A 114,089-nucleotide genomic window follows, 5' to 3' on the forward strand; every position below is an offset into this window, starting at 1 on the left:
CAGTTGGTAGAGCAAATGACTGTTAATCATTGGGTCGCAGGTTCGAGTCCTGCTCGGGGAGCCATTTAGTTTTCTTCTTACTGTCTTTTGTCACCTTTCTCGTAAACATTGTTTACGCAGTCGTTAGCCTTAACCGACCGTTTCACATCTCTGCTATTTGTTGTTCATGATAACACTCAATGCCCTATGGCATCCTGGGTGATTTTTTGTGTCTAACGGTTAGGGGCGTATAGACTGTTTCGGTTACTCATTGTTTGGGAAGGTGCCCGTGGGAAAAGCTGCTAGCCTGCATGCACTGCAGGTATTCAAGTGCCTAAGTGACGAAACGCGGTTAATGCTAGTGCTGTTGATTGCTAGAGAGCAATCTCTGTGTGTATGTGAGATGACCTATGCGCTAGAAGAGTCGCAGCCTAAAGTGTCGCGACATTTGGCCCAGTTGCGCCAGTGTGGGTTGCTTATCGATCAGCGGGAAGGGCAGTGGGTTTACTATCGTTTGTCGCCTCAGCTGCCTGGGTGGGCGCAAGAGATTATTGATGCTGGTGCCGAAGGCAGTGCAGTGCGTATTCAAGCGCTGGCTCAGCGGCTAGCGAAAATGGGTGACCGACCGGCACGGCGGGCCGCGTTATGTTAACCGTTAGCCAATAAAAAACGCCGACCTGCAGGTCGGCGTTTCTGGTAATGGTAGCTTAACGCTTAACCATCCGCTGTGAGCCCTGAAGATGAGCATAGTCGAGTAAGATTTCGGCGGCTTCTAGTACATGGGCGCGATCAGCTGGCATGTCTTCATCCTTATCATCCTCGTTGGCAGCGTCTGTTTCACTGCCTTCAGGCTGTGAGTTATCACTGCGCGCGTCCATCCACTCGTCTAGCTCTGGCAGGTTTAAGGCGCGACGACGTTGGTTTTCAAGTGAAAGCTGCTCGGCTTCTTGAGCTTCTAGCTCCCGTTGGCGCTGTTCGCGGTTCAGGCTAACGCTGGTGTGCTGTTCGCGCAGTTGGCGGGCCAAGGTGGACTGGCGCTCTAAGTAGCGGAAGTTAGGATTCTCCTTGGCACGTTCTTGGTGTTGAGAAGTTAGTGCAGCGAGTGCGTTCTCAGGGGAGCCATAGCGGCGGTATTGAACGTTCTGTACGGTATCCCAAGCGAGCGCATTATCTAGGCTGCTTTCGCCAATGCGCTCTGGGTCAATCAGGCTGGGAAAAATAATGTCGGGTTCAACGCCGCGATTTTGGGTGCTGTCACCTGAAATACGGTAGAACTTGGCGCGGGTAAGCTTGATTTGACCATGGCTAAGATCGTTCAGAGTTTGCACGGTGCCTTTGCCAAAGGTGGGGGTGCCTACCACAATGCCGCGGCCATAATCTTGAATAGCACCGGCAAAAATTTCCGATGCTGAGGCGGAAAGGCGGTTAACCAGTACGGTCAGTGGGCCATCGTAAATCGTGCCTGCTTCGGTGTCGCCATAAAGCTGGATGCGCCCTTGGGCATCACGAACCTGAACGGTTGGGCCCCGGTCGATAAACAAGCCTATCAAAGAGTTGGCTTCTTGAAGTGCGCCGCCGCCGTTGTTGCGAAGATCCAGAACGATGCCTTCAACGCCTTCTTTCTTAAGGCTTTCAATTTCTCGGGCGACGTCGCGGGTGGTGCTGCGGTACTCTTCCTCACCTGCCTGCCAAGCGTCAAAGTCGACGTAAAACGTCGGAACGTCAATCACGCCGATGCGATGAGGTTTGCCGTCTCGCTCAATGTTAATTACTTCACTATGCGCTGCTTGGTCTTCGAGGCTGACGGTATCGCGGGTAATTTCAACAATTTGTGAGCGGGTCATATCCACTGCTTGGGCGGGTACCACGTCCAGGCGTACGACGGAGCCTTTAGGGCCACGAATTAGGTCAACGACATTGTCTAGGCGCATGCCTACCACATTGACCATGTCGCCTTCTTCTTGGCCCACGGCGATGATTCGGTCAGCGGGTTCAAGCACGCCCGCACGATCGGCAGGGCCGCCGGGTACTAGGCTGGAGACTTTGACGTATTCCCCGTCGGCTTGAAGTAGTGCACCGATACCCTCGAGTGAAAGGCTCATTTGAATATCAAATGATTCGCTCTGACGAGGGGAGAGGTAGCCGGTGTGAGGGTCGATAGTGCTAGATACTGCCGCCATGATTAGCCCGAAGACGTCTTCAGACTCAGACTGGCGCAAGCGAGAGAGCTGTCCTTCGTAGCGTTGGCGCAAATTATCTTCTATCTGCTCGTCATCTTGGTCGGTTAGGGCAAGCGTTAGCGCATCGTTTTTGAGCCGTTTGCGCCATAGTTCGTCTAATTCACTTTCGCGGGTTGCCCATGGGGCTTCTTCGCGGTCGACTTCTAAGCGCTCATCGCTATCGAATTCAAATGAGAGCCCTTCATTAAGACGCTCTAACAACCACTCAAGGCGTGCTGTGTGGCGCTCGCTAAGGCGATTATAAAGTGCAAACGCATCGTCAAGATCACCATCAAAAAGCGCTTCTGCCATATCGCGCTCTAAATGACGGTAAGGCTCTATATCGCGGTGCAATAGGTAGGAGCGCTGGCCGTCCAAAATGTCTAGATAGCGTTGGAAAGCTTCCGCTGACCACTGCTCGTCGAAATTAATATCAGCATAATGCCCATAGCGAAGTGAATCCGCTATTTCCACTGCCGCTTGGCGTTGTTCGTCGGTCGGCTCAAGTTGCGCCAGCGCTGCTGGGCTGGTAATTACCAGCATCACAGCAAGGGCGACCGAGCGCGAAAACGTTGCAAACAAGCTCATCAGTCAAGCTCTCCCGGATTTGTGTACACTCATTCTTCCCTAGACCCGCAGATAGCCTATGAGTTGCGTAGGCCGAGGGAGCATTGTAGCAGGTCATTTACCCTGTGATACTCAATCATTACTGTTATGAGGATTTCTATGTCCGAAGCTTTCAACGCGGATCGTGTAACGCGACTATGTGATTTTCTGCACCAGTCGCCCACGCCTTGGCATGCGACTCGCTGCATGGCGGAGCGTTTGGAGCAGGCGGGCTTTGTGCGCCTTGAGGAAACGACTAACTGGCAGCTTAAGCCGGGTAAGCGCTATTACGTGACGCGCAATGATTCGTCAGTGATTGCATTTCAGCTGCCTGCTGAGAAATTAACCAGCCTGCGTATGCTGGGTGCGCATACGGATAGCCCGGGGCTGCGTTTAAAGCCCAACGCCACCCAGTATGCAGCGGGATGGTTGCAGTTAGGGGTGCAGGTTTATGGTGGTGTGCTGTTAGCCCCGTGGTTTGATCGTGACCTGGGGTTGGCAGGGCGTGTGCATGTACGTCATGCAGATGGCCATTTAGAAAGTGTGCTGTTAAATATAGACCGACCAATCGCCATGGTGCCTAGTTTGGCGATTCATTTAGACCGCGATGTGAATGCTGGGCGCGTTATTAACCCGCAGACGCAAATGTCGCCCGTTGTGATGCAGAGTGATAGCGCGCAGCTTAGTGACTTATTGGCTGATTGGCTGGGAGAGCAGCATGGCCTACGTGCTGTGGAAGTCGTCGACTTTGAGTTGGGGTTTTATGACGTACAACCGCCATCATTGGTAGGGCTGCGTCAGGAGTTGGTCGCCAGTGCGCGGTTAGACAACTTATTGTCATGTTTTGTAGGGCTTGAGGCGTTGCTTGAATGTGATGCTAGCCAAGGAGCTCTGTTAGTCGCCAATGATCATGAAGAGGTGGGTAGTGCCAGTGCATGTGGTGCTCAGGGGCCCTTCTTGGGTGATGTGCTGAAGCGTTTAAATGCTCAAGTGGGTGGTGCTACTGAAGAGTCGCTGATTCAGCTGATTCAGTCATCACTAATGATTTCTTGCGACAATGCCCATGCTTTACACCCCAATTTCCAGGACAAGCACGACGAGCGTCATGGTCCTGCTATTAATGGTGGTCCAGTTATCAAGGTGAATGCCAATCAGCGCTATGCAACAAACAGTGTAACGGGGGCGCTGTTTCGGGATGTATGCCGTGAGGCGGATGTTCCCGTGCAGTCGTTTGTTACCCGCTCAGATATGGGCTGTGGTAGTACTATTGGGCCGATTACCGCTACTGAAGTGGGCGTGCCTACGATTGACGTGGGGCTTCCTCAGTGGGCAATGCATTCTGTTCGTGAAACAGCCGGCACCCGAGATGTTGATTATTTGACTCGGGCGTTGACGGTGTTTTTGAACCGTTCTGAGTTGCGTTGAGTATGGTTGTTTCTCGATAACGAAAAAGGCCCGCTGACGATGTCAGCGGGCCTTTACTATTCGTGTGGTGGCTACGCCCTGATTTGAACAGGGGACCCCATCATTATGAGTGATGTGCTCTAACCAGCTGAGCTACGTAGCCATTCAACGGGGGCGAATATTACTCAGTAGCCCGCCGTTCGTCAAGCGTTTCTTTTTATTGTCAGACGGTTGCCTGTCAGACGTTAAAACGGAAATGGATTACATCGCCATCTTTAACGATGTAATCCTTGCCTTCTAGGCGCCATTTGCCAGCGTCTTTAGCCCCTTGCTCGCCATTGAGTGAGACAAAGTCTTCGTAAGCAACCACTTCGGCGCGGATAAAACCTTTTTGGAAATCGGTGTGAATCACGCCCGCAGCTTCCGGAGCGCTGGCACCTTCTTTCACTGTCCAAGCGCGCACTTCTTTAACGCCAGCGGTGAAATACGTTTGTAGGCCAAGCAGGGCATAGCCTGCGCGAATAACGCGATCAAGTCCGGGCTCTTCCATGCCCATTTCGGCTAGGAACATGCTGCGCTCTTCGTCATCTAGCTCGGCGATCTCGGCTTCTAGCTGGTTGCATACCGGCACCACTGCTGCACCTTCTTCCGCCGCAATCTCGTTAACGATGTCCAGGTAAGGATTATTCTCGAACCCATCTTCATTAACGTTGGCAATGTACATCGTGGGCTTGAGCGTTAAGAAGCCGAAGCTCTTAACTTGGCGTTTTTCGTCTTCATCAAGACCAAAACTACGCAGCGGCATACCTTCAGCGAGGTGTGGCTGGATGCGGTCAAGAATCGCTTTGGTGGCAGTGGCATCTTTGTCGCCGCCTTTCACCGAGCGGACAAGGCGCTGGCTGGCTTTTTCGACGGTATCTAGGTCGGCAAGCGCCAGCTCCAAGTTGATAGTTTCAATATCCGCACGGGGATCCACCTGATTGGCAACGTGGATCACGTTGTCGTTATCAAAGCAGCGTACGACATGGGCGATCGCTTGGGTTTCGCGAATATTGGCCAAAAACTTGTTGCCCAAGCCTTCGCCTTTGGATGCCCCGGCGACCAAGCCTGCGATATCGACAAACTCCATCGTGGTCGGCAGCACTTTTTGTGGCTTGACGATCTCCGCAAGCTTATCAAGTCGCGGGTCAGGCATTGGAACGATGCCTACGTTCGGCTCAATGGTGCAGAAAGGGAAATTTTCTGCATCAATACCAGATTTGGTCAGCGCATTAAAAAGCGTGGATTTGCCTACATTGGGTAGACCGACGATACCGCAGTTAAAGCCCATAAATTACTTCCTGGCCGCTAGGGCAGCGCAACAAGGGAAGCGCCTGCCAATATTGAAAAAAAGGCGTGCTAAAACGCCTGATTTAAGGATGCTTATAAAGTGTGCTGCTATTTTACGCTATGAAGGCGGTTCATTGCTTTAGCCCAGTCGCCTGAGAGTGCAAGTGGCAGTGTCGCTAGGCACTCATCTAATGCGCTTTCAATGGCTTCCCGTTCGGCTTTGCCGGGGCGGCCAAGGACATAATTAACGACCTGGTGTGCCTCACCAGGGTGGCCAATGCCAATTCTTGCTCGGTGGAACTGTTTCTGATTGCCTAAAGCGCTAATGATGTCTCGCAGGCCGTTATGACCGCCATGTCCACCGCCGGTCTTATAGCGTGCCTGTCCTGGCGGAAGGTCTAGCTCATCATGGGCGACTAGTAGATTGTCAGGCGTTAGTTTGAAAAACTGTGCAAGCGCCGCGACGGCAGCGCCGCTACGATTCATAAAAGTAGTGGGGTTGAGAAGGTGCAGTTCATGGTCGCCAACACGTGCTTTGGCGTACAGGCCCAAAAACTTCTTTTCCGGGCGAAGTTCTGTATGTGCACTGCGTGCAATGGCGTCTACCAGCCAAAAGCCCGCATTGTGGCGAGTTGCATCGTATTCTGCACCGGGGTTGCCCAGGCCAATAATGGCCGTTACCTGGCTCATTGTCCCACCTCATAAAAAATTTCCAGAAGAAATTTTCGACGTCATGTCAGACCGCAAAAAAAAATCAAGCGCCGAAGCGCTTGATTTTATCATCCCTGGGCCATGCAGGCATGGCCCAGGCGGCACTGAAAAGCATCAGCTGGCAGCACCGTGACTAACGTTTACTCAGCGCTGGGCTCTTCTTCGCTTTCACCTTCGCTCTCTTCGTCATCACCGCCACGTACTTTTACTTTGGTGATGCTTAGGATGGCGTTGTCGTGCTCTTCACCGTGTGACAGATCAACAGACGTGACGCCCGCAGGCAAGGTCAGGTCAGACAGGTGAAGGGTGGTGCCCAGCTCAACGTTGCTGATGTCAACTTCCAGGAAGTCCGGAAGATCTTTCGGCAAGCAGCTGATGGCGACTTCGTTGGCCAGGGTGTGCAGTTCGCCACCTTGGTCTTTAATGCCTACACACTTCTCTTCACCAACGACGTGCAGCGGCACGTTCATGGTGATTTCGTGAGTGGCATCAACACGCAAGAAGTCAGCGTGAGTTAGCAGCGGTTTGAACGGGTGACGCTGTAGGTCACGAACAACCACTTGCTCTTCAGTACCGTCGATGACCAGTTTGATCACCGAAGAGAAGAAGGACTCGTCTTCAATCGCTTTGTAGAAAGCAGTTTTTTCTACAGAGATAGACTGAGCGCCTTTTTCACCGCCATAAACAACGGCCGGTACTTGTTGGTTCGCACGACGCAGGCGGCGGCTCGCACCTTTCCCCAGGTCGTTACGAACGCTGGCTTTCAGGATAAAATCAGACATTTAATTTGCCTCTTAGTTTAAGTAAGGAAACGCCGCCGTCCGCGACCAGACGACGACGCTTCCAGGGCCCCAGTAGGGGGCTATGACGTTAGGCGATTAATGGAACATCGCGCTAACGGATTCTTCGTTGCTGACCCGGCGAATGGCTTCCGCGATGAGTCCAGCAACGCTCAGCTGGCGAATTTTTCCGCTACGACGGGCAGTGTCGGAAAGCGGAATGGTGTCGGTCACGACAACCTCGTCCAGCACCGAGTTGGTGATATTGTCGACCGCAGGGCCAGACAATATCGGGTGTGTTGCATAAGCGACAACGCGGGCTGCGCCGTGATCTTTCAGCGCTTCGCCGGCTTTACAGAGCGTGCCAGCGGTATCAATCATGTCATCGACAACCACGCAGGTGCGGCCTTCGATCTCACCGATAATGTGCATTACCTGGGCTTGATTGGCCTGGGGGCGACGTTTATCGATAATGGCAAGATCAGCGTTCAGCTGTTTGGCGATAGCACGAGCGCGAACAACGCCGCCAACATCAGGGGAAACCACAACGAGATCGTCATAGTTCTGGCGCTCGATGTCGTCCAGCAAAATGGGCGAGCCGTAAACGTTATCAACCGGTACGTCGAAGAAACCTTGAATTTGGTCAGCGTGCAGGTCCATCGTCATGACGCGATCAACACCTGCTTTTACCATCATATCAGCGACAACTTTTGCTGAGATGGGAACGCGGGCAGAGCGGACACGACGATCCTGGCGTGCATAGCCAAAATAGGGAACGACTGCCGTAATACGGGCAGCTGAGGCGCGACGCAGGGCGTCGACCATCAGGATCAGTTCCATCAGGTTATCGTTCGTGGGGGCACAGGTGGATTGCAGGATGAACACATCCTTACCACGCACGTTCTCATTGATCTCGACCGCTATTTCGCCGTCGCTAAATTGACCGACCGTAGCATTACCCATACGGCTGTCTAAGCTCTCGGCAATCTTTTGAGCGAGTTCGGGATTGGCATTCCCGGTGAAAACCATCAATTTTGACACGCGCAGCCACCTTTGCAGTGTTGGGGATCAGGGGAGAAAACGCAGATCATAATTAGGTTGGCTGGGGTACCAGGATTCGAACCTGGGAATGCCGATACCAAAAACCGGTGCCTTACCACTTGGCGATACCCCAGCAATAAACCTAATGCGATGACCGGGCGCTTTCAGCGGCCCAGAGCATCTTGTAGGGGAGAGGTGTTGAGTCCGCGCGCTACCCATGAATGCCAATGTTGCCCTGCCATATGTGCGACGGCTTGCGCGGCTTGTTGTGAATCGAAAGCCGCAAACAAACAGGCGCCGGTACCGGTCAACCGACTAGGTGCATGCTGCGTGAGCCAGTCCAATGCTTCCGCAATTGGCGGATAGCGTTTTTTGACGATAGCTTCGCAGTCGTTACGCCACTCCGGCGCTCCCCCCTGCAGTGCGCGCGCCATAGTAATGGGGAGGCTGTCGCGTGTCAATTCTGGGTCTTGGAAGATTGCTGGTGTTGAGACGCTAACGCCTGGATGGATTACCACGAACCAGGGGGTGTCTAGCATGACAGAAGTAAGTTTTTCGCCGACCCCTTCCGCCCAAGCGCTGTGACCGTGAACAAACACCGGAACATCAGCTCCCAGTGTTAGCCCCAGTTCCGCAAGCGTCGCATTGCTTAGACCTAGCTGCCATAAATGATTCAAACCGACCAGGGTGGTCGCTGCATTAGAGCTTCCTCCGCCAAGGCCGCCCCCCATCGGCAGGTGCTTTTCGATGGCAACTGAGACCCCTTGGTGGGTGCCGCTTGTCTGTTGCAATAGGTGTGCGGCCCGCACAATTAAATTGTCGTCGTGGGCAACGCCACTGAGAGCATTGGAAAGAGTAACAGCGCTGTCATTGCGCGGCGTGAAAGTAAGGTAATCGCACAAATCGATAAGCTGGAACAGCGTTTGCAACTCGTGATAGCCGTCTTGGCGACGGCCTACGATATGCAGCATACGGTTTAGCTTAGCGGGTGCAGGCAGTGTCAACGCCGGTGTTGTTGCTGGCATGTGATCTCTCTACTGGCCTAGGAGTCCTGGTTAGTGGATTGCCACTGATTGACTACTAGGGTGATACGCAGGTCGCCGTAGTTCATTACTAATCGGCGAGGTAGCCACATACCTTCTACTTGTTCCCAGTCACGGTAGTCGATTTCCCAACCATCTTGTTGTAAATGATTAGGGAAGCCGAGTTCGTCTGTCTCCAACTGGTAGCTGGCATGTGAGCCAGGCAGGCCGCGTACCCAGTCAGGCATGGCGCGAACCGGCAGTGCCCAGCCAAGTTGATCTTCCATTAATGCTTCCGGCGTTTCTGCTTCAAAGCGACCATCACTCGTCGTTAGCGAAAAGCGCCCTTCACGACCTTCTAACACACTACGTCCGCCGCCAAAGGGGCCGCTGATCAGCATGCGAAAATAGTGGGGGTGTTGATTCCAGTCTAGATTAGCGCTGGTATTCTCCTGGGGGGTGCGAAGCCCTGCTTTACCCACGAGTGTCCAGGTATCGAAGGCTTCAACGTCTGCCTGCTGGCGTTCCCATTGCCCAGCCTGACGCCCGCCATCGTCAACAGGGGCTTGTGTGGCGCAACCGGCAAGCGCTAATAGCGCAAGACCGGCCATTAACAAGCGGGTTGAGCGACTGCATATCGATGAGCGGTTCGCGGGCAGGGAATTGGTCAACATAAACTAGCTCCATGTTAATACTGCGTAAAATATCTTTTATATAAGGATGCCGTATTAGGGCGCGCTTAACGGTGTTAGTTCAGGGTAGCGCTCAAGTAAGTCATCAATTTGCGGGTGGTAGCTTGCCCGCTGAAGAATTCGTTCAATAAGTTGGCGTGCTTCTTCGCTGCGCCCTAGCATATGAAGCACTTCGGCCAAATGGGCGGCGATTTCTTGATCAGGCATCTGTGCGTAGGCACTTTCTAACCATGCCAGTGCATCGTTGGGCTTACCAAGCCGAAAATAGACCCAGCCCATACTGTCGAGTATTGCGGGGTTGCTGGGATCTTCTTCATAGGCACGCTCAATCAAGTCACGCGCTTCTTCAAGACGCCCCTGTAAATTCAGGTCAGCAAGCGTGTAGCCCAATGCGTTTAATGCATCTGCATTATCAGGTTCGGTATGCAGTATTTGGCGCAGGTCGCGTTCCATCGCTTCAATATTGCCCGTTTCCCAGGCACGCATTGCCCTTAGGTAAAGCAGGTTGGTGTCATCTGGCGTACGAGTGAGCTCTCTATCGAGCAGTGCTGTCGCATCTTCTTGCAGATTAAATTCATCTAATAGCTGTATTTCTAGCATTACCAGCTCGCCGAAGTAGGCGTCATGGCGCATTCGCTCAATACGAAGCATGGCGCGAGCATCTAGCAGGCGATCATTTTCAATCAGCATGCGCGCAGCGGCGGCTCGGGCAGGTAGAAACTCATTGCCGCCTTGTACTTGCCGATAATAAAGCAGCGCGTTATCGACTTCTTCTTGGGATTGAGCAATGGCTCCCAACAAGAAGTAGGCAATATTAGGTACGCGATCCTGGCCAATAAGAGGTTGCAGTAGTCGATACGCTGGCTCGCTATGGCCTTCTTCCAGATAGAGTTGGGCGAGAGCAATACGTAATTCTTCGTTACCACCATGTGTTTCTAGCAGTGTATTGGTTTGTGTTTCCGCAGCGGCAATGTTGTTCAGACGAATTTCAGCCTGGGCCAGCATTAATATAAAACGGACATCATCAGGCGCTAAGTTTAGCCCCTGCTGAGCGGCTCCCTGAGCCCCCCGATGATCTCCTGTCTCTAATGCCAGCCGTGCCTTAGCAAGCCACAAAGCGGCAGATTCAGGCGAAAGTTGGGTTACTTGATCCAGATGCTGTTGTGCTTGACGCGTTTGCCCCAGCGCTGACTCGATCAGTGCGGCGCCAAGCAAAACATCGCTATAAAATTCATTTTGCTGAGCGCTAGGCTGGGCAAGATAATCGCGCAGTGGCTGAATTAGCAGGTTCAGTGGTGCCTCTTCGGCCACAGCAGCTTCAGAAAAAGCGGCTATTTCACCATTGCCTCCTGCTTGGGTGATCGCTAGGCGCTGCTCTAAGCTATCCAGCCAATCTCCCCGTTGTAACGAGAGTGTTGCTAGCAGCCTGTTTGGAAGCTCTGCCTGAGGCGCTAGTTCACGCCAACGTATTGCTGAGGCTTCCATCAGCGCAACATCATTGCCAAAGCGCGCTGCAAAGGTGGCGCGCTCGGCTAACGCGGGATTGCTATAGCGTCTAGCGGCTTCCAGGTAGCCTTGGCTGGCGTAGCGATAATCGCCCCGTTGGCCAGCAAGTTCTGCAGCCAGCAGTGAGCGAAGACTTTCAGCATCCAGTCCGCGCGTAATCGGCGGTGCTGACTGCATAGGGTCGTAAGCACCATTCTGGAACCCCTTCTCTAAGGAAGAGGGGGACAGCTGGCAGCCGCTCATCAGTAGCGTTGCGGCCAAGGGCAGTAGGGGTAAACCCGGTAACGATAGGGGGTGACCCAGTAGTGTCGCGCGAAGGGGCATGCGTCTCTCGATCAGGTGGCCGAGTGCTCAGCATAGCGGCTTGGTTGCCTGCGGCAAAGTGGTGTGCGCCAGAACATGCTGTGCTGTGATAGGATATTACACCTTGAAAACGAGGTGGGGTGGCGCAATCCATGGTATCTATTCATAGTATCTGCCCACTCTTTAGACTTGCTATAGCAAGCTCCAAACATTCAGATCGATAAGTGACGTGACGACCGATCCACTAGCGAAGACGCATAACGCATGACGCTTCTTGCCCTGGGAATAAATCATCGTACTGCCAGCGTGGCCGTACGTGAGCAGGTTGCTTTTACGCCAACGCAGCTGGAAAGCGCGTTGACGGAACTGCGTAACCTGCCACAAATCAGCGAAGCGGCAGTGCTTTCGACGTGCAACCGTACCGAGCTTTATTGCGTGACGGATGCTGCCGGAGAGCATGCCGTGCTGGATTGGCTTGGGCGCTTTCATAATTTGCGCGTCGAAGATCTTTCCCGCTGCGCCTACCATTATCTTGACAACGATGCTGCGCGTCATCTGATGCGTGTTGCCGTTGGCCTAGACTCTATGGTGCTGGGCGAGCCACAAATACTCGGTCAGTTAAAGGATGCTTATCAGCAGGCCCGCAAAGCCAATGGCTTGGGTGGCGAATTGGAGCGGTTATTTCAACACACCTTCGCGGTAGCCAAACAGGTGCGCACAGAAACGGGCATTGGCAAAAATCCTGTATCGGTCGCGTATGCTGCTGTCAGTATGGTTAGCCGTATTTTTGATGATTTTAGCCGTGCCAGAGCGCTCTTGATCGGGGCGGGAGAAACTATTGAGCTGGTTGCGCGTCATCTTCATGAAGCCGGTGTGCGGCATCTAACGGTAGCTAATCGTACCCGTGAACGTGCCGAGCGAGTGTCTGCACCGCTGGGTGGTTCTGCTATTACGCTGCCAGAAATACCGGAGGCGTTAGAGCAGGCTGATATCGTCATATCTTCCACTGCTTCGCCGCTGCCTATTCTAGGGAAGGGAATGGTAGAGCGTGCGCTGAAAAAGCGCCGCCACCGCCCAGTGTTTATGGTGGATATCGCGGTACCGCGTGATATTGAGCCAGAAGTGGGTGAGCTTGCAGATGTCTTCCTTTATACCGTTGATGATTTACAAGAGGTCATCGAAGAGAATCGCCGTCACCGTCAAGTCGCCGCCGATCAGGCAGAATCACTCATCGAGCATGGGGTGGGTAGTTGGCAGCATGAGCGCCGAATCCGTAATGGCGGTGAGCTTATTCGCGACTATCGACGTCACGGTGAGGCCATTCGTGACCACTCTCGTGAGCAAGCCCTTGAACGGTTAGCAAAGGGGGAAGACCCTGCCAAGGTGATTGAACGTTTAGCTCACCAACTAGCGAATCGTTTAATGCACCAGCCTACGCTTGCCTTGCGCGACGCTGCATCCCAAGAAAATAACGAATTGCTGAATGCCGCGCCCAATATACTACTGCCTGCTAAGCCTGCCTTTGAGCAACCAGTGGCCGCGGTAAAACGCCAGAAGGATGATACACCCGCATGAAAGAGACTTTGCGCCAACGCCTAGATAGCTTTGCCGACCGCTTCGAAGAGCTGGCAATGTTGCTATCTGATCCAGAGGTGATTAATAACCAGCAGCGTTTTCGCGACTACTCCCGTGAGTACGCTGAATTAGAAGAGCTGGTCGCCGCCTGGCAGCGCTACGGAGAGGTAGAAAAAAGCATCGAAGAAGCCGTGCAATTAAGCCGCGACAGCGACCCTGAAATGCGCGAGCTGGCAGAAATGGAAATCAATGATGGGCGCGAGCAGCTTGAAGCGTTGGATATTGAGCTGAAGCGCTTGCTAGTGCCCAAAGACCCCGACGATGGCCGCGGCGTGTTCTTGGAAGTGCGTGCCGGGAGGGGGGGGGATGAAGCCGCTATATTTGCTGGTGATCTGTTTCGCATGTACTCACGTTATGCTGAAAAACGTGGCTGGCGCGTTGAAGTCGTCAGTGCAAGTCATGGTGAGCAGGGCGGTTACAAAGAAGTTATTTCTCGAGTGAAAGGCGACGGTGTATACGCGCGCTTGAAATTTGAATCTGGTGCGCACCGTGTACAGCGAGTGCCAGCGACGGAGTCGCAAGGCCGGATACATACGTCTGCCTGCACGGTGGCGGTTATGCCCGAGGTGGAGGACGTGGGCGATATCGATATTAATCCTTCGGATTTGCGCGTCGATACTTATCGTTCCAGTGGCGCGGGCGGTCAGCACGTCAACACTACCGATTCTGCTATTCGTATTACTCACCTGCCTACCGGTGTGGTAGTGGAGTGTCAGGAAGAGCGTAGTCAGCACAAAAACCGTGCAAAGGCGATGTCGTTGCTGGCAGCCAAACTCAAACGCAATGCGGTTGATTCACAGCGCCAAGAGCAAGCCGATGCCCGCCGCTCCTTGGTAGGTTCGGGGGATCGCAGTGAGCGCATTCGGACTTACAATTTTCCCCAAGGCCGGATTACCGACCACCGTATTAACCTGACGCTCTATAAGCTAACGGAAATTATTACCGGTGAGCAGCTCGATGATGTGATTGAACCGCTGATTCACGAATATCAAGCAGAGCAGCTTTCGGCCCTTCAGGACGCTTAATGAGCTTTGATGTTCCGACCTTCGATGCGCTTTTGCGACGAGCGACGACTCGGCTGCAAGCGGTGGGTTCGCTTTCTCCCAGAATTGATGCCGAGGCACTGCTAAGCCACGCAACGGGCCATGACCGTACGTGGCTGTATACCTGGGGAGACCGTGAGTGTCCTCTCTGGGAGCAGGCACGATTTGATGCGTTGGTGGCCGCGCGTGCCCAGGGAATGCCGGTTGCTTATTTGACCGGTGAGCGAGAGTTTTGGGGGCTGCGACTTGCGACATCGCCAGAAACGCTGATTCCCCGGCCTGATACAGAAACTCTGGTGGAAGCTGTTCTCATGCATGCCCAGGCGACGGCGGGAAGATTGCTGGACCTTGGTACCGGCACTGGCGCTATTGCGCTTGCTTTTGCCAGCGAAAAACCTAGCTGGCAGGTAATGGGGGCGGATATTCGTCCAGAAGCGGTGGCGCTTGCAACGCGCAACGCTCAAGCACTGAAGATCGTTAACACCCAGTTCGTGGTTAGCGATTGGTTTAGCGCCTTTGCTCAGCCTTCCCCAACGACTGTTTTCGATATCATTGTTAGTACCCCGCCCTATATCGCTGCCGATGATCCGCATTTACGCCGGGGTGATGTACGTTTTGAGCCATTATCGGCGTTGGTAGCCGATGCTGACGGCATGGCTGATTTGCTGCATTTGATTACCACCGCGCGGGGGTATCTTTCCCAAGGCGGCTGGCTTGCCCTGGAGCATGGTTATACTCAAGCGGCCAATGTGCGTACTGCGTTAGCGCGTGCTGGCTTCCAAAACGTTGAAAGTGTGCAAGACGTTGGAGGCCATGAACGGGTTACCCTGGGTCACCTTTAATAACTGCCTTGATTCATCAGTATTGGATCCTGCCATGAAACCAAAAAATAGAACGCTGGACCGGATCGATCTTAAAATTTTGCGCTGTCTGCAGGAAAATGCGCGAATTTCCTATGTCGACCTTGCCGCTGAAGTCGGCTTATCCACAACCCCTTGTTTAGAGCGTGTTAAACGCCTTGAACGCGCGGGCATTGTCCGCGGTTATAAAGCCATTCTTGATCCACAAGCGCTGAAAGCCAATCTGCTAGTGTTCGTGGAGATTAGCCTGGAAACTCAGTCGCCTACTGTGTTTGACGAGTTTCGTCGGGCGGTTGAGAAACTACCTCAAATCCAAGAGTGTCACTTGGTCTCCGGCCAGTTTGATTATATTTTGAAATGCCGAATTCCTGAGATGTCCGCTTACCGACAGCTGCTAGGCGATGTAGTACTGACGCTGCCTGGGGTAAAAGAGTCCAAAAGCTATGTGGTAATGGAAGAAGTGAAAGAGAGCTTCAACTTGCACATACCCGATTTCGAGGAATTTGAGGATAAGTAATTCCATGATGGATGATCAGGCGCTGCTGCGCTATAGCCGCCAAATTATGCTACCCGAGGTTGATATTGAGGGGCAGGAGCGGCTAAGAAATGCTCATGCTCTGATTATCGGTGCTGGTGGGCTTGGGTCTCCCGTGGCGCTTTACTTAGCGGCCGCTGGCGTGGGCAAAATCACTATTGCTGATGCCGACACGGTAGAGTTGTCAAACCTGCAGCGCCAGATCGCTCACCAGCAGGCGAGTATCGGCTCCAATAAAGCGCAGTCAGCAAAAGCGAGCATGCAGGCACTTAACCCTGATTGCCATGTTATTGCTTTGGAACAGCACGCCGATGGCGAGGCGCTTAAGGCGCTGGTAGCGTCAGCAGATGTCGTGTTGGATTGTACGGACCGTTTTTCGAGCCGTTATGCGATTAATGCTGCCGCTCAGCAGGCTGGTGTGCCACTTGTCTCAGGAGCGGCAATTCGTTTCTCTGGGCAGTTAGCCGTCTTTGATCCTCGCACCCCTGCCTGCCCCTGTTATGCGTGCCTGTATCCTCCTGGCGATAGTGAAGATGAAGCCTTGAGTTGTGCTGAAAGCGGGGTAATGGCGCCACTGGTAGGATTGATTGGCTGCTTTCAAGCGATAGAGGCTTTTAAGCTGTTGAGTGGCGCAGGAAAGCCGCATCAAGGACTTTCCACCTTTGAGGGCTTGAGCGGCCAGTGGCGTCACTTCCAAGTGCCTCGTGACCCTGCTTGCTCCGTGTGCGGTCACGCTGGTTAACCATACGGATAAAAAAACGCCCGCTGGGCAGCGGGCGTGACGTCACGGTCTTTACGTCAAAGGAAACAGCCTAATGGGCGGCAGGGGGTCCGCCCCTCAGGCTAGTTAATGTCGAATCAGATTAGTGGCGAATCAAATAATCAAACGCGCCAAGTGATGCTTTTGCGCCTTCTCCCATGGCGATAATGATTTGCTTATACGGCACTGTCGTGACGTCGCCTGCGGCAAACACACCGGGTACCGACGTCATGCCGTGAGCATCGACGATGATTTCACCACGGGGCGACATTTCAATCGGTGAGCCTTTCAGCCACTCTGTATTGGGCACTAAGCCAATTTGAACAAAGATGCCTTCCAGCGCGATGGTTTTAAGCTCATCGGTGTTGCGATCTTTGTAGGTTAAGCCGTTTACGCGACTGCCGTCGCCCGCCACTTCTGTGGTTTGAGCGTTTAAAATAACGTCCACGTTGGGCAGGCTCTTCAGCTTTTTCTGAAGCACGGCGTCTGCACGCATTTCACCCATAAACTCTACTAGGGTGACGTGGCCCACAATGCCAGCCAAATCGATGGCCGCCTCAACGCCAGAGTTGCCGCCGCCAATCACAGCCACACGTTTGCCTTTGAATAACGGGCCATCGCAGTGGGGGCAGTAGGCGACGCCTTTGTTGCGATACTGTTGCTCGCCAGGCACATTCATCTCGCGCCAGCGCGCACCGGTTGCCAGTACGATCGTTTTACTCTTCAGCTTGGCGCCAGACTCGAAGATTATTTCGTGTAAATCACCTTCGTTTTCAGCAGCTTTAAACGTCGTGGCGCGCTGAAGATTCATGACGTCAACGTCATACTCTTTAACATGCTCTTCCAGAGCGCTAACCAGTTTAGGGCCTTCGGTATGGCTGACTGAGATAAAGTTTTCAATGCCCATGGTGTCTGCCACCTGTCCACCGAAACGCTCAGCAGCAATGCCTGTGTTGATTCCTTTACGAGCAGAGTAGATCGCCGCTGACGCACCAGCAGGGCCACCACCGATCACCAGCGTATCAAAGGCGGCTTTTTCGCTAAGCAGTTTCGCTTCCCGTTCAGCAGCGCCCGTATCCACCTTGGCTAGAATCTGCTCTAGGGTCATACGTCCCTGGTCAAACGGTTTGCCGTTTAAATAGATGCTGGGAACTGACATGATTTCCCGAGCTTCGACTTCATCTTGGAACAGTGCGCCATCGATCGCCACGTGACGAACGTTCGGATTGAAAATCGCCATCAAGTTGAGCGCTTGAACCACGTCTGGGCAGTTCTGGCAGGAGAGCGAGTAATACGTCTCGAACAGCATTTCGCCGTCGAGCGATTTGATTTGATCTAGCAGTTCCTTGGACGTTTTTGGTGGGTGTCCACCCACTTGCAGCAATGCTAGCACCAACGAGGTGAACTCGTGCCCCATGGGGATCCCAGCAAACACCACACCGGTTTCTTCGCCGGGACGGTTAATGGCAAATGACGGCTTGCGATTATCTTGGCCGTCAGTTTGCAGCGTAATCTTGTCACTTAGGCTGCTGATGTCTTCGAGCAGGCCTAACAATTCACGTGACTTGGCACCGTCATCGAGGGACGCAACGATCTCGAACGGTTGAGTCACTTTTTCTAAATAAGCTTTCAACTGATTTTTTAAATTGGCGTCCAGCATGACAGTGGCTTTCTCGCAGTCAGCAGTAATGAGCTTTCAACCTAAAACGCTCGCAGCTGTCGACAGACCGCAGCATGAGAAAGAGCGATAGGGAAAACGATGGTTGCGTTAACACGGGTACTCAAAGAAAGACACCCGGGTATGCCCGGGTGTCGTGCTGCCTTAAGGGGCTACCCTGAATCGGCAGGAGTAGGCCTTTAGATTTTGCCTACGAGGTCCAGAGACGGAGCAAGTGTCTCTTCACCTTCTTTCCATTTGGCTGGGCATACTTCGTTCGGGTTCTCACGAACGTACTGGGCAGCTTTTACTTTGCGCAGTAACTCTTCAGCGTTGCGGCCGATGTTGCCAGCGTTAATTTCGACGATCTGAATTTTGCCGTCGGGATCAACAACGAAGGTGCCACGCTCTGCAAGGCCTGCTTCTTCGATCAGTACTTCGAAGTTGCGGGAAATTTGTAGGGTCGGATCAGCAATCATCGGGTACTGCAGCTTGCCGATGGTCTCAGAGCTGTCGTGCCAAGCTTTGTGAGTAAAGTGGGTGTCAGTAGACACGCTGTAGATTTCAACACCTAGCTTTTTAAATTCAGCGTAGTTGTCAGCTAGGTCGCCAAGTTCTGTCGGGCAAACAAACGTGAAATCGGCGGGATAAAAGAAGAAAATAGACCACTTACCTTTCAAGTCTGCTTCAGTAACGTCGATAAATTCACCGTTCAGGTAAGCAGTCGCTTTAAACGGTTTTACTTCAGTATTGATCAAGGACATTTAGAACGTCTCCAAAATAAGTGGATGGCAGTAGAAAAGCTTGTTGCTGATGATAACCAACTACGACTAATAGCTAAAATTGTAAAAACTCATCTAAATGATAGATATAGGCTATGAGTGCGTATTTTTGAGAGTTGGCTACTCTACAAGTGGGGTCGCGGTAAGCAGAATACAAGAATTTTTCACATGGGCTTGCGATAGACGACGCTGCACCGCAGAATTCGCTCGTCTGGCATAGTAGCCACAGCCGTTCCTGATGTTTTGGCGTAAGCTAGACGTCTGAATAATCTGGCAGTTAATGGCTTGATTTTTTGCGATATCGGTTTTTATAAGGAGTAGTGAGATGGGGAATATTCACAAACTTTCAGTGGCCGTTACGGCCCTCTCTTTTGCCGTAGCGGCTGCTAGTGCCCAAGCGAATGAAGTGCGAGTTTACAACTGGTCCGACTACATCGCCCCTGAAACGCTTGAAAAGTTTACCGAGCGCACCGGTATTGAAGTGACCTATGATGTTTATGACAGCAATGAAATCTTAGACGCTGCGCTTCTGTCAGGCCGTTCTGGCTACGATGTTGTCGTTCCTTCTACCCATTATTTTACGCGACAGTTAAAAGCAGGCGTTTATCAGCCACTGAATCATGAGTTGCTGCCCAACCTGGGCAATCTTGATGCGGAGCTAATGAGTAATCTGGAGGGCATTGATAAAGGCAGTGAGTACTCTGTGCCTTATATGTGGGGCACCAACGGGCTTGGCTACAACGTTGACCGTGTTACCGAAATCTTAGGTGACGATGCTCCCGTTGATAGCTGGGCACTGTTATTTGATCCAGAAATTACCAAACAGCTTAGTGATGCTGGCTGTGGATTAGCCATGCTGGACTCTGGCGATGAAATGCTTTCTCCTGCTATGGCGTACCTTGGCCTGAGTCCACTGAGTGAAAACATTGAAGATCTTGAAGCGGGTGGCGAGCTAATCGCTAACATCCGCGATAACATTACCTATTTCCACTCGTCTCGTTACGTTTCCGACTTAGCAAATGGCGATATTTGTGTGGCAGCAGGTTATTCCGGTGATATTTTCCAGGCGGCTGACCGTGCCGAAGAAGCCGGTCGTGATTTCACCATTGGCTACAGCATTCCTAAAGAAGGTGCTGCGCTGTGGTTTGATATGATGGCCGTTCCTGCAGATGCCCCAAATACTGAAAATGCTCACGCGTTTATTAATTTTATTTTAGAGCCGGAAATTGCGGCTGAAATTAGTGAATATGTGCGTTATGCCAACCCTAACGCAGCGGCAAATGAGTACCTGTCTGATGAGTTGCTAAATGATCCTGCCGTATATCCTGAAACGGATGTCATGCAAAACCTCTACGTTGCGGTAGAGAAGCCTCAAGATGTTCAGCGCGCGCGTACGCGTATCTGGAATCGCGTCAAATCAGGTCGTTAATTTAGTCAACGCTTAACAGCGAGCCAAGCGAATGCTGGGCTCGCTGTTACTTTTTTAACGCCCGGTTTCCGGGCCTTTTGATGGGAGTGGCGAATGGTCACTACGCCCCTGTCGAACGAGCCGTCATCCTCTTCTGCGGCAACTCCTCCCGCTGCTCAGCGTGCTCAGGGAAAAACGCCAAGGTTTGCAGAAGATATTGTGCTTGAGGTAAAGCGCTTAAGTAAGCGCTTCGACGATGCGCTTGCGGTCGATGATGTTAATTTGCAGGTAAAGCGCGGCGAAATTTTCGCCTTGCTAGGTGGGTCAGGATCAGGCAAGTCGACGTTGTTGCGCATGTTGGCAGGGTTTGAAACGCCCAGCGAAGGGCGGATTCTGCTAGGCGGTGAAGATATCACCTCTATGCCGCCGCATAAGCGTCAAATCAATATGATGTTTCAATCCTACGCGTTATTTCCCCATATGACGGTAGCGCAAAACATCGCCTTTGGGCTTAAGCAGGACAAGCTAACAAAGGCAGACGTCGATGCGCGTGTCGCACAGATGCTCAAACTAGTGCATATGGAACGTTTTGCTAAGCGTAAACCGCATCAGCTTTCCGGCGGGCAGCGTCAACGGGTCGCGCTTGCACGTTCGCTGGCCAAACGTCCCAAGCTGCTGTTGCTGGATGAGCCGATGGGGGCGCTAGATAAAAAGCTGCGGACTGAAATGCAGCTCGAGGTAGTCGAGATCATTGAGCAGGTAGGTGTTACCTGCATCATGGTCACCCACGACCAAGAAGAAGCCATGACCATGGCGGACCGTGTTGCGATTATGGCCGATGGTTGGATCGAGCAGGTGGGCTCACCGGTCGATATTTATGAAAGTCCAGCCAGCCGAATGGTGGCGGAGTTTGTCGGTACGGTGAATCTATTCGAAGGTGAAATCGTCGAAGACGCTGCGGACCATTGTCGCATTGCATCACCCGCATTATCTCGACCGATCTATATTGATCATGGCATTACCACCCAGGCGGTAGATCGCCGTGTGTGGGCTGCGCTGCGCCCTGAGAAAATCTGGTTAACCCGTGAGCAACCATCCGCAAAGTATAACTGGGAAGCGGGCAAGGTTGACGATATTGCTTACTTGGGAGGCTACTCGCTTTATTACGTGCGAACTGCCTCTGGGCAAATGATCAAAGTGAGTATGGCCAATACGGAGCGGCGTGGTGATCGCCCAACCTGGGAGGATAGTGTTTATGTCTATTGGGAAGATCACAGCGCTATCGTGCTGAACCGCTAATGTCTCAGTGGCTGACAGGAGATTGCCAATCATGATGCCATCTCGCATTGCAGGCTTCGTAAAGCGGTTGCAATTAGGTCGTCGCGCGGTTATCGCGCTTCCGCTTCTGTGGCTTACGCTGTTCTTTTTGTTACCGTTTGCGCTAGTCCTAAAGATTAGCCTTTCGGAAGCCGCGATTGCTATTCCGCCCTATGGACCGCTGGTTGAGTATGCTGACCAAACGCTCAATATCTTTTTGAATTTGGGCAACTATCTGTTTTTGTTATCGGATTCTCTCTATGTGGCGGCCTACTGGGGCTCGATAAAAACCGCGTTTGTAGCAACAGCAGTATGCCTGTTGATTGGCTATCCAATGGCGTATGCAATGGCCCGTGCCCCTGGGCGCTGGCAGCTTATTCTGCTGCTGTTGGTGATGCTGCCGTCGTGGACGTCGTTTTTGATTCGCGTCTATGCGTGGATGGGTATTTTAAGTAATAGCGGATTGATCAATAACTTATTGCTGGGAATGGGGCTGATCGATTCTCCGCTACGCATGATGAACACTCAGTTTGCTGTCATTATCGGCATCGTGTACGCCTATCTACCGTTTATGGTACTACCGCTTTATGCTCATCTAACACGGTTAGATAACTCGCTGCTAGAAGCAGCGTCTGATTTGGGTTCGCGCAAGCTTAATACCTTTATCAAAGTCACGCTGCCGCTCTCTATGGGGGGAATTATCGCAGGTTCTATGCTGGTGTTTATTCCTGCGGTAGGTGAGTTCGTTATCCCTGAGCTGCTCGGGGGCCCCGATACGCTAATGATTGGTAAAGTGCTGTGGGAAGAGTTCTTCTTAAATCGCGATTGGCCGGTGGCTTCGGCGTTAGCCATGGTGATGCTATTGCTGCTGTTAATTCCCATTGTGTGGTTCCATCGCTACCAGTCACGGGAGCTTGAATAATGATGAGACTGCGTCGACGTCCAAGCTTTACCTCCGTGATGTTGGTGTTGGGCCTATTGTTTCTTTATTTGCCGATGGTGGTGTTGGTGGTTTACTCCTTCAATGCCTCGCGGTTAGTGACGGTGTGGGCGGGATTTTCCACACAATGGTATGGCGAACTATTCCGTGATCAACAGATCCTTTCCGCGGTATGGACGAGCCTGAAAATTGCCTTTTTAGCGGCGAGTATGGCGGTGTGCTTGGGAACGGTAGCAGCCTTTGTAATGACTCGTTATGGTCATTTCAGGGGTAAGACGGCGCTGTCGAGCATGGTTACCGCGCCGCTCGTGATGCCGGAAGTTATCACAGGACTATCGTTATTACTGCTGTTCGTGCAGATGGCTCAACTGATCGGCTGGCCAGCTGATCGCGGCATGGCCACTATCTGGATCGCTCACACTACGTTTTGTAGTGCGTATGTTGCGGTGGTTGTAGCAGCTCGTTTGCGTGAAATTGATCGTTCTATTGAAGAAGCCGCCATGGATTTAGGCTCGCCGCCAGTGAAGACCTTCTTCTTTATTACGCTGCCGGTTATTTCGCCTGCATTAGCAGCGGGGTGGTTGCTGGCATTTACTCTTTCACTGGATGACTTGGTTATTGCCAGCTTTGTCTCTGGCCCCGGAGCGAATACGCTGCCAATGGTGGGGTTTTCGTCGGTACGTATGGGGGTTTCACCTAAGATCAATGCGCTGGCAACACTGATTATTCTGACGGTATCGCTGGCAACGTTATTGGCGTGGTACTTCATGCGCCGTGGTGAAGCAAAACGAAAAGCGCTGCTGCGCCAAGCTGAGAGCGCTTAGCGACTAAGGCGTTAAAGTACATCGTCGTCTCGGCCGGTAAGTACTGCTTCTAGCTCACCGCTCATTAGCGAGACAATGATATGTAATTGAATCGGTGCGCAGCATTGGTGACAATCCTCCCAGGTATCGTGGCTACCTTGGGAGGGGTCGATCAGGAAAGTGAGTGGTGTATCGCAGTAGGGGCAGTAAAAGTCATGATTTACTAGCGCGTCATCCTGCATGGCCGTTTCCCCTTAATGTAATTGCTAATACTGGTTCTGGAAATATCAGCTTGGGAGATAACCGTTCTAAAGACAACCGTTCTGAATACAGCCCTTCTAAGATAATAGTGTAGCAGCGGGCCCGCCTGGTAGGACATGTGAGTAATGAATCAGGTAGGATGATAACGTATTCCTTAAAGCCACCTAGAGATGAGTGCGATGATGATACGACACATGGCAGTAGCGGCCTTTTTGGCCTTCCCGATGGTCGCTCAGGCAGAAACCCCTAACGTCACGCCTGGCGAGTGGGAGTTTGTCAGCGTGACCAGCATGAGTGGCGACATGCAAATTCCGGATCAAACGGAGACCGAGCGTCAGTGCATTACCCAAGAAGAGCTGGATAGTGCTGAGTTTGGCTTTATTGAAGAGGAAGAGGGCTGCGAGCTGCTCAACCAGGATATGAACGCCGATGGCCTTTCCTACAGCATGGTTTGCCGTGCCGATGGGGGTGAAGCGACTATCGACGGCGAAATGCGTTTTATGGGTGAGCAGATCGAAGGCAACGTGGATATATTCACTCAGTCGCCGATGGGTGAGCTGACCATGAATACAGTGATTGAAGGCGAGCGTATTGGTAACTGCGATTAAGGCGTCAGTTAGCGTATCTTCATGACCTGAAACAAAAGGCGCCCGTGTGGCGCCTTTTGCTTGGTGTGAGGGGTGAGTGATAGCGCTTTGTACCGTTTCCTAATGGCCAAAGTTAACGCTCGGGAGTATTCAGCGGCGTATGGTGAGCGGTAGGGGCGCTGGCTATTTCCTCTTCTAGCTGGCGCTTAACTGCCCCTGGCGAGCCTGAGTAACGTGCAAGCAGGTCATAAGCCACGGGTACTACAAACAGGGTAAACATCGTCGCAGAACCGACGCCCGCTATAATGACGGTGCCGATGACTAGTCGTGACTCCGCTCCTGGGCCGCTTGATAGTATCAGCGGTATCGCGCCCGCCATCGTAGTGACTGCTGTCATTAGAATCGGCCGCAGGCGTGTCACCGCCGCTTCAACCAAGGCAGAGCGAAACGCCTGACCCTCGTCGCGTAGCTGGTTGGCAAACTCAACAATCAGAATGCCGTTTTTAGCCGCAAGGCCAATCAGCAGTACTAAGCCTACTTGGCTGTAGATATTGAGCGACTGTCCGCTTAGCAGCAATGCAAGCAGTGCGCCACTCATGGCTAACGGGACGGTCAGCATAATAACAAATGGGTGAATTAGGCTTTCAAACTGAGCAGCGAGTACCAGGAAAACCACCACGGCACCCAGCACTAATAAGAACATAGTGGCGCCACTGGCCTGTTGGAAATCGCGTGAAGGTCCAGCAAGGTTCGTTTGTACCTCTTCAGGCAGTACGTTGTCGGAGGCTTGTTGTAAGTACTCCAGCGCCTCACCCAGGGGATAACCATCGGCTAGATTGGCTTCAATGGTAATGGCACGAACGCGATCAAAGCGGTTCAGCGTGCTGGCACCAGCGAAGTCAGACAGGGCTACCAGACTTGCCAGTGGAATGAGTTCTCCTGAGCGTGCTGAACGAACCTGAATATTATTTAGCGCAGCAGGGCTTTTTTGACCGCTGCGGTCACCTTCCAGGATGACATCGTACTCTTCACCATCATCCACATAGCGAGTGACGTTGCGCCCACCTAGCAGCACTTCTAGCGTCCGGCCTATCTCCGTGACAGTGACGCCTAGCGCCGCGGCGCGTTCATAGTTGATATCAACACGTAGCTGGGGCTGTGTCTCATCATAATTACTTTCGATAGCGGTAATACGTGGGTTATTTTCACGAACGTGAGTAACCAGCGTATCTCGCCAGCGCGCTAAATCTTCGTAAGTACCTCCCCCGAGTACGAATTGCACAGGCTTTTGCGTGCGTTGCCCAAAGCCCTGCCGCATAACGGGAAAGGCTTGAACACCCGGTAGCGTGCGCAACTGCTGACGCACCTCGGCCATGATTTCCCAGGCGCTACGCCGGCTGCCCCAATCGGCCATGTTGACGATAATAAAGCCGCTGTTGAAATTTTCGATATTACCGAAACCGCGCGGAGCACGAACCACAATACGTTCAAGCTCTCCGCTGTCTACAAAAGGTGTCAGCCGGGCCTCTATCTCGTCCATATAGTCCATCATGTAGTCAAACGTTGCGCCTTCTGGGCCATTGACAAGGACAATGAAATTGCCACGATCTTCTTGCGGGGTGTATTCATTAGGCAGCTCGGTTGCCAGCCAAGCGGTAGCGGCTATCAACAAGAAAAACAGTGCGACGACCAGCCATTTAAGCGTTAGTACGATTTCTAATGCGCTCTGGTAACGGCGTTGGGTGCCACTCAGCAGCCACTGTACGCCTTGACCAATACGGCTATCGTGCATGCCTGGCTTTAGAATCTTAGAAGCCATCATTGGTGTAAGGGTGAGGGCTAAGAGTGTTGAGACAACAACCGCCGCCGCCATGGTAAGTGCGAATTCTGAAAATAGCCGGCCAATATCGCCTTGCAGCATACTGAGCGGGACGAAAACCGCCACTAGAACCAGCGTGGTGGCAATCACCGCGAAGGCGATTTGCCGTGTGCCTCGAAATGCTGCGACCAGCGGTGTTTCTCCATAGTCGTGCATACGCCGGTTAATGTTCTCAAGTACCACAATTGCGTCATCGACAATCAGCCCTATTGCCAGCACCAACGCCAATAGCGTAAGCAGATTAATCGAAAAGTTCATGGCAGCTAGGGCGGTAAATGCCCCAATGACGGCGATAGGGACTGTCACTGCAGGCACCAGCGTCGTACGTAGATTGCCCAAAAACAAGAAAATCACCACGACGACCAGTCCCATGGCGATAAACAACGTCATCACTACCTGCTCGATGGCACCGGAAACAAACACCGAGGCGTCATAGTTGAGGCTTAGGGACATGCCTTCCGGCAGAGTACCTTGAAGCCGTTTAAGCTCCTGTTGAACAGCATCTGATAGCTCAACCACATTGGCGGGTGATTGCATTATCATGCCCAGCCCCACCATGGGAATCCCATTGGCACGAAACCCCGAGCGGTCTTCTACCGAGCCTATTTCGACACGGGCGACATCACCCAGACGCACCAGATAACCGTTACTACCTTCAATTAATGCAATCTGCTGAAAATCATCAGCGGTCGCAAAACTGCGCGGCAAACGAACGATAAACTGGCGATCCTCAGACTCAATTGAGCCAGCTGGCAGCTCAACATTTTCAGCACGCAGTGCCTCCTCGATATCGCCGACGGTTAACCCTCGTGCTGCGAGTGCATTGCGGTCTAACCAAACCCGCATCGCGTAATCACGCCCACCGCCTACACGCACCCTTGCCACGCCAGGCTGCACTGAGAGGCTGTCAACCAGAAAACGGTTGGCGTAATCGGTCAGTTCGGTAATCGAGTAATCCGCACCGGAGAGGCTTAGCCATATCACAATAGTTTCACTACTGTCGGCTTTAGTGACCTCTGGATTATCGGCATCGTCTGGAAGATTGCGCAGTGCCCCGGAGATACGGTCGCGGATATCGTTAGCAGCAGCGTCGATATTCATCGAAAGGGAGAACTCGATTTCAATTCGCGAACGACCATCTTCGCTTTGCGATGTAATCAACTCAATTCCTTCTACCCCGGCGATACGGTCTTCCAGCACTTGGGTAATGCGTGTTTCTACCACGCTTGCTGATGCGCCAGGATAGCGGGTATCAATACTAACGATGGGAGGATCAACCGTTGGGTATTCTTGTAATGGTAGGCGGTTCAGTGCCAGCAAACCAAACGCGATAATCAGTGCTGCAATAACCATCGCTAACACCGGGCGTTGAACTGAAATGTCGGATAAACGCATTAGCGATCAGCCTCTAGCAGCGAGCGAATATCCGTTTCTTCATCAGCGATGCCTAGCAACCGGACTTCTTGACCATCCCTAGCGAGTTGTAACCCGTGAATCACGATTAGGTCGCCGGCACTAATACCATTAAGTACCTCTACTTCACCGCTTCGTCGTTCGCCAATCACGACTTCTCTGCGCTCTAGGCGAGGCGTATCGCCCTGCTGGTCAATCAACATCACAAAGTGGCGGTTGCCACTGGGTTCGATAGCCGCTTCAGGAAGTACCAGGGTGTTGCGAACTCGCTGCTGAACCACGACTTCCATCAACATGCCAGGACGAAGACGCAGCCCCGGATTTACCAGTTCAGCGCGAACGCTAACACTACGGGTAATAGGATCAATACGGGTACCGATGCTGGCAATTTCGCCGCTGAAGACATCATCTGGAACCGCCGCCGTAGTGGCACTCAGCTTGAGGCCAGTGGACAAACGCCCCAAAAATACTTCTGGTACCGTAAAATCGAGCTTCATAATGTCTAACTTATCAAGTGTGACAAGCGCCATGCCGGGCGTCACTAATGCGCCGATACTGACATTGCGAAAGCCAACACGCCCGCTAAAAGGGGCATGTAAGCGATAATTTGACAACCTGGCTTCTAATGCTTGTGCGTCGGCCTGTGACTGGCGTAAACGCGCCTGGGTATCTTCTACATCAGCACGGGGGGCAAGGTTGCGCTGTTGCAGCTGGGTTGCCCGGGCCAATGCGTTGCGACGTTCATCACTAAGCGCTTGAGCCGCCCTCAGCAGCGCTTGCTCTTCAGCATCTTCTAGTCGAATCAGGAGCCGTCCACGTTCTACCTGTTCACCATCTTCAAAGTTTATCTCGGCAATGATGTCAGTAACCGTGGTGGAAAGCGTCACGCTCTCGTCAGCACTTAGTGTGCCTAACGCTTCAAGTGGATCAGACCAGGTTGTCATGGCGGCGTAGTGCCCAATAACAGAAGGAGAAGACTGTGCCAACAGAGGGCTAACCCACATCAGGGTAAACAACCAAAAGAAAAAGATACGTTTACAAGCAAGCATGGGCGTCTCAGTGTTATCAAAAATGCCTAGTAATACCATCTAGGGAGTTGCCGCGTCAGAGGGCGAAAGTTCGAACAGTGATATTTTGTTAAATAAATATACATTATTTGTACAGCTTATTTTTAATGTACAGTAATTTGGTGCTATTTACCTGTTAAAATGCCCCTCTTTTTTCATCCTGGGAGCCTTATTTTATGGTCTACGACGTCGTCGTCATTGGTGCAGGTGCCGCTGGTTTAATGTGTGCGGCTCAAGCTGGTTTTGCGGGGCGTCGTGTGCTGGTAGTGGATCATGCCAACAAGGCAGGCAAGAAAATATTGATGTCTGGAGGCGGACGCTGCAATTTTACCAACCTTGCTACTACGCCTCAGCACTTTTACTCGGAAAATCCTTTTTTTTGCATTTCCGCGTTAAAGCGTTATCGCCCTGAGCATTTTGTGTCGCTGGTAGAGCGACATGGCGTTGAGTATGTGGAAAAAGCCCCAGGTCAGCTCTTTTGTGCGGATTCTGCTAAAGAAATCGTCAGTGTCTTGCTGACTGAGTGTGAGTGGGCGGGGGTTAAGGTGGCGCTCAGTACGTCAATCTCTAAGGTAGAGCGGGTGGGAGATAGCATGCGCTTAGCCACGTCGATGGGGAGCATAGACGCTGGTACGGTAGTGGTTGCTACGGGCGGTTTGTCGATACCCACAATGGGGGCGACAGGGTTTGGTTATGATATTGCCCGCCAGTTTGGTATCGATGTTCTGCCTACCCGCCCAGGTTTGGTGCCGTTTACCTTGAGCGATAGTTGGAAAGAACGCGCAGCAGCACTTTCTGGCGTCAGTGTGCCATGCGAGGTTAGCTGCAATGAGCGGCACTTTATCGAACCAATGCTATTTACTCATCGTGGTCTGTCAGGCCCATCGATGCTGCAAATTTCCAGCGTTTGGCAGCCAGGCGACACTATCACTATTAATTTACTGCCCAGTGAACATGCCGCTGAAACATTGCGTCATGCGCGTCATACGACCCCTAAACGTCAGTTGTCTACATGGTTGGGAGAACGTTTTCCCAAGCGTTTCGCTCAAGCGCTGCTGGAGTGGTACCCGGATCACAATCTTGCCAGCTCCATAGCAGAGTACAGCAATGATGCGCTTGATATTTGGGCACAGCGGCTAAACCAATGGCAGTTAAAGCCGTCAGGTACGGAAGGATGGCGTACAGCAGAGGTAACGATGGGCGGGGGAAGTACTGAATCGATCTCATCAAAAACGTTTGAAGTGAAAGATCTACCGCAGCTTAGGTTTATCGGTGAGGTGCTAGATGTAACGGGTGAGCGGGGGGGATATAATTTTCAGTGGGCTTGGGCAAGTGGTGTCGCCTGCGGGCAGGCATGTTGATAAGTGCAGAGAACTGGGCCGTAGAGTCGTAAGATATTTATAAATCAGCGTTTATAAAACGGCCCAGTGTAGATTTCATCAGACTATATCGCCAGTAGCGTGTTAACTAGTCACTCTAGCTAGCAACTTCAGCTTTCGTATCAGCATGTAGCTAGCCAGCGCTTTTCTGCCAACTGCCATCGCGCCACCTGGGTGGCGCAAAATACGCAAAGCAGCAACGCCACCAATCACGTACAAAGGTATTTTAAGGTTGCGCCAGTTATTGTCTAGCGGTGAAGCAGCCTTTGTCAGCGTGTCGCTATTAACCAAAATATCGATACGTTGTTGCTCTAGTTCAGCTAACAAAGTGGCTTTACGTTCTGCTCGGCTAGGAGGCTTATCGACGGTGTTGGGACGAGTCATCCTCATTCACCTCCAGCAAAGCCCGGTCAGCGGCAAGTTGCTTAAGCGTTTCTTTCAAAAGCGTATGTTGTTTCGCTTGCCGAATAGCCATAACTGCTAGTAAAAAACTTAAAGCAATAAGAACGCCCGCACTGACACCAATTGCAGTAAGTCGGTAAGTATCCCAGAACAGGACAACAACCAGTGCAGTGAGTGTCGCGACGCCTAACAGCAATAACAGTAGGCTAGCCCCTGCCAATAAAAGCAGGGTTAGCAAACGGGCGCGCTCCTCTTCCAGCTCCAAGACCGCCAAACGAAGCCGGGTTTCACCATTAGCAACTAATGATTTCAGCAGGCGTTTGGCGGCAGAGAATACGCGTTGTGTTGGCCCTAAAGCCATTAGCGGCGACCGAGAAGCATACCCACCACTAGGCCCGCTGCGGCACCAATACCAATGCTGGCCCAAGGGTTTTCATGTACATAACGATCACAGCAATCAACTTGCTGAGATAGAGATTCACGAGTGTCTTCGTAAAGTCGTTCTCCGCGTGCTTCTAAGCGCGATCGAGTATCTTTCAATCGCTTTTCTGCGCGTTCACGAAGATCACGCATCTCACCACTTGCATCTTTTGACGTGGCGTTCATCAACTCTTCGACAGTTTCACTCAGGTGGCGGAGATCTTCCTTCAACTGGTCAGCACGAGCAGAGGTGTCAGTATTACGTTTAGCCATGATGTCATCCTTTGACGAGTGAATATGAATAAGTAACAACTCCAGCATAGCTGGCCGTTAACTATAAGACAACCTCAAGCGCTAACGGTTCAGCCCAGTCGCGCTGAACAGGGGGTTTAAGCTAAAGCCAATGCTGAGGCGATGTACACGATTGTTGTAGTCAATCATGCTTTCACCGTAGCCGTAGTAATACTGCAGGTGGGCACGCACATTGTTAAAAGCAGGCCAGCTGTAGTCTATTTGAGTGCCATAGTTACCAGCGCTTGGGTTGCCACGCAATTCCCCTGCCACTTCGTGGTTACTATTGAGTCGTTTTGCTAGGCGGATATCGCCATAGCCGACAAAGCGATCAATGTCGGGGTTGTCATCGTCGCCTTCGGATTCAGGTACGCGCCAGTGCGGGACTAAAGAAAGTGCCCAGTCACCGCGTTGGAACGTGCTTTCGAGATAAACTCTATTCCAGCTTCGCGAGAGTGGGTCTGAACGGCCGTTAGACTGGTGGATGAAGGAGAAACGATTACGTGTATTTACCCAGCCTAGTGCACTCCAGGCGTTATCAAAATCAATGAAAATTTCAGGCTCATAGTTGGTTTCCCGGAAAGGGGAAGAGGCGTCGGTATTATAGGCTTGCCACCAGCTACGCTGCGTGTAAGCGAAATACACATCACCAATGTCGCCAAACACATCCTCAGCCAGATTGAACTTAGCGCTAAACTGAAATTTTACTTCGACGTCATTAGGTGAAGAGTCTTCAGAAATGCTGCGAAAATTTTCGGCGTCCAGGTTTTTGTTATAGCTAACGGGCAGCAGGTAGTTGAGTCGGTGGGTGGTAATTGAAAACGGGTTGCGGGTTGACTCGTGCTCAAATTGGCGGCGCTCACTGAGATCCTCAAGCGCCATTTCCTGAGGAAGCAGCTGTGGTGGAGGCATCGATTCGCTTTCAGTCGGATCTTCAACATGTTGCAGCTGTTGGCGCAACTGATAAAGTTCGGTATTGAGTGCGCGGATACGGGCCTCAATTTCCTCGCGTGTCTCTGCAAGGGCGCTTTCAGTGCCTAGCAAAACAATTAAACTAGCTAACAACAGTTTTCGAATGACCATCAAAATGGCTCGCAAATAAATAAAAGGCAGTTATGGGAGTCTCTTCTATCACGCCCATTGTGTAAGTCAATACCTCCTGTTCGTCAAACGCGTTAGATTGCGTAAGAAGCCAGAACGCCTGACAATAGAGATCTTCCTGATTGGAGTAGCATCCATGTCGATGAGGCATATGTAACGTGGTCAAAAACGCACTGAAAGCACTTCTCCGGCTCCTTTTTATTTATCTATTGTTAACAGTTTCCGGTGCGGTGTATGCGCAAGCGCCGTTACTTGATCAAGTTCCCACTGAGACGCAATTATCTGAGCGATTAGCCGAGCTTGAGTCTCAGGAAAGCGAGCTAACCACTGAGCAGACTCAGGTCAAGGAAGCCTTATCAGCTGCACTGCAAAGTTTTGAGCGCCTTCATGCGGTTGAAGAGCGCCTTAAATCGCTAGAGCAACGGGTCACTCAAGCCCCTGAAATACTGCGTCGCCTGGAACGTGAACTAAATGAGGCTGAAGAGGAAAGCCGGCAGCTGTCGGTAGATAACCTTAGCGATATACCGCTGAATGAGCTAGAAGCGCAACAGGCAAAGGCAGTGGTAGAGCTTCAGCAGCTTCAAAGCCAATTAGCCGAAGTGAATTCGCAGTTGTTGGCAGCGCAAACACTGCCTGAGCGCGCTCAGCAAGCAATTTCAGATGCGTTACAGCGAGCTGAAAACTTACGCCGTCAATCTGATGAACGAGAAGCCTTACTGGGGGATCGGCAACTGTCGGCGCGCCACGATGCACAACTAATTCAGTGGCGCATTGAGCGTGCCCTCGCTGAACAGGAAGTAAACCTTAACCAACGCGAACTGAGTGCCAACAGTCGGTTGCGCGAATTGGCTCAAGAGCGCCGTGAGCTCATTGAGCTGCAAATAGACCAGCAGGAGCAGCAGCTTAACTTATTGCAAGGCGTGATTGACCGCCAGCGGCGGCTTGTTTCTGAGCAAGCCATTGCAGACGCAGCAAAGAACGACCCGCTGATCGCCGAAGGGCATCCTGTGGTACTCAATGCTCAGCAAACGAATCAAGCGTTGAGTCTTGAGTTGCTGAGAGCCACGGATCGAGCGAACGGCATTATACGTGAAAATATAGAGGCACAGCGCCAGCTAGATCATGTGCGGCAACTTCAGCGCAGCCTTAACGAGCAAATTGACGCTATCCGTGGTAGCCAGCTGTTGTCACGTATTCTTCGAGAGCAGCGCCAGTCGTTACCGCTAGTCGCGCCAAGGCGTGACTTGCAAGATGAAATTGCCGATTTGCGACTCAAGCAATTTGACTTGATTCGTCAGCGCGACCAGCTGCGTCAAAGTGATCGCTTGGCTGCTCAGCGTTTGCAGGAAGCTGGGGTTGATGTCACTCCAGGGTTGGTGGACTCTTTGACGCGACTTTATCAATCGCGCCGTGAATTGGTAGAGCAGCTTGAGCAGTCTTACGGCAGCTTGCTGAGTGCTGCTATTGAGCTGCAGCTAAACCAACAACAGCTATTGGCGACGACGCGCGATTTGCGGGCAACCATTGATGAGCAGCTATTTTGGGTGGCCAACAGCCGTCCGTTGGATATTAACTGGCTGCGGCAAATTCCCCATAACCTTCAGCAGGAGTGGTTAGAAGGAGAGTGGCGGGCGATTTTACCCACTCAATGGCAGGGTTTTTCATGGCGCATGCTGATTGGCGCTCCGCTTATTGTGCTTGGCGTGGCTCTGATCGGGCTGCGTCGACAAATTAAGTCACGGCTTGCGCTCATTCACTCCCAAATTGGTCGGCTGAAAAGTGATACTCAGTTACATACGATAAAGGCGGTGCTTTTAAATGTGCTGCTGGCGCTGCCAGGGCCCTTAGGGTTGGCGGGGGTTGGTGTTGCTCTAAGTGAGGCTGAAGGCGCACTAGCAAGCAGTGTTTCGCCAGCGCTGATGCAATTGGCGCTTAGCTGGGTGGTTGTGGCTTGGGGGCGTCGGCTTCTTGTCTCTGACGGAGTTGCAGAGCGTCATTTCACCTGGGCCCCGGCTTATACTGCGCGGTTGCGTAAGTTGCTGGGTGGTTTAGGACTGGCGTTAGCGCCTGTGGTCGTTATTGCCGCGCTCTCAGGTCAAATGGAAACACCGCTGGCGTTGCGCCCGGTGGCGATAGGGGTTTTTGCCGCTGGTTTGGTGGCGATGAGCTGGTGGTTGGCGCTGTTAATCTTATCTCATGTCCCGTTTTTCGGTGTGCGGCTATTTCGGCTGGTGCTAGGTCTTGCGATGGCGTCGGTACCACTTGTGCTACTAGGCCTTGTGGTGTGGGGGTACGAGTATACGGCGTTGCGCCTAGTTGCACGTTTTGCAATAACCCTTTATCTGCTGGGCTTGTGGGTCGTTGTTGAAGCCACCGTGGTGCGTAGCTTAGCAGTTGCAGCACGGCGGTTAGCTTATCGGCGAGCGCTTGCTAGACGTCATGCTCAAGTGCAAGAGGGCGCAGAAGGAGGGGTTGAGGTCGTTGAAGAGCCTCCTTTAGATATGGAGAAAATCAACTCGCAATCATTGCGCCTATCGAAGTTGATTTTGTTAATAGGTTTTAGTGCCCTGCTGTACCTGGTGTGGTCAGACCTACTGGCGGTGCTGGGCTATTTAGATCAGGTGTCAATATGGGATGCGGAAGAGGGTGACTTGGTCGGAGACGCGCTATCGATTTCCGATGTGTTCACTGCGCTGCTTGTAGTCGCCGTTACCTTTATCATGGCGCGTAACTTGCCCGGCTTATTGGAAGTGATGGTGCTTTCGCGCTTGTCATTAAAGCAGGGTAGTGCTTATGCCATTAGCTCGCTGCTCTCCTACACTATTGTTGGAACTGGCGTCGTGATGGCGTTGGCGACGCTGGGTGTTTCCTGGAATAAATTGCAGTGGCTGGGGGCGGCACTGAGTGTGGGCTTAGGCTTTGGGCTTCAGGAGATATTTGCCAACTTTATTTCTGGCTTGATTATTCTGTTTGAACGCCCAATTCGGATTGGTGACACCATTACGCTTGGGAATCTTCATGGCACGGTGAGTCGGATCCGCATTCGAGCCACCACAGTGACTGACTTTGACCGAAAAGAAATCATCATTCCCAATAAAACCTTTGTGACGGATCAGCTCATCAACTGGTCACTTTCGGATAATGTGACCCGCGTAGTGCTGACGTACGGGGTTACTCACGGGTCTGATTTGCCTTTAGTGCATACGCTGCTGCGTCAGGCCGCCGACGAAAACCCCCGCGTACTAGAAGACCCCGAGCCTCAGGTTTTCTGTCTGAACTACGGGCCGCACAGCCTGAATTTTGAGCTGCGTATTTTCGTCAACGATTTGCTTGACCGGCTGTTTGCTGCGGACGAAGTTAACTGCCGGGTTGATGAGTTGTTCCGTGAGGCGGGTGTGCGGGTGGCCTTCGAGCAAATGGACGTGTGGTTGCACCGTGACCGAGGCGAATCAGTTAAAGTACAATCAGCTAACCGACTGCCTCCTGCTAACCTAAGCTAATGGCTAGGTTAGCATTGGGGCTTGTTTTAAGTGCTTATTCTTAAGTGCTTATTCTTAAGTGCTTATTCTTAAGCGATTGTTATTAAATGCTTTGTTGTTAGTGTTTAGTGGCCAGTAGTAAAAATTCCCGATTACCGTCGCCGCCGGTAATCGGGCTTTCCTGCCAGTGGCTTATGAGTAACCTGCATTCAGTGCAAGCATCGCGTATCTTTTGCTCCACGTCGGCATAACGGCTAGCGTTACGCACAATGCCACGCTTATCCAGGGCGCCTGGTTCTAGCTCAAACTGTGGTTTTACCAATGAAAGTAGTTGCCCCCCCGTGGGTAAAAGAGGGGCAATCTCGGGCAAGATTAGTGTTTGCGAGATAAACGAAACGTCCATCACGGCCATGTCGATAGGATGGTTAGCCACGGCGTTTTGAAGGGCTGTCGATGACGTCATATGACGGGCATTTAAGCCTTCTAGACAAGTGACCCTTGGGTCGCCACGTAAGCGCTCGGCTAACTGTGTATGGCCAACTTCAACACCTATGACATGACAGGCACCAAATTGAAGTGAACAATCGGTAAAGCCCCCCGTTGATTGGCCAATATCTAACACGACGCGTCCATCCAGTCGCATGTTAAGTGCGTTAAGAACGCCCTCTAGTTTTAAGCCTGCACGGGAAACGTAGCGTTCCTCTGGGTCTTCATCGATATGAAGCAAGGTATCCAGCGGCCACTTTTCGGATGGCTTGCCGAGAGGTGTGCCATCTTGAAGGTACACGCGACCGTTGCGAATCAACCGCTGTGCGCGCGTACGAGAACTGGCCAGCCCTTGGCTGACCAGTAGTTGGTCTAAACGTGTCAGTTGAGTCATTGTCGTCAATATGGCGGTTATTAAACGCTTCTAGCGAGCCTCACGTCGGGGAGTGTGGCCCCTCATCTGCCTGTAGCTCAGTAGGGGGTAAACGGCTCCCCCCCCCACTACGATGCAGATAGCCTTTTACGGACTCAAGCTCCTCTTCCGTTACCGTGGCCAGCTCGCCACGCTCCAACGGGTCATAATGGTAAATATATAATCGAGACGTGAACTGTGCGAAGGGTAACGAGGCCTCGCCAAAGCGTTCTCCATTACCTGAAGTGCTGACTTTAACACCATCCCCCCAGTCCTGGCCGCTGTCGTTATTGGGGTTGTAAAAATAGATCCTCATTACATCGTTAGGATCTAAAGAGGCACGCAAAATTGTAATCGCATGCCAGCCAATAAAGCGGGCAGCACTGTCAGTGACAGCAATGCCAGCAGGCTGAGGATGAATCAGCGGCTGATTGCCATTGTAATAAGGGTGATAGCTAGCGTAGAAGTGACGAATAAAGCTATCCACTCCGATAAGTTGGCCGGTGGCAACATCAACGTTAATGCTAAAACCCCGTCCTGACCACCAACCGTGAAACTCTGGGTTAACCCAGCGGTGGGGGTCACCTTCACGGCCAATGCAGCGCCTACCCATCTCAGCGTAAATACGGTCTAGATGCGGGACAACAATCAAGGAAGCTGGGTCTAGGTCCATCGGTAGTTCGGATGCAACGCCAGACGCACTTTCCATTGAAGAGATTGACTGTCCTTCAAAATGCATAATGATTTCATCATCACGCGCGGCCCAGGCCACCATTTGTAGCAAATAGTCAGGATCGTTGTAGGCCCACATAGAGAGCGCTCTCGCTGACTGGCAGGTAGGATTATTGCCCTGTCCTACGCCTAGCGGCAGCCCTAGCATGCAAAGCACGCCTTCAATCAGACGGGCGCGGGGTGACGCGTCGTCGCCATAGGCAATATTCAATCGTGCTTCTGACCATTCTGAAAGCTTCAGGTTGAGCTGGCGCCACATAGCGGGAGCGACGGGGGGTTGATAGAGAATGCCCCGCTCAAGTAATAGTGCCAAGCCATAAACCGCTTGGGCTGTGGCAGGATAAACACCGCTGCGAATCAGCGCATGAACCAGTTCACGATAGCAGAGTAAGCAGTCACGTCCGGTCGATGAGAGTCCCAGTGCTTCTGATAGCAGGTGGTCTCCCTCTTCCAGTAAATAGCGCATGAGTACCGTATGATAGGGCGATACCAGTCCTGTGTCGTGCATAGCACGAGCGAAACCCGTGGATTCCGCTTGCAAAGCAGCGTTATCCATACGTTCCAGGCGTTCACGGTAAAGCTCAACGCCAGGGTCTTCGCGGCAAGCTTGGGTTGGTCCGAAAAGCGAGCTACCCAGCCTGTCAGCCCCTTGACCACTTGCTCCCAAATCAATTTCAGGATTGACTTGGCACAGCGCAATTTGGGTGATCATCTGTTTGATGGGATCAACTTGAATAGGGCGCTGCTTTAAAATACGCCATATTTCATCAATGAGCTGATCAATAACATGTTCGTAACCGATGCGATCGGCTAAGTGTTTAAACAGTTGCCTGGGGATAGTTGCTAATCGTCCCTGGGTCTCCCGTTCGGCCTCGCTTGGCGCGTTAAATACCAGCCATAAGTTGATGGCCATCACTTGTGTTAAATAGTGGTGTGCATGCTCTTGGGATACCAGTGCGTGTAAGTAATCACCTTTGGCGACTGCTAAAAGCCGCAGTTCACTCAGAGCTTCAATAACCACCATATTGGCGTCAGCACTTTTTAGAGAGAACGTGGTAAGGGTGGGCACTAAGAACTGCGGGGTCTCCCAGTCTGAGCCTGCAAACACACCGGCGGATTCAAAATCCGCCGCGCGTGCTTCGAGGGCGGCGCAGCCACCCTCTTGCATCAAGATTCGGCGCGCAGTATCCATTACGCGGGGCAGTTTCGCCGGTTTAGAAAAAGCAGGCGCCTGCGAAAGCAGGCGCACTGCATCATCAAATTTGCTCAGCAATCCTTTGAGCTTGCCATCTTCAGTTGAAGATGCCTCTTGATTGATCGTCACATTGACTCCTTATCCCAGCCGTAGCGGGGATTATACATAGAAGTCGAGGTCTTCTTGGCGTTTAAGCAGATCACGAATAGTGTGTGCGTCTTCGCCTTTAAAGTAGACCAAGCCCCAGTGGGTACCAAACGCGGTGCGTTTAGTAACGGTTTCTTCAACCGGTGTGGTCAGTTCGTGAGATTCAAAGTAGGGGTGATCCTCTGTTTCTTCAGGAATCTCTAGGCGGCTAACAACCCGACGACGGGGGTATACGCCAAAGCAACCCGCGAATCCATCTGCGTCGACCACTTCTTTTGGAAAGAAGGCAGCGACTTCTTCTTTGGTGCTGTTAGGATCGAAGACCAGCATAGACGCCTGATAGGCGTTAAAGCCGTAAACTCGTTCGAGAAGCTCAAAGACTTTGAAGCCAGGTGGGCGATAAGCGACTTCGCCAAAGTACATTTCACCGTCGCTGGTGACAAAGTATTCGGGGTGAATTAAGCCGAAATCAATATCAAATGCTTTGATCAGTTTTTCGATTTGCGTCGTGATCTGTTCGCGGTACTTTTCGAGCTCTGGAGAAGCGGGCACAAACACTGAATAGCCAAGTGTCACGTACTCTGAAATATTCAGAAACGCGATTTTGCCATCGTGAATCCACGCTTCAACGGCGAATTCCCAGCCGTCCAGGTGAGACTCCATTAGCACCGGAAATTCTTCGTCAGGGATAGTATCCACTTCATCCGGTGTACGGATCACCCGGTGGCCAAGACAGCCAGCCTTATCAAACGCTTTCAGGTGGATGGGGTCGTTGGGATCACCATCGAGCTTGAGTAGCGTTTGGTTAACGCGCTTAAGAAAGCGGACAACGTCGTCTTTATCGTGGGCTTCTTCAAAAATACCCACGCGAATGCCGCCTAGCTGGGCGCGGCGCTTCATTAGTGCTTTGTCGCGTAGCAACAGCGACTGGCCATAAATGCGTGGATTATCGAGCAGCAGTGAGTTAATCGCGCCCGCCCACTCCACGGTCTCTTCATAAAGCGGAATTGCAACATCAACGCCTTTCTCTTTCAGCGTTTCAGCAATTTCGATAGAGCGGTCATTCAGGCGCTCAAAATTCCATGGAACGTAGGGGATGTCATGTTTTTGGCAGTACTCCTCGGCCCAGTCGGGTGCAACTACGATGTAACGGCGGTCAAAATTCTCTGCCGCTTCGATCGCATTGAGGCTCCAACCTAATAGGGCGATATAGCCCTTATTGGGATCCTTTTGCATGATAGTGACTCCTGTGGGTGAGTGAATAAAGTTGCCAGACCACTTACTTCACCATACACGATAGAGCAACCTATCGGCCAATTAGGAGCCTCTGAAGATGAAAATAGCCAAAAATAAGCGCTTTTGATGATGGCGTACTAAAGAGCAAACCCGTGAGTATGGTAGGCTAGACGCCTTAACATTATGTTCAAGTGGCAAGAGGAATAGGCCAAGATGGCGGCCAAGCCGATTTACCGTGTGGTGGTTCACCAACAAGGTGAAATATGGGATTTATACGTCAGAGAAATCTTTCAAAGCGAACTCTGGGGCTTTATTGAAGTCGAGGAGTTTGTCTTTGACGATGCGTCGCGGGTTGTTGTTGATCCAGGGGCGGAAAAATTGCAGCGCACTTTTGAAGGCGTTAAGCGCAGCTACCTGCCGCTGAACTCCATTGTGCGTATTGATGAAGTCGAACGTGAAGGCCCTTTGAAAGCAGTTAAGAGCGATGCCCGCGTCGCAGAGTTTCCTCGTCCCTTCCCATTGCCGCCTCGTGGGGAAGGGTAAGCGCCTAAGACAAGCGCACCGCTTTGAGCGATCGCGCGATTGGCTTCGTCGGCCTCGCGCGTTTTTTTAAAATCAGGACATGACGTCATGCAAGTAAATAAACTTCGTAGTAGTTGTTACGCCGCTGCTGTTGGCGTGTTGTTGAGTATCGGAGGAACTCCTGCATTTGCCCAGTCTGATAACCAAGCCTGGGTAAGTGATGAGCTAAGCACGTATGTGCGTAGCGGCCCCACCGATGGCTATCGCATTGTAGGAACGTTAAATGCGGGTGAGCAAGTCGAGGTGCTTGAAACAAGCGGTGATTATACTCGTGTACGCAGCAATAGCGGCGATACAGTTTGGGTGCTCAGCAGCGAGCTACAGCAAAACCCGAGTGCCCGTGAACAGTTGCCTGTATTACAAGCGCAAGTAGATGAGCTCACTCAAGAGTTGAATGGTATTAACGATACTTGGGATCAACGAGTATCTTCTATGACAGAAACGCTTGATATCCGTGAACAGCGGATCGTCGAGTTAGAAGCGCGTAACCGAGAACTCGATAGTGAAGCAGAGCAGTCTCGGCAGCAGGTGCGTGCATTGCAGGCGCGTCTAGACACGCAAGAAGAAGACTTACTTATGCGCTATTTCATGTATGGCGGCGGGGTTGCCGGGGCTGGGTTATTAGTCGGTCTGATTGTTCCCCATTTACCGCGTCGTCGTAAGAAGAGAGATCGCTGGTTTTAAACAGGTTCTAAAATAAGCGTTACGCGAAATTTTGAGTACGAGGTGGTCTCAATGGAAAATCCCTGGCGTCAACGTTGGCAAGAGGGTCGTATCGGCTTTCATTTGTCCGATACGCATCCTGCGTTGGTTCAATACTGGCCTACGCTCAATGTGACGCCTGGTGCCAAGGTGCTTGTGCCGTTATGCGGAAAAAGTCTGGATATGCGTTGGCTGGCAGATGAAGGGCATCCCGTACTGGGTATTGAGCTGGCACCTGAGGCGATAGAGCAGTTTCTAGCACAGCGCAATGCAGGCGTATCGCGCTATACGCAGGCTGGATTCAATGTTTCACGCCAGGGCAGCGTCGAACTATGGTGTGGTGATTTTTTTCATTTACACATCAAGCAAGCGGCAGAAGTGGGTGCGTTTTATGCCCGAGCCTCACTGATTGCGCTACCTCCCGCTACTCGAGAGCGCTACGCCTTTCACCTTGCTCAATTAGTACCACCTGGTGCTAGAGGGTTATTAGTGGGATTAACTCACGATGAAGGCAATATAGGCCCGCCCTACAGCGTGCCCAACCGTGAAATTGAACATTTGTTTGTGCCCAACTTTCGCGTTGAACTGGTTGAAAACAGAGAGGCTGATGAGCGAGGGCGCAGTGAAAGCGTTTGGGCGCTGGAGCGTCGTGGTCCGCACATATAAATCTGCCCGCTAGGCGGGCAGATATGCTCAGAGTAAACCGTTAGGGGTAAACCGTTTAGCGGGCGAGTAAGCGGCCCAGTTCTGGGTCACTAAACGCGCGGTTCAAGCCATCACTTAACAAGTCGTTTAGCATGCGTGTGTTGGCGTCTTCGCCGGGTTTGATGGCATAGCCTTGGGTGCGTCGCGAGGTGTAAGTGCCGGTATACGTCGTGCCTTTGTTCTGGGCGATTGCCCGAAAAATTCCTTCAAGGCGGGCTTCGTCGATCAGTGGTTGTCCGCTGTCACCTTTGGCATAGTTAAGGCTTGCCAGCTCAAGGGTGACACTTGGGCGGCCTTGGGCAGCATCGCGGGTTGGGGTGAACCCCATATCGCGAACAGCGCGTTCCGCTTCGGCTTGTAGCTGCGGGATTAGCTCATGACTACTCACGGTAATCTGCGCGGTAGACATACTGCCACCTGAGCGTGTTCCAATCACTTCACTTTCCCTAGCATCAGCAGTTATCACGGTGACTTGCTGGCCAGAGCCTGTCTGCGGCACGCTGGCGCTGCGCTCTGGGCTTAGCTGTAGGTACTGAGGGCTAGCGCAGGCCGCTAGCAAAACGCTGGTAAGCAGTGCACCAGAGAGGTGTAAAAAATGGCGCCGACGCATGGTATTTCTCCGCTATGGCTAAAACGTCAGTATAACGCGGGTAGTGTGCTGGCGGTATGTTCTGGTGGTGTGGGTTGTGCCGTCGCTTTCAACGCCGCATCGGGAGAAGTACCGTCAGCGATATCGATCAAATGCGTTAGGCTGTTTTTTGGGAATCGGGACCAACGATTAACCAGACGGAAAGCAAAATAACGGCAGATCCCGATAGGAATCCGCTGGAAATCGTTTCATCAAGAACTAAAAAGCCCCATAGCACAGCGAAGGGTGGTACTAAGAAAGTGACGGTGAGCGACCGTAAAGGCCCGATGTCGGCGATCAATCTAAAATAGAGGATATAAGCGAGAGAGGTGCATAAAAAGCCGACGGCTAGCAGACTGATCCACACATCACCTTGAAGCCAATCAATGCTAGGGCCATATGAAATATTCCAGATCAAAAAGGGGCTGAGAAAAGCGGTCGCGCCTATTTGACTGCCAAACGCTACCAGTGTTGAATCCAGGCCGCCCTGTTGGGTTATCCACTTTCGGGTGAGAAACCCCGCAAAGCCGTAACCAATAGTGGCTATGATGCAAGCGGCCACGCCAATGTATATATTGCCGACGGTATTTGAATCACCCACCGTAGTAATGACTGTAATACCGATAATGCCTAACGTGACACCTATCCATTTTCTTAACGATAAACGCTCGCCAAAGATAAATAAGCCAATCATGGCGCCCGTTAAAGGAGTTGTGGCATTTAAAATAGCTGAGTATCCAGTTGGTAATAATGTTGCTGCTATGCTGTACATAAGAAAAGGAATGCCTGAGTTGATAGCACCCAATATCAAAATCTTACCTAGTTTACCTCTGAACTCTAGGCTTTTGCGTATGATTAAAATGATAAAAGCTAAACCAATTAGGCCAAAAAAGACTCTAAAAAATGCTGTGTTGATTGGCCCTATGGCTGGGGAGGCGATTCGCATGAAAAGAAAGCTCGCTCCCCAGATGGCGGCTAATGATAGTAGTCGTATATAGTCGATTGCTTTCATTTAATACCCCATTTTAAAGTTTTCTATTAGTCAGCAGGCCCTAGGGTTAGCCTTGTGTGACTCAGTATTGCCGCCTTTGGGGTATGGGAAAAACCCGTTTCTTGCTGTCTTTGTAGTCGGCACAAAATAGGCATCGCTATGACGTTTACAGATCTGTTTGAAAACGACGATATGAAGTTGATTAATCTGCTTCCACAAGATGGGGCGGTTTATTATCACGGCAAAATTCTAGATACGACCACTGCCGATATTTATCTAGCTAAATGTCGGGGCGAACTAAGTTGGGAGCATGATCGAGCGTTTATTTACGGAAAAGAGATCGTTACCAAGAGGAAAGTAGCCTGGTATGCGGATGAACCGGTCTCTTATACGTACTCAGGTTATACAAAGATGGCGTCAGCGTGGCCTGGTTTTTTACAAGAAATTAAGCAGGTAGTGGAGAGTAACTGCGGTGAGGTGTTTAATTCGTGCCTGTGTAATTTTTATAGTTCAGGCACGGAAGGTATGAGTTGGCACAGTGATGCCGAAAAAGATCTTATCGCGAATGGTGCGATCGCTGCGTTGAGCCTAGGCGGTGAAAGAAAGTTTTCGTTTAAACATAAAAAAACAGGGAAGAGTGTATCGCTTAACCTAGAGCACGGTAGCCTTTTGATTATGAAAGGTACCACACAGCAAAATTGGCTACACAGCCTGCCTAAAACCAAGAAAGATCGTGAGCCACGGGTGAGCCTAACGTTTAGGCAAATGCGCTAACCCTCTTTAGGTAGGCTGGTAGCCTAGTGGTTGCGAGCGAAAGAGGCCTCCCAGAGGAGCAAATAGAAGGTGAAAGCTCTACAGCGGCGAGCTAAAGCTACCTTCCACTTGTGCCGTTGGGACGCCCTAAGCGACGCGGCTTTGCTTCTCCACTTTCGGCTCTGCTTCGGGGAAGCGGTGCCATTGACGTGGATGGACAAAGAGACGTTGTCCACGGCGCATCTGAAGCTGCTCAAAATCAGCATGGCGCACCGTTGCAAGCCATGGCTTAGCCAGCCAGTCGGCCTCCAGTTCAACACGCACTTCAGCACCTACCGGTGAAATAGCAGTAATCGTCACCGGTAAGTGGCTCTCTGCACTAGGCTGCTGGGCAAGGCGAACTTCGTGAGGACGAAGCAATAACTCTTCGTCACCGTCAGGCAAGTCAACATTGAGATGAGCGTCGCCGCAGGTGAGTACGCCTTGATGTACTTTGCCTTCTAAGTGGTTAACGTCGCCAAGGAATTCAAACACGAAACGGTTTTTGGGCGAACGATAGAGCGTTTCAGGCGTATCAATTTGCTCGATACGACCGTTACTCATCACCACGACACGGTCAGAAAGCTCCAATGCTTCTTCTTGGTCGTGGGTAACAAACACGCTGGTAAAGTTAAGCTCTTCATGAAGTCGGCGTAGCCAGCGACGTAGATCCTGACGCACTTTGGCATCCAGCGCACCAAACGGCTCATCCAATAACAACACGTCAGGCTCTACGGCCAGGGCGCGTGCAAGCGATACACGTTGCTGCTGGCCACCCGAGAGCTGGGCAGGCAAACGGTTCGCTAAATGCTGAAGCTGAACCATTTCCAGCAGCCTAAATACGCGGGCACGAATCTCGCCATTAGAAGGGCGGCGCTTTTTGGGCATCACGGTTAGCCCAAAGGCTACATTGTCGTACACGCTCATATGGCGAAAGAGAGCGTAGTGTTGGAAAACAAACCCAATGCGGCGATCGCGAACGTGAACGTTAGTTACATCACGGTCGCCGAACAGTATTTTACCGGGTTGAGGGGAGCGATCAGCGCTCTCAAAGCCGGCAATAATACGTAGAAGTGTCGTTTTTCCAGAGCCAGACGGACCAAGCAGTCCGACTAGTTCGCCTTCATGAATGTCCAGATTGATCGGCTCAAGCGCTTGGGTATTGGCAAAGTGCTTGGCGATGTTCTGTAGGCGAATACTCATAAAAATGCCTCCTGGCGCGCTGCGCGCCATTCCAGGCCTGCCTTGGCCGCAAGGGTTAACAGGGCAATAAGGGCCAGCAGTGCGGCGCTAGCAAATGCGCCCACCGCGTTGTAATCCTGATAAAGCTGCTCTAGGTGCAGTGGTAAGGTGTTTGTCTTACCACGAATAGCCCCGGCGACCACCGAAACGGCTCCAAATTCACCCACCGCACGCGCGTTGGTGAGAATGATCCCGTAAAGCAGTGCCCAGCGAATGTTAGGTAGCGTGACACGCCGAAAAGTAGTCCAGCCGCCTGCGCCGAGGGTCACGGCGGCTTCTTCTTCCCGGGAACCTTGGGCCTGCATGAGCGGAATTAGTTCGCGTGCCACAAACGGGCAGGTCACGAAAATAGTCACCATTAAAATACCGGGCCAAGCGAACATCAGTTGAATATCGTGGGTGTCTAGCCAGCTGCCAATCCAGCCGTTTCGCCCATAGAGCAGTAAATATATAAGGCCTGCTACTACTGGGGATACCGCAAACGGAATATCGATCAGTGTTTGTAAAATGCGCCGACCTGGAAAGCTGAAGCGGGTAACTAGCCACGCCAAAGCGACACCAAACACTAGACATACCGGTATGGTTAATAATGCAATGACGAGCGTTAGGCCAATCGCGTGCAAGGTGAATGTATTGCTAACGTTAGCCCAAAAGACCATTACGCCCTGGGAGAACGCTTGGGCAAAGATTGCCACCAAGGGCAGCAGCAAAAACAGCGCTGAAAGCAACAGTGCGGCGCCAATGAGTAAACGCCGCACAGCGGGTGCATCACCAATCCGACGCATTAGCCTTTTCCTCCATGCAAGCGGCGCACAAAGCGACCCTGCCAAATATTGATCGCCAGCAGTAGAGCCAGTGACACAAAGAGCACGACGGAGGCAATCGCGGAGGCGCCAGCATAGTCATACTCTTGGAGCTTGACGAAAATCATCAGCGCGGTGATTTCTGTTTCGTAGGGCATATTACCGGCAATGAAAATAATGGCTCCGAACTCACCTAACGAGCGCACAAAGGCTAGCCCAGTGCCAGTAACGAGAGCTGGCCAAAGGTGCGGCATAATCACACGCCGAAACGCCACGCCATCGGTTGCTCCAAGAGACATCGCTGCTTCATCAACTTCTGCGGGTAAATCCTCCAGCACCGGCTGTACGGTGCGCACCACAAACGGAATGCTGGTAAACGCCATGGCCAGTGCAATGCCTACCCAGGTATAGGCTACTTGAAACCCTAGCGGCTCTAATAAGCTGCCCATCCAGCCGTTACCCGCATATAGCGTAGCGAGGGTAATACCTGCAACCGCTGTGGGGAGCGCAAAGGGAAGATCCATTAAGGCATCTAAAAGACGCTTGCCGGGAAACTCATAGCGAACCAGTACCCAGGCGAGTAGTAAGCCAAATACTGCATTCACCAGCGCCGCGACAGCCGCTGCTCCTATGGTGACCATGTAACTGGCTACCACACGGCCTTCGGTAATAATGGCCCAGTATTCGGCAAGGCTAAGCCCTGCCAACTGGCCAAATAGCCCGGTGATCGGGAGAAGGAGAACCAGCGAAATAAATAGGACGCTGATCCCCATAGATAGGCCAAAGCCCGGCAGCACGCGTGCGCTGCCGGACCGCCATAATGCTAGCTGGCTCATGGGGTTCCGTTAACGACGTTGCAGTTGATCAAGTAGGGCGCCGCCTTCAAAGTGGTTTTCCATTGCTTCTTCCCAGCTGCCAAACACATCTTCAACTTCAAAAAGTTCGGTATCGGGGAATTGATCGGCAAATTCGGCTACAACCGTTTCATCGTGAACGCGATAGTTAAAGCCTGCCAGCAAGCGCTGGGTGTCTTCACGGTAGAGATACTCAAGGTAGCTCTGGGCAAGGTCGCTGTTGCCGTTGCGCTCAGCATTTTCACCCACTACCGCAACGGGGAATTCTGCCAGAATGCTGACCGGCGGCACGATGACTTCGTAGTCGTCGCTGCCGTATTCGCTACGGATGTTGTTTACTTCTGATTCAAAGCTGATCAATACGTCGCCAATGCCGCGTTCGATAAAGCTAGTGGTGGCGCCACGGCCGCCGGTATCGAACACTGCAACATTGCGCAAGAAAGTACGCATGAAGTCCTGGATTTGCTCTTCATCACCCTCAAATTCGTTCTCGGCAAATCCCCAGGCGGCTAGGTAGGTGTAGCGGCCGTTACCGGACGTCTTAGGATTAGGGAAGACCATCTGCACGTCTTCTTTCACCAGGTCATCCCAGCTCTCAATACCTTTCGGGTTGCCTTTGCGAACCAAAAATGCAGTGGTGGAGTAATAGGGAGAAGCATTGTTGTCGAACGCGTCCTGCCAGTCTTCTGCTACTAGGCCTGCATCTGCAAGAACTTGAACATCAGTCACCTGATTAAAGGTGACTACATCTGCACGCAGCCCTTGCATGATCGCGCGAGCTTGCGCTGAAGAGCCGCCGTGGGACTGGCTAATAGCAATTTCTTCGCCATGCTCTTCTTGCCACCACGCTTGGAATTCCGGATTAATAGCCGAAAATAATTCACGGGCAATATCGTAAGAGGAGTTTAGTAGCTCGCGCTCTTGGGCCATTGCCGTGGTAGAAACAGCCGTGGTAGCTACTGTCGTGCCAACAGCAGCGGCTAGCAGGCTGCGGCGTAGGCCAGTCCGGAAAAAAGTAGATCGCGTCATTACAGGCTCCTTACATCTGGGGGCGATTTAATCGCAATGAGGATAAGGTTAAACCTGTGATTGTGGAATTACAATTATGTTTTATATTCTATTTGGAAATATGCATTTAAAGATATGCGTGCATTCGCGGCAGGGCTTTAACGGCTAGGGAGATGGGGCTTCGTAGGAGGCTCTGGTAAGATATAGGCCTTCCTTTCCCCCTGTTAACCTAGGAATGCACTATGAGCGCTGCGCAGGACTTCCTGATTGCCCCTTCGATTCTTTCCGCTAATTTCGCGCGTCTTGGTGAAGAGGTCGACAATGTATTGGCCGCTGGGGCCGATATTGTCCATTTCGATGTCATGGATAATCACTATGTGCCGAACCTGACGATTGGGCCGATGGTATGCAAAGCATTGCGCCAGCATGGTGTAACGGCGCCCATTGACGTGCACCTAATGGTCAAACCCGTGGATCGCATGATCGGCGATTTTAGTGAGGCTGGGGCGAGTTACATCACGTTTCACCCGGAAGCCTCAGAACATGTTGATCGCTCATTACAGCTGATTCGCGATAGTGGCTGTAAAGCAGGGCTGGTATTTAATCCGGCAACACCGCTTTCGTATCTCGATTATGTCATGGACAAAATCGATATGGTGCTGCTGATGAGCGTCAACCCGGGTTTTGGCGGCCAGTCATTTATTCCCGGCACGCTGGATAAATTGCGTGAAGCACGGGCACGTATCGAAGCCTCAGGTCGCCCGATCCGCTTAGAAATCGACGGTGGCGTTAAAGTAGATAACATTGCCGATATCGCCGCTGCGGGTGCCGACACCTTTGTCGCTGGCTCGGCTATCTTCAATGCTCACCAGTCAAGCGACCCGCACGGTTACGATAGCGTTATCCAGCAACTGCGCGCCGAGTTAGCAAAGGGTAACGGCTAAGCGGAAAACTTAATGCAATTTCATGCGGGGCTTTAGGTAGCGGTTTAGCTTATCAACCAGCCATGCGAGTCCCGTTTTAGGCGCGCCATGAATAGACAGCTGATGCATTCGATAAAGCGAAGCGTAGGCTTGGCGCGCTAACCAGCCCTCCAAAAATAGCCCTCGAGACGCGGAGCTACGCATTAGGTTTCCTACGGCATCGTAGCGGGCGAGCGATACAAGCGAACCGTGATCACGATAAGTAAAGTTTTGCAGCGGTTTACTATTCAGGCAGTGCACGAGGTTTTTGGCAAGCACTTTGGCTTGTTGATGAGCAGCCTGAGCTCGTGGTGGCACGGTTTTGTCTTCGCCCTGAGGGCAGTCAGCGCAGTCGCCCATGGCAAAAATATAAGGGTCATCCACGCTCTGAAGCGTTTGGTGAACGCTGATTTGATTTTTCTTATTAGTGGTTAAGTCTAATTCAGCCAAAAATGGTGGTGCTTTAATGCCTGCTGCCCACACGTTTAGGTCGGTTTCGATAACCTCACCATCGCCAGTCACCAATTGATACTGCTGAGCTTCTTGAATAGCGGTGCCGGCGTGGACGGTAACGCCCATACTTTCAAGCTCTTGTTGCACTGTTTCGCTGATACGTTCTGATAAACCGGGCAGCAAGCGGGGTGCCGCTTCGATGAGGTGGACACTAATAGTTTGGTGGTCAACGGCGGTGACGCCGTAGGCATTAAGCAAGCGCGAAGCATCTAAAAGCTCCGCAGAAAGCTCTACGCCCGTTGCGCCACCGCCCACAATGCCAATGGTCAATTCAGCGTTTTGGCGAAGCGTTGGATCGGTATAACGCAAAAAGGTATTGATCATATCGCGCTGAAACGCTTTGGCTTGCTGGGGCGAATCAATAAAGTGGCAGTGTTCAGCAACGCCTGTGGTACCAAAATCATTGGAAATACTGCCGAGCGCTATTACTAGATAATCGTAAGTTAGTTTCCGAGAGGGAAGGACTTCAACGCCGTCTTCATCTTTAATGGGTGCTAGGTGAATGACTTTTTGTTCGCGATCAAGGCCATTTAAAGAGCCGCGCTGGTAGCGGTAATGGTGCGCGGAAGAGTGGCCGCGATAATCCACTTCATCCATGCTGGAGTTCAATACTCCGGTAGCGAGTTCGTGTAAAAGTGGTTTCCATACATGAGTGGCATTGCGGTCTAGCAGGACAATCTCGGCGCGCTTTTTTTTGCCTAGCGTGCGTCCTAAACGCGTGGCTAGGGCAAGCCCGCCGGCGCCGCCGCCGACAATCACAATTCGGGGGATGGTCATTACTTTCTCCTCGGCTAATATGGTCACAGCATAGAGCTTTCGGGCGTGGTTGGCGACGTGCTAAGTCGGTAGGATAAAAGAATCAACGGCGATTACGTTTACTAACGGCCATTTTTTGAAAATTATTTTTGTTTAGAGCAGGGAGTGAATAGCGTGCACGCCATTTTGCAGGGGAAGCGGTTAATTGCGTTTGATTTAGATGGCACTTTGATTGATTCGGTCCCAGATCTGACGGTGGCGGTTGAGTGCGCGCTCAGTGACGTTGGGCTGCCTGCACCCGGCGAAGAGCGTGTGCGTGACTGGGTAGGTAATGGTGCTCAGGTACTCGTCGAAAGAGCGCTAACCTGGGCGTTACCAGATGCTCTGGGGCAGGCGTTGCAAACCACCGCCTACGAGGCTTTTATGCGCCATTACGGTGCTGCTCCCAATGCGCTAACCCGGCTCTATCCAGGCGTGCGAACAGCACTGCATGACTTGCACAAGGCAGGCTATCCACTGGTACTGATTACCAACAAGCCTGAGCGCTTTATTGCCCCAATTTTGAGCCATTTTGGACTATTGTCGCTATTTACGCACTGCATTGGCGGCGACAGTCTTGCCGAGAAAAAGCCCAGCCCACTGCCGCTACTCCATGTGGCTCAACAGTTGGATATTCCACCTTCGGCAAGTGTCATGGTTGGCGATTCGCGCCACGACATCGCCGCAGGCAAAGCCGCTGGCTTTACCACCGTGGCGTTACCTTACGGCTATAATCACGGCGAGCCGATTGAGCATAGCCAACCTGATTTGATCATTAGCTCACTGCTGGCGCTAACGGAATAAAATAGACGGTGATGGGGCTGTTTTTCCAGGGCTGTTTTTCCAGGGCTGTTTTTCCAGGGCTATTTTTCTGCTCGTGCGCCGCCTAAGTATTCATGCAGTAATTCAGCGTTATGGCGCAACATGGCAGGATAGTTATAAGCGGAGCCGTCGGCATCACTTAAGGTATCTACGTATAAAGGCCCGGCTAGCGAAAGCTCCGTTTCTCGAGCATGGGCATCCATGTGGATATAGGGTGATGTACTTTCGTAAAACAGCGCAGGCGGGCGCTTTTGCGAAAGATGCATACTCATTGCTTCCATTGCCTGCGCACTGCCAATCGTCTCATTGCCAATGCCCCAAATGGCTGCGTATTCAAAGTCGTACGCGCGGGCAAAGTAGGCCATGGAGGCTTCGCTGGTGGTGAGCATGCGATTGGTTTGCGGAATGCCTTCCAAACGCTCTCTGAGTTGATGATCTAACAGCGCCAATGCTTTACGAGTTTCAGCGGCTCCGGTGGTAAACGTGTCAGCCTGCTCGGGATAGTGCTCGATAAGCGTTTTTTCTATCACATCAACATAAGCGGCTGCCCCTTTCGGGTCCATCCACATATGCGGGTCAAAATGATTCTTATACTGGCCTACTGGAATTGCTAGCGGCTCATAATCGGCGTTTTCTGCAAGTGCTATCAGCGTTAGTGAATCATCTGCCATGGCTTCGATATGCCGTATCCATGGCTCTAGCCCATGTCCGTTATAGAAAACAATGTCAGCTTCTTCGACAGCCAAGGCATTTGGCGGTTGAAGCTCCCAGCGGTGCACATCTTCCCCTGTGGGCACAATCGTTGTAATACTGATGTTGTCGCCCGCCACACGCTTTACTAAGTCTTTAACGACTGAAAATGAAGCGATAACTTTAAACGAAGTGTCTCCCAGCGCGTGAGTGCTGCTGACAGTCGTCATCAATACGAGCGTGATTATCCAGGGTGTTCGCTTGTCCATGTCACGCTCCTAACACATTAAAAAGACGGCAGATCATAAAGACAGTACAGACCTGTTACCAGTTTCGTTATGCTGCCAAGTTGCTTAAACCTAGCAGTAGGGGCTAACCAGTCACCTTCAGGATTTTTGATTACTTTGAAAAGCCCCTCACAATTTACTGATAAACTCGGCGCTAGTTCCCCACTGAAAACTACCAGAGTACTCAACTGGGGTTTGTTGGTTGGCCCTCTAAAATAAGTGTGAATGTCTTAGTCGACCCTTGGCCCTGCAAGTGGTGCTTGGGTTGGGGTATCATCCCAGCAAAGTGGTTTGATTAATGTGATGGAGTAAGTGGGGCGATGGCGCAAGTGCAGGTAGTGCAACGTGTATTGATGATCGATAACTACGACAGCTTCACGTTCAATATCGTCCAGTACTTGGGTGAGCTGGGGGCCGAGGTAATAACCTATCGCAACGATGAGCTTACCCTAGAACAAATTGACGCCTTAGCGCCTTCCCATTTAGTCATTTCACCTGGGCCATGCACCCCTAATGAAGCGGGCATATCGCTGGCGGCGATCACCCACTTTGCGGGTAAACTACCTATTTTGGGGGTTTGTCTTGGGCATCAGGCGATTGGACAGGTCTACGGTGGTAAAGTGGTGCGGGCGCCCCAAGTGATGCATGGTAAAACGTCTGCCGTCGTACATCGTGGGCAAGGCGTGTTTAGCGGGCTTGAAAACCCGCTAGAAGTGACCCGTTATCATTCACTCGTGGTAGAAAAAAATAGCTTGCCGGAGTGTTTTGAAATCACTGCTTGGACCGCAGACGATGACGTTACGCCAGGGCTGATAATGGGCTTTCGTCATCGCAGCCTGGATGTTGAAGGGGTACAGTTCCACCCTGAGTCAATACTCACGCGCCAAGGCCATGCGTTATTGGCTAACTTTTTAAAACGCGGCTGATTGCCAAATTTATACGCTTTAGGGGCTTTTCTGTTCATGCAAATGCGAGATGCAATTAACGCGGTGATGCGCCGCGAAGACCTCTCTTTCAATGCGATGCACGCGCTAATGCGCCAGATCATGACCGGCGAAGCCTCCGATGCGCAAATTGGTGGCCTGCTGGTGGGGCTTGCCATGAAAGGTGAAAGCGCCGAGGAAATTAGCGCGGCGGCCCAGGTAATGCGCGAGCTGATGAAGCGGGTGGTGCTGCACACCGATAACGTAGTCGATATTGTCGGCACCGGCGGTGATGGAGCTAACCTGTTTAATGTTTCTACGGCGGCTAGTTTCGTAGCTGCTGCCGGGGGCGCTCATGTGGCCAAGCATGGTAACCGCAGCGTTTCCTCGTCGTCGGGTAGCGCGGACCTTTTCGATATCGCCGGCATTTACCTTGATCTCAAGCCTGAGCAGGTGGCTCGCTGTATCGAACAGGTAGGTGTGGGCTTCATGTTTGCTCCCAATCACCACCCGGCCATGCGCTACGCTATCGGGCCGCGCCGAGAAATGGGCGTTCGCACGCTGTTTAACATCCTTGGACCGTTGACCAACCCCGCCAGTGCACCTAATCAAGTGTTGGGCGTTTATTCGCTTGAATTAGTGCCGCTGATGGCTGAAGTGCTCCGAAAGCTGGGCAGTCGCCACGTACTGGTAGTGCACTCTGAAGATGGCTTAGATGAAATTTCTTTGGCTGCCCCTACGCGCGTAGCTGAACTAAAAGATGGCGAAATTACCGAATACACCATTACCCCAGAAGAGTTGGGTATTGAGCGCCAAAGCCTAACACCACTAAAAGCGACCAGCGCTGAAGATAGCCTACGGTTAGTGAAGGCCTCTCTTAGCGGCGAAGGGGCAGCGGCGGATATAGTGGCACTAAATGCTGGTGCAGCACTTTACTGCTCAGGTGTGGCCGATAGTTTAAAAGAGGGCGTGATGGTGGCTCAGGATGCGCAGGCCTCAAAGTTACCGCTAGAGAAGCTTCGAGAGCTTTCACACTTCACTAGTGTCTTTAAAGGGTAAATAATCTAATGACTGATCAGGCAACGCCAACAATTTTAACGCGTATTTTGGCTCGTAAAGACGAAGAAGTAGCCGAGCGCCGACAGGCGGTTTCTGAAGCAGATCTGCTGGCGTTGGCTGACAAACAAAGCGCCCCACGTGGCTTTATTGATGCGCTGAATGACCGTATTGCCGCAGGTGATGCGGCGGTCATCGCTGAGGTGAAAAAAGCCTCGCCTTCCAAGGGCGTGATGCGTGAGGATTTTCATCCTGACGATATCGCTAAACGTTATGCAGAGGGCGGCGCAGCCTGCTTGTCAGTATTGACTGATGCGGATTTTTTCCAGGGGCATGAGGACTTTCTGATCGCCGCCCGTGATGCCTGCGACCTACCCATCATTCGTAAAGATTTTATTACCCATAGCTATCAGGTAACCGAGGCGCGTGCCATTGGTGCAGATTGCATCCTGCTGATTGTAGCTGCTTTAGACGACTCTCAACTGCGCGATCTGCACCAGCAAGCCAGTGCGTTAGGCATGGATGTGCTGGTAGAAGTGCATGACGCTGTTGAGTTAGAGCGTGCCTTAGCGCTGGATCTAAAACTGGTAGGTATCAACAACCGTAATCTGCATACCTTCGAGACCAGCCTGAATACCACACTAGACCTACTGCCGCGCATTCCTGAGGGCGTCACGGTTATCACCGAATCCGGTATCCATACCCGAGATGACGTAGAGCTAATGCGCGACCATGAGGTGAACGGTTTCTTGGTTGGTGAAGCCTTCATGCGTGAAGAGGATCCTGGCCAAGCCCTCAAGCGGCTCTTCTTTTAATCGACGTTGTTTAAAGCATTTATTAACTTGCCCGCTTGAGGCACGTAAGCAACGCCTGAAGCGGGTGGGGTAGGGGTTGCGCTGAGTAGCGTTTCACCTGGCTGCGGCAGGAGTAGCCTGTCGCTAGCAGCTTGCCCTCGTTTTCCTCGGCTTCCACCTGGGGCTGCCAGGATTGGGCGTAGATCGTCTTCGATGTGTCGACATTACGGGTTTCATGCCCGTAGGTGCCGGACATCCCGCAACAACCGGTCGCCATCAGCTCAAGCTCTAAACCAAATGCCGCAAACACCTGCTGCCAGGCCTTGGGGCTGCCCGGTGCGTTGGTTTTTTCGGTGCAGTGAGACAGCAGTTTAAAGCCAGGATCGGTTAGGTTCAGCTGGCTAGGCGCTAGCGTGTTAATACGGGTACCCAGCCACTCTTGCAGCATTAACACGTTGGGCACTTGCTCGGCCCCCAGGGCTTTGACGTATTCTTGGCGGTAGGTCAGCGTCATGGCGGGGTCGATACCCACCATCGGTACGTCGAACTCTGCCAACGCCCGCAGGCGCTTGGCCTGTTTTTCCGCTGTGCGCTCAAAGGCGCCTAAAAAGCCCTGCACCTGCAGCGGTTTGCCGTTGGCAGAAAATGGCATCACAAACACTCGCAGATTCAACCGCGACAGCAGTTCCACCACGTCCATCACCAGCTTGGCTTCAAAGTGGCTGGTGAAGGCGTCCTGGACAATAATCACGCTGTTAGCGCGCTGCTGCTCGGTAAGCAGTACCAACGATGTGGGCGTGGCTTCGGCGATGCCCCAAGCCCTTAGCTGTTTCTTTACGCTGGCACGGGAAAGCTGCGGGGAGTCACTCATTCCAAGCCCTTTACGCATCAGGCTATCTACCCAGCGCTGGTTGAGTAGGGCGTTATACAGCGGCGCAACCTTGGCAAGGGTTGGCAACATGAATTCGGTGCCACCGATGATGTAATCGCGCAGCGGGCGTAAATAGCGGCCGTGGTAGACCTCTAAAAACTGCGAACGGAACTGCGGCACGTTGACCTTAATCGGACACTGGCCTGCACAGGATTTACACGCCAAGCAACCCGCCATGGCATCGTAAACTTCGTGAGAATAGTCGTGGTGTTGCTTGCGGCTGAGCGTATTAGCAACGCGCAGAGGAAAACTCTTAACAAAGCCCCAGCCGTTTTCGGCTTTCTTTTTGCGCGACTCCTCCACCACATCGATACCCGCCTGGGTTTGTAGGCGTAGCCACTCACGCATCAAGCTGGCGCGGCCTTTGGGCGAATGGCGCCGGTCACGGGTAGCCTTCCAGGAAGGGCACATGGGGTCATCAAGGTCGTAGTTATAACAGGCACCGTTGCCGTTGCAATACACCGCCGCGTCGTAGGCCTGCCAGGCGCGTTCGTCGATGGTGCGATCCAACTGGCCGCGCAGGGTGACGCCATCGATCGTTAACAGTTCAGGGTCGCTGTCTTTAGCGATTAGTTCATGGTTCTCAGACCTACCCGCGGCTTCGGGCGGGTTAGACAACGGCGACGCAATCTTGCCGGGGTTCAGCTGGTTATGCGGATCAAACGCGGCTTTGACGCGCTGCAGGCTGGGGTAGAGCTCACCAAAGAATTTGGGGCCGTACTCTGAGCGCACGCCTTTGCCGTGTTCTCCCCATAACAACCCGCCGTACTTCTGGGTCAGGGCTGCCACTTCATCGGAAATCTCACGAATCAGTTTTTCCTGTTGGGGATCTTTCATATCCAGCGCTGGGCGCACGTGCAGCACCCCCGCATCCACATGGCCAAACATCCCGTATGAAAGTTGCCTAGCATCCAACGCGGCGCGGAACTCAGTAATAAAGTCAGCCAAGTGCTCCGGTGGTACGGCGGTATCTTCCACAAACGCAATCGGGCGCTTTTCGCCCTGCACATTGCCCAGCAAGCCCACCGAGCGTTTACGCATGGCGTAGACTTTTTGGATCTGCGGACGGCCTTCGGCCAGGGTGTAACCTAAACGCTCGACGGTAGCGTCTTGGCTCAAATGGTCAGTGAACGCCTGTACCCGTTCCGCCAAGCGCTCAGGATCATCGTCATTAAACTCGATCAAGTTAATGCCACGAATCGGCGTACTACCGGTGGCGGGAAAAAACTCAGCTACGCTGTCCCAGACAAAATCTTCCATGGCCAGCTGCAGCACCTTGTCATCCACTGTTTCGATGGAAGTGGGCCGAGCGCTGCTGGCCATCAATGCCTTAGCATCACGCAGCGCGTCCATAAAGCCTGGGTAGCGCACATTAACCAGCGTGGCGTGATTAGGGATCGGCAGCACGTTCAGTTCCGCTTCATTCAAAAAGCCCAGCGATCCTTCCGAACCGCACAGCAGGCTGTTCAGGTTCAGTTGGCCTTGCGCCTCCCGCAGATGCGCCAAATCGTAGCCGGTTAAGCAGCGGTTAAGTGGTGGGAATTTCGCTTCAATCAGCTCACGCTGTTGGTCGATAATCTCAGCCGCAGTGGTATGCACGCGGCCAAGAATGCCTTCCTGTTGGCACTCAGCCTGTTCTTCTTCAGCGCTAAGCGGGCGGCTATGCAGATGCTTTCCCCCCAGCAGAACCGTGTCCAGTTCCAGCACATGGTCACGGGTTTTGCCGTACTCGCAGCTGCCCTGGCCGCTGGCATCGGTGGAGATCATGCCGCCGATGGTGGCGCGGTTAGAAGTAGACAGCTCCGGGGCAAAAAACAACCCATGGGGCTTCAGCGCCGCGTTGAGTTGATCCTTCACCACGCCCGCCTGAACGCGTCCCCGCCGCGCCTCTACATCGATTTCGAGGATCTGGTTCATATGGCGGGAAACGTCCACCACGATACCGTCGGTCAACGACTGGCCGTTGGTACCGGTGCCGCCGCCCCGAGGCGTGAGCACGATATCGCGGTGGGGCAGCTCAGCGGCTAGCTTGGCAAGGCGCTCAAGATCTTCCGCGTGCTTAGGAAACACCGCCGCCTGAGGCAGACGCTGGTAAATCGAGTTATCCGTCGCCAGCACCGTGCGGTTGGCGTAGTCAGGGGCAATCTCGCCTTCAAAGCCGCGAGCGCGCAAGGTGTCGAGAAAACGCACGTAATAGGGTTTCAGGCGTTCAAGTGCAAAATTTCGAGAGTCAATGAATGCCATCATGATGAATGTTTTGTCGTTAAAGTGAAGTAAATGAAACGCCTTTATAGCGCTTAAAGTTGGGCAAGTTTACGTTAAGAAGCTCGATGCGACATCGATAAAATAGGCGTTTAAGAGCATAAAACGGTCATTTAAAAAGTGCGCTAAGTGCAGAAAAGAGCATTGTGGAAGAGGTTAGTTTACTTGCTAACTTACTGCTTATTAAACTGATATTTACTGAGCAATGAATTCATGTCGAAAGGTGAGACGGTGAGGAACTGGCAAATTAGGCGTTTTTCTATTGTTTAATGTCGCTTAATTGCCAGTACCCTTGCCTGAATTTCAATAGCCTAGACATATATTTGCTTACTAATAATCACAATATATCGGGGGTGTATAGATGGAGTGGATTCACTATGCGGCGTCTAATTTTGATGTACTTATAGCGCGCACGATTGAGCACATTGTCCTTGTTGGAATAGCCGTTGGTATTGCAACGTTGACGGGGGTGCCTATCGGTATTGCCATAACCAAAAACGAAAAAATGGCTAAGACCGTTCTTTACATCGCTTCTATTATTGTCACCATCCCCTCTATTGCCTTGTTTGGCATCATGATACCGATCTTGTCTATCGTCGGTCATGGCATTGGATACGTGCCCGCTGTTATTGCTGTTTTGCTGTATTCGCAGCTCCCTATTATTCGCAATACCTACACCGCGATAAATAACGTCGATCCAGCACTTCGTGAAGCTGCTCGTGGCATTGGTATGAGCCAGAACCAGCGCCTACAAAAAGTTGAAATTCCCTTGGCTGTGCCGGTGATCATGGCCGGCGTGCGCACGGCGGTCGTGCTCAATATAGGTGTCATGGCTATTGCTGCTTATATAGGCGCGGGTGGGCTAGGTACCTTCATTAGTCGTGGCATTTCTCAGTCAGACCCACGCCAACTTATCTTAGGCGCCATTGCAGTCAGCCTTCTGGCAATCATTGTTGATTACGCGCTGCTATACCTCCAAAAGCGATTGACGCCCAAGGGTATGGAACAGGTGCCCGCCTGTAACTGATGTAGCCCTTCAGCCCTCATTTAACAAAAAAGGATACCAGCATGATTCGACTGGATAATCTAACGAAGGTTTTCGATACACCAAAAGGCGCGGTGGTTGCTGCTGATCATATTAATATGGAAGTGCCCACGGGTGAGATATGCATTTTGCTGGGACCTTCCGGTTGCGGCAAAACCACCACGTTGAAGATGATTAATCGCATCGTTCGCCCTACCTCTGGCAAGGTTTTTATCGATGATGAAGACACTTCTTCGCTAGACACCCAAACATTACGCCGCAATATTGGCTATGTCATTCAGCAGATAGGCCTGTTTCCCAACATGACTATCGAAGAAAACATTACGGTGGTGCCTAAGCTCCTTGGCTGGGACAAAGCCAAATATAAGGAAAGAGCCAGAGAGCTAATGCGCATGATTGCGCTGGAGCCAGATGCCTTTCTCAAGCGTTACCCTAGTGAGCTTTCTGGTGGTCAGCAGCAGCGTATTGGTGTTGCCCGAGCCTTGGCCGCAGACCCTCCCGTCATGTTAATGGACGAGCCCTTTGGAGCTATCGATCCTATTAATCGCGCAGTGATTCAAGATGAGTTCTTGAAGATGCAGCAAGAACTCAAGAAAACCATCATGTTTGTTAGTCACGATATTGATGAGGCCATCAAGATGGGAGACCGTATTGCAATCTTCCGTGACGGTCATTTAGTGCAATACGCTACCCCTGATACTTTGCTTGCCGCACCGAAAGATAGCTTTGTTGAATCATTTCTCGGCGAAGACCGTGCTCTTAAGCGGCTCAACTTAATTAGTGTTCGGGAAGTTATTAGCACTAATTTCGAAACGGTTTCGCCCCGCGATAGTCTGGAAAGTGCGCTGCAAAAGCTCGATAAGTGCGGCTATCAGCACGCTATTGTGATGGTCAACGAAGAACGCCAGCCAGTCGGAATTATCCCACGTTCAGTGGCACAAATGAGTCAAGGCAGTTGTCACGACTATGCTCAAAAGGTGCCCGCTGTTGTGAACGTTAATGATGATCTGCGTAAAGCGGTGTCTTTAATGCTTGCGCACGATATCACCTGGCTGCCATGTGTTGATGATGAAGGTCGCTTGAGTGGGCATATCACGCAGCGTGCGATGACCCATCATCTTGGTGCACGTTTTCGTACTCAGCAAGCCGCTGCAGAGCTTGCCGACCCGATGGCAGAGGAGTGAGCTAATGCCCATTCAAAGTCTTAAAGGGGTCTTCCGCTTACTGCTCCTGGTGGCTGTCTTTGTTGCCGGCGCCTGGAGCTACGCGACAGGCGTTATTGAAGAATTCATATTTTACTTGCCCGATATTCAGTTTTTAACAATGGAGCACCTATGGCTCACTGTTATCTCTGGATCGCTGGCAATTCTAGTCGCGATACCTTTAGGCATTGTGCTCTCCCGTCCGAGTATGGCGCGTTGGGCAGAATCTGGTATGCAAGTGCTTAATATTGGGACAACGATTCCAACGCTAGCAGTACTTGCGTTATCAATGAGCTTGCTAGGTATAGGTATAGTACCTGCTGTATTTGCCTTGTTTGTTGCCACACTACTGCCTATTACTCGCAATACTTATACGGGGCTAAAAGGCGTGTCTCCGGCATTAAAAGAGGCTGCTTCAGGTATCGGTATGTCGCCTGCACAGCGGCTAATACGCGTCGAATTACCCAACGCACTGTATGTTATTTTTGCGGGCATCCGAACAGCTCTCGCAATCAATGTTGGCACCGTACCGTTGGCATTTTTAATCGGCGCAGGAGGGCTAGGAGAGTTAATTTTTACCGGTATTGATCTTTACGACCCTCTGATGATGCTCGCTGGTGCTATCCCGACTGCCATACTAGCTATTTTGGTTGATGCCGCAGTCGCCAGTATTGCTTTTCTTGTCGTACCCCGCGGGGTTAATCCCGCTCGCCGAGCAGCGAATGCGTAGCAGCTGCACAATAACAATTGATATAGGAAGCTCCAAAATGATTAAGCCTATCTTATCTGTTTTAAGTAGTATCGCTCTTATCGGTGTCAGCTCCGCTTACGCTGCCAATATTACTGTTGGTGGAAAGAATTTCACTGAACAGCAGATTTTAGCGAGCATGACCAGCCAGTATCTAGAGGGGTTGGGCTACGATGTAAATACTCGGGCTGGCATGGGGTCTGCTGTGCTTCGCCAAGCGCAAGAGAATGGCCAGATTGATGTATACTGGGAGTATACGGGCACTTCGCTTATTAACTATAATAATATCTCCGAACGTCTTAGTGCTGAAGAAACGTATGAGCGCGTCAAAGAGCTTGATGCTGAAAAAGGATTAGTATGGTTAGAACCATCTGCTGCTAATAATACCTATGCATTGGCAATGAGAGAATCAGACACAGCAGAGCGTGGTATTACAACCCTTTCTGAGCTGGCAAGTGCAATTAATGATGGCGAGTCACTATCGTTTGGATTAAATGCTGAATTCTATGCGCGGGATGATGGTTGGCGTCCACTGATGGAGGCCTATGATTTTAATGTTGGTCGCCGTGATATAAGCCGTATGGATTCAGGACTTGTATATCAAGCACTTCGTGATGGGCAGGTAGATGTAGGATTGGTGTTTGCTACTGATGGGCGTATTCCAGCGTTTGGGTTTTATGTGCTTGAAGATGATAAAGACTATTTCCCAGCCTATGCACTAACACCTGTTGTTCGCCAGGAAACACTGGAGCTTCATCCAAATGTAGAGTCTGAGCTTAACGAGCTATCAGCATTGTTAGATGACGAGATTATGGCGGCGCTTAACGCAGAAGTTGATGTTGAGCGTAAAAGTATTGAAAATGTTTCTAAAGATTTTTTAGAGCAGAACGATATGCTATAAATAAAATTACGGTGTGAAGCGCGACCGCCTTTAGGCGGTCGTTTTTGCGTTAAAGTGGCTTTTTTAAACTGATATTTTATCTTTTGATGGGATACGCTATGCATTATCAGGATAAGCTTAAAGTGGCTGCTGCGCAGATAAATAGTATGCTTTGTGATATAGACGCTAATCTTGATCGCCATATCTCACTGATAGAAGAGGCTAAGGAGCAAAGTGTTGAACTATTAGTGTTTCCAGAGCTTTCGTTGACAGGGTACTCCCTCGGAAGCAATGTGATGAAAGTTGCGATGCCATTAGAAGATGCTCGTTTGATGGCGCTTGCAAAGGTTTGCGAAGGCATGCAGACAATTGTCGGTTTTGTCGAGGAAGCAAGTCCAGGTGAGTATTATAATGCAATGGCTATTTTACAACATGGGAAGTTGGTTGCCGTTCACCGTAAGCTTAACCTTCCTACTTATGGTGGGTTGGAAGAAGGTAAATGGTTTTCACACGGCAGTGAACTAACAATGGCGCAAGTTTGCCCAGGCTGGTCTAGTACACCGCTAATATGCGCAGACTTATGGAACCCTGCGTTAGTTCACGCGGCGCTGCTACCTCGTCCCACCGTGCTATGTGCTCCTATTAATTCGGCCTCCGGCGTGGTTAGTCAGGATTTTTCTAACGAGGAAAATTGGTTGCTGAATGTGCGCTTCTACGCCATGACTTACGGTACACCAGTTATTATGAGCAACCGCTACGGCCCCGAGGAGCAAAGCCATTTCTGGGGTGGGTCGTGCATTATCGGCCCGCGTGGAGAGTTGCTTGCTGAAGCAGAAGATCGTGAAATGCTGATTATGGCCGAACTGTCACGAACACATATTGCTAGAGCACGTTTTGAGCTTCCCACTCATAGAGACGCAGATACACCACTGATTCGTGAGCTGATGGCTGGTTATCGCTAGTCCCTTTAGCCCTGGATTTAGAGTGAGTAGGGACTCTTTGGAGATATAAATATTAGCTGATGGACTTTCTCTGTTCACGCGGTGATAGTCCATATTGTTTTCTATAGCATTTGCTAAAGTGAGATGTTGACGAGAACCCTGTTGCGGTTGCAATGTTCAAAACGCTCATGGATGTCTTACGCAGTAGGTTGTCGCCGTGTTCAAGGCGCAGTCTAAGATAATATGCTGCTGGAGTAAGGGAGAATTTATCTTTAAATAAGCGCTGCAGTTGTCGATTAGATATATTGGCCATTTGAGCAATACTGTCGCAGTTAATCGGGTCTTCAATATGTGACTGCATAATTTTAATTGAAGTGGATAGCGCAGGATTGTGAATGCCAAGCAGTTCTTCGATGGGCATTCGCTGCATTTCATGCGCAGAGCGGATGGTGGGGTGGATACACTGTTCGGCAATTTTTTTTGCTAAATCACTTCCTTGTTGGTTCTCAATTATTGAGAGCATCATGTCGAGTCCTGCAGTGCCACCAGAGCAAGTCATTATGTTGCCCGAGATCTCAAAAAGCTCATGGGTAACAATCAGCTCAGGGTACTCTTCCTGAAGGTTAGCCTGATCTTCCCAGTGGATCGTGCAGCGTTTATTTTTTAATACGCCCGCCTTCGCGAGAAGAATACTCCCCGTAGAGGTAGACCCTAAGAGTTTATTACTACGTGAAATTTCACGTAGCCATTTAAACAGGCTTTGATCAGCAATAAGATTGGTGCCTAAACCTGCGACCAAAATAAGGCTGTCAAGCTGCCTCCATTCACTTACCGGTAAACTAGGGGTAAAGGAAATACCATTGCTTGCTATAACCGCTTGGTCATTAAGGCTTAGTAGCTCCCAATGATATACAGGTTCATTGCTAAGTCGGTTGGCAATACGTAATGGCTCTATCACTGAGCTAAAAGAGAGCATCGCGAAATTAGGAAAAAGCAAGAAGCCAATACTGAAAGGGTGGGATGCTTGTCTGTCGCGTGTCATAATTGTTTTCTTTTATGGCGTTTTAATGTCTTTAACGATGGGGCCGTTATAGCAAGATGTCAATGCCTCAATAGACATCTTGAATATTTTCGGAGCACTCCATGCAATCAGAAAGCGTCTCAATCTTTAGTGATGGTTTTAAACTTGATGGTTCTTACTACTGGGAAGAAAGTAAGCTACAGGAGCATGCGCCAGTCGTTATTGTCTGCTCCGGCTTTACTGGTCTCAAGCATATCCACCCAGAGAGGTTTGCTCGTTTTTTAACCAAGAAAGGCTTTTTGTGCTTCGGTTTTGACTATCGCGGATTCGGTGAAAGCGAAGGTGAGCGCGGTAAAGTATTGTTAGAAGAGCAAGTGCGCGATATAGCAAGTGTCGTTACTAGTGTACGAGCTCGTGCCGAACAAGAAGGTCGTGCCCTGGTTCTTGCTGGCTGGGGCATGGCCGGTGGCTTAGTGTTAGATGCTTACCGTTTGGTAGAAGATCAGGTTGATGCATTGATCAGCATGAACGGCTTTTTTGACGCTGTGCGTGTACAGAAAGCACTACGCGGCGAGTTGGGGTGGAAAAATTTCCGTCAATTCGTTAAGCAAGAGCGCCTTCGCCTTTCTCAAGGAGGAGAAGCACAAAAGATTGATCCGTTTGATATTTATCCGCTTGACCCTATTTCTAAAGGTTATGTTGATGAAGTGCTCCGAAAAACACCCGGTTATGGGCTGACATCTGATTTAGACTTTGCCGACTCGCTTGTTTCGTTCCACCCAGAAGCCCATATTGATCAGCGCTTTGCAAATACGCCGTTACTCATTGCCCATGGTGGGGAAAATGATCTCCACCCGGTAACCGAAGCGCATTCATTGTATGCCGCCTATCCTGGGCCTAAATCATTATTTCTACTTCCAGAAGGTGGACATACCGAATGGATGCTAGACGATGATCCTAAGTTCCAGCGTTTTGCAGCAGTTGTTGCTAATTGGGTGGCATAAAATGTAGCCACTGAGCAAGCTGCTAAGGCGGTGGTGTAAGTAATGCATAACAGTACGGGTAGTCTCGCTGGAATTCCAGAATGTGCTCCGATGGATCCATTGCCTAGGCCACCGAACTTCTTGGTGCCTGCTGGTGCAGTTGACTGCCATGCGCATGTGTTTGGGCCTTCATCGAAGTATCCCTTTCACCCTGGTCGCACCTACACACCGCCGGATGCTTCGCTAGAGGAGTACCTTCACCTGCATCAGACGCTTGGTATTCAGTGCGGTGTTCTGGTGCAACCAAGCGTGTATGGATTGGACAATTCAGTTACCCGTCATGCATTACAACGCTTGAGGAAGGCCGGGCATGCCTATCGAGGCGTTGCGGTTGTTGATAGTAGAGTCAGTGATGGTGAGCTAGATGCACTGCATGAAGACGGGTTTCGAGGCGTGCGGCTTAATATGCTTTTCAAGGGAGGGATATCTTGGAAAGACGTCACCGTTCTTGCAGACAGGTTGGCTGAAAGGGGTTGGCATTTGCAATTTCTTGTTGATGTTTCTGAGTTTGAGAACTTCGAAACACGCATAGGCCAACTGCCTGTTCCTGTTGTGATAGACCACATGGGACACATGGCATGTGAGAAAGGGCTTACCGAGGAAGGCTTTCAAGCGCTTTGCCGTGCTTTGAAAAATGGTCATGCCTGGGTAAAGCTCTCGGGGGCATACCGCATAACCTCGCTTGATCAAACGCCCTACGATGACGTTGTCCCTTTCGCACAGCAACTGATTCAAGCTAATCCAGAGAGGTGTGTTTGGGGCTCAGACTGGCCTCATCCCCATATCTCCGTACCCATGCCAAACGACGGTGCGCTTTTAGATGAACTTGCATCTTGGGCGCCTGATGTGCAAACGCGTAAGCGAATACTGGTTGATAATCCAAAAGTGCTTTATTTTGGTGATTTAGCCTAAGGAGTCTCTGATTAATGTGATGAGCGCGGTCCAGGCAAGGCAAAATCAACGAAAAAGCTCAGCATGGTCAAGCGCAATAGTTAATCAGAGGTTTCGTAAGTAACAGCCTCTTATCTAGCAGATGAGGGGCTGTTTTCTTTTTGATATTTAGTCGTTTTGGATTCAACGGCTACGCAAGCATGTCAGCAACGCCTGAAGCGGGTGTGGCAAAGTTTGCCCAGAATAGCGTTTCACCTGGCTGCGGCAGGAGTAGCCTGTGGCGAGCAGCTTGCCCTTGTTTTGCTCGGCTTCCACCTGGGGCTGCCAGGATTGGGCGTAGATCGTCTTCGAGGTTTCGACATTGCGGGTTTCATGGCCGTAGGTGCCGGACATCCCGCAACAGCCTGTGGTGGCTAACTCTAGCTGTAAGCCAAACGCCGCAAACACCTGCTGCCAGGCCTTGGGGCTGCCCGGTGCGTTGGTTTTTTCGGTGCAGTGGGACAGCAGCTTAAAGCCAGGATCGGTTAGGTTCAGCTGGCTAGGCGCTAGCGTGTTAATACGGGTAGCCAGCCACTCTTGCAGCATTAACACGTTGGGCACTTGCTCGGCCCCAGGCTTTGACGTATTCTTGGCGGTAGGTCAGCGTCATGGCGGGGTCGATACCCACCATCGGTACGTCGAACTCTGCCAACGCCCGCAGGCGCTTGGCCTGTTTTTCCGCTGTGCGCTCAAAGGCGCCTAAAAAGCCCTGCACCTGCAGCGGTTTGCCGTTGGCAGAAAATGGCATCACAAACACTCGCAGATTCAACCGCGACAGCAGTTCCACCACGTCCATCACCAGCTTGGCTTCAAAGTGGCTGGTGAAGGCGTCCTGGACAATAATCACGCTGTTAGCGCGCTGCTGCTCGGTAAGCAGTACCAACGATGTGGGCGTGGCTTCGGCGATGCCCCAAGCCCTTAGCTGTTTCTTTACGCTGGCACGGGAAAGCTGCGGGGAGTCACTCATTCCAAGCCCTTTACGCATCAGGCTATCTACCCAGCGCTGGTTGAGTAGGGCGTTATACAGCGGCGCAACCTTGGCAAGGGTTGGCAACATGAATTCGGTGCCACCGATGATGTAATCGCGCAGCGGGCGTAAATAGCGGCCGTGGTAGACCTCTAAAAACTGCGAACGGAACTGCGGTACGTTGACCTTAATCGGGCACTGGCCCGCGCAGGATTTACACGCTAAACAGCCCGCCATGGCATCGTAAACTTCGTGAGAATAGTCGTGGTGTTGCTGCTTGCTAACGGTGTTCATGACCCGGCGGGGAAAGCTTTTAACAAAGCCCCAGCCGTTTTCGGCTTTTTTCTTGCGCGACTCTTCCACCACATCGATACCCGCCTGGGTTTGTAGGCGTAGCCACTCACGCATCAAGCTGGCGCGGCCTTTGGGCGAATGACGACGATCGCGGGTAGCCTTCCAGGAAGGGCACATGGGGTCATCAAGGTCGTAGTTATAACAGGCACCGTTGCCGTTGCAATACACCGCCGCGTCGTAGGCCTGCCAGGCGCGTTCGTCGATGGTGCGATCCAACTGGCCGCGCATAGTGACGCCATCGATCGTTAACAGTTCAGGATCGCTGTCTTTGGCAATCAGGTTATTGCTTTCGGCGGGCGACGCAATTTTTCCTGGGTTTAGCTGGTTATGCGGATCAAACGCGGCTTTAACGCGCTGCAGGCTGGGGTATAACTCACCAAAGAACTTGGGGCCGTACTCCGAGCGCACGCCTTTGCCGTGTTCTCCCACAACAACCCGCCGTACTTCTGGGTCAGGGCTGCCACTTCATCGGAAATCTCACGAATCAGTTTTTCCTGCTCGGGATCTTTCATGTCCAGCGCCGGGCGCACGTGCAGCACTCCCGCATCCACATGGCCAAACATCCCGTATGCAAGTTGCCTAGCATCCAACGCGGCGCGGAACTCAGTAATAAAGTCAGCCAAGTGCTCCGGTGGTACGGCGGTATCTTCTACAAACGCAATCGGGCGCTTTTCGCCCTGCACATTGCCCAGCAAACCCACCGAGCGCTTGCGCATGGCGTAACTTTTTGGATCTGCGGGCGACCTTCGGCCAGGGTGTAGCCTAAACGCTCGACGGTAGCGTCTTGGCTCAAATGGTCAGTGAACGCCTGTACCCGTTCCGCCAAGCGCTCAGGATCATCGTCATTAAATTCGATCAGATTAATGCCACGAATCGGCGTACTACCGGTGGCGGGGAAAAACTCAGCTACGCTGTCCCAGACAAAGTCTTCCATGGCCAACTGCAACACGGTGTCGTCAATGGTTTCAATCGAGGTGGGCCGAGCGCTGCTGGCCATCAATGCCTTAGCATCACGCAGGGCGTCCATAAAGCCTGGGTAGCGCACATTAACCAAGGTGGCGTGCTTGGGAATCGGCAGCACGTTCAATACCGCTTCATTCAAAAAGCCCAACGAGCCTTCCGAACCACACAGCAGGCTGTTCAGGTTCAGTTGGCCTTGCGCCTCCCGCAGATGCGCCAATCGTAGCCGGTTAAGCAGCGGTTGAGCGGCGGAAATTTCGCCTCAATCAGCTCACGCTGCTGGTCGATAATCTCAGCGGCGGTGGAGTGCACGCGACCAAGAATGCCTTCCTGTTGGCACTCAGCCTGTTCTTCTTCAGCGCTAAGCGGGCGGCTATGCAGATGCTGTCCCCCAGCAGAACCGTGTCCAGTTCCAGCACATGGTCACGGGTTTTGCCGTACTCGCAGCTGCCCTGGCCGCTGGCATCGGTGGAGATCATGCCGCCGATGGTGGCGCGGTTAGAAGTAGACAGCTCCGGGGCAAAAAACAACCCATGGGGCTTCAGCGCCGCGTTGAGTTGATCCTTCACCACGCCCGCCTGAACGCGTACCCGCCGCGCCTCTACATCGATTTCGAGGATCTGGTTCATATGGCGGGAAACGTCCACCACGATACCGTCGGTCAACGACTGGCCGTTGGTACCGGTGCCGCCGCCCCGAGGCGTGAGCACGATATCGCGGTGGGGCAGCTCAGCGGCTAGCTTGGCAAGGCGCTCAAGATCTTCCGCGTGCTTAGGAAACACCGCCGCCTGAGGCAGACGCTGGTAAATCGAGTTATCCGTCGCCAGCACCGTGCGGTTGGCGTAGTCAGGGGCAATCTCGCCTTCAAAGCCGCGAGCGCGCAAGGCGTCGAGAAAACGCACATAATGAGTACTTAGGCGTTTAAACGGGGCCGTACGAGAATCCAAAGATGCAATCATAGTTGATCAAGCCGTCACTGCTGGGAGCGGATAGGGGATACGCTACTTTACCGCAGCTACCGCGGCTCTGCATCTTGGTGGTGCGTCTTATGCGCTGCCCAGCGCTTCTTTCACCAGCGCTGCGCTGGTCTCGCTCATAGGCAGTGCCAGGGCAAGTGCATGTGCTTGGGGTGACATCTTGCCCCAGGTTTTCTGCACAATACGCACCATATGGTCGTGCTCAACCTTGCGGGAGAAATCTGCGAAGTAATTTTCCAAAAACACTAGGCAGGCGCAATCTTCCAGCGCTTGCACATCGGAATCGCGACCAAGACCTTTCTTACGAATAATCGTTGCGACTCGTTCGGCGTCAGCAGCGCTATAGCCAGCGTCGCGCATCAGTTGGGCAGTGGTGTCGCCCGCGCGCTCACTCTGGTCGCGACGCCAGGTTAAATAGCCTATGCGCCCTTCAGGGTAATCACTCCGCGGTACAAGCCAGCGCTGGAGATGCTGGGCGCGTACTGCCAAACGCAACAGCTCGGCGGGGGCTGATTGTAACTGTTCTAACCAATGGCTCATACGCTGAGCGTAGACAAGTTCCTGAGGCAGGGGGTTGCCATCGGCAAGAGTGGTTTGACGTGGATCTTGAGCGTGAAGCGCATCAATGGCCGTTAGAGTTTGTTCAAGCTCAGAAGGCATAAGGGTTCGCATGGTTAAGAGTATATAACGATATGTTAGCAGGTTAGCGGCTGGGCATAAAAAAGCGCCTGCTACACAAAGGCAGCAGGCGCTAAAGTAATATTCACGGAGAGTCTATGTGCGGCTGTTGTTATAAACCTCTTCGTTTAGTTCGCCTTCGCTTTTGCCCACCAGGGTCGTGACCATCAAATCACCCGCCACGTTTACGCTGGTGCGGGCCATATCCAGGATACGGTCAATACCGGCGACCACAGCAATCGCTTCCAGAGGCAAGCCAATTTGCGCCATTACAATCGAAAGCATTATCAGGCCTGCGCCGGGAACACCCGCGGTGCCAATCGAGGCCAGCGTGCCAGTGGCCACAATCATGCCGTAATCCATCATGGTTAAATCGGTGCCGGTCATTTGGGCAATAAACAGTACCACTACGCCTTGGTATAGGGCGGTGCCGTCCATGTTAATCGTTGCGCCCACTGGCAGCACAAAGCCAGACACGCCTTCTGAAACCCCTAGGTTTTTTTGCGCACAGCGAATTGACACCGGCAGCGTGCCTGCAGATGAGGCGGAGGAGAACGCCACCACAATGGCATCTAAACTGCCTTGGAGGTAACGCACAGGGTTTAGCCGGCCAAGTAGTGAAATAAAGCCAGAGTAAACCACCAACACATGCAGAATACTGGCGAGATACACCACGCCAATCAGCTTGGCCAGCGGCAGTAGGATCTCTAAACCATACTGGCCCGAAACGTGAGCGATTAAGCCAAATACGCCGAAGGGCGCAAAGGCCATGACAATCCCCGTAAGCTTGTACATCGCCTCGGCAAAGCTATCGAAGACCTTCATAACCGGCTCGCCTTTTTCGCCAATCAGCGTTAGCGAAATACCTAAGCCAATGGCAAACACAATGATCTGCATAATGTTGCCGTTAGCCAGAGCATCGAGAGGATTACGTGGTACTAAGTTAACCAGAATAGAGATCAGGGAGGGGGCTTCGTTTGCAGCCACTTCTGTATCGAAGCTTAAATTGACGCCAACCCCAGGCTGTAACAGGGTGGAAAGCACTAGGCCAATGCTGATCGCAAAGGCCGTGGTCACCAAATACAGCGTAATGGTACGCGCACCAATGCGGCCCATTTTTTGTGGGTCCCGCATGGAGGTAATACCCACTACCAGCGTGGAGAACACCAGCGGTACAATCAGCATCATTATGGCATTAATGAAAATATCGCCGAGTGGCTTAAAGATGCTGGCAGTTTCACCCAGCATTGCCCCTGCTAACACCCCTAGCGCCAACCCCGCCAGAATTTTTTTCCATAGCGCGATTCCACGCCACCAAGAAAATTTTCCCTTTTTCGCTGTTTCCTGCACTACGTTTCTCCTGTTTAAAACCCGTTGTTAGTGATTTGCGCTGCAAATCGGCGGGCACTCTACCACTTTTGACTAATGAGCCAAGGTTTTTATGCCAATTGGTAATAGCGCATACAGGGGAGATGAGTTTTGTGCAGCAAACTTTCAGAATGATATTTTCTTGAGCAAGCGAGCCCTTAGTATCGTTTTCCAATCTGCTTTTTATAATTTGCTGCATCAGGCAATAATTCCCTGACGCTGCCCCCATAGCTCCACGCCTTGCTTTTGCCTACAATAGGCCCCTTTCATCACGGGCAGTGTACGCCGTGTTCCACTGATTTCAGGCCAAGGGATAACTCATGCTCGATCCGAAACTGCTGCGCGGTGATCTTGATGCGCTAGCGCAACAACTGGCCCGGCGGGGCTTCGAACTTGATAAAGCGGCACTGCAAGCGCTGGAATCGCGCCGTCGTGAGTTGCAAACCCAGACCGAGCAGCTGCAAAACGAGCGCAATATGCGCTCAAAAGCGATTGGCAAAGCGAAGGCTAACGGTGAAGATATTCAGCCGTTGCTGGATGAAGTGAGCGATTTAGGCGAGCGTCTGGATAATGCCAAGCGTGAGCTGGCCGAGGTGCAGGCTGATTGGGATGATGCTATTAGCGGCATTCCCAATGTGCCCCATGAAAGCGTGCCAGAAGGTAAGAACGAAGACGATAACGTTGAGCTCCACCGCTGGGGCACACCTCGTGAGTTTGATTTTGAGGTGCTGGACCACGTTGATCTCGGTAAGAAGTCGGGCTATCTCGATTTTGAGCTGGCGGCTAAGCTAACAGGCGCTCGCTTTGCGGTAATGCGTGGGCCGATTGCGCGCCTGCACCGGGCCCTGGCGCAGTTTATGCTGGATACCCAAACCGAGCAGCACGGATACGAAGAGTGCTACGTGCCGTATATGGTGAATCGCGATTCGCTGATGGGCACAGGCCAACTGCCGAAATTTGGTGAAGATCTGTTTAAGCTTAACGACGAGCGGGAATACTATCTGATTCCTACGTCGGAAGTGCCGCTAACTAACTTTGTGCGTGATGAGATCGTGGATCAAGCGGCACTGCCAATGAAGCTGACTGCCCACACGCCTTGTTTCCGCAGTGAGGCGGGTTCCCATGGGCGCGACACACGCGGCATGATCCGCCAGCATCAGTTCGATAAAGTGGAAATGGTGCAGGTCGTAGAGCCAGAAAAGAGTTATGAAGCTCTGGAAGAGATGCGTGGCCATGCCGAAGCGATTCTTCAGGCGCTGGACTTACCTTACCGCGTAGTGACGTTGTGCACCGGTGATATGGGCTTTGGGGCGACGAAGACCTACGATTTGGAAGTGTGGCTGCCTAGCCAAGAAACATATCGGGAAATTTCGTCAGTCTCTAACTGCGAAGATTTCCAGGCGCGGCGCATGCAAGCGCGCTTCCGTCACCCGGAGGCTAAAAAGCCGCAGTTGCTACACACGCTGAATGGCTCGGGCTTAGCAGTGGGGCGGTGCCTGCTGGCGGTGCTTGAAAACCACCAGCAGGTAGATGGCTCTATTGCTGTTCCTGTGCCTCTGCAACCCTACCTGGGCGGCCTTGAGCGTCTTGCCCTCTAAGTGCCCACTCGACGTTGACCTCGGCATCGATACGAATGGTGCCGGGGCGATAGTCGCTAGCTGAACCACTGCCCATGGCATCGCTCTCAGCGCGCATGGCCATCATGCGGGGTTGGAAAGTGGGCGCTTGGACTTCTTCAATGCGCCGCACTTGGCCAAGTCTTACGTTTAGCGTGCTGGCCATTAAGTCCGCTTTATGGCGGGCTTTTTCTAGCGCTTTAGTCAGTGCTTCATCGGTAGCGGCGTCGCGGTCTTGCAGATCAAACTGAACGCCGTCCAGCGTGTTCACGCCAGCATTTATCATTGCGTCAAATACCTCGCCCAATTGGTCTATATTGGTAAGCTCAACACTAAAAGGGCGCTCTAAGCGGGTGCGCATCAACGTTTCTTGCTCGCCTTCATCATTACGCGGGCCTGCGACATGTTCAGGATAGACATTGAGCGACCCAGCATTGATGGCACGTTGTTCAATGCCGATCTCTTCCATGGCTTTAATTAGCTCACTGGCACGAGTTTCAAGCCGTTCGCGTGCGTCACTCAATGCGGCACTGTCGGTGTCTTCCAGAGTGGAGACCGCTGGTGTGTTTTCCCACAGCCGTGCAGAGAGAGTGGCTTTGTCGGGCTCTACTTCTACCCATGACTGGGCTTGGACATGCAAGCTGGGCGGAGTGGGTGGTGCGGCGAAAGCCGTAGACGTTGCCAGGAGGGCGAGAAGCGCGCTGCCAAGCACGCCATAGCGCAAGCGTTTTAGATGTGGTGTTGCTGAATTCATAGGTCACTTCCTTACTGAGAGAGCCAATGATTAGAGTTAACTAACTTATAGTGTGACGCTGCTTGGAAGGGCGAAGCGCCATAAAGTTCATTGGCTAAGAGTAGACGCAAAGCAGTTGCTTAATGTTGTCATGGTTTGTGCAATATCACGTGAGCAGCCATGATGTATGGATAACACGCTAAGGAAAGGGCAATGTCGAAATTATCGGATGAGGATTATCGTAGTATCCCTTTAAATGCGACCCTGGCGCTTGCCGCGCTAGTGGTGATTGTTGCGGGTATGAAGGCGGGGGCGGATCTTCTGGTACCCCTTCTATTAGCGGTATTTATTGCTGTTGTATGCACGTCGCCTGTTCAGTGGCTACACCACTGTGGCCTAAGCAGGCGTGCCTCTGCTTTTTTGACATTGCTGGTGCTGCTGGGATTTATTTCCTTAATTGGTTTGCTGGTGGTGAACAGTTTTAGCACCTTTGTCGAGGCGCTACCGGATATCGAGTCGCGTTTGTATGAGCACTATTGGGATTTGCTGAACGCGCTCTCTAGCCGTGGACTAGCTATTGATCCTGACCAGCTCAGTAATATGTTTGCCATGGAAGATGATGGGTCGTGGGTGACAGCGCTATTAGGCGAACTCGGCAATCTCTTTATGCAGGGGAGTATCATCGGGTTGTTGGTGATTTTCATGTTGTTTGAAACGCTTAACTTCCGAGATAAAGTGTCGCGCGCGCTTGAGAATCCAGCCCCAAGCCTAAAGCGGTTTAGCGAGTTTAGTTTAACGCTGAAGCGCTACCTAGCGGTGAAGACCGTCATCAGCTTGGCCACGGGGGTGTTAGTATGGCTCTCTTGCTTGATAGTGGGCGTAGAGTTTCCGCTACTCTGGGGGGTACTGGCTTTTGCCCTTAACTTTATTCCCAATATCGGTTCGGCCTTGGCGGCGATTCCTCCCGTACTGCTATTGCTGGTATCCCAGGATGGCGGAGCATTACAGGCGCTGTTACTCGCATCTGCTTATTTATTGATTAATTTCGTTTTGGGTAACCTGATTGAACCACGGGTGATGGGGCAAGCGTTGGGGCTATCGACGTTTGTGGCGTTTCTTTCGTTGGTCGTGTGGGGGTGGATATTTGGCGCTGCGGGTATGCTGTTGTCGGTAGTATTGACGATGACGTTAAAGATCGCCTTGGATAGCCATCCCCAGACTCGCTGGATTGCCCATTTGCTGGGGCCAGGGGGGCAGCGTCGGACGCGTCTTGGCGATGCGCGTCGTCCACCTTGGAAGCGTCGAGAATAAAAAGAAAGGGGCGTTTGGGATGGGAGTGCAGAAAGTTACCGCTGGCAGTCAATGCCAGCGGTAACTTTTAGCGCGGGTTAGGCGTTTTGATCGATAAATTGGGTCAGCTGAGATTTAGACTGAGCACCTACCAGCGAAGCCACTTTCGTGCCGGACTTAAATAGCATCACTGTCGGAACACCGCGTACACCTTGCTCTGCAGCAATTTCAGGCGCATCGTCAACGTTCACGCTAACCACTTTCAGATTATCACCACGTTCGGCAGCAACTTCATCAACCACAGGTGCCATTACTTTACAGGGACCGCACCAGGGGGCCCAAAACTTCAGCAGGACTGGCTGTTCGGCGTTGAGGACTTCTTGCTCAAAATTGGCGTTGGTGACATCAACATTGTTAGCCATTTGTTTCTCCCGTTTGCGTTGCTCTTGCTGTTTCGTTGCCTCAAATGGAGCAACGGTCATTACGCGTTTTACTAGCGCACTTTCACCGCGCCAAGTTGGCAGATGTTAGCGGGCGCAGAAGGTGCTGGCAAATTTCCTATGACGTTTTGACAGCAGTGATGAAAAATTAAGGGGTGTTCGTAACGCCTATTTTTTATACTATAAGTGAATTATAAGATGATTTTTTATTCAAAATTGTGTGCATGAGGCGTGTCACCCCCAAGTACTTCACCTCTAAGTACTTCGCGGGTGGGGCAAGTCGGCAGCGGCGCGAGGATGCGCTTTAACGTGCTTCCTGCATAGATAATAAGGTGAGGATATGAAGCTACAGCAACTTCGCTATATCTGGGAAGTCAATCGACATAACCTGAATGTGTCAGCAACCGCGCAGAGTTTGTTTACCTCGCAGCCGGGTATTTCCAAGCAAATACGCTTGCTTGAAGATGAGCTAGGCGTTGAGATTTTTGCACGCAGCGGAAAACATCTTACCCGCGTAACCCCAGCGGGGCTGTCAATCATTGAGCTGGCAGGTCAGGTGTTGAAGCTGACAGAAAACATCAAACAAGTCGCCCAAGAGCACAGCGATGAGCGTCGGGGTAGCTTGTCGATTGCGACTACTCACACTCAGGCACGCTATGCGCTGCCTCCTATCATTAGTGAGTTTACGCTTAAGTACCCCGATGTTGCACTACATATGCAGCAGGGCACACCAAAGCAAATTGCCCAGATGGTTAGCGAAGGTCAGGCCGATTTTGCGATTGCCACAGAGTCACTAGAACTGTTCACCGACTTAGTGTTACTACCTTGCTACCGCTGGAATCGTTGCGTTTTAGTACCTAAAGATCACCCGCTGGCATTGATTAATAAGCCGCTGACCCTTCAAGCGCTCGCTGAACATCCGCTTGTTACTTATGTGTTTGGGTTTACCGGCCGCTCGCAGTTAGATGATGCGTTTAAGGCGCAGGGGCTTACGCCGAATGTGGTGTTAACGGCTGGCGATGCCGACGTGATTAAAACCTATGTGCGGCTGGGAATGGGCGTTGGTATCGTTGCCCATATGGCGGTTGATCCAGTGTTAGATGAAGACTTGGTAGCACTGGATGCAAGTCATCTGTTTGCTAGCTCTACGACCAAAATTGGTATCCGCCGTGGCACCTTTATGCGTGGCTATATGTACGATTTCCTAGCACGCTTTGCGCCTCATCTCACCCGGGACTTGGTAGATGAAGCCTTGTTGGCTGGCCCACGCTTTGAGCATGAGCTGTTTGAGGGGGTAGAGCTTCCTGAACATTAGGAACAACAATCGGGTAGGCGATGAATAGCGCTTGAAACTAATATCAGGGCGCTATTCACCGCTCTATGCCAGTACAGTGTGTTATCAGTACTGTGGGTTCTATATCAGTGCTGTAAATGCAGGCCGCACTCACGTTTATCTTCCACCTTGGTGGGGTCGAAGTAGTCGAAGTTGTTAGGCAGGTCGTGAGCCTCAAGGTAGTAGTACATATCTTTTGCTGTCCACTGCAGCAGCGGGGCGACTTTTAACAGGCCATCGCTGTTGCGGCTGGCTGGCTGCATTTTAGCCCGCTCTGGTGTGTCCTCTGCCCGCAGGGCGGTGAACCAAATATCTGGCTGCATTTCCCGCAGGGCACGCTCAAACGGCTCAATTTTCACTTCTTGGGTAAAAGCCGCGTGACGTGGGTCGTCAATGCTGGGCATTGGCCCTTCTAGCGCTTCACGGTGAGCGCGGGTTCGCTTAGGAATAAAGCTCACCATGTTCAGGTTCAGCCGTTGAATCAATGCATCGGCAAATTGGTAGGTGGCTTCAGTGTTTTAGCCGCTGTCCATCCACACGATAGGTGTGTCTGGACGTACCTGGGTCACCATGTGAAGGATCACCGCCTCAAACGGACGAAAGTTAGTCGTGCAAATAGGGCGCTCACCTTGGCTAAATGCCCATTCAATTAGGCCCTGGGGATTATTGGCGAAATCACGGTTAATGCTGTCAAGCGCTGAAGACATGTTGCCTCCTGTCATAAGGTCGAGTATGACACTAGGCTATCAAAGGGAAGGGGCTTAGCCCCAATACCGTTTGGTTTGGCTTTTATATTCCTTTTTGATTTAAGAATTTTGTTATTTATTCCAAAGCGCCAATGAGATGACAGATTTTATCCAGTGTTTCCGTGTATTCCTCGTCTGCCTTAGAGTCGGCTACTAATCCACCTCCGCCCCAAACATGCAGCTTGCCTGCATCTGCCACCATGGTGCGTATCGCAATCGATGTGTCCATGCTGCCCCGTTTATCGATGTAGCCTAGGCTTCCGCAATAGACACTGCGCTGGCAAGGCTCTAGCTCGTCGATAATTTGCATGGCACGTATTTTTGGCGCGCCAGTAATAGAACCGCCAGGAAACGCTGCTGTCAGCAAAGACAATGGCGAACGGTGCTTAGCAAGCTGGCCTTGAACAACGCTTACCAAATGATGCACGTTGGGGTAGCTCTCTAACTGACATAACTGTGGTACACGAATAGATCCTGGCGCGCATACTCGGCCTAAGTCATTGCGTAGCAAATCCACAATCATGACATTTTCCGCGCGATCTTTGGTGCTGCTTAATAGCTGTTCTGCTAGGGCGATATCCTCTTCCGACGACTTACCCCTTGGCCTTGTGCCTTTGATTGGACGCGTTTCTACCAGCCCGTCTCTACACTGGATAAAGCGTTCTGGGGAAAGTGAGAGCACTGCTTGGTTTCCCCATGCCATGAAGCCCGAGAAGGGCGTCGGCGTTGCCTTGCGTAAGCGTAGATAAGCCTGCCATTCATCGCCTTCGTAGCGCGCTGTAAACCGCTGAGCAAGATTGATTTGATAGCAATCGCCAGCGCGAATGTAGCGCTGAACAGCATTAAAACGTTCGGTGTAATCCGCTTGGCTAAGCTCACCCTGGAAGGGGCTGATTAATTGAAAGTTTTTATCAAGGCTGGCAGGTGGGTGAGCAAGCCACTGCAGAACTTGCTGTTGGCGCCTCGTTGACGCGATGAGCCATGAAGTCTGCATTTCGTGATCAAAGGTAATGCACCAGTCGTAAAGCCCCAGACGAGCTAAAGGTAGATTAGTAACACTGGGGTGGCGGCTGGGAATCGCCAGATTATTGCGCCCTAGATCGTAACTCCAGTAGCCAATCAGGCCGCCCAAAAACGGTAGCTCGCTAGATAAATCTGCGCTGGGTAGCTGCTCAAGCATCCATTGCTGCTGGGCGGTCATATCTCCAGTAAGTGCCGACGGAAGTTCAAGCTGCGCTGACGTGAAGTTGGTTTGGCCGTCAGGCATGACTTCTAGCGTGGCTAGTGGGTCACTACTCATGATGTCGTAGCGCCCGTTCGCTGATGGGCGGCCGCTATCAAGTAACACTGCACCATGACGTTTTCGCAGGTGAGCAAAGGTCTCCAGTGGATCAGGAGAGTAGGGTAGGGCTTTAATGGTCAACGCCGATGTCATGAAGCAAACGCCAGGCCAATGGAAGGCAACGCATTCTAGAGGTCGTTAATTGATGACACCAGTGCCAACCACTGACGTCTTTCTCACGATAGGTGAAATATGTTTAACGAAAAGGTGGATTGTTGACATTGGCCCAGGGATAAATAGCGGGGTTACACGAAAGGTGAATAAAATCGACCATTTTGACTAGTTGACGGCACAAATGTGGCGGGCTAAAGTTCTCCTACCCCATAATTGTCGACAATTAGCCATGACCTCACTTGCTACTCTTTCTCGTTCTACAGCTGATTCGCCCAATGATCAGGTCTCTCCAGAAGTCCGAACGCTGGCTGAGCGGGTCTTTCATCAGCTTCAAGACGCTATTGTACGTGGAGAGCTGGCGCCGGGCAGCAAAATTACCGAGCCGGGACTTTCTAAAACGTACGGTATTTCTCGCGGACCGTTGCGCGAAGCCATGCGGCGTTTAGAGGCGCACCGCCTAATTGAACGTGTTCCCCACGTTGGCGCTCGAGTCGTCAAGCTCTCTATGAAAGAGCTGCTTGAGCTTTTTGATGTGCGCGAAGCGCTTGAGAGCATGGCAGCACGCTTGGCTGCCGAACATATGTCTGCCGAAGAGATCAAGGGGCTGCGAGAGGTGCTTGCGCTCCATGAAGGGCAGGCAGACCTCAAACGTGGCGAAGCTTACTACCAGCGCGAAGGCGATCTCGACTTCCATTATCGGATTGTTCAAGGCAGCCACAACAAAATGCTGATGAACCTGCTTTGCGATGATCTCTACTACTTAGTACGTCTTTACCGTACCCAGTTCAGCGCCAGCGGTAAGCGGCCACAACTCGCCTTTGTCGAGCATCATCGCATTGTGGATGCCATTGAAGCCGGTGATGCCGAGCTTGCTGAGTTGCTGATGCGACGCCACGTCAGTGCTTCCCGTGCAAACGTCGCCGACCGCTACGCCGCTGTTCTTGAACAGCAAACAACGTCATCAGCGGATTAGTTCGATACGCCTATCCGTTAAGCCTTCTAAAGGAGCAACGCCAATGTCCACTTCATCTACTCTCACGCCAGGTGCTCGCTTTCGTGCTGCGCTAGAAACGAACCGCCCACTACCGATTCTAGGCACGATTAACGCGTATACCGCGATGATGGCCGAGCGAGTCGGACATCAAGCGATTTATCTGTCGGGCGGCGGCGTGGCTAACGCTTCTTTCGGCTTGCCGGACTTGGGTATGACCAGTATGAACGACGTGGTGGAAGATGCGCATCGTATCTGCGGTGCTACTGATCTTCCGCTGCTGGTAGATATTGATACAGGCTGGGGCGGTGCTTTTAATATTTCGCGTACCGTTAAAGAGATGCAGCGCGCAGGCGTTGCTGCTGTTCACTTGGAAGACCAAGTAGCTCAGAAGCGCTGCGGCCATCGCCCGAATAAAGCCATTGTGTCCCAGCAGGAAATGGTTGACCGCATTAAGGCCGCAGCAGATGCCAAATTAGATCCTGATTTTTATCTGATTGCGCGTACCGACGCGTTCCAGAAAGAGGGCTTAGACGCTGCCATCGAGCGCGCTAATGCCTGCGTAGAAGCAGGGGCAGATGCGATCTTCGCCGAAGCCGTACACACGCTGGATGATTATCGTGCGTTCTGTTCGCGCGTAAATGCGCCAATTCTGGCCAATATCACTGAATTTGGTGCGACTCCGCTGTTCTCTCAGCAGGAGCTGGGTGAGGTGGGCTGTCGCATGGTGCTCTATCCGCTCTCCGCCTTCCGAGCCATGAATGCTGCCGCCTTAAAGGTGTATCAGAGCATTTTGGATAACGGTCATCAAAAAGAGGTGGTCGATACCATGCAGACCCGCGATGAGCTGTACGACTTTTTGAACTATCACGATTTTGAGCAAAAGCTCGACGCGCTATTTGCCGAGCAGAAAGACGCTGAATAGCCGTTAACACCATCAATTACTAAAACATATAAAAAAAGCTGACAGGAGACACGACATGGCTGATAAACCGCAAAACAGCGCAGGACTCCGTGGACAAAGCGCTGGTACCACAGCGCTGTGTACGGTGGGTAAAACGGGTTCCGGATTAACCTACCGTGGTTTTGATATTAAAGAGTTGGCCGAGAAGGCAAAGTTTGAAGAAGTCGCGTATTTGTTACTGAAAGGCAAGCTGCCTAACCAAGCCGAGCTTGATGGCTACATCACCAAGCTAAAGGGGCTGCGTGGTTTGCCCGATGCCCTGAAATCCGTGCTGGAGCAAATTCCCAAAGATGCGCATCCGATGGATGTTATGCGCACCGGTACCTCCATGCTGGGTAACCTGGAAACTGAAGAGAGCTTTGACCAGCAGCAGGATGTTTCCGATCGCCTGTTAGCGGTGCTGCCTTCGATTATTTGCTACTGGTACCGTTTCAGCCACGACGGCGTTCGCATTGATACCGAAACTGACGATGCCTCTGTAGGCGGCCACTTCCTACATATGCTGCGCGGTGAGCCTGCTTCTGAGTTACATGCGCGGGTAATGAACGTATCGTTGATTCTATACGCCGAGCATGAGTTCAATGCCTCAACGTTTACGGCGCGGGTTTGCGCCTCGACGCTTTCTGACATGCACTCTTGTGTCACCGGTGCGATTGGTTCACTACGTGGCCCGCTGCACGGCGGTGCTAATGAAGCGGCCATGGCAATGATCGAGAACTGGGCATCGCCGGAAGAAGCCGAGCGCGAAATGCTCGGTATGCTTGAGCGCAAAGAGAAGATCATGGGCTTTGGCCATGCGATTTACCGCGAGTCTGACCCGCGTAATGAAATCATCAAAGAGTGGTCGCAGAAGCTTGCCGATGACGTAGGCGACAGCGTGCTTTACCCCGTTTCTGTGCGCTGTGAAGAAGTCATGTGGCGTGAGAAGAAACTATTCTGCAACGCGGACTTCTTCCATGCCAGTGCTTACCACTTCATGGATATTCCGACCAAGCTGTTTACGCCGATCTTCGTGATGTCCCGTTTGACAGGCTGGGCAGCCCACGTATTCGAGCAGCGCGCCAATAACCGCATTATTCGCCCCAGCGCCGACTACACTGGTCCTGAGAAGAGCGAGTGGGTGCCCATCGAAGCGCGTGACTAACCCTTAACGGGCCGTGATTAAGTGAGAGGCATTATGAACACGAATTATCGCAAGCCGCTGCCAGGCGTGACGGCAGAGGGTGCCCCGGTAGATTTCTTCGATGCGCAGCAAGCCGTTGAAGATATCAAGCCCGGCGCCTACGCGACGCTGCCCTATACTTCCAGGGTGTTGGCCGAGCAGCTGGTTCGCCGCTGCGACCCAGCGTTGCTAACCGATGCCCTAAAGCAGCTGATTGAACGTAAACAAGACTTGGATTTTCCTTGGTACCCAGCACGCGTTGTGTGTCATGACATCCTGGGGCAAACCGCGTTAGTCGACCTCGCTGGTCTACGGGATGCCATCGCTGAGAAGGGCGGTGACCCGGCGAAAGTGAATCCTGTGGTGCCTACGCAGCTGATCGTTGATCACTCATTGGCTGTTGAGCACGCAGGGTTCGAGGAAGACGCTTTCGAGAAAAACCGCCAGGTGGAAGATCGCCGTAACGATGACCGCTTCCATTTCATTAACTGGACCAAAGTGGCTTTTGAGAACGTCGATGTGATTCCACCGGGCAACGGCATTATGCACCAGATCAATCTGGAGAAAATGTCACCGGTGGTGCAGTGCCGCCCTGATGAACAAGGCGTGCGTATTGCTTACCCAGATACCTGCGTAGGCACCGATAGCCACACGCCAATGGTCGATGCGCTTGGCGTCATTTCCGTCGGTGTGGGCGGTCTTGAAGCCGAAAGCGTAATGCTGGGCCGTGCTTCGATGATGCGCCTGCCGGATATCGTCGGTGTAGAACTCTCCGGCAAACTGCAGCCGGGCATTACCAGCACCGATATGGTGTTGGCGATTACCGAGTTTCTTCGTAAAGAGCGCGTTGTAGGTGCCTACCTGGAGTTTTACGGTGAAGGTGCCGATGCGTTAACTGTTGGTGATCGGGCGACCATTTCCAACATGACGCCTGAGTACGGTGCTACGGCGGCGATGTTCTACATCGATAACCAAACCATTGATTACCTCAAGCTCACGGGGCGTGAGGATGAGCAGGTTGCTCTTGTCGAAGCCTATGCCAAGCACACAGGGTTGTGGGCCGATAGTTTAAAAACTGCCGAGTACGGGCGGATACTGCGCTTTGATCTTTCTAGCGTTGCTCGCACCTTGGCAGGGCCTTCCAACCCCCATGCGCATTTGCCTACCTCGGAGCTAGCCCAGCGCGGTATCGCGATCGACCTGGATAAAGCGCGGGCCGACGAGCAAGCGGGCAGAATGCCGGATGGCGCAGTCATCATCGCCGCCATTACCAGCTGCACGAATACCTCTAACCCGCGCAACATGGTAGCAGCTGGCTTAATTGCTCGTAATGCTAACCGCTTGGGGTTAACCCGCAAACCATGGGTTAAGTCGTCGCTAGCGCCGGGGTCAAAAACTGTCAAGATGTATCTGGAAGAAGCCAAGCTGATGGATGAGCTGGAAACACTTGGCTTTGGTGTCGTGGCATACGCCTGTACAACCTGTAACGGTATGTCCGGGGCGTTAGATCCGGTGATCCAGAAAGAGATTATCGATCGTGATCTATATGCCACAGCGGTACTTTCCGGTAACCGTAACTTTGACGGGCGCATTCACCCCTATGCTAAGCAGGCATTTTTGGCATCGCCGCCATTAGTGGTTGCCTACGCGATTGCGGGCACTATTCGCTTTGATATTGAGAAAGACGTGCTGGGTACTGACCATGACGGTAACCCCGTCACGCTGAAAGATATATGGCCCGACGATAGTGAAATCGATGCGATTGTGAAGGCATCAGTGAAGCCAGAACAGTTCCGTCAAACCTATATCCCAATGTTTGACCTCGACAAGAGTGCCCGCACTCAAGTGAGCCCGCTTTATGAATGGCGGCCCCAGAGCACCTATATTCGTCGCCCGCCCTACTGGGAAGGCAATATGGCTGCCGAACGTGGTTTGAAAGGTATGCGTCCGTTGGCGATTTTGCCGGACAATATCACCACAGATCATTTGTCGCCCTCTAACGCAATCATGCTAGACAGCGCGGCAGGTGAGTACCTGCATAAGATGGGCCTGCCTGAAGAGGACTTTAACTCCTACGCCACCCACCGCGGCGACCATTTAACCGCCCAGCGGGCGACATTGGCCAACCCCAAGCTGTTCAATGAAATGGTGCACGACGAGCAGGGCAAAGTGCTGCAGGGGTCGTTGGCACGTGTTGAGCCAGAAGGCACCGTGACGCGGATGTGGGAAGCCATTGAAACCTATATGGCACGTAAACAGCCGCTGATTATTATTGCCGGTGCGGATTATGGTCAGGGTTCCTCGCGTGACTGGGCGGCGAAAGGCGTTGCCCTGGCGGGTGTTGAAGCCATTGTGGCTGAAGGCTTTGAGCGTATTCACCGTACCAATTTAATTGGTATGGGGGTGATGCCGCTGCAGTTTGAAGAGGGCACCACACGTAAAACCTTGGCGCTGGACGGTACGGAAGTCTTCGACGTAGAAGGTGCCCCGCAGCCGGGAGCTAAGCTGACGCTGATTATTCATCGCCAGAGCGGTACGACTGAGCGAGTGCCGGTGATTTGCCGCATTGATACCGCCGAAGAGGTCACAATTTACTCTGCTGGCGGGGTGTTGCAGCGTTTCGCCCAGGACTTTCTTGAGTCCACCACGGCGTAGCCAAGCAGGCGTGTAACGTATAGCGCCAAGGCGATAACTGAAAGAGCCCGTCGCTAAGCGCCGGGCTCTTTTTTTCAGCATGTTGTTATTAAGCACGGTTATTGAGAATGGTTGTTGAAAACAGTCATTGAGAATGGTTAGGGAGCGTTAGTTATGTCTCATGTTGCACAAATTAGTATTCCCGCTACGTACATGCGAGGCGGCACCAGTAAAGGGGTGTTCTTTACCCTAAATGATTTACCCGAAGCGGCTAGAGTGCATGGTGAGGCGCGGGATAGGCTACTGATGAGGGTGATTGGTAGTCCTGATCCCTATGAAAAACAGATTGATGGGATGGGGGGCGCAACGTCCAGCACCAGTAAAACCGTGATTCTTTCTAAGAGTGAGTCGCCGGATCACGATGTGGACTACCTGTTTGGCCAAGTCTCTATCGATAAGCCATTTGTGGATTGGAGCGGCAACTGCGGCAACTTATCAGCAGCAGTAGGTCCTTACGCGATAGCCAATGGGTTAGTTGATCCCGCCAAAATACCGCAAAACGGTGTCGTTGAAGTACGTATTTGGCAGGTTAATATCAGTAAAACCATTGTCTCTCAAGTGCCTATTGTGAATGGTCAAGTGCAGGAAACCGGTGATTTTGAGTTAGATGGCGTGACCTTTCCTGCCGCCGAGATCCCTGTGGCCTTTATGGACCCTGCTGATGGTGAAGGGGCAATTTTCCCAACCGGCAATTTGGTTGATGATTTGGAGGTGCCGGGGGTAGGCGTTCTGAAGGCCACACTGATTAATGCGGGCATCCCCACCGTGTTTGTTAACGCCCAGGACATCGGCTATACAGGCTGTGAGTTGCAAGAAGCGATTAACAGCGATGCCAAAGCGCTCGCTATGTTTGAGACTATTCGCGCTCACGCTGCGGTGCGTATGGGATTGATTAAGCACGTTGATGAAGCGGCCAGCCGACAGCATACGCCGAAAGTGGCTTTCGTTGCCCCACCTGCCAGCTATACGGCCTCCAGTGGCAAAGCGGTGAGTGAAGAAAACATTGATCTTGTGGTAAGGGCGCTTTCAATGGGTAAGCTGCACCACGCAATGATGGGTACCGCAGCGGTGGCTATCGGCGCAGCACCAGCCATTCAAGGCACGTTAGTAAATTTAGCCGCAGGTGGCGACGAGCGTGAAGCGGTTACTTTTGGGCATCCTTCTGGCTCGTTACGGGTAGGTGCAAAAGCAAGCTTGGCAGACGGGCGTTGGCAGATTGATCAAGCCGTCATGAGCCGAAGCGCACGTGTGTTAATGGAAGGCTCTGTTCGGATACCCGGTGATAGCTTTTGAGGCAGCTCTTGATGGGAAAAAGCTTCTAACTAGTTGATGTCGGCTTTAGAGGGGGCTTGGAGGCGGTTTGAAGTAGCATCTGATAAGGTGCCATTTTTAATTGCTATCGCCGCCGCATGGGCTTTACCCCAAGCGGCGGCTTCAAGCAATGGTGATGTAAGTTTTACGCTTACCTTTTCTTTAGCGACTTACTCTTCAATCGCCACTTGATCGCGCATACGATCAACAGTAGCAGGGCCAATGCCGCTAACGCGGGTGAGGTCATCTACATTAGCAAACGCGCCATTGTTTTCGCGCTCTTCTATAATAGCGGCCGCACGGCTTGGGCCTACACCAGGCAATTCCGCAAGTAGTTCAGCATTCGCTGTATTCACATTAATGGGCGCTATGTCTTGTGCCAAAGCAAGGTTCGAAACCCCTAGGCTTAAGCTCAGTAATAGTGCAGCCAATAGTCCTTTAAACGTTATTTTCATTGTTAATATCCTCTTTGGTTTTTCCCTGGAGTCGCCGCTCCTGTGTACGCACTTATGCATTGCGGCGGGTTGCATGCGCAAAAGGGTAGGTCATATCTTCTCTGCCCTTTGCCATGACTAAATTAATACGTTTATAGGAGGAGTTCTGTAAGACATTAACGATAGTGTTTGTAAGATTTTTGCTCCCTGATAATGGTTAATCGCTTACACCGTAGGGCTGAGATGGCTGTTATAATGCGGCCAAATGAAAAATGGAGTTAAGCGCAGTGGCTAATGATCCCCCTTTGATTATTGCTTTGGATTATTCCTCTCTTGATTCGGCCTTATGCATGGCTGATCAACTTGATCCTAAACGCTGCCGGGTGAAGGTGGGTAAAGAGTTGTTTACGCGCAGTGGTCCTGCTGTGTTAGAAGCCTTGCATGGTCGTGGTTTTGAAATTTTTTTAGATTTAAAATTTCATGACATCCCCAACACGGTGGCAGGCGCGGTGCAGGCGGCGGCTGAGCAAGGCGTATGGATGGTTAATGTGCATGCTTCTGGTGGGCGCAAGATGATGGAAACGGCTGCCAAGCGTTTAGATGATCATGGGCTAAGTACACATCTTATCGCTGTTACTGTACTAACCAGTATGCAAGCTGAGGACTTACGAGAGACAGGCATTGATGATACGCCAGAAGAGCATGTCTTGCGTTTAGCCGCATTAACTCAGCAGAGCGGATTAGGCGGTGTTGTTTGTTCAGCCCAGGAAGCTGCGCAAATAAAGTCGCTCTGTGGTAACGACTTTTTGAAGGTAACCCCAGGAATACGGCCGAGCTTTGCTGCGGCTAATGACCAGCAGCGTATTATGACCCCAAGCGATGCGATGCGGGTGGGTAGTACACATTTAGTGATTGGGCGGCCGGTCACACAGGCGGAAGAGCCAATGCTGGCGCTACCAGCCATAGAAGCTGAGCTGGCTGGCTGATAGTAATGTCGGTTAGTTACTCGCCATCAACTCCGGTAATAGGTTTAATAGTGCCCCAGCGGCGGCAGCTAGGGCACTGCCATGCTAGGCTGTCACTGGCAAAGCCGCAGCGGCGACAGCGATGACGAGACTTGCCCTGTAAAAGAGCATTGGTGTGATGCTTTAGTAGCAGTAAGCGTGTGTCTGGCGGGGTTTTTCCGCTTAAGCGTTGGCTTTCATGATAAAGGTCGATTAAGTAGTCAAGCCCGCCTAAGCTGGGCGCCTCTCTAAGCCACTCACCCGTTCGTTCAATGGCGTTGTCTACGCCATCTCTTTGATGAACGAGTTCTCCTAAGGCGATAATGATGCTGGTGTATGGCGCTTGCCCCAGCAGCCGATAAAGATGCGTTTCAAACCCCTGAATATCGTTATTACGCTCATAAGCATGCTGAAGAGCGGGCAGCATGGTGGGAATGTGAGCAATATCCTGCTGGGGAATATGGTTTAGGCGCTCGATAGCGCGAGTGTAATGCCCATTATCCATCTCCAGTTCAGCCAGTAATAGCGTCGCGCGGACACATCGCTCATCAAGCTGGAGTGCTTTTTTTAAGTGCTTGCGGGCGAGCGCTCGACTTGCTTGATGTATCTCTTCCAGGGCGAGCTCACATAGCCAGTGAGCAGCGGGTCTGCGCATACCAGGCTGTTGTTTTAACAATGATTGAACCACGTCGAGTGCTTCTTGCCAGTCTTTTTCGCGCTCAAGTAAATCAATCAGTAGCCGTTTAGCTTCCTGTCGGTAGATTTCATTGACTGATTTATCCAGCAGTGCTCTCAGCATTCGCTGGGCACGGTCATGAACGCCTAACGCCATAAAGTCACGTGCTAGCTCAAGCTGTACATGTTCGTTAGTGCTGGTGGAGAGGGCAGGACGAGCAAGTAGATTTTGATGAATGCTAACGGCTTTGTCTGCTTCACCTCGTGCGCGAAACAGCTTTCCTAACGCGATGTGGGTTTCCACGGTATCGCTATTTACATCCAATGCATTGACGAAAGTGTTGATAGCTTCGTCGGGCTGCTCATTGAGCAGGTAATTCAGCCCGACAAAGTATTCTCTCGATAAACCTGAGGGGCGAGAGTCGTGAGTGCGCTGGCGGCGGCGGGAAGCATAACGAACACCCAGGCCAAAGCCGATGGCAATGCCTGCCAATAGAACGCCTAGCAGCACGGCATCATACATTTAAGCCAGTTCCTTTAGCTCCTGAGTGCGTAGGCGGTCTAACTCTTTGCGCTGTTGCTTGTTATGTCGTTCGCTTCGTGCCAGCTGTGCTTTAAGGCGTACGTACACACCTAGCATGGCGAGCATGCCCAGGATAACGCCGAGAGCTAACGTAGCTAGCAGCCATACAGAGAGTGAAACAGGCGGCAGTTCTGCCCAAATCAGGTTTAAGGCAATAGTTTGTTGGTTGTTGACGGCAAATAAAATGCCTACCAGTAGAACAACCAGCAATATGACGGCCAGAATCAGCCCTTTAATCCAACGCATGAGAGTTTCCTAGTCAGTGACATTCATAATGGCTCTATTGTGTATGAGTCGTGGCGCGGCGTCATCCCGCATAAAGTCGGATAACCAGATCATTTTAATCTTGCTATTGAAGACGCCGTGGTCGTGTAGCCTCGGTTAGCTCATTAATAGCCGAGTGCACGGCTTGCATCTACCTGCTCGCGCAACTCTTTGCCAGGTTTGAAGTGCGGTACGTACTTGCCGTCCAAGTCGACCGGGTCTCCTGTTTTGGGGTTGCGCCCGACACGAGGCTCTCGGTAGTGTAGCGAAAAGCTGCCGAACCCTCGGATCTCAACCCGTCCCCCACTAGCAAGCGCATCGGTCATATCGTCTAAAATAATACGCACCGCCGTTTCTACTTCTTTGGCGGATAGCTCCGGTTGACGCATCGCAATTTGTTCGATTAATTCAGATTTGGTCATCGGTTGGCTCCCTGCGAACTTTAAAGGCCGTGACACGCTTGCGACCTCGATAACAACAGAGTCAGCATACTGCGCATAACAGCATAAAACAATTCAGATAAAACAAGGTACTAGAATGAATATCAGCATAGGCGAAGTGAGGCGCTGGCGCGACCCTGTGGCTTAGGTATACTGGCGACTCATTTTGTAACTGGAGAGGCTGACGTTGAACGACGATACTTCCCCTGCAGCCATATTGCGTAAACGGCTTTATTGGCACTCTCGCCGTGGCATGTGGGAGCTTGACCTGCTGCTGATTCCGTTTCTTGAGCACCGCTTTGATGAGCTGAGTGAAGATGAACAGTTAGCCTATCAGCGTTTAATCGAGGAAGAGGATCAGGATCTCTTTGGATGGCTGATGCGTCGTGAATGGCCCGAGGAGCCATCGTTAAAGCGCATCGTGCAGATGATTGTAGAGCATGCAGAAAATACCGATAACTCTGCTTATCGTACGCTCTAAAATCCAATGCGCTTTCCACGCATCGTTGGCATTCGGGTTGTGTGCTATTGCGGCGTGGCTTATTAGCCCATGGATAGCGATGCTTGCGGCATTAGTAGCGATACTGCTGCTAAGCCGAGAGTATCGCTATCAACCTGCGGGTGAGTTGAGGGTTATAAAAAGTGGTTATCAACTAAGTGCTCAGTGGTTATCGGGCGATGGTGAACTTGAAAATGAACAGCCTGTTAAAGCTGATTACGTTGGCCCTTGGTTAATCGGGCTTCATGTTGGGCCGCAGCGGCTTTGGCTATGGCCAGACAGTTTGCCAGCTCACAGTCAGCGGGCGCTGCGGCGTTTATGCCATCGCCCTGGGCGATAGCTGATCAAGTGACACCTCAGAAACTGCAGTATTTTGCTGGTGCTCAGGCCAGTCGATAGAGTAATGCAACCCACGTGACTCATGCCTCTGGAGTGCCGCAAATACCGTCAACTTTGCAAGCCAGAGTGCTTGTTGCAGACGCACGCTTTCAGGGTGTCTGCGCTTTCTAGCGGTTTTCTCATGGCCGCCGCCAAGAATGTCGTTGAGCTGTTTCTCAAGTTCGTTCAGTTGATTGCGAGCGATACTTAGCCCCTGATTGCTACGGACAATTGAAACATATTGGCTCATAGTGGCGCGCATTTCGCTACGCACGCTAGCCAGGGCTTCCAAAAAAATGGATGAATCCAGCGGCATTGCATCGGGGCTATCGTCCAGCAGCCATTCAGGCGGTGCTGGTGATGGCTGTGCCTGCTTTTCCGGTGTTAGCAAATGCTTTGCACAGCTTCTGGCGTATACCAGGCACTCTAATAAGGAGTTACTGGCCATGCGATTTGCGCCATGAAGTCCCGTGTAAGCAATCTCACCAATCGCGTAGAGGTTGGTGACGTGGGTTGCACCGTGATGGTCCGTGGCGACACCGCCACAACTGTAATGAGCGGCAGGTACTACTGGAATCGGTTGGCGAGTTATATCAATTCCCCGAGAGGCACAGTGTGCCAAGATAGTCGGGAAGTGGTGATGAATAGCCGCTTCTCCAAGGTGGCTGATGTCTAGCCACACATGCCCACGGCTGCTTTGCTGAATTTGCGAGTCGATTGCCCGGGCAACGACGTCTCTGGGGGCCAACTCAGCGCGAGAATCGATATCAGGCATAAACCGGTGGCCGGCCTCATTCAGCAGATGCCCGCCTTCTCCTCGTACGGCTTCGCTAATTAAAAAAGCAGGTCCTTCTGGGTCAAACAGGCAGGTAGGATGAAACTGCTGAAACTCAAGATTCATCAGTTTTGCGCCCAGTTCAGCAGCCATCACCATGCCTTCCCCGCTGCTTGGCGATGGGGTGGTGGTGTGTCGATAAAGGCCACTTGCACCGCCTGTTGCTAGTACGATGTGCTTGGCAAGCAGTGTTTGTTGATGCTGCTGTTGATCTACGCCTTCCGCGCCAATACAGCGGCCTGTGGCATCGCTGATTAAGTGCAGGATGGTTAAGTCACTGCGCTGAGTAATATTGGGGTGAGAAGTGACTTTTTCGTACAGCGTATCGACTACCGCGCGTCCAGTTGCATCGTCAGCATGAATAATGCGGCGTGCGTTGTGGCCGCCTTCCCGTGTTAAGTGATAAGGGTAGCGGGCGCTCGGGTCTGGATCCGGTGTAAAGGGGACGCCGTTGTCGATTAACCACTGGATGGCGTCCGGGCCGTTAGTCACTGTAAATCGAACAGCGTCTTCATCACAGAGGCCATCGCCAGCGATGAGCGTATCTCGTACATGCGCGTCTAGATCATCGTCTGGTGAGAGTACGGCTGCTATCCCACCTTGAGCCCATCGGCTGGCTCCCTGATCATCCAGGGCAGGCCTGACTAGGGTGACCGAAAGATGGTCAGCAACTTCAAGGGCTAAGGTTAGGCCGGCGACGCCGCCGCCGATGATAAGTACGTCGGATGTTGGCGTGCTCATGGGGCCGGTTCCTCTTTTCACATTCAAACGCGGTAGGTGCTAAACGCTTTACACGCTGCAAACAGCAGAGGAAGGCATCATAGCGTGACTGCTGTCGCTTGGCGATGAGTGCATGTGGAAAATTGCTTTCAGTGCCTATAGATAGCAGCTAAGCGCCATGATCCGATGTGTAGGGATCAAGCTGGTAAGTGAAATAAAAGTAGGCCATTAAAAACACAAGAAACGCTTTTAAGCGCTTTGAAGGCGACGAGGGAGATTGCTATTGACTACAAAGAAGGGGAGAAGTGCTGGTAATAATGTGGTGCCCGGAGCCGGACTTGAACCGGCACGGAGTTACCTCCGAGAGATTTTAAGTCTCTTGCGTCTACCAATTTCGCCATCCGGGCAGTGTATCGCAGGAATATTGCTATTCATCGCCACACTTAAAATGGAGGCTGGAGTCGGAATCGAACCGGCGTACACGGAGTTGCAGTCCGCTGCATAACCACTCTGCCATCCAGCCTTACAAGTCGTTGGAGCGAGAAAGTAGATTCGATCGGACTGGCGTTCCAGCTCACGACCCTCTATTGCTTTATCACGCTATCCAAGCTGGAGCGGGAAAGGAGATTCGAACTCCCGACCCTCGCCTTGGCAAGGCGATGCTCTACCACTGAGCTATTCCCGCTCGACTCGAGGGCGAATTATACGCATCGCTACGAGCTTGTCAATTAATGAATTTGTCTGAAGGTTCAGTCGTGTAGAGAGATGGTCACATTGAACGGCTCAAGTGAGGCCAAGCCGCTTTAAGGTACTGCGCCATCGACCACAGCGTAAGAATGGCCGCAGCGTAAAGAACAACGACGCCAATTATCGCAAGCTCATGCCCGGGGGGGAATGCCAGGAGTATAAGCAAAGCAACCATCTGCAGCGTTGTTTTAAGCTTACCAATCCAGGAGACCGCCACCATGCCCCGCTTGCCCATCTCGGCCATCCACTCACGCAAGGCTGAAATAACGATTTCGCGGCCAATAATAACCAGTGCGGGCAATGTTAATACCAGTGTGTCAAAGCGCTCAATGAGAAGCGCCAGTGCAACGGCGACCATCAACTTGTCAGCCACAGGATCGAGAAACGCGCCAAACGGCGTTGATTGATTCCAGCGGCGAGCTAAGTAGCCATCTAGCCAGTCGGTGATGGATGCCAAGGCAAATAAGCCTGCAGCGACTGGCATGCTCCAGTTGAAAGGTAGGTAAAAAAGCACTACCAACAATGGAATGAAAACGATTCTTGCCAGAGTAAGTATGTTGGGTATGTTCATCGCAGGGCGCGATCCTTGCCGGAGAATCATGGAAGACGAAGTGTAGTGGGGGCCATTCTATCCCCCTTGGTGCTTGGCATCCATGTTAACAGCAGGTTTATCCATTTAGAGATTGGTAAATTGTCTCGGCGAGCGACGCATTAATACCAGGAACGCGTGACAACTCATCGCGGCTGGCCTTCTGAACGCCCTGCAAACCGCCGAAGAAACGTAATAGTTCGCGCCGCCTTTTAGGGCCTATGCCGGGAATGTCTTGCAGCGTTGAGGTGCGGCGCGCTTTGTCACGTTGGGCTCGGTGGCCCGCAATAGCAAAACGGTGAGATTCATCGCGAATATGCTGAATCAGATGTAATGCTGGTGAAGCGGGGTCAAGGGGTAAAGGGTTGTCAGTGCTTTCCAGGAAGAGTGTTTCCAGGCCTGCTTTGCGGGTGGAGCCTTTAGCAACGCCAAGCAAAATTATATCGGTAACGGCTAGTTCGGTTAACACGCCACGAGCCATGTTTAGCTGACCTTTGCCACCATCGACGATCAAAATATCAGGGGCCACTGCCTCGCCACTTTTTACCCGTTTAAGGCGCCGTGTTAGTGCTTGTTGCATGGCTGCATAGTCGTCGCCTGCGGCGACGCCTTCGATGCGGAAGTGGCGATAATCGCTTTTGCGAGGGCCCTGATGATCAAATACCACGCAGGAAGCAACGGTTGCTTCTCCATGGCTGTGGCTAATGTCAAAACACTCCAGGCGTTCGGGCATTTTCTCCATCGAGAGTGCTTTTTGAAGTGCTTCAAAGCGCTGTGTAAGCTGGGTTTTGTTAGCCAGCTGCGAAGCAAGCTGTTGCTCGGCGTTAGTCATGGCTAGGGGCTGCCACTGCGCGCGATGGCCTCGAACTTGGCTGGTGACGCGAACGCGTTTGCCCGCTTGCTGGGAAAGTGCTTCAGCAATCAGCGGGCTATCATCAAGTGCATGGCTGGTAATCACTTCGCTTGGCACGTTGTGAGGCTGGCCGAAATAGTATTGGCTAACGACCTCTGTCAGCAGCATATCAGGCGGCAGGTCCAGGTCGTTTTTAGGCGTGTGATGGCGAGCGCCCAGTAAGCGGCCGTCGCGAACGCTAAGTATTGATACACCTAGCGCACCAGGGCGCTGGGCCAGCGCAAAAACGTCGGCATCACCGCTTTCATTATCGACAAACTGGCGTTGCTGTAGCTGACGTAGTTGCTGTATTTGGTCACGTAGCCTTGCCGCTTCTTCAAAGTTCAAAGCGCGGCTGGCCGTTTCCATCTCCTCGCTAAGAAGCTGGGTGACATGCTCGCTTTTGCCTTCAAGGCACATCACTGCATGCTCAACATCGCGGCGATAATCCGCTTCTGAAATGTAGTCGACGCAAGGCGCGCTACAGCGCTGAATTTGGTATTGCAGGCACGGGCGAGAGCGGTGGGCAAATACACTATCTTCACAGTTACGTATGCGAAAGATTTTCTGCATCAGCGCTAGGCTTTCTTTCACCGCCCCGCTACTTGGGTAAGGGCCTAAATAACGGCCATCTCCTCTACGCTGTCGCGCACGCTTGTATTCAAGCGCAGGGTAAGCGTGTCGATCGGTCACAAATACGAAAGGGTAGGACTTGTCGTCTCTTAACAGAATGTTATATGGCGGGCGCAGTTCTTTTATGAGCGTCTGCTCTAGCAGCAGTGCTTCAGTTTCGCTACGGGTGACGGTAATTTGGATATCAGCAATCCGCGCCACCATCGCCTGGGTTTTGGTATTAAGCTGACCACGGAAATAACTGGAAAGTCGAGCTTTCAGGCGCTTGGCTTTCCCGACATATAAGGTGTTGCTGTGCTCGTCGAGCATCCTATAAACACCCGGCGAGGTACTGACAGAGCTTAAAAATTGCTTGGCATCAAAAGTCATGGCTGGGTATCGGCGCTTCTAGGCAACAGAAGCTGCGATGGTAGGTCTATCCCAGCATGGCGTCAAAGCCCTCGACTAAACCGTGGCGCAGTGCCAAGTGGGTAAGCTCCACATCGGTAGCAACCTCTAGTTTGTCAAATAGCCGATAGCGGTAAGCGTTAACCGTTTTTGGGCTGATGTGTAAACGGTCTGAGATTACTTGGACGCGCTCGCAGTTAACAATCATAAGAGCGATTTGTAGTTCGCGGCGTGACAGGCGACTAAAAGGGTTATCTTCGTCAGAAAAGCGGGAAAGTGCCAATCGTTGAGCGATCTCTTTACTGACATAGCGCCTTCCGTGAAAGACTTGACGAATAGCATCGGTCATTTCCGTTGTGTCGGCCCCTTTGCTAAGAAAGCCAATCGCACCCGCTTCCAGCATGAGTCGTAACGCACTATCTTCCATGTGGGCGGTTAATATGAGTACTTTGACGTCTTCCATTGTTCTATGAATACGGCGAGTAGCTTCAAGCCCTCCGATGCCGGGCATGCGAATATCCATCACGACAATGTCAGGCTTTAAGCGACGGCATTGAGTCACGGCGCTTTCGCCATCGTCGACCTCGCCTACGACTTTTATATCGCACTCTTGGTTTAGCAGGTGAGCAATACTGGTTCTCACCAGGTGATGATCATCGGCGATTAAAACTTTGATCAAGGTGCTGGCTCCTGCATGGAATCATCGTAGTGGTGGGGGAAAGCCGCGTTGCATGACATAGAGTGCCACAGCTCTAACCAAAGGAGAATTTAGTTGATAGTTGTTCATCATTAGCTTGACGCTAAGCAAATTACTAGCGTAGTATCTTGGCGCTGCTCTAAGAGTGATTTAAAAGAGCTGTGTAAAAAACGTGGGGCCTTAGCTCAGCTGGGAGAGCGCAACACTGGCAGTGTTGAGGTCAGCGGTTCGATCCCGCTAGGCTCCACCATTTTACAGAAGAATCCAAAAAAACGCCCCGTTACTAAGTAGCGGGGCGTTTTTTATACTAATAACTTATCAATTGAAAGCCTGTGCTATCAGGTGCTACTCGTCGTCGGCGATTTTACCAAGCAGTAAAAACTCGATTAGCGCCTTTTGTGCATGTAGGCGGTTCCCCGCTTCTTGCCATACGACGGCACGGGGGTCGTCGAGCAGGGAGTGGCTAATCTCTTCGCCGCGGTGGGCGGGCAAGCAGTGCAGGAAAAGCACATCAGGTTGTGCGCTATCAAGCATCGCTTCGGTCACCTGGAAGTCTGCAAAATCTGCTTCGCGCTTAGCCTGTTCTTCTTCCTGCCCCATGGATGCCCATACATCCGTAGTGATCAAGTCGGCGCCTTTAGCCGCCTCGTGAGGGTCGTGAAGCAACGTTACGCAGTCCCCAGCGGCTTCCATAATGTCAGCACGAGGCTCATATCCTTTCGGGCAGCAAACGCGCAGTTGGAAACCAAACTGGCGAGCGGCGTTAATCCAGGAGTGGCACATATTATTGCCATCCCCAACCCAAACGGCAGTACGTCCTTTCACGCTGCCGCGCAGCTCGGTCCAGGTCATCACATCAGCCAGCAGTTGGCAGGGGTGATAGTCGTCACTTAAGGCGTTAATGACGGGCACGCTGCTAGCGCTGGCGTAGGTTTCCAAACCTGCGTGTGAAAAGGTGCGGATCATCACTGCATCGACCATTTCGGACAGCACGCGGGCAGTGTCTTCAATCGGTTCGCCGCGTCCTAACTGAGTGTCGCGGGGGGGGAGAAAAAGCGCGTGACCGCCGAACTGTGCCATGCCGGTTTCAAATGATACCCGTGTGCGGGTGGATGATTTCTCAAAAATCATCGCTAGCGTGCGATTAGGCAGCGGCGTGTAAACAGGGCCGTTAGCCTTGAGCTCGGTTTTGATCTTAATGGCACGCTGAATCAGGTACGCCAGCTCATCTGGGGTTAAATCCAGCAAGGTTAAGAAATGGCGTGTCGCCATGATGATATCTCTCCGCGCAAAAACACTATCCTAGCGATGCCGCGGGGGATGCGCAACGCGCTCGGCATGCGTAGAATGACGTCCCACACGATAAGGCCGAGTAGTTTGCTCAAGTATTAGCTTGCACAGCAACAAAAGGTAATCTTCGGCTGAAGGGTTAAAGCGAGTTAACGAATTGCGTAAACTGGCTAGATAACATCACTTGTTTTAGGAGCACATCATGAGCACGACTGCCGAAAATATTCAGCGCCAAATTAGTGAAAACCCCATTCTTATCTACATGAAAGGTACACCTCAGTTGCCGCAGTGTGGTTTTTCTGCACAAACGGTGCAGGCGCTGATGGGCTGCGGTGAGCGTTTTGCCTTTGTTAACGTGCTGGATAATCCAGATATCCGCGCTGAACTGCCGAAAATTGCTAACTGGCCCACCTTTCCGCAGCTTTGGGTGGAAGGCGAACTGGTGGGTGGCTGCGACATCGTGATCGAGATGCATCAGAGCGGTGAACTTGAGAAGCTGATTAAAGAAGCTGCCCAACGTGCCGGAGCTGCTGAGAGTGGCGATAACGCATAACGTTTAATGCCCTATACCGCTTGGTCTAGTGGGCTGCTGGTCTTGGGCCAAGCGGTTGGCGGGCTGCAGCGCAGCCGCTAGAATGGTGTCTTTTCGCATCGACAGTTAGCCCGCCAAAGGAAGTAGTGCTCAATGAGCTATCAGGTTCTGGCCCGCAAATGGCGGCCGCGTACATTCCACGAGCTCGTGGGCCAGGCCCATGTTCAGCGCGCCTTGGTCAATGCCCTCGACCAAGGCCGTTTACACCATGCCTACCTATTTACGGGTACCCGAGGCGTGGGCAAGACCACGCTTGCGCGTATCCTTGCCAAATGCCTTAACTGCACCGCAAATGGCCGTGGTGATGAAGGTATCACCTCGACGCCTTGCGGTCAGTGCGACAGCTGTCGCGCGATTGACGAAGGGCGTTTCGTTGACTTGATCGAGGTTGATGCCGCTTCGCGTACCAAGGTTGAAGATACCCGTGAGCTGCTCGATAACGTGCAGTACGCGCCTACGCAAGGGCGCTATAAGGTGTACCTGATTGACGAGGTGCACATGTTGTCGACCAGTAGTTTTAATGCGCTGCTTAAAACGTTGGAAGAGCCGCCGCCCCACGTGAAATTTCTGTTGGCCACCACAGATCCGCAGAAATTGCCTGCCACCGTACTATCCCGCTGTCTGCAATTCACGCTTAAGCATATGCCCCCTGAGCGGGTGGTAGAGCACCTAACCTATGTACTGGGTGAGGAAGGTGTTGCGTATGATGAGAGCGCTTTGTGGCTGTTAGGTAAGGCCGCGGAAGGTTCTATGCGTGATGCGATGAGCCTGACCGATCAAGCCATTGCCTTTGGCCAAGGTGCGATTCGCCATGCAGATGTCGCTGCCATGCTCGGTACCTTGGACCATCGCCACGTGTTGGCGCTGGTAGAAGCATTGGCTGATGTGGACGTTCAACGGCTGCTAGCCGAGGTTGCCCAGCTATCGGAGCAGGGGCCTGATTTTGCAGCAGTACTGGACGAGTTAAGCGCGGTTTTGCATCGCTTGGCGGTGGCGCAGATGGTGCCTGATGCTGTGGATAACAGCCACGGTGATCGAGCGCTTATTCAACAGTTAGCGAGCCGTTTTACTGCTGAGGATATTCAGCTTTATTATCAGATTGGTATCCAGGGGCGTGGTGATATGGTGCACGCTCCTGATCTGCGCAGTGCGCTGGAAATGACGTTGCTGCGTATGCTGGCGTTTCGCCCCCAGGGAGTGCCAAAGCCTCCTGCCACACCGCTTCCACTGCGCCGCGAATCTCCCAGTAACGCTGCATCTCAAGAAGCGGTGCCTCATGAGCCTAACTCTCATGAACCTGTCTCTCATGAACCTGTCTCTCATGAATCAATTTCTCAGGTATCTGCATCTGATAATAGCAGCGTGTCTGAATCAGCCTCTGCTCATGAGCCAACGACAAAAAAGCCTGAGCCTGCACTGCCGAGCAATCAGGTAGAAGCGCCTGACTCAGCCGCAGTGCAGGCGAGTGTTGAGCCAGTCACGAATGAGGCATCCAGCGCGCTAGATGCCTCATTAGAACAGCAAGCACCGCCGTGGTCGCTTGATGAGGTGGAGAGTGCGGCTATGCTCTCGCCAGAGCCAGAGCCAGAGCCAGAGCCAGAGCCAGAGCCAGAGCCAGAGCCAGAGCCAGAGCCAGAGCCAGAGCCAGAGCCAGAGCCAGAGCCAGAGCCAGAGCCAGAGCCAGAGCCAGAGCCAGTTTCCGCTGATGTGCCTGTTAATGTTGCCAGCCGCCAGGGTGCTTCTGGCGATCGTCTGGATCATGCTGGGTGGCTGGCATGCTTCAGTGCCCTTGGGTTAGGCGGCCTTACCCGCAATTTGGCAGCGCACTGTCAGCTTGAAAGTGATGATGGCCACACGGTGGTGCTGCGTCTTGACCCTGGCCAATCCGCTATGCAGGCCGATGTTCACAATGGCCGTATTGAGCGTGCGCTAAGTAGTTATGGGCTGCCTCGGCGTATTGAGTTTACGGTAGCTGACTTAGCGTCTGATATTGAAACGCCTCGCCAGCAGGAAGAGCGTCAGCAGCAAGAGCGTCACTCGTTGGCTGTTGATCTATTACACCGCGACCCCAATATACAGAAGCTGCAGCAGGCATTTGGGGCTACTCTCATTGAGTCAACCGTTAAACCCACGTCTGACAAACGTTCTTAGTCGTTGATGATTGACTCGCGATGCTTATATTTTTGATCCTTCAGGAGATAACCGCATGTTTAAAGGTGGAATGGGCAACATAATGAAGCAAGCCCAAGAAATGCAGGAGAAGATGCAGCAGGTTCAAGAAGAAGCTGCGAAAGCGGAAGTACATGGCGAAGCGGGTGCCGGTATGGTGAAAATCACCATGAATGGTCGCCATGATGTCACCAATGTCACCATTGACCCCAGTGTTCTCGAAGAAGACAAAGAGCTTTTGGAAGATCTGCTCGCTGCTGCCGTGAATGACGCTGTTCGCAAAGTGGAAGCAAACTCTAAAGCGAAGATGGAAGAAGCGACGGCAGGCTTAAACTTGCCGCCCGGCTTTAAGATGCCGTTCTAATCCATGCGCTTTTCCCCGCTTGTTGAGCAACTAATGGACGCCTTCCGCGTGCTGCCAGGCGTTGGGCCAAAAACGGCCCAACGCATGGCCATGCATTTGTTGGAACGTGAGCGCCCAGGCGGGCAGCGGTTGGCAGCGGTGATTCAGCAGGCCATCGAAGAAGTCGGTTATTGCCAGCGCTGCCGTACGTTGACCGAAGCGGATGTTTGCGCGTTGTGCGAAAGTACTCGCCGTGATGATTCGCTCCTGTGTGTTGTTGAGTCGCCTGCTGATCAGCTTGCTATTGAAGAGGCCGGTGGCTTTCAGGGGCGTTATTTTGTATTGCATGGTCATCTTTCTCCGCTGGATGGCATTGGCCCCGATGCTATTGGCCTGGATCTTCTGGAAAGCCGCATTGCGGAAGGCAATATACGTGAAGTGGTGCTTGCCACTAATCCCACCGTGGAAGGCGAAGCGACTGCGCACTTCATTGCCGCCCAACTTGCTCACTACGGTGTCTCTTTTTCTCGACTCGCCTATGGTGTGCCCATGGGAGGAGAGCTTGAGTATGTAGACGGTGGTACGCTAAGTCGCGCCTTTAATGGTCGCCAGCCTTTCGCCAGCGATTGACTCTTATAAAAACGCAAGCGCTTTTGCGATTGTGCCAACCCGGAAGTTTGCTTTGTCCTCTTTAGCCCCCTCGATGTATCAATGGATTGATAGTGCCGACGCCTTAGATGCTGCTTGCGAGCAAGTCGCCGGTGCCCGTGTGATTGCCCTAGACACTGAATTTTTCCGTGAAAACACGTTTTTTCCAGTACCTGCGCTTATTCAGTTCACGACCGGTGACATGGCGTATTTAGTTGATCCGTTGAGCACACCTTGCACTGCTTCTTTTCGTGATTTGTTGCAAAATAGTGCCATCAAACTACTTCATGCCTGCAGCGAAGACCTCGAGGTTTTCCAGCATTGGGCCGGCGTATTGCCAACGCCGCTTATAGATACACAAGTGGCGCAGGCTTTCTTGGGTGAAACACCGGGCATGGGCTATCAAAAACTGGTAGAGCACTGGATGGGGGAAACGCTGCCTAAAGAGGAGACGCGCTCCAACTGGTTAGAGCGCCCCTTAACGCTCTCCCAATGTGAATATGCGGCGTTAGATGTTATCTATTTGCTGAAAGTTTGGGGTTTTCAAGCGGAAAAGCTTGAGCAACTGGGGCGGCGTGAATGGCTTAACGATGAGTGCCCCAGCCTTATCGAGCAGGCAGGCCGCAGTGTCGAGAGCGACGGCCAATGGTATACACGCCAGCGGCAGTTGTGGCGCCTTAACCCCCGTCAACTTGAAGCCTACCGTTTAATGACTATTTGGCGTGAAGGCGAAACCCGCCACCGGGATTTGCCGCGTAATTGGTTGGTCAGCGATAAGTTACTGTTCGCGGTGGCAGAAAAAATGCCTAAAAATCGTTATGAGCTAGCAGAGATTGAAGGGGTCAAGCCGCCGCTGGTTAAAAAAGAAGGCGACACGTTGCTGGCGCTGGTGAAGCAGGCTCAGCATTGCCCCGAAGATGATCTGCCTGAGCGCTGGCCAGACCCGATGCACCCAGCGTTTAAGCGGCGTTTTAAAGCACTGAAAAAAGTAGTGACTGAGAAGGCGGCTGAGCTGCAAATAGCGCCCGAGATGTTACTACGGCGTCGAGATATTGAGGCGCTTGTGATGCAGCGGCTCGCTAACCAGCCATTAACCACTCCTGGCGGTTGGCGCCATACTTACTTAGCTCAAGAAATTCATCAGGCGCTTGAGGAGTTATCGTAATGAGCGAGAAACTGCTTTGTGAGATTTTAAAAAGCTCACGCAAAGACGAGATGTATCTCTACATAGATAAGCAGAAAGGGTTGTCATCCGTGCCCGACGCATTGATGGACACTTTCGGTAAACCAGTGCCGGTGCTGACAATGATATTGACCGCCGATAAAAAGCTGGCTCGGGTGAATGCAACGGATGTGATGGCTGCCATCCAAGAGCAAGGCTTTTACCTGCAAATGCCGCCTGCGAAAGAAGCCTATTTGCTGGATGTTCATCGTGCGCAGGCGGCTAACCGCGAATGAACGTTTTGCCATGAACGCTTTGCGATGAATTTTCTTGCCCATGCTTGGCTTGCCCATCCTGGCAGTGATGAGTTTCTCTATGGAAATCTGATTGCTGACGGTGTGAAGGGGCAAGACTTAACGGCTTGGTCGCCAGATGTTGCTAGTGGCATACGTCATCATCGCCGTGTGGACGCCTGGATTGATCGGCACCCTAACGTTTTAGAGGCAAAGCGGCGCGCGCCAAGCGCCCAACGGCGTTATGTCGGTATCGCGTTAGATATTGTGTGGGATCATTTTCTTGCTCGTCAACAGGCGGGAGAGCAGCAGCACCAGTTAATCGAACGCTGCTACCAGTTGTTACAGGCTTGGCCTGCGCCGCAGCGGCTGTCTACGATGATGCCGCTGATGGTTAAGCATGACTGGTTGCACCGTTACGCTGACTTTGACTTTACCTGTCGTGCAGTAGCTGGCGTTGGTCAGCGGCTATCAGGGCCTAATCGCTTGGCAGAGTTAGTGCCTTGGCTTTACGAAGACTATCCATGCTTAGCAGCCGACTTCACCGTGCTATGGCAGGAGTGTCGTGACACGCTAACTAGCAGCGGTGGTACTGTGGGTGGTGGGCGTTAGCCCGAAATGTTGCAAGTAGAGGGAATCAATGATGGTAACCGCCATGCGTGAGCGCTTTTGGGAAAAATACTCACTGGAGGAACTAACACTTCAAGAGTGGGAGGCGCTATGCGACGGCTGCGGCCAATGTTGCTTGTTGAAGCTCCACGACGATGAAACGCAAGAATTGGCGGTTCTTAACGTTGCCTGCCGGTTGCTTGATATCCACAGTTGCCAGTGCAGTGACTATGAAAATCGCTTTGATAGCGTACCTGACTGTACCCAACTAACGCCTGAGTTAGTCAAAGAGTTTACTTGGCTGCCACACACATGTGGCTATCGGCGTGTTGCCGAAGGACGCAAGCTAGCAGGGTGGCATCCGCTGCTGAGTAACGATGCTGAGCGCGTTCACCGGAAGGGCGTAAGCGTGAGAAATTTTGCGGTTTCTCAGGACGATGTGCCTGAACGCTTACTGGAAGAGCATATTATTGCTGTATTACCGATGTCCTAAATCTGACAGTAGCCCTCCCTGGCGCGCTTAATAACCGCTGGCTAATGGTAATAACGTTAGCTGGCGGTTTTGCTTTTTGTGCTATCCCAAATGGTTAAAAACGCTTCTTTAAGCTGAGAGGGTTGGGGCTTTGCTTTAGTTTCACGCGTGGTCGATTGATGGGGTGCCGCTGTTGCTTTTAGCGGCGTATCCCAAATCGTTGGAAACTGTTCCTGATAGCTCATGGTTTGCTCCTAGGTTTGCGGGTTAGACGTTTGTCTATAAAACTTATGGTTAGTATGGCGTAAAAATCACTTTATGGAAAGCATTTCCATAAAGTGATTTTTATACAAAAAAGCAGCGTCTGGACGCTGCTTTTTTGTTATCTAGGAGCCTTCTGCTGTTTCTTGAAGTAGCGCTATTGAGGTTAGTCTGTCGCGTCCAAGGGGGCTAATCCCAATGCCCACAGGATAAACGCGTCTTGGCGAGCAGTGTCTCGCCAGGCTTTGAACCTACCTGAGGCACCGCCGTGTCCGCTACTCATGTCGGTATGAAGCAGCACAGGAGCATTGCCCTGCTGTGCCTGGGTAACGCGAGCATAGAACTTGGCAGGTTCCCAGTAACTGACGCGAGTATCAAACCAGCTGCCCTCTATCCATAGCGCTGGATAGCGCTGGGAACCTATGTTGTCGATAGGTGAGTAGCCACCGATACGCTCGGCGACGTCTGGGTCTTCAGGATTGCCCCACTCGCTATATTCGGCGGTGGTAAGTGGTAACTCTGGGTTCTGCATGGTGCGGAGCACATCCAGAAATGGCACATCTAATACCGCTGCGCAAAACGCCTCAGGTTCGCGATTGATGCAGGTGCCAACCAACAAGCCACCTGCACTGGCTCCATAAGCCACAATCCGTTCTGGTTGGCTAAACCCTTTGTCTACTAACGCCTCGCGGGCGGCTAAGAAATCGTTAAAGCTGTTCTCTTTATGAGTCATTTTGCCATTTAGATACCACGGCTCACCGCGTTCGCCGCCACCCCGTACGTGGGCGACCGCAAAGGCTGCGCCGCGTTCCAGTAGCTCAAGCCGAGCAATCGAGAACCAAGGGTCAAGCGCTTCGCCGTAGGCTCCGTAGCCATATAGCAGCGTGGGTAGTGGTTGGCCTATCAGATCGGCGCGCATGACGATGGATACCGGCACACGTTCGCCGTCAGCGCTGGTTGCCCATATGCGCTGGCTAACTAGCTGGTCAGGCAGCAGTTGGCCGTAAACGGGCACTTGCTTGAGCAACGTGCGTTCACCGCTATCAAGATTTAGCGCATACCAACTGGGAGGACGGGTGAACGACTCTTCGCGTAGATGCACCGTATTGGCATCGAAGTGCGGCGAATCTTCCAGCAACTGTGAGCAGGGTGTTTCAGGCAGTTCGATATGTTTATCGAATGTGAGGTTGTGGTCTTTATCTAGCACTAAGCGGCGTAACATAACCTGGGCTTCATGATGGCTTCGCTCGGCAATGATTAGTCCCCAGTCAAACGCATCAACCCCTTCTAAGGTAGTGTCCTCACGGTGAGCTATCAGCGCCTGCCACTCTGGAGCAGAGTTACTGTGTTGAGCCTCGCTTGTGAAGTCGAGCTGAAAATGCGGGCCTGCGAAATTTTGTAAGCGATAAAACATACCAGGGCGATGATCAATGCTCGCTTCAACACCTGCCTGGCGGGCATGCAGGCACATCGGTGAAGCGTGGGGCTGATCTGCGGGCACGGCATGAATTTCTGTTGTATCTTTCGAACCGCTTTCAATCAAAAGCCACGCTTTCGAGCGTGTTTTGCCAATCCCAATCCAGAACTCCGGATCGTTCTCACGCATTACTAAGGTTGGTTCAGCAAGGCGCTCTGGCGTTGAAAACGGTATCCACATCCGCCAGATAGAGTCAGGGCGCTGGGTATCATCAAAGCGTGTAAATAGCAGCGTTGCACCGTTGGTTGTTTCATCCTCCGCCCAGCATACGCTAGCGCCAATATCGCTTAGTAGTTGCTGCGGTTTTCCGTCGGGTAACGCCTTTAACCACAGTGTGAAGCGTTCGTCGCCCTGGGTGTCTTCCGTCCAGGCGAGCCATTGTTCATTGGGGGAAAGTGCCATGTCGCCCATGTCATAAAACGGCTGATCGGCGGCGCGGTCACGTACGTCTAGAAAGCACTCGTGAGCATCAGGCTGGCCGTTAGGGTGACGCCACCAGCAGGAGTAATCATCTTCGGCGGCGGTGTTACTCCAGAACGTAAAGTGGTCAAGCGCTGTCTTAAGGCTGGTCACCGCCAGCTCACGGCGCGCTAAGTGGCCTTGATAAAGTGTTTCGGAAAGTGGTCGTAAGGGGGCAAACCATTCATCGTGCTGTTGGTTAGCGGCTTCTAAAAAAAACCTTACATCAGGCGCTTCACGCTCTTCTAGCCAGTGCCATTCTGGAGAATTAGCGCGATAATAATGTGCGACAGGCGAGCCTTCGTGCATACCAGGCTGTGCTTTCATAAATTGATAGGTACCATGACGGGAAATCAACGTCGGGTGTCTCCACCCACATGAGGGTTATTATGCTGTTTGAAGACTCAATGTCACTGCTGTGGTTAAGTTATTACGCTCTTTCGCTGATAGTGCTGGTCGCTGTCTACTTTGCGCTGGCATGTTTGCCTCGTCTACCGCGTTTGATAATTAGCTGGTGCGTGGCGGGGGCCATGTGGATGCCTGCAGGCTATCGTTTGCCGTTGATAGAGGAAGGAGAGTTCTATTCAGGGTGGGCACCGGCTGCCATGGTATCTGCGGTTGCTTTTCTAGAGCATAGCACTAGTGCACTACGTGGCGGCTTGCTGTGGTTAATTTTAGGCGTTGCCTTAGGTGCGTGTGTTGGCGTTGCTCTGTGGTGGTGGCGCCGGCCGCAACCTTTTGACGATGTTTCTCAACGTCAGCCTGAGGAAGAAGACCCTCAGCCAACTCGCCGCCGAGAACCAGTGATTAACTAATGCGTGTACAAGGCGCGATGATGGAGCTAGCCGATGTGTGAGTTACTAGGCATGAGCGCCAATGTACCTACCGATATTTGTTTCAGTTTTTCCGGCTTTTTACACCGCGGTGGGGGAACTGGGCCTCATCGCGATGGGTGGGGCATCGCGTTTTACGAGGAGGGCGGTTATCGTGAATTTCGTGACCCCCATCCCTCGGTTGACTCCCCAATTGCCCGCCTAATCTGTGACTATCCTATTAAGTCCAACGTAGTGATTAGCCATATTCGCCAAGCGAATGTAGGCGGTGTGCGGCTGGCAAATACGCATCCGTTTACTCGTGAAATGTGGGGGCGTCCCTGGTGCTACGCCCACAATGGCCAGCTGAGCGATTGGCAACAGCTGCCATTAGGTGTGTATACCCCGGTCGGTAATACAGACAGTGAACACGCTTTTTGCTGGCTAATGGGCGAGCTGCGTCGTTGCTTTCCCACACCGCCCGCGTCTCCTGAATTATTGTGGGAGCGGTTACACGGGCTATGCGAAGAGTTGCGCGGACTAGGCGTTTTTAACCTACTGTTATCTGATGGCGTTTACTTATACAGCTACTGCTCGACCAAACTGGCTCATATTACTCGCCGCGCACCCTTTGGTGAGGCAGAGCTATCTGACGCAGAGTTGACGGTTAATTTTATTGAACATACAACGCCTAACGATATTGTCTCTGTGATTGCTACCGAACCACTTACCCAAAATGAAGCGTGGCAGCGAATGGTCCCAGGCGAATTATTGGTATGGCGCGAGGGAGAAATCAACGCGAGTTACGGTCATAGCAAATAGGATGACGACACAGCGTGAGCGACAGTAGCAGGGCTATGCCTTAAGCTAAAGTTGAAACGCCAGTTTCAATCGATCGTTTTACAGCGTGCTGCCTGTCGTATATGGTTGGCTCTTTTAGGCTTGCTACTTAGTCACGCAACAATAACAAGGTCGGTCAAATATCGACACGGATAGCGGAGATTGCCCATGAGCGAACACGCCAATGCCCACGTACTACGTGGCCCAGCGCTTGAAGGCTTGGATCAGTACAACTCAGTCACGGATGTCTTTCATTCAGCGGTTAAACGTTTTGCCAGCAAACCTGCATTTAGCTGCATGGGCAAAACCCTAACATTTGCCGACCTTGATCGTCTGTCTGCCAATTTTGCAGCCTGGTTGCAGCATGAAACTGACTTGGTTCCCGGTGACCGAATCGCCATTCAGTTGCCTAACGTGCTGCAGTTTCCTGTTGCGGTGTTTGGTGCACTAAGGGCTGGCTTAGTCGTCGTCAATACCAACCCGCTATACACCGAGCGGGAGATGGCGCACCAGTTTAAGGACTCCAATGCCAAAGCCATTGTTATTTTGGCCAATATGGCTGACAAACTTGAGAAAGTGTTGGATAAAACGGATATCCAACACGTCTTGGTTACCCAGCTTGCTGACCTACACGATGTGCCAAAGCGTTGGCTAATTAACGCCGTTGTTAAGCACGTTAAAAAGATGGTGCCTGCCTACTCGTTACCAAACGCTGTTGGCTTCCGCGATGCACTGAAAAAAGGTGCGTCGTTAAATCATACCGAGGTGCAACGCACCATGGATGATGTGGCTGGACTGCAATACACGGGTGGCACCACAGGTATGCCTAAAGGCGCGATGCTGACTCACCAGAACCTAGTGGCCAATATGCTCCAGGCGCGTGCCGCTATCGGTGAGCATTTGACTGATGGCGAAGAGTTAGTAGTCGCGCCATTGCCGGTCTATCACATCTATACGTTTACCGTTAACTGTTTGTTCCTAATGGAAACAGGCAACCACTCGCTACTGATTACCAATCCTCGCGACTTACCTAGCTTTGTCAAAGAGCTTAAAGGCTTGCCGTTTACCGGGTTTATTGGTCTGAATACGCTGTTTAACGCGCTGTGTAACCGAGATGACTTTAAGCAACTCGATTTTTCGAAGCTGAAGCTGACTATTTCGGGCGGTATGGCGCTAACCAAAGCGGCTGCTAAACGTTGGGGAGAAACGACAGGTTGCCCGATTGCAGAGGGCTACGGGCTGACGGAAACATCACCCATTGTTAGCTTTAACCCCACTAACGCTATACAGCTTGGCACCATTGGTAAACCGGTGGCAGGTACCGCTGTGAAAGTGATAGATGCAGACGGTAATGATGTTGCGATGGGGGAGCCTGGTGAACTTTGCGTGCAAGGGCCTCAGGTGATGAAGGGGTACTGGCAGCGGGAAGATGAAACACGCAATTCCATTGATGAAAATGGCTGGTTCCACACGGGTGACATCGCCATATTGCAGGACGATGGCTACATCAAAATCGTTGATCGAAAAAAAGATATGATTTTAGTATCTGGCTTTAATGTCTATCCAAATGAAATAGAAGATGTGGTGGCAGCGCATCCAGATGTGTTGGAGTCGGCGGCTGTTGGCGTGCCGGATGAAGATGCTGGTGAAGCGATCAAGCTATTCGTTGTTTCCAAAAACAGCGAGTTAGATGCTGAGACGCTGCGCAAGTGGTGCAAAAAAGAGCTAACCGGCTATAAGGTTCCGAAGTACGTAGAGTTCCGTGATGAGCTTCCCAAAACCAACGTTGGCAAGGTGCTACGCCGGCAGCTCCGCGATCAGGAAACAAGCAACGCTTAAGCGCTTGATGAACTCGCTATCAGGCGGCTGTTAGGCGTCCTGTTAGCGAAGGCGTTACAATAGTCGGCCCACTCATGCAGTGGGCCGATTTTATTCTGAGATGGAACCCGAGCCTAACGTGACCACCGACACGCAAACTTCCCAAGCTGACGCCCAGAACGCTTATCCACTCACCGTATTAGATGAGGAGATAAGCCACGTCATGCTGCGTGATGCACAGCAGTTAGCGCGTCGCGTGGCAGGCCTTAAGCGGCGCCAACGAGACAGTAAGCCGATTGACCACGGTGTCCAGCAGGTTCAACGCGACCTTGAAAAAGCTAAGCGGCTGCTTGCTAACCGCGAAGCACTGAAAGTGGCGCTGGATTATCCTGCCGAGTTGCCCGTAGTGGAGCGGCGTGAGGATATTTTAAAGGCTATCCGCGACCATCAGGTAGTGGTCGTGGCGGGTGAGACAGGGTCGGGTAAAACCACCCAGCTGCCCAAGATTTGTCTAGAGCTTGGCCGTGGGCGCAAAGGGATGATTGGGCATACCCAGCCACGTCGATTGGCGGCGCGCAGCGTTGCCGGGCGGCTAGCGGAAGAGATGAGCGTACCGCTGGGTGAGCAGGTGGGTTATCAAGTACGTTTTAATGATCAAAGCTCCCCGAATACGCTCGTAAAGCTGATGACTGACGGTATTTTGCTGGCAGAAACGCAGCACGACCCATTGCTGCTGCGTTATGACACGCTAATTATCGATGAAGCTCATGAGCGCAGCCTTAATATTGATTTTTTGCTGGGCTATCTAAAGCGCTTGCTGCCAAAGCGTCCTGATCTAAAAGTCATTATTACCTCAGCCACCATCGATGTGAACCGCTTCGCTGCCCACTTTGGTAGTGCTAAGACGCCCGCGCCGGTGGTGGAAGTGTCTGGCCGCACGTTTCCTGTCGATGTTCATTACCGCCCGCTGGCGCGTAGCGAAGAGGATGAAGATGACCGTACTTTGCAAGAAGGTATTTTGCATGCAGTGCGCGAAATCGAAACCATCGAGCGTGAAAAGGGCTGGTTGCATGGCCCGCGAGACGTATTGGTGTTTTTACCGGGTGAGCGGGAAATTCGTGAGGCAGCCGATACCCTGCGACGGGCTGACTTAACTGGCACGGAAATATTGCCGCTCTATGCTCGACTTTCCAACGAAGAGCAAAATCGCGTTTTCGCTTCCCATCGAGGGCGGCGAATTGTGTTGGCCACTAACGTTGCTGAGACCTCGCTCACAGTGCCGGGGATTCGCTACGTGATAGACCCAGGCTTGGTGCGCATCAGCCGCTACAGCTATCGTGCGAAAATCCAGCGGCTACCGATTGAGCCGATTAGCCAGGCCAGCGCCAATCAGCGTAAAGGTCGCTGTGGACGTGTGGCGGAAGGCGTATGCATTCGTCTTTATGATGAAGAAGACTTCCTGTCGCGGCCAGCGTTTACCGACCCAGAAATTCAGCGCACAAATTTAGCGTCGGTCATTCTTTCCATGCTGGCGCTGAAGCTTGGCAGTATAGAAGCATTTCCCTTTGTTGACCCACCCGACAGCCGGTTCGTAAAAGATGGCTTTCGTTTGCTGTTCGAACTGGGTGCGGTGGACGATCAGCAGCGCCTAAGCCCGTTGGGCCGTAAGCTAGCCAAGCTACCTATCGACCCACGCCTAGCGCGCATGGTACTGGCAGGTGCCGAACGGGGCAGCCTGCGGGATGTGTTGATTGTGGTATCAGCCTTGGCGATACAAGACCCTAGAGATCGACCTGCGGACAAACGCCAAGCGGCGGATCAAGCGCATCAGCGCTGGCATGATCCCGATTCTGATTTTGTTGCGTTGTTAAACTTGTGGCACGGCATTGAAAATGCCCGCGAGGCACTCTCCGGCAATCAGCTGCGCCGCTGGTGTCGCGAGCACTATATTAACTATCTGCGCATGCGCGAATGGCATGACACGTTCCGTCAATTACGTCAGCTGCTGCGCGATATGGACATCGACGTGCCTGCACCGCCGCTCAGAGATGAAGATGAAAGCGAAGAGCAAGCCAAGCAAGCGCGTCGCAAAACATCTGGAAAGCTGCACCAAGCATTGTTATCTGGGCTGCTTTCAAACCTTGGAACACTGCTGGAAAACCGTGAATACCTGGGCGCGCGTAACCGTAAGTTTATGATTCACCCAGGCTCAGGGCTGGCGAAAAAAACGCCGAAGTGGGTAATGGCGTTTGAGCTAATTGAAACGACGAAATTATTTGCCCGCACAGTGGCGAAAATTGACCCCCAGTGGATTGAGCCTCAAGCGCAGCATTTGATAAAAAGCAGCTACAGCGAGCCTCACTGGGAAATGAAGCGTGCCCAGGTGGTCGCTTTTGAGCAAGTAACGCTGTTTGGACTGCCTATTGTAGCCCGCCGCCGAGTGCATTACGGTCCGATTGCGCCTCAAGAGTCCCGGGAGCTGTTTATTCGCCGTGCGCTAGTGGAAGGCGAATTTCAGACTAAGGGTGAGTTTTTTGCCCATAACCGAGCGCTGATTGAAGAAGTCGAGGCACTCGAAGATCGTGCGCGTCGGCGTGATATTCTGGTCGATGAAGAGACACTATTTGCTTTTTATGACGAACGAATTCCTCACGATATTGTTAATGGCAAAGGATTTGAACATTGGCGTAAGCAGGTCGAGCGTGAGTTTCCCAGCCTACTAAAATTCGATATCGACGCGCTTAAAGCGAGGGATGCCAACGACGTTACTCAGGCGCAGTATCCTGACCACCTAGTGTTGGCAGGGGTTGCCTATCCGGTTAGCTATCACTTTGATCCTGATGCTGAAGACGATGGCGTTACGCTGACTGTGCCTGCTGCTATGCTGCCTCAGTTGCCTGTGCATGCCCTTGAGTGGTTAGTACCAGGCTTGCTGCGCGAAAAGTGCATTGCGCTACTTAAATCACTGCCGAAAAGCATTCGTCGGCAGGTGGTGCCTATCCCTGATTGGGTCGATGCGGCGCTGGAAACCTTGGTGCCTGACCAACGCCCGCTGACCGAAGCCTTGGCTGAGTTTATTCGAAGGCGTACGGGCACTCGGGTGCACCCTGACGACTGGCGGCTAGACCTGCTAGCGCCTCATTTAATCATGAACGTGCGGGTTGTGGATCACGCTGGCAAAATGCTGGGCCAGGGGCGCGACTTGCGAGCCCTGGAAAGGCGCTTTGAAGAAGCCGCCAGTAGGGGAGCCCAGGCGTTAGCAGAGCAGGTTAATCAGGCCCCGGCGCTTGAAGGTCTGCCCAGTGAGCCGCTTCCGGAATCTCGGGTGACTACCCAGGCGGGTATCCGCGTCGAGGCTTACCCGGCACTGGTGGCAGAAGACGCGCGCTTCAAAGTGGCACTTTTCGACCATCCTGCAAAGGCGGCGGCGGCTCACCAAATGGGCGTGGCCCGTTTGGCAATTTCACAACAGCCGGATCAGGTGAAAGCTATTAAGCGTTTGCCAGGCGTGGAAAAATGCGCGCTGTTGTTTGCGAAGGTAGGCAACAAAAATGAGTTGGTTGATGATCTTCTGCTAGCGGTGTTTACTCAGGTAGTGGCTCAGCATCCGCTACCACGCTCGGAGAAAGCCCTTAAAGAACGCTTGCAAGTATCTGAAGCAAAGTTGTTAGCGCATGCGCAAACACTGTTGTCCGATGTTGAAGCGGCGCTGAAAGGGCATCTAGCAGTGACTAAGATTTTAAAAGGGAAGCTCAACTTTGCGTTGGCGCTTGTTTACAGTGATGTCAGCGCGCAGATGCAGCGCTTGGTTTACCCTGGTTTCATTCGCGATGCAGGCGAGTGGTTAACGGAGTATCCTCGCTATACAGAGGCTGCGTTGATCAGGCTTGAAAAAGCAGCGCGAGAGAGAGGGCGCGACCAAATGCTCATGCACGATGTCCAAGCATTAGAAACGCGTTTCGACGCGCGCCGCAAAAGCGAACGCAGAGGCGACGCGGAAGACCCAGAGTTAGTGGCATTTGGTTGGTGGATTCAGGAGCTCAGAGTGTCTCTGTTTGCTCAGCAGTTGGGTACAAAAATGCCTGTATCTGTGAAGCGCCTTGAAAAGCGTTGGGAAGAGATTATTAGCGTTTAACGCTTGCCGTAATACGATAATAGGCTCGCGCTTTAAGCCAATGCACCAAGATGACAACATCGATTGACAGCCAGCGACTCTCAGTAAGCCGCTAAAAGGAGAAAGGCATGACACATGTGGTGATTACCGGTACAGGACTCTATACGCCGGAACACGCCATTGATAACGCGTCGCTGGTAACAGCATTTAACGCGTGGGTAGACAGCCAAAATGCTCAGTATGCTGATGCAATCGCACGTGGTGAACGAGAGCCGTTGTCACACTCCAGTAGCGAGTTTATTGAAAAAGCATCCGGTATTAAAAGTCGTTACGTGCTGGATGCCTCGGGAATTCTTGACCCAGCGCGCATGCGGCCTAAACTGCCTCAGCGTAGCAATGACGAGCCGTCTATTCAGTGTGGCATGGCTACCCAGGCGGCGCGCCAAGCATTGGCGGCAGCCAACGTCGATGCCGCAGATATCGAGCTTGTCATCGTGGCGTGTTCAAACCTAGAGCGTGCCTATCCAGCAGTGGCTGTCGAAGTTCAGCAAGCGTTAGGTACCAGCGGTTACGGTTTCGATATGAATGTAGCCTGTAGCTCAGCCACGTTTGCACTTGAAACAGCGGCCAATGCGATTGCATCCGGTAGCGTGAAGCGGGCACTCATCGTAAATCCGGAAATCTGCTCGGCGCATCTCAACTTTACAGATCGCGATAGCCACTTTATTTTTGGCGATGCTTGTACAGCCATGGTATTGGAAAGCAGTGATTGTGCTGTGGCAGATGAGCAATATGAAATATTAGGGACGCGTCTAGTGACGAAGTTCTCTAATGCGATTCGTAACAACGCAGGCTTCTTGAATCGCGTCACCGACAGTGACCCACTGGCGTTGGATAAGTTATTTGTACAAGAAGGGCGACGGGTTTTCCGAGAAGTATGCCC

100 protein-coding genes, 7 tRNA genes and 2 pseudogenes (2 of these 109 cut by a window edge) are annotated in these 114,089 nt (G+C 52.1%); 56 read left to right on the forward strand and 53 right to left on the reverse strand.

Annotated features, from left to right (window positions below; genetic code table 11):
• Positions 1 to 64 (forward strand) — tRNA-Asn (locus tag REH51_RS14915) (it extends 12 nt beyond the left edge of the window).
• 204 nt (positions 65 to 268) lie between these two features.
• On the forward strand, positions 269 to 631 hold the full coding sequence (locus REH51_RS14920; RefSeq protein WP_009722632.1) for a metalloregulator ArsR/SmtB family transcription factor: 363 nt from the start codon (positions 269 to 271) through the stop codon (positions 629 to 631).
• 55 nt (positions 632 to 686) lie between these two features.
• Here REH51_RS14920 and REH51_RS14925 read toward each other — a convergent pair whose 3' ends face one another.
• Positions 687 to 2,786 (reverse strand): carboxy terminal-processing peptidase, encoded by a 2,100-nt coding sequence (locus REH51_RS14925; protein ID WP_009722633.1) that lies wholly within the window; start codon positions 2,784 to 2,786, stop codon positions 687 to 689.
• Between the two features lie 138 nt (positions 2,787 to 2,924).
• Between REH51_RS14925 and REH51_RS14930 the strand changes: the two genes are divergently transcribed.
• Complete coding sequence (locus tag REH51_RS14930) at positions 2,925 to 4,229, forward strand: M18 family aminopeptidase (protein ID WP_498936190.1); 1,305 nt, start codon at positions 2,925 to 2,927, stop codon at positions 4,227 to 4,229.
• A gap of 65 nt (positions 4,230 to 4,294) precedes the next feature.
• Here the strand turns inward: REH51_RS14930 and REH51_RS14935 are convergent.
• The 9 genes from REH51_RS14935 to REH51_RS14975 form a co-directional block, all read right to left on the reverse strand.
• Positions 4,295 to 4,371, reverse strand: a tRNA-Met gene (locus REH51_RS14935).
• Between the two features lie 75 nt (positions 4,372 to 4,446).
• Positions 4,447 to 5,538: a redox-regulated ATPase YchF gene (ychF, locus tag REH51_RS14940; RefSeq protein ID WP_009722635.1), complete on the reverse strand. Its 1,092-nt coding sequence runs from the start codon at positions 5,536 to 5,538 to the stop codon at positions 4,447 to 4,449.
• A 107-nt stretch (positions 5,539 to 5,645) separates the two neighbouring features.
• On the reverse strand, positions 5,646 to 6,227 hold the full coding sequence (pth, locus tag REH51_RS14945; protein WP_009722636.1) for an aminoacyl-tRNA hydrolase: 582 nt from the start codon (positions 6,225 to 6,227) through the stop codon (positions 5,646 to 5,648).
• A 161-nt stretch (positions 6,228 to 6,388) separates the two neighbouring features.
• Complete coding sequence (locus REH51_RS14950) at positions 6,389 to 7,030, reverse strand: 50S ribosomal protein L25/general stress protein Ctc (protein WP_009722638.1); 642 nt, start codon at positions 7,028 to 7,030, stop codon at positions 6,389 to 6,391.
• Positions 7,031 to 7,126: 96 nt separating this feature from the next.
• Positions 7,127 to 8,068 (reverse strand): ribose-phosphate pyrophosphokinase, encoded by a 942-nt coding sequence (locus REH51_RS14955; RefSeq protein WP_009722639.1) that lies wholly within the window; start codon positions 8,066 to 8,068, stop codon positions 7,127 to 7,129.
• A 58-nt stretch (positions 8,069 to 8,126) separates the two neighbouring features.
• Positions 8,127 to 8,201, reverse strand: a tRNA-Gln gene (locus REH51_RS14960).
• Positions 8,202 to 8,232: 31 nt separating this feature from the next.
• Complete coding sequence (gene ispE / locus REH51_RS14965; protein WP_234667841.1) at positions 8,233 to 9,093, reverse strand: 4-(cytidine 5'-diphospho)-2-C-methyl-D-erythritol kinase; 861 nt, start codon at positions 9,091 to 9,093, stop codon at positions 8,233 to 8,235.
• Between the two features lie 17 nt (positions 9,094 to 9,110).
• On the reverse strand, positions 9,111 to 9,764 hold the full coding sequence (gene lolB, locus REH51_RS14970) for a lipoprotein insertase outer membrane protein LolB (protein WP_009722642.1): 654 nt from the start codon (positions 9,762 to 9,764) through the stop codon (positions 9,111 to 9,113).
• A 54-nt stretch (positions 9,765 to 9,818) separates the two neighbouring features.
• A complete protein-coding gene (locus REH51_RS14975) occupies positions 9,819 to 11,612 on the reverse strand; it encodes a tetratricopeptide repeat protein (protein ID WP_050801086.1) in 1,794 nt (597 codons plus the stop codon).
• Positions 11,613 to 11,855: 243 nt separating this feature from the next.
• Here REH51_RS14975 and hemA point away from each other — a divergent pair, with 243 nt between their 5' ends.
• Genes hemA through REH51_RS15000 form a run of 5 tightly spaced genes read left to right on the forward strand, consistent with a single transcriptional unit; the run spans position 11,856 to position 16,406 of the window.
• The gene (gene hemA / locus REH51_RS14980; RefSeq protein WP_498936192.1) at positions 11,856 to 13,166 is read left to right on the forward strand and encodes a glutamyl-tRNA reductase; all 1,311 of its coding nucleotides are present in this window, start codon (positions 11,856 to 11,858) and stop codon (positions 13,164 to 13,166) included.
• Positions 13,163 to 14,251: a peptide chain release factor 1 gene (gene prfA, locus REH51_RS14985; protein ID WP_498936194.1), complete on the forward strand. Its 1,089-nt coding sequence runs from the start codon at positions 13,163 to 13,165 to the stop codon at positions 14,249 to 14,251. The genes hemA and prfA overlap by 4 nt, the downstream gene beginning before the upstream one ends.
• Positions 14,251 to 15,111, forward strand: a complete 861-nt coding sequence (gene prmC, locus REH51_RS14990; protein ID WP_498936196.1) for a peptide chain release factor N(5)-glutamine methyltransferase — start codon at positions 14,251 to 14,253, stop codon at positions 15,109 to 15,111. The genes prfA and prmC overlap by 1 nt, the downstream gene beginning before the upstream one ends.
• 34 nt (positions 15,112 to 15,145) lie before the next feature.
• Positions 15,146 to 15,646 carry an Lrp/AsnC ligand binding domain-containing protein gene (locus REH51_RS14995; protein ID WP_498936197.1) on the forward strand — a complete coding sequence of 167 codons (501 nt, stop codon included), beginning with the start codon at positions 15,146 to 15,148 and terminating at the stop codon, positions 15,644 to 15,646.
• 4 nt (positions 15,647 to 15,650) lie between these two features.
• Positions 15,651 to 16,406: a HesA/MoeB/ThiF family protein gene (locus REH51_RS15000; RefSeq protein ID WP_498936199.1), complete on the forward strand. Its 756-nt coding sequence runs from the start codon at positions 15,651 to 15,653 to the stop codon at positions 16,404 to 16,406.
• Positions 16,407 to 16,527: 121 nt separating this feature from the next.
• Here the strand turns inward: REH51_RS15000 and ahpF are convergent, their stop codons facing one another.
• Positions 16,528 to 18,084, reverse strand: a complete 1,557-nt coding sequence (ahpF, locus tag REH51_RS15005) for an alkyl hydroperoxide reductase subunit F (RefSeq protein WP_009722649.1) — start codon at positions 18,082 to 18,084, stop codon at positions 16,528 to 16,530.
• A gap of 197 nt (positions 18,085 to 18,281) precedes the next feature.
• A complete protein-coding gene (ahpC, locus tag REH51_RS15010; protein WP_009722650.1) occupies positions 18,282 to 18,845 on the reverse strand; it encodes an alkyl hydroperoxide reductase subunit C in 564 nt (187 codons plus the stop codon).
• Positions 18,846 to 19,188: 343 nt separating this feature from the next.
• Here ahpC and REH51_RS15015 point away from each other — a divergent pair, with 343 nt between their 5' ends.
• The 4 genes from REH51_RS15015 to REH51_RS15030 all read left to right on the forward strand — a co-directional run bounded on the left by REH51_RS15015 (position 19,189) and on the right by REH51_RS15030 (position 23,352).
• Entirely contained in the window at positions 19,189 to 20,292 is a 1,104-nt protein-coding gene (locus REH51_RS15015; protein WP_009722651.1) for a polyamine ABC transporter substrate-binding protein, read from the forward strand.
• A 93-nt stretch (positions 20,293 to 20,385) separates the two neighbouring features.
• Positions 20,386 to 21,570, forward strand: coding sequence for an ABC transporter ATP-binding protein (locus REH51_RS15020; protein ID WP_009722652.1), 1,185 nt, complete (start codon positions 20,386 to 20,388; stop codon positions 21,568 to 21,570).
• A 31-nt stretch (positions 21,571 to 21,601) separates the two neighbouring features.
• Positions 21,602 to 22,510, forward strand: coding sequence for an ABC transporter permease subunit (locus REH51_RS15025; RefSeq protein WP_009722653.1), 909 nt, complete (start codon positions 21,602 to 21,604; stop codon positions 22,508 to 22,510).
• Positions 22,510 to 23,352, forward strand: a complete 843-nt coding sequence (locus tag REH51_RS15030; protein ID WP_498936201.1) for an ABC transporter permease subunit — start codon at positions 22,510 to 22,512, stop codon at positions 23,350 to 23,352. The genes REH51_RS15025 and REH51_RS15030 overlap by 1 nt, the downstream gene beginning before the upstream one ends.
• 11 nt (positions 23,353 to 23,363) lie before the next feature.
• Here REH51_RS15030 and REH51_RS15035 read toward each other — a convergent pair whose 3' ends face one another.
• Positions 23,364 to 23,573 carry a zinc ribbon domain-containing protein gene (locus tag REH51_RS15035; protein ID WP_498936203.1) on the reverse strand — a complete coding sequence of 70 codons (210 nt, stop codon included), beginning with the start codon at positions 23,571 to 23,573 and terminating at the stop codon, positions 23,364 to 23,366.
• A 213-nt stretch (positions 23,574 to 23,786) separates the two neighbouring features.
• On the opposite strand from REH51_RS15035, the gene REH51_RS15040 reads away from it, so the two are divergent.
• Positions 23,787 to 24,200 (forward strand): DUF3617 domain-containing protein, encoded by a 414-nt coding sequence (locus tag REH51_RS15040; protein WP_009722656.1) that lies wholly within the window; start codon positions 23,787 to 23,789, stop codon positions 24,198 to 24,200.
• A 112-nt stretch (positions 24,201 to 24,312) separates the two neighbouring features.
• Here the strand turns inward: REH51_RS15040 and REH51_RS15045 are convergent, their stop codons facing one another.
• On the reverse strand, positions 24,313 to 27,453 hold the full coding sequence (locus REH51_RS15045) for an efflux RND transporter permease subunit (RefSeq protein WP_498936206.1): 3,141 nt from the start codon (positions 27,451 to 27,453) through the stop codon (positions 24,313 to 24,315).
• Positions 27,453 to 28,520 (reverse strand): efflux RND transporter periplasmic adaptor subunit, encoded by a 1,068-nt coding sequence (locus REH51_RS15050; RefSeq protein WP_498936208.1) that lies wholly within the window; start codon positions 28,518 to 28,520, stop codon positions 27,453 to 27,455. Before REH51_RS15050 ends, REH51_RS15045 begins: the two co-directional genes overlap by 1 nt.
• 194 nt (positions 28,521 to 28,714) lie before the next feature.
• Between REH51_RS15050 and REH51_RS15055 the strand changes: the two genes are divergently transcribed.
• Positions 28,715 to 29,899, forward strand: coding sequence for a BaiN/RdsA family NAD(P)/FAD-dependent oxidoreductase (locus tag REH51_RS15055; RefSeq protein ID WP_498936210.1), 1,185 nt, complete (start codon positions 28,715 to 28,717; stop codon positions 29,897 to 29,899).
• 102 nt (positions 29,900 to 30,001) lie between these two features.
• Here REH51_RS15055 and REH51_RS15060 read toward each other — a convergent pair whose 3' ends face one another.
• The 4 genes from REH51_RS15060 to REH51_RS15075 all read right to left on the reverse strand — a co-directional run bounded on the left by REH51_RS15060 (position 30,002) and on the right by REH51_RS15075 (position 32,113).
• Positions 30,002 to 30,301, reverse strand: a complete 300-nt coding sequence (locus tag REH51_RS15060) for a YqjK family protein (protein ID WP_009722660.1) — start codon at positions 30,299 to 30,301, stop codon at positions 30,002 to 30,004.
• Entirely contained in the window at positions 30,276 to 30,680 is a 405-nt protein-coding gene (locus REH51_RS15065) for a phage holin family protein (RefSeq protein ID WP_009722661.1), read from the reverse strand. Before REH51_RS15065 ends, REH51_RS15060 begins: the two co-directional genes overlap by 26 nt.
• On the reverse strand, positions 30,680 to 31,012 hold the full coding sequence (locus tag REH51_RS15070) for an ElaB/YgaM/YqjD family protein (RefSeq protein ID WP_009722662.1): 333 nt from the start codon (positions 31,010 to 31,012) through the stop codon (positions 30,680 to 30,682). The genes REH51_RS15065 and REH51_RS15070 overlap by 1 nt, the downstream gene beginning before the upstream one ends.
• A gap of 81 nt (positions 31,013 to 31,093) precedes the next feature.
• Positions 31,094 to 32,113 carry a phospholipase A gene (locus REH51_RS15075; protein WP_498936212.1) on the reverse strand — a complete coding sequence of 340 codons (1,020 nt, stop codon included), beginning with the start codon at positions 32,111 to 32,113 and terminating at the stop codon, positions 31,094 to 31,096.
• A 176-nt stretch (positions 32,114 to 32,289) separates the two neighbouring features.
• Between REH51_RS15075 and mscK the strand changes: the two genes are divergently transcribed.
• The gene (gene mscK / locus REH51_RS15080) at positions 32,290 to 35,631 is read left to right on the forward strand and encodes a mechanosensitive channel MscK (protein WP_498936214.1); all 3,342 of its coding nucleotides are present in this window, start codon (positions 32,290 to 32,292) and stop codon (positions 35,629 to 35,631) included.
• Positions 35,632 to 35,728: 97 nt separating this feature from the next.
• Here mscK and REH51_RS15085 read toward each other — a convergent pair whose 3' ends face one another.
• Genes REH51_RS15085 through REH51_RS15095 form a run of 3 tightly spaced genes read right to left on the reverse strand, consistent with a single transcriptional unit; the run spans position 35,729 to position 39,818 of the window.
• Positions 35,729 to 36,481, reverse strand: coding sequence for a TlyA family RNA methyltransferase (locus tag REH51_RS15085; RefSeq protein WP_039868777.1), 753 nt, complete (start codon positions 36,479 to 36,481; stop codon positions 35,729 to 35,731).
• 49 nt (positions 36,482 to 36,530) lie between these two features.
• On the reverse strand, positions 36,531 to 38,564 hold the full coding sequence (locus REH51_RS15090) for a hypothetical protein (protein WP_498936216.1): 2,034 nt from the start codon (positions 38,562 to 38,564) through the stop codon (positions 36,531 to 36,533).
• A gap of 30 nt (positions 38,565 to 38,594) precedes the next feature.
• The gene (locus REH51_RS15095) at positions 38,595 to 39,818 is read right to left on the reverse strand and encodes an ATP-grasp domain-containing protein (RefSeq protein ID WP_009722667.1); all 1,224 of its coding nucleotides are present in this window, start codon (positions 39,816 to 39,818) and stop codon (positions 38,595 to 38,597) included.
• Between the two features lie 213 nt (positions 39,819 to 40,031).
• Here REH51_RS15095 and REH51_RS15100 point away from each other — a divergent pair, with 213 nt between their 5' ends.
• From REH51_RS15100 to REH51_RS15110, 3 genes are all read left to right on the forward strand, one after another.
• Complete coding sequence (locus REH51_RS15100; RefSeq protein ID WP_009722668.1) at positions 40,032 to 40,361, forward strand: DUF1820 family protein; 330 nt, start codon at positions 40,032 to 40,034, stop codon at positions 40,359 to 40,361.
• An 87-nt stretch (positions 40,362 to 40,448) separates the two neighbouring features.
• Positions 40,449 to 41,084, forward strand: coding sequence for a TIGR04211 family SH3 domain-containing protein (locus tag REH51_RS15105; protein ID WP_009722669.1), 636 nt, complete (start codon positions 40,449 to 40,451; stop codon positions 41,082 to 41,084).
• A 51-nt stretch (positions 41,085 to 41,135) separates the two neighbouring features.
• Positions 41,136 to 41,768: a thiopurine S-methyltransferase gene (locus REH51_RS15110; protein WP_498936218.1), complete on the forward strand. Its 633-nt coding sequence runs from the start codon at positions 41,136 to 41,138 to the stop codon at positions 41,766 to 41,768.
• A gap of 55 nt (positions 41,769 to 41,823) precedes the next feature.
• On the opposite strand, the gene REH51_RS15115 is transcribed toward REH51_RS15110, so the two are convergent.
• A complete protein-coding gene (locus REH51_RS15115; RefSeq protein WP_009722671.1) occupies positions 41,824 to 42,417 on the reverse strand; it encodes a YajG family lipoprotein in 594 nt (197 codons plus the stop codon).
• 136 nt (positions 42,418 to 42,553) lie between these two features.
• Positions 42,554 to 43,447, reverse strand: a complete 894-nt coding sequence (locus REH51_RS15120; protein ID WP_009722672.1) for a DMT family transporter — start codon at positions 43,445 to 43,447, stop codon at positions 42,554 to 42,556.
• A 171-nt stretch (positions 43,448 to 43,618) separates the two neighbouring features.
• Here REH51_RS15120 and REH51_RS15125 point away from each other — a divergent pair, with 171 nt between their 5' ends.
• On the forward strand, positions 43,619 to 44,200 hold the full coding sequence (locus REH51_RS15125) for an alpha-ketoglutarate-dependent dioxygenase AlkB family protein (RefSeq protein ID WP_234667837.1): 582 nt from the start codon (positions 43,619 to 43,621) through the stop codon (positions 44,198 to 44,200).
• Between the two features lie 126 nt (positions 44,201 to 44,326).
• Here REH51_RS15125 and REH51_RS15130 read toward each other — a convergent pair whose 3' ends face one another.
• Genes REH51_RS15130 through cysP form a run of 4 tightly spaced genes read right to left on the reverse strand, consistent with a single transcriptional unit; the run spans position 44,327 to position 48,146 of the window.
• Positions 44,327 to 45,421, reverse strand: a complete 1,095-nt coding sequence (locus tag REH51_RS15130) for a sulfate/molybdate ABC transporter ATP-binding protein (protein WP_498936219.1) — start codon at positions 45,419 to 45,421, stop codon at positions 44,327 to 44,329.
• The gene (cysW, locus tag REH51_RS15135) at positions 45,418 to 46,245 is read right to left on the reverse strand and encodes a sulfate ABC transporter permease subunit CysW (RefSeq protein ID WP_009722675.1); all 828 of its coding nucleotides are present in this window, start codon (positions 46,243 to 46,245) and stop codon (positions 45,418 to 45,420) included. Before cysW ends, REH51_RS15130 begins: the two co-directional genes overlap by 4 nt.
• Positions 46,245 to 47,099, reverse strand: coding sequence for a sulfate ABC transporter permease subunit CysT (gene cysT / locus REH51_RS15140; protein ID WP_009722676.1), 855 nt, complete (start codon positions 47,097 to 47,099; stop codon positions 46,245 to 46,247). Before cysT ends, cysW begins: the two co-directional genes overlap by 1 nt.
• A 9-nt stretch (positions 47,100 to 47,108) precedes the next feature.
• Positions 47,109 to 48,146 (reverse strand): thiosulfate ABC transporter substrate-binding protein CysP, encoded by a 1,038-nt coding sequence (gene cysP, locus REH51_RS15145; RefSeq protein ID WP_009722677.1) that lies wholly within the window; start codon positions 48,144 to 48,146, stop codon positions 47,109 to 47,111.
• Positions 48,147 to 48,367: 221 nt separating this feature from the next.
• On the opposite strand from cysP, the gene rpe reads away from it, so the two are divergent.
• Entirely contained in the window at positions 48,368 to 49,069 is a 702-nt protein-coding gene (gene rpe, locus REH51_RS15150) for a ribulose-phosphate 3-epimerase (RefSeq protein WP_009722678.1), read from the forward strand.
• 9 nt (positions 49,070 to 49,078) lie between these two features.
• Here the strand turns inward: rpe and REH51_RS15155 are convergent, their stop codons facing one another.
• Positions 49,079 to 50,377 (reverse strand): NAD(P)/FAD-dependent oxidoreductase, encoded by a 1,299-nt coding sequence (locus REH51_RS15155; protein WP_009722679.1) that lies wholly within the window; start codon positions 50,375 to 50,377, stop codon positions 49,079 to 49,081.
• 153 nt (positions 50,378 to 50,530) lie between these two features.
• On the opposite strand from REH51_RS15155, the gene REH51_RS15160 reads away from it, so the two are divergent.
• A complete protein-coding gene (locus REH51_RS15160; protein WP_009722680.1) occupies positions 50,531 to 51,199 on the forward strand; it encodes a phosphoglycolate phosphatase in 669 nt (222 codons plus the stop codon).
• A 59-nt stretch (positions 51,200 to 51,258) separates the two neighbouring features.
• Here the strand turns inward: REH51_RS15160 and REH51_RS15165 are convergent, their stop codons facing one another.
• A complete protein-coding gene (locus tag REH51_RS15165; protein WP_498936221.1) occupies positions 51,259 to 52,176 on the reverse strand; it encodes a metal ABC transporter substrate-binding protein in 918 nt (305 codons plus the stop codon).
• A 338-nt stretch (positions 52,177 to 52,514) separates the two neighbouring features.
• Between REH51_RS15165 and REH51_RS15170 the strand changes: the two genes are divergently transcribed.
• The 3 genes from REH51_RS15170 to trpC are packed head-to-tail and all read left to right on the forward strand — an operon-like array spanning position 52,515 to position 54,988.
• Positions 52,515 to 53,120 carry an anthranilate synthase component II gene (locus REH51_RS15170; protein ID WP_009722682.1) on the forward strand — a complete coding sequence of 202 codons (606 nt, stop codon included), beginning with the start codon at positions 52,515 to 52,517 and terminating at the stop codon, positions 53,118 to 53,120.
• 36 nt (positions 53,121 to 53,156) lie between these two features.
• Positions 53,157 to 54,176 (forward strand): anthranilate phosphoribosyltransferase, encoded by a 1,020-nt coding sequence (trpD, locus tag REH51_RS15175; protein WP_009722683.1) that lies wholly within the window; start codon positions 53,157 to 53,159, stop codon positions 54,174 to 54,176.
• Positions 54,177 to 54,184: 8 nt separating this feature from the next.
• Positions 54,185 to 54,988 carry an indole-3-glycerol phosphate synthase TrpC gene (gene trpC, locus REH51_RS15180; protein ID WP_009722684.1) on the forward strand — a complete coding sequence of 268 codons (804 nt, stop codon included), beginning with the start codon at positions 54,185 to 54,187 and terminating at the stop codon, positions 54,986 to 54,988.
• Positions 54,989 to 55,010: 22 nt separating this feature from the next.
• Here the strand turns inward: trpC and ydiJ (REH51_RS15185) are convergent, their stop codons facing one another.
• Positions 55,011 to 58,145, reverse strand: a complete 3,135-nt coding sequence (gene ydiJ / locus REH51_RS15185) for a D-2-hydroxyglutarate dehydrogenase YdiJ (RefSeq protein WP_498936222.1) — start codon at positions 58,143 to 58,145, stop codon at positions 55,011 to 55,013.
• Positions 58,146 to 58,521: 376 nt separating this feature from the next.
• Here ydiJ (REH51_RS15185) and REH51_RS15190 point away from each other — a divergent pair, with 376 nt between their 5' ends.
• From REH51_RS15190 to REH51_RS15210, 5 genes are all read left to right on the forward strand, one after another.
• Positions 58,522 to 59,187: an ABC transporter permease gene (locus REH51_RS15190; protein WP_009722686.1), complete on the forward strand. Its 666-nt coding sequence runs from the start codon at positions 58,522 to 58,524 to the stop codon at positions 59,185 to 59,187.
• Between the two features lie 41 nt (positions 59,188 to 59,228).
• Entirely contained in the window at positions 59,229 to 60,389 is a 1,161-nt protein-coding gene (locus REH51_RS15195; RefSeq protein WP_009722687.1) for an ABC transporter ATP-binding protein, read from the forward strand.
• 4 nt (positions 60,390 to 60,393) lie between these two features.
• Positions 60,394 to 61,137, forward strand: a complete 744-nt coding sequence (locus tag REH51_RS15200) for an ABC transporter permease (RefSeq protein WP_009722688.1) — start codon at positions 60,394 to 60,396, stop codon at positions 61,135 to 61,137.
• Positions 61,138 to 61,174: 37 nt separating this feature from the next.
• The gene (locus tag REH51_RS15205; protein WP_009722689.1) at positions 61,175 to 62,056 is read left to right on the forward strand and encodes a glycine betaine ABC transporter substrate-binding protein; all 882 of its coding nucleotides are present in this window, start codon (positions 61,175 to 61,177) and stop codon (positions 62,054 to 62,056) included.
• 98 nt (positions 62,057 to 62,154) lie between these two features.
• Entirely contained in the window at positions 62,155 to 62,997 is an 843-nt protein-coding gene (locus REH51_RS15210) for a nitrilase-related carbon-nitrogen hydrolase (RefSeq protein WP_009722690.1), read from the forward strand.
• A 52-nt stretch (positions 62,998 to 63,049) separates the two neighbouring features.
• Here the strand turns inward: REH51_RS15210 and REH51_RS15215 are convergent, their stop codons facing one another.
• Positions 63,050 to 64,018, reverse strand: coding sequence for a GlxA family transcriptional regulator (locus REH51_RS15215; RefSeq protein WP_009722691.1), 969 nt, complete (start codon positions 64,016 to 64,018; stop codon positions 63,050 to 63,052).
• Positions 64,019 to 64,119: 101 nt separating this feature from the next.
• Here REH51_RS15215 and REH51_RS15220 point away from each other — a divergent pair, with 101 nt between their 5' ends.
• Both REH51_RS15220 and REH51_RS15225 read left to right on the forward strand, forming a co-directional pair.
• Entirely contained in the window at positions 64,120 to 65,001 is an 882-nt protein-coding gene (locus REH51_RS15220; RefSeq protein WP_498936224.1) for an alpha/beta hydrolase, read from the forward strand.
• A 42-nt stretch (positions 65,002 to 65,043) separates the two neighbouring features.
• Positions 65,044 to 65,952, forward strand: a complete 909-nt coding sequence (locus REH51_RS15225) for an amidohydrolase family protein (protein WP_143759714.1) — start codon at positions 65,044 to 65,046, stop codon at positions 65,950 to 65,952.
• Positions 65,953 to 66,114: 162 nt separating this feature from the next.
• Here the strand turns inward: REH51_RS15225 and ydiJ (REH51_RS15230) are convergent.
• The 3 genes and pseudogenes from ydiJ (REH51_RS15230) to REH51_RS15240 form a co-directional block, all read right to left on the reverse strand.
• Positions 66,115 to 69,210: pseudogene (ydiJ, locus tag REH51_RS15230) on the reverse strand (D-2-hydroxyglutarate dehydrogenase YdiJ).
• A gap of 87 nt (positions 69,211 to 69,297) precedes the next feature.
• On the reverse strand, positions 69,298 to 69,888 hold the full coding sequence (locus REH51_RS15235; RefSeq protein WP_009722696.1) for a DUF4202 domain-containing protein: 591 nt from the start codon (positions 69,886 to 69,888) through the stop codon (positions 69,298 to 69,300).
• A gap of 114 nt (positions 69,889 to 70,002) precedes the next feature.
• Positions 70,003 to 71,256 carry a dicarboxylate/amino acid:cation symporter gene (locus REH51_RS15240; protein ID WP_039868714.1) on the reverse strand — a complete coding sequence of 418 codons (1,254 nt, stop codon included), beginning with the start codon at positions 71,254 to 71,256 and terminating at the stop codon, positions 70,003 to 70,005.
• Between the two features lie 338 nt (positions 71,257 to 71,594).
• Here REH51_RS15240 and serS point away from each other — a divergent pair, with 338 nt between their 5' ends.
• Positions 71,595 to 72,872 (forward strand): serine--tRNA ligase, encoded by a 1,278-nt coding sequence (gene serS / locus REH51_RS15245; RefSeq protein ID WP_009722699.1) that lies wholly within the window; start codon positions 71,595 to 71,597, stop codon positions 72,870 to 72,872.
• Here serS and REH51_RS15250 read toward each other — a convergent pair.
• Positions 72,811 to 73,644 carry an SIMPL domain-containing protein gene (locus tag REH51_RS15250; protein WP_498936226.1) on the reverse strand — a complete coding sequence of 278 codons (834 nt, stop codon included), beginning with the start codon at positions 73,642 to 73,644 and terminating at the stop codon, positions 72,811 to 72,813. The two genes, serS and REH51_RS15250, sit on opposite strands and share 62 nt — an antisense overlap.
• A gap of 192 nt (positions 73,645 to 73,836) precedes the next feature.
• Here REH51_RS15250 and REH51_RS15255 point away from each other — a divergent pair, with 192 nt between their 5' ends.
• Positions 73,837 to 74,934, forward strand: coding sequence for an AI-2E family transporter (locus REH51_RS15255; protein ID WP_009722701.1), 1,098 nt, complete (start codon positions 73,837 to 73,839; stop codon positions 74,932 to 74,934).
• Between the two features lie 77 nt (positions 74,935 to 75,011).
• Here the strand turns inward: REH51_RS15255 and trxA are convergent, their stop codons facing one another.
• On the reverse strand, positions 75,012 to 75,395 hold the full coding sequence (trxA, locus tag REH51_RS15260; protein ID WP_009722702.1) for a thioredoxin: 384 nt from the start codon (positions 75,393 to 75,395) through the stop codon (positions 75,012 to 75,014).
• 298 nt (positions 75,396 to 75,693) lie between these two features.
• Here trxA and cysB point away from each other — a divergent pair, with 298 nt between their 5' ends.
• Positions 75,694 to 76,668 (forward strand): HTH-type transcriptional regulator CysB, encoded by a 975-nt coding sequence (gene cysB, locus REH51_RS15265; RefSeq protein ID WP_498936228.1) that lies wholly within the window; start codon positions 75,694 to 75,696, stop codon positions 76,666 to 76,668.
• A gap of 104 nt (positions 76,669 to 76,772) precedes the next feature.
• Here cysB and REH51_RS15270 read toward each other — a convergent pair.
• Together REH51_RS15270 and pabB are read right to left on the reverse strand one after the other, a co-directional pair.
• Positions 76,773 to 77,393 (reverse strand): annotated as a pseudogene (locus tag REH51_RS15270) (phosphoadenosine phosphosulfate reductase domain-containing protein).
• Between the two features lie 115 nt (positions 77,394 to 77,508).
• Entirely contained in the window at positions 77,509 to 78,867 is a 1,359-nt protein-coding gene (gene pabB / locus REH51_RS15275) for an aminodeoxychorismate synthase component I (protein WP_009722705.1), read from the reverse strand.
• A 250-nt stretch (positions 78,868 to 79,117) separates the two neighbouring features.
• On the opposite strand from pabB, the gene REH51_RS15280 reads away from it, so the two are divergent.
• The 5 genes from REH51_RS15280 to prpF all read left to right on the forward strand — a co-directional run bounded on the left by REH51_RS15280 (position 79,118) and on the right by prpF (position 85,992).
• Complete coding sequence (locus REH51_RS15280; protein ID WP_009722706.1) at positions 79,118 to 79,861, forward strand: GntR family transcriptional regulator; 744 nt, start codon at positions 79,118 to 79,120, stop codon at positions 79,859 to 79,861.
• Positions 79,862 to 79,904: 43 nt separating this feature from the next.
• Positions 79,905 to 80,804: a methylisocitrate lyase gene (gene prpB / locus REH51_RS15285; protein ID WP_009722707.1), complete on the forward strand. Its 900-nt coding sequence runs from the start codon at positions 79,905 to 79,907 to the stop codon at positions 80,802 to 80,804.
• A 55-nt stretch (positions 80,805 to 80,859) separates the two neighbouring features.
• Positions 80,860 to 81,987 (forward strand): bifunctional 2-methylcitrate synthase/citrate synthase, encoded by a 1,128-nt coding sequence (prpC, locus tag REH51_RS15290; protein ID WP_009722708.1) that lies wholly within the window; start codon positions 80,860 to 80,862, stop codon positions 81,985 to 81,987.
• A gap of 33 nt (positions 81,988 to 82,020) precedes the next feature.
• On the forward strand, positions 82,021 to 84,660 hold the full coding sequence (gene acnD / locus REH51_RS15295; protein ID WP_009722709.1) for a Fe/S-dependent 2-methylisocitrate dehydratase AcnD: 2,640 nt from the start codon (positions 82,021 to 82,023) through the stop codon (positions 84,658 to 84,660).
• Between the two features lie 153 nt (positions 84,661 to 84,813).
• On the forward strand, positions 84,814 to 85,992 hold the full coding sequence (gene prpF / locus REH51_RS15300; protein WP_498936229.1) for a 2-methylaconitate cis-trans isomerase PrpF: 1,179 nt from the start codon (positions 84,814 to 84,816) through the stop codon (positions 85,990 to 85,992).
• A gap of 188 nt (positions 85,993 to 86,180) precedes the next feature.
• On the opposite strand, the gene REH51_RS15305 is transcribed toward prpF, so the two are convergent.
• A complete protein-coding gene (locus REH51_RS15305; RefSeq protein ID WP_009722711.1) occupies positions 86,181 to 86,465 on the reverse strand; it encodes a ComEA family DNA-binding protein in 285 nt (94 codons plus the stop codon).
• Positions 86,466 to 86,716: 251 nt separating this feature from the next.
• On the opposite strand from REH51_RS15305, the gene pyrF reads away from it, so the two are divergent.
• Positions 86,717 to 87,430 carry an orotidine-5'-phosphate decarboxylase gene (pyrF, locus tag REH51_RS15310; protein WP_498936231.1) on the forward strand — a complete coding sequence of 238 codons (714 nt, stop codon included), beginning with the start codon at positions 86,717 to 86,719 and terminating at the stop codon, positions 87,428 to 87,430.
• Between the two features lie 16 nt (positions 87,431 to 87,446).
• On the opposite strand, the gene lapB is transcribed toward pyrF, so the two are convergent.
• The 3 genes from lapB to REH51_RS15325 form a co-directional block, all read right to left on the reverse strand.
• Positions 87,447 to 88,646, reverse strand: a complete 1,200-nt coding sequence (gene lapB, locus REH51_RS15315) for a lipopolysaccharide assembly protein LapB (RefSeq protein ID WP_498936233.1) — start codon at positions 88,644 to 88,646, stop codon at positions 87,447 to 87,449.
• Positions 88,647 to 88,952, reverse strand: coding sequence for a lipopolysaccharide assembly protein LapA domain-containing protein (locus REH51_RS15320; protein ID WP_009722714.1), 306 nt, complete (start codon positions 88,950 to 88,952; stop codon positions 88,647 to 88,649). It lies immediately after the preceding gene.
• Positions 88,953 to 89,095: 143 nt separating this feature from the next.
• Positions 89,096 to 89,392, reverse strand: coding sequence for an integration host factor subunit beta (locus REH51_RS15325; protein WP_009722715.1), 297 nt, complete (start codon positions 89,390 to 89,392; stop codon positions 89,096 to 89,098).
• Between the two features lie 205 nt (positions 89,393 to 89,597).
• On the opposite strand from REH51_RS15325, the gene REH51_RS15330 reads away from it, so the two are divergent.
• Positions 89,598 to 89,891 (forward strand): FAD assembly factor SdhE, encoded by a 294-nt coding sequence (locus tag REH51_RS15330; RefSeq protein WP_009722716.1) that lies wholly within the window; start codon positions 89,598 to 89,600, stop codon positions 89,889 to 89,891.
• 79 nt (positions 89,892 to 89,970) lie between these two features.
• On the forward strand, positions 89,971 to 90,249 hold the full coding sequence (locus REH51_RS15335) for a YgfX family protein (RefSeq protein ID WP_009722717.1): 279 nt from the start codon (positions 89,971 to 89,973) through the stop codon (positions 90,247 to 90,249).
• On the opposite strand, the gene nadB is transcribed toward REH51_RS15335, so the two are convergent.
• From nadB to uvrY, 7 genes are all read right to left on the reverse strand, one after another.
• A complete protein-coding gene (nadB, locus tag REH51_RS15340; protein ID WP_009722718.1) occupies positions 90,226 to 91,863 on the reverse strand; it encodes an L-aspartate oxidase in 1,638 nt (545 codons plus the stop codon). The genes REH51_RS15335 and nadB overlap by 24 nt on opposite strands.
• Before the next feature lie 299 nt (positions 91,864 to 92,162).
• A tRNA-Leu gene (locus REH51_RS15345) sits at positions 92,163 to 92,249 on the reverse strand.
• 42 nt (positions 92,250 to 92,291) lie between these two features.
• Positions 92,292 to 92,365, reverse strand: a tRNA-Cys gene (locus tag REH51_RS15350).
• A gap of 87 nt (positions 92,366 to 92,452) precedes the next feature.
• Positions 92,453 to 92,527 (reverse strand) — tRNA-Gly (locus REH51_RS15355).
• Positions 92,528 to 92,611: 84 nt separating this feature from the next.
• Positions 92,612 to 93,160, reverse strand: coding sequence for a CDP-diacylglycerol--glycerol-3-phosphate 3-phosphatidyltransferase (gene pgsA / locus REH51_RS15360; RefSeq protein ID WP_009722719.1), 549 nt, complete (start codon positions 93,158 to 93,160; stop codon positions 92,612 to 92,614).
• 97 nt (positions 93,161 to 93,257) lie between these two features.
• Positions 93,258 to 95,072, reverse strand: coding sequence for an excinuclease ABC subunit UvrC (gene uvrC, locus REH51_RS15365; RefSeq protein WP_498936235.1), 1,815 nt, complete (start codon positions 95,070 to 95,072; stop codon positions 93,258 to 93,260).
• A gap of 46 nt (positions 95,073 to 95,118) precedes the next feature.
• Positions 95,119 to 95,769: a UvrY/SirA/GacA family response regulator transcription factor gene (gene uvrY / locus REH51_RS15370; protein WP_009722721.1), complete on the reverse strand. Its 651-nt coding sequence runs from the start codon at positions 95,767 to 95,769 to the stop codon at positions 95,119 to 95,121.
• Positions 95,770 to 95,961: 192 nt separating this feature from the next.
• Here uvrY and REH51_RS15375 point away from each other — a divergent pair.
• Positions 95,962 to 96,037: transfer RNA gene (locus tag REH51_RS15375), tRNA-Ala, on the forward strand.
• 95 nt (positions 96,038 to 96,132) lie between these two features.
• Here REH51_RS15375 and argF read toward each other — a convergent pair.
• Positions 96,133 to 97,059: an ornithine carbamoyltransferase gene (gene argF / locus REH51_RS15380; RefSeq protein ID WP_498936237.1), complete on the reverse strand. Its 927-nt coding sequence runs from the start codon at positions 97,057 to 97,059 to the stop codon at positions 96,133 to 96,135.
• A gap of 220 nt (positions 97,060 to 97,279) precedes the next feature.
• On the opposite strand from argF, the gene grxD reads away from it, so the two are divergent.
• The 8 genes from grxD to REH51_RS15420 all read left to right on the forward strand — a co-directional run bounded on the left by grxD (position 97,280) and on the right by REH51_RS15420 (position 103,386).
• The gene (gene grxD, locus REH51_RS15385) at positions 97,280 to 97,630 is read left to right on the forward strand and encodes a Grx4 family monothiol glutaredoxin (RefSeq protein WP_009722723.1); all 351 of its coding nucleotides are present in this window, start codon (positions 97,280 to 97,282) and stop codon (positions 97,628 to 97,630) included.
• A gap of 132 nt (positions 97,631 to 97,762) precedes the next feature.
• Positions 97,763 to 99,820, forward strand: coding sequence for a DNA polymerase III subunit gamma/tau (dnaX, locus tag REH51_RS15390; protein WP_498936239.1), 2,058 nt, complete (start codon positions 97,763 to 97,765; stop codon positions 99,818 to 99,820).
• 55 nt (positions 99,821 to 99,875) lie between these two features.
• Entirely contained in the window at positions 99,876 to 100,202 is a 327-nt protein-coding gene (locus REH51_RS15395; RefSeq protein WP_009722726.1) for a YbaB/EbfC family nucleoid-associated protein, read from the forward strand.
• 3 nt (positions 100,203 to 100,205) lie between these two features.
• Complete coding sequence (gene recR / locus REH51_RS15400) at positions 100,206 to 100,811, forward strand: recombination mediator RecR (protein WP_009722727.1); 606 nt, start codon at positions 100,206 to 100,208, stop codon at positions 100,809 to 100,811.
• A gap of 73 nt (positions 100,812 to 100,884) precedes the next feature.
• On the forward strand, positions 100,885 to 101,994 hold the full coding sequence (rnd, locus tag REH51_RS15405; RefSeq protein ID WP_498937759.1) for a ribonuclease D: 1,110 nt from the start codon (positions 100,885 to 100,887) through the stop codon (positions 101,992 to 101,994).
• Positions 101,994 to 102,287 (forward strand): YcgL domain-containing protein, encoded by a 294-nt coding sequence (locus tag REH51_RS15410; RefSeq protein WP_009722729.1) that lies wholly within the window; start codon positions 101,994 to 101,996, stop codon positions 102,285 to 102,287. The genes rnd and REH51_RS15410 overlap by 1 nt, the downstream gene beginning before the upstream one ends.
• A gap of 24 nt (positions 102,288 to 102,311) precedes the next feature.
• Positions 102,312 to 102,896: an acyl carrier protein phosphodiesterase gene (locus REH51_RS15415; protein ID WP_009722730.1), complete on the forward strand. Its 585-nt coding sequence runs from the start codon at positions 102,312 to 102,314 to the stop codon at positions 102,894 to 102,896.
• A 31-nt stretch (positions 102,897 to 102,927) separates the two neighbouring features.
• The gene (locus REH51_RS15420) at positions 102,928 to 103,386 is read left to right on the forward strand and encodes a YcgN family cysteine cluster protein (protein WP_009722731.1); all 459 of its coding nucleotides are present in this window, start codon (positions 102,928 to 102,930) and stop codon (positions 103,384 to 103,386) included.
• Positions 103,387 to 103,442: 56 nt separating this feature from the next.
• Here the strand turns inward: REH51_RS15420 and REH51_RS15425 are convergent, their stop codons facing one another.
• Positions 103,443 to 103,610, reverse strand: coding sequence for a hypothetical protein (locus tag REH51_RS15425; RefSeq protein WP_009722732.1), 168 nt, complete (start codon positions 103,608 to 103,610; stop codon positions 103,443 to 103,445).
• Positions 103,611 to 103,792: 182 nt separating this feature from the next.
• Positions 103,793 to 105,889 (reverse strand): S9 family peptidase, encoded by a 2,097-nt coding sequence (locus tag REH51_RS15430; RefSeq protein ID WP_498936241.1) that lies wholly within the window; start codon positions 105,887 to 105,889, stop codon positions 103,793 to 103,795.
• Positions 105,890 to 105,951: 62 nt separating this feature from the next.
• Here REH51_RS15430 and REH51_RS15435 point away from each other — a divergent pair, with 62 nt between their 5' ends.
• The 5 genes from REH51_RS15435 to REH51_RS15455 all read left to right on the forward strand — a co-directional run.
• Positions 105,952 to 106,377, forward strand: a complete 426-nt coding sequence (locus tag REH51_RS15435; RefSeq protein ID WP_009722734.1) for a hypothetical protein — start codon at positions 105,952 to 105,954, stop codon at positions 106,375 to 106,377.
• A gap of 33 nt (positions 106,378 to 106,410) precedes the next feature.
• Positions 106,411 to 107,196, forward strand: a complete 786-nt coding sequence (locus REH51_RS15440; protein WP_009722735.1) for a class II glutamine amidotransferase — start codon at positions 106,411 to 106,413, stop codon at positions 107,194 to 107,196.
• A gap of 186 nt (positions 107,197 to 107,382) precedes the next feature.
• Positions 107,383 to 109,053, forward strand: a complete 1,671-nt coding sequence (locus REH51_RS15445; RefSeq protein ID WP_498936243.1) for an AMP-binding protein — start codon at positions 107,383 to 107,385, stop codon at positions 109,051 to 109,053.
• Positions 109,054 to 109,153: 100 nt separating this feature from the next.
• Entirely contained in the window at positions 109,154 to 113,167 is a 4,014-nt protein-coding gene (gene hrpA, locus REH51_RS15450; protein WP_498936245.1) for an ATP-dependent RNA helicase HrpA, read from the forward strand.
• Between the two features lie 107 nt (positions 113,168 to 113,274).
• Positions 113,275 to 114,089, forward strand: partial view of a beta-ketoacyl-ACP synthase III gene (locus REH51_RS15455; RefSeq protein WP_009722738.1) — the 5' portion only. 307 nt of this gene lie beyond the right edge of the window; only the first 815 of its 1,122 coding nucleotides appear in the window; its start codon is at positions 113,275 to 113,277; its stop codon lies beyond the right edge, outside the window.

The organism is Halomonas bluephagenesis (genome assembly GCF_054790765.1).

What these genes read in the sequence shown, in the direction of transcription:
- REH51_RS14925 (WP_009722633.1), bottom strand. Translation starts at nt 2,786, where the DNA reads ATGAGCTTGTTTGCAACGTTTTCGCGCTCGGTCGCCCTTGCTGTGATG.
- REH51_RS14930 (WP_498936190.1), top strand. Translation starts at nt 2,925, where the DNA reads ATGTCCGAAGCTTTCAACGCGGATCGTGTAACGCGACTATGTGATTTT.
- ychF (WP_009722635.1), bottom strand. Translation starts at nt 5,538, where the DNA reads ATGGGCTTTAACTGCGGTATCGTCGGTCTACCCAATGTAGGCAAATCC.
- pth (WP_009722636.1), bottom strand. Translation starts at nt 6,227, where the DNA reads ATGAGCCAGGTAACGGCCATTATTGGCCTGGGCAACCCCGGTGCAGAA.
- REH51_RS14950 (WP_009722638.1), bottom strand. Translation starts at nt 7,030, where the DNA reads ATGTCTGATTTTATCCTGAAAGCCAGCGTTCGTAACGACCTGGGGAAA.
- ispE (WP_234667841.1), bottom strand. Translation starts at nt 9,093, where the DNA reads ATGCCAGCAACAACACCGGCGTTGACACTGCCTGCACCCGCTAAGCTA.
- lolB (WP_009722642.1), bottom strand. Translation starts at nt 9,764, where the DNA reads ATGTTGACCAATTCCCTGCCCGCGAACCGCTCATCGATATGCAGTCGC.
- REH51_RS14975 (WP_050801086.1), bottom strand. Translation starts at nt 11,612, where the DNA reads ATGCCCCTTCGCGCGACACTACTGGGTCACCCCCTATCGTTACCGGGT.
- hemA (WP_498936192.1), top strand. Translation starts at nt 11,856, where the DNA reads ATGACGCTTCTTGCCCTGGGAATAAATCATCGTACTGCCAGCGTGGCC.
- prfA (WP_498936194.1), top strand. Translation starts at nt 13,163, where the DNA reads ATGAAAGAGACTTTGCGCCAACGCCTAGATAGCTTTGCCGACCGCTTC.
- prmC (WP_498936196.1), top strand. Translation starts at nt 14,251, where the DNA reads ATGAGCTTTGATGTTCCGACCTTCGATGCGCTTTTGCGACGAGCGACG.
- REH51_RS14995 (WP_498936197.1), top strand. Translation starts at nt 15,146, where the DNA reads ATGAAACCAAAAAATAGAACGCTGGACCGGATCGATCTTAAAATTTTG.
- REH51_RS15000 (WP_498936199.1), top strand. Translation starts at nt 15,651, where the DNA reads ATGATGGATGATCAGGCGCTGCTGCGCTATAGCCGCCAAATTATGCTA.
- ahpF (WP_009722649.1), bottom strand. Translation starts at nt 18,084, where the DNA reads ATGCTGGACGCCAATTTAAAAAATCAGTTGAAAGCTTATTTAGAAAAA.
- ahpC (WP_009722650.1), bottom strand. Translation starts at nt 18,845, where the DNA reads ATGTCCTTGATCAATACTGAAGTAAAACCGTTTAAAGCGACTGCTTAC.
- REH51_RS15015 (WP_009722651.1), top strand. Translation starts at nt 19,189, where the DNA reads ATGGGGAATATTCACAAACTTTCAGTGGCCGTTACGGCCCTCTCTTTT.
- REH51_RS15020 (WP_009722652.1), top strand. Translation starts at nt 20,386, where the DNA reads ATGGTCACTACGCCCCTGTCGAACGAGCCGTCATCCTCTTCTGCGGCA.
- REH51_RS15025 (WP_009722653.1), top strand. Translation starts at nt 21,602, where the DNA reads ATGATGCCATCTCGCATTGCAGGCTTCGTAAAGCGGTTGCAATTAGGT.
- REH51_RS15030 (WP_498936201.1), top strand. Translation starts at nt 22,510, where the DNA reads ATGATGAGACTGCGTCGACGTCCAAGCTTTACCTCCGTGATGTTGGTG.
- REH51_RS15035 (WP_498936203.1), bottom strand. Translation starts at nt 23,573, where the DNA reads ATGCAGGATGACGCGCTAGTAAATCATGACTTTTACTGCCCCTACTGC.
- REH51_RS15040 (WP_009722656.1), top strand. Translation starts at nt 23,787, where the DNA reads ATGGCAGTAGCGGCCTTTTTGGCCTTCCCGATGGTCGCTCAGGCAGAA.
- REH51_RS15045 (WP_498936206.1), bottom strand. Translation starts at nt 27,453, where the DNA reads ATGCGTTTATCCGACATTTCAGTTCAACGCCCGGTGTTAGCGATGGTT.
- REH51_RS15050 (WP_498936208.1), bottom strand. Translation starts at nt 28,520, where the DNA reads ATGCTTGCTTGTAAACGTATCTTTTTCTTTTGGTTGTTTACCCTGATG.
- REH51_RS15055 (WP_498936210.1), top strand. Translation starts at nt 28,715, where the DNA reads ATGGTCTACGACGTCGTCGTCATTGGTGCAGGTGCCGCTGGTTTAATG.
- REH51_RS15060 (WP_009722660.1), bottom strand. Translation starts at nt 30,301, where the DNA reads ATGACTCGTCCCAACACCGTCGATAAGCCTCCTAGCCGAGCAGAACGT.
- REH51_RS15065 (WP_009722661.1), bottom strand. Translation starts at nt 30,680, where the DNA reads ATGGCTTTAGGGCCAACACAACGCGTATTCTCTGCCGCCAAACGCCTG.
- REH51_RS15070 (WP_009722662.1), bottom strand. Translation starts at nt 31,012, where the DNA reads ATGGCTAAACGTAATACTGACACCTCTGCTCGTGCTGACCAGTTGAAG.
- REH51_RS15075 (WP_498936212.1), bottom strand. Translation starts at nt 32,113, where the DNA reads ATGGTCATTCGAAAACTGTTGTTAGCTAGTTTAATTGTTTTGCTAGGC.
- REH51_RS15095 (WP_009722667.1), bottom strand. Translation starts at nt 39,818, where the DNA reads ATGCAAAAGGATCCCAATAAGGGCTATATCGCCCTATTAGGTTGGAGC.
- REH51_RS15100 (WP_009722668.1), top strand. Translation starts at nt 40,032, where the DNA reads ATGGCGGCCAAGCCGATTTACCGTGTGGTGGTTCACCAACAAGGTGAA.
- REH51_RS15105 (WP_009722669.1), top strand. Translation starts at nt 40,449, where the DNA reads ATGCAAGTAAATAAACTTCGTAGTAGTTGTTACGCCGCTGCTGTTGGC.
- REH51_RS15110 (WP_498936218.1), top strand. Translation starts at nt 41,136, where the DNA reads ATGGAAAATCCCTGGCGTCAACGTTGGCAAGAGGGTCGTATCGGCTTT.
- REH51_RS15115 (WP_009722671.1), bottom strand. Translation starts at nt 42,417, where the DNA reads ATGCGTCGGCGCCATTTTTTACACCTCTCTGGTGCACTGCTTACCAGC.
- REH51_RS15120 (WP_009722672.1), bottom strand. Translation starts at nt 43,447, where the DNA reads ATGAAAGCAATCGACTATATACGACTACTATCATTAGCCGCCATCTGG.
- REH51_RS15125 (WP_234667837.1), top strand. Translation starts at nt 43,619, where the DNA reads ATGAAGTTGATTAATCTGCTTCCACAAGATGGGGCGGTTTATTATCAC.
- REH51_RS15130 (WP_498936219.1), bottom strand. Translation starts at nt 45,421, where the DNA reads ATGAGTATTCGCCTACAGAACATCGCCAAGCACTTTGCCAATACCCAA.
- cysW (WP_009722675.1), bottom strand. Translation starts at nt 46,245, where the DNA reads ATGCGTCGGATTGGTGATGCACCCGCTGTGCGGCGTTTACTCATTGGC.
- cysT (WP_009722676.1), bottom strand. Translation starts at nt 47,099, where the DNA reads ATGAGCCAGCTAGCATTATGGCGGTCCGGCAGCGCACGCGTGCTGCCG.
- cysP (WP_009722677.1), bottom strand. Translation starts at nt 48,146, where the DNA reads ATGACGCGATCTACTTTTTTCCGGACTGGCCTACGCCGCAGCCTGCTA.
- rpe (WP_009722678.1), top strand. Translation starts at nt 48,368, where the DNA reads ATGAGCGCTGCGCAGGACTTCCTGATTGCCCCTTCGATTCTTTCCGCT.
- REH51_RS15155 (WP_009722679.1), bottom strand. Translation starts at nt 50,377, where the DNA reads ATGACCATCCCCCGAATTGTGATTGTCGGCGGCGGCGCCGGCGGGCTT.
- REH51_RS15165 (WP_498936221.1), bottom strand. Translation starts at nt 52,176, where the DNA reads ATGGACAAGCGAACACCCTGGATAATCACGCTCGTATTGATGACGACT.
- REH51_RS15170 (WP_009722682.1), top strand. Translation starts at nt 52,515, where the DNA reads ATGGCGCAAGTGCAGGTAGTGCAACGTGTATTGATGATCGATAACTAC.
- trpD (WP_009722683.1), top strand. Translation starts at nt 53,157, where the DNA reads ATGCAAATGCGAGATGCAATTAACGCGGTGATGCGCCGCGAAGACCTC.
- trpC (WP_009722684.1), top strand. Translation starts at nt 54,185, where the DNA reads ATGACTGATCAGGCAACGCCAACAATTTTAACGCGTATTTTGGCTCGT.
- ydiJ (WP_498936222.1), bottom strand. Translation starts at nt 58,145, where the DNA reads ATGATGGCATTCATTGACTCTCGAAATTTTGCACTTGAACGCCTGAAA.
- REH51_RS15190 (WP_009722686.1), top strand. Translation starts at nt 58,522, where the DNA reads ATGGAGTGGATTCACTATGCGGCGTCTAATTTTGATGTACTTATAGCG.
- REH51_RS15195 (WP_009722687.1), top strand. Translation starts at nt 59,229, where the DNA reads ATGATTCGACTGGATAATCTAACGAAGGTTTTCGATACACCAAAAGGC.
- REH51_RS15200 (WP_009722688.1), top strand. Translation starts at nt 60,394, where the DNA reads ATGCCCATTCAAAGTCTTAAAGGGGTCTTCCGCTTACTGCTCCTGGTG.
- REH51_RS15205 (WP_009722689.1), top strand. Translation starts at nt 61,175, where the DNA reads ATGATTAAGCCTATCTTATCTGTTTTAAGTAGTATCGCTCTTATCGGT.
- REH51_RS15210 (WP_009722690.1), top strand. Translation starts at nt 62,155, where the DNA reads ATGCATTATCAGGATAAGCTTAAAGTGGCTGCTGCGCAGATAAATAGT.
- REH51_RS15215 (WP_009722691.1), bottom strand. Translation starts at nt 64,018, where the DNA reads ATGACACGCGACAGACAAGCATCCCACCCTTTCAGTATTGGCTTCTTG.
- REH51_RS15220 (WP_498936224.1), top strand. Translation starts at nt 64,120, where the DNA reads ATGCAATCAGAAAGCGTCTCAATCTTTAGTGATGGTTTTAAACTTGAT.
- REH51_RS15225 (WP_143759714.1), top strand. Translation starts at nt 65,044, where the DNA reads ATGCATAACAGTACGGGTAGTCTCGCTGGAATTCCAGAATGTGCTCCG.
- REH51_RS15235 (WP_009722696.1), bottom strand. Translation starts at nt 69,888, where the DNA reads ATGCCTTCTGAGCTTGAACAAACTCTAACGGCCATTGATGCGCTTCAC.
- serS (WP_009722699.1), top strand. Translation starts at nt 71,595, where the DNA reads ATGCTCGATCCGAAACTGCTGCGCGGTGATCTTGATGCGCTAGCGCAA.
- REH51_RS15250 (WP_498936226.1), bottom strand. Translation starts at nt 73,644, where the DNA reads ATGAATTCAGCAACACCACATCTAAAACGCTTGCGCTATGGCGTGCTT.
- REH51_RS15255 (WP_009722701.1), top strand. Translation starts at nt 73,837, where the DNA reads ATGTCGAAATTATCGGATGAGGATTATCGTAGTATCCCTTTAAATGCG.
- trxA (WP_009722702.1), bottom strand. Translation starts at nt 75,395, where the DNA reads ATGACCGTTGCTCCATTTGAGGCAACGAAACAGCAAGAGCAACGCAAA.
- cysB (WP_498936228.1), top strand. Translation starts at nt 75,694, where the DNA reads ATGAAGCTACAGCAACTTCGCTATATCTGGGAAGTCAATCGACATAAC.
- pabB (WP_009722705.1), bottom strand. Translation starts at nt 78,867, where the DNA reads ATGACATCGGCGTTGACCATTAAAGCCCTACCCTACTCTCCTGATCCA.
- REH51_RS15280 (WP_009722706.1), top strand. Translation starts at nt 79,118, where the DNA reads ATGACCTCACTTGCTACTCTTTCTCGTTCTACAGCTGATTCGCCCAAT.
- prpB (WP_009722707.1), top strand. Translation starts at nt 79,905, where the DNA reads ATGTCCACTTCATCTACTCTCACGCCAGGTGCTCGCTTTCGTGCTGCG.
- prpC (WP_009722708.1), top strand. Translation starts at nt 80,860, where the DNA reads ATGGCTGATAAACCGCAAAACAGCGCAGGACTCCGTGGACAAAGCGCT.
- acnD (WP_009722709.1), top strand. Translation starts at nt 82,021, where the DNA reads ATGAACACGAATTATCGCAAGCCGCTGCCAGGCGTGACGGCAGAGGGT.
- prpF (WP_498936229.1), top strand. Translation starts at nt 84,814, where the DNA reads ATGTCTCATGTTGCACAAATTAGTATTCCCGCTACGTACATGCGAGGC.
- REH51_RS15305 (WP_009722711.1), bottom strand. Translation starts at nt 86,465, where the DNA reads ATGAAAATAACGTTTAAAGGACTATTGGCTGCACTATTACTGAGCTTA.
- pyrF (WP_498936231.1), top strand. Translation starts at nt 86,717, where the DNA reads ATGGAGTTAAGCGCAGTGGCTAATGATCCCCCTTTGATTATTGCTTTG.
- lapB (WP_498936233.1), bottom strand. Translation starts at nt 88,646, where the DNA reads ATGTATGATGCCGTGCTGCTAGGCGTTCTATTGGCAGGCATTGCCATC.
- REH51_RS15320 (WP_009722714.1), bottom strand. Translation starts at nt 88,952, where the DNA reads ATGCGTTGGATTAAAGGGCTGATTCTGGCCGTCATATTGCTGGTTGTT.
- REH51_RS15325 (WP_009722715.1), bottom strand. Translation starts at nt 89,392, where the DNA reads ATGACCAAATCTGAATTAATCGAACAAATTGCGATGCGTCAACCGGAG.
- REH51_RS15335 (WP_009722717.1), top strand. Translation starts at nt 89,971, where the DNA reads ATGCTTGCGGCATTAGTAGCGATACTGCTGCTAAGCCGAGAGTATCGC.
- nadB (WP_009722718.1), bottom strand. Translation starts at nt 91,863, where the DNA reads ATGAGCACGCCAACATCCGACGTACTTATCATCGGCGGCGGCGTCGCC.
- pgsA (WP_009722719.1), bottom strand. Translation starts at nt 93,160, where the DNA reads ATGAACATACCCAACATACTTACTCTGGCAAGAATCGTTTTCATTCCA.
- uvrC (WP_498936235.1), bottom strand. Translation starts at nt 95,072, where the DNA reads ATGACTTTTGATGCCAAGCAATTTTTAAGCTCTGTCAGTACCTCGCCG.
- argF (WP_498936237.1), bottom strand. Translation starts at nt 97,059, where the DNA reads ATGGCGACACGCCATTTCTTAACCTTGCTGGATTTAACCCCAGATGAG.
- grxD (WP_009722723.1), top strand. Translation starts at nt 97,280, where the DNA reads ATGAGCACGACTGCCGAAAATATTCAGCGCCAAATTAGTGAAAACCCC.
- dnaX (WP_498936239.1), top strand. Translation starts at nt 97,763, where the DNA reads ATGAGCTATCAGGTTCTGGCCCGCAAATGGCGGCCGCGTACATTCCAC.
- REH51_RS15395 (WP_009722726.1), top strand. Translation starts at nt 99,876, where the DNA reads ATGTTTAAAGGTGGAATGGGCAACATAATGAAGCAAGCCCAAGAAATG.
- recR (WP_009722727.1), top strand. Translation starts at nt 100,206, where the DNA reads ATGCGCTTTTCCCCGCTTGTTGAGCAACTAATGGACGCCTTCCGCGTG.
- rnd (WP_498937759.1), top strand. Translation starts at nt 100,885, where the DNA reads ATGTATCAATGGATTGATAGTGCCGACGCCTTAGATGCTGCTTGCGAG.
- REH51_RS15410 (WP_009722729.1), top strand. Translation starts at nt 101,994, where the DNA reads ATGAGCGAGAAACTGCTTTGTGAGATTTTAAAAAGCTCACGCAAAGAC.
- REH51_RS15415 (WP_009722730.1), top strand. Translation starts at nt 102,312, where the DNA reads ATGAATTTTCTTGCCCATGCTTGGCTTGCCCATCCTGGCAGTGATGAG.
- REH51_RS15420 (WP_009722731.1), top strand. Translation starts at nt 102,928, where the DNA reads ATGGTAACCGCCATGCGTGAGCGCTTTTGGGAAAAATACTCACTGGAG.
- REH51_RS15425 (WP_009722732.1), bottom strand. Translation starts at nt 103,610, where the DNA reads ATGAGCTATCAGGAACAGTTTCCAACGATTTGGGATACGCCGCTAAAA.
- REH51_RS15430 (WP_498936241.1), bottom strand. Translation starts at nt 105,889, where the DNA reads ATGAAAGCACAGCCTGGTATGCACGAAGGCTCGCCTGTCGCACATTAT.
- REH51_RS15435 (WP_009722734.1), top strand. Translation starts at nt 105,952, where the DNA reads ATGCTGTTTGAAGACTCAATGTCACTGCTGTGGTTAAGTTATTACGCT.
- REH51_RS15440 (WP_009722735.1), top strand. Translation starts at nt 106,411, where the DNA reads ATGTGTGAGTTACTAGGCATGAGCGCCAATGTACCTACCGATATTTGT.
- REH51_RS15445 (WP_498936243.1), top strand. Translation starts at nt 107,383, where the DNA reads ATGAGCGAACACGCCAATGCCCACGTACTACGTGGCCCAGCGCTTGAA.
- hrpA (WP_498936245.1), top strand. Translation starts at nt 109,154, where the DNA reads ATGGAACCCGAGCCTAACGTGACCACCGACACGCAAACTTCCCAAGCT.